Origin of the sequence: Natronosalvus vescus (assembly GCF_023973145.1) — an archaeon.
GTDB lineage: Archaea > Halobacteriota > Halobacteria > Halobacteriales > Natrialbaceae > Natronosalvus > Natronosalvus vescus.
On the sequence record NZ_CP099546.1, the window covers coordinates 2,615,229 to 2,725,410 of the forward strand.

At 62.0% G+C, this 110,182-nt stretch carries 119 protein-coding genes, 1 tRNA gene and 1 pseudogene (1 of these 121 running past the window's edge); 45 read left to right on the plus strand and 76 right to left on the minus strand.

Translation table 11 applies throughout. The features are described from left to right. Positions 1-33: 33 nt before the first annotated feature. The 4 genes from NGM68_RS12510 to NGM68_RS12525 all read left to right on the plus strand — a co-directional run bounded on the left by NGM68_RS12510 (position 34) and on the right by NGM68_RS12525 (position 2,633). A complete protein-coding gene (locus tag NGM68_RS12510) occupies positions 34-279 on the plus strand; it encodes a sulfurtransferase TusA family protein (RefSeq protein WP_252698572.1) in 246 nt (81 codons plus the stop codon). Between the two features lie 2 nt (positions 280-281). Continuing rightward, positions 282-866 carry a DsrE/DsrF/DrsH-like family protein gene (locus tag NGM68_RS12515; protein ID WP_252698573.1) on the plus strand — a complete coding sequence of 195 codons (585 nt, stop codon included), beginning with the start codon at positions 282-284 and terminating at the stop codon, positions 864-866. Further along, positions 867-1,121, plus strand: coding sequence for a HalOD1 output domain-containing protein (locus NGM68_RS12520; protein WP_252698574.1), 255 nt, complete (start codon positions 867-869; stop codon positions 1,119-1,121). It begins immediately after the preceding gene. A 168-nt stretch (positions 1,122-1,289) separates the two neighbouring features. Continuing rightward, on the plus strand, positions 1,290-2,633 hold the full coding sequence (locus tag NGM68_RS12525; RefSeq protein WP_252698575.1) for an FAD-dependent oxidoreductase: 1,344 nt from the start codon (positions 1,290-1,292) through the stop codon (positions 2,631-2,633). A gap of 23 nt (positions 2,634-2,656) precedes the next feature. Here NGM68_RS12525 and NGM68_RS12530 read toward each other — a convergent pair whose 3' ends face one another. Beyond that, a complete protein-coding gene (locus NGM68_RS12530) occupies positions 2,657-3,004 on the minus strand; it encodes a DsrE family protein (RefSeq protein ID WP_252698576.1) in 348 nt (115 codons plus the stop codon). 135 nt (positions 3,005-3,139) lie between these two features. On the opposite strand from NGM68_RS12530, the gene NGM68_RS12535 reads away from it, so the two are divergent. Continuing rightward, entirely contained in the window at positions 3,140-3,730 is a 591-nt protein-coding gene (locus NGM68_RS12535) for an AsnC family transcriptional regulator (protein WP_252698577.1), read from the plus strand. 26 nt (positions 3,731-3,756) lie between these two features. On the opposite strand, the gene NGM68_RS12540 is transcribed toward NGM68_RS12535, so the two are convergent. Together NGM68_RS12540 and NGM68_RS12545 are read right to left on the minus strand one after the other, a co-directional pair. Then, a complete protein-coding gene (locus tag NGM68_RS12540) occupies positions 3,757-4,395 on the minus strand; it encodes an FAD-dependent oxidoreductase (protein WP_252698578.1) in 639 nt (212 codons plus the stop codon). A gap of 132 nt (positions 4,396-4,527) precedes the next feature. Continuing rightward, on the minus strand, positions 4,528-5,103 hold the full coding sequence (locus NGM68_RS12545; RefSeq protein ID WP_252698579.1) for a peroxidase-related enzyme: 576 nt from the start codon (positions 5,101-5,103) through the stop codon (positions 4,528-4,530). A 108-nt stretch (positions 5,104-5,211) separates the two neighbouring features. Here NGM68_RS12545 and NGM68_RS12550 point away from each other — a divergent pair, with 108 nt between their 5' ends. Further along, on the plus strand, positions 5,212-5,703 hold the full coding sequence (locus NGM68_RS12550) for a metal-dependent hydrolase (protein WP_252698580.1): 492 nt from the start codon (positions 5,212-5,214) through the stop codon (positions 5,701-5,703). A 51-nt stretch (positions 5,704-5,754) separates the two neighbouring features. Here the strand turns inward: NGM68_RS12550 and NGM68_RS12555 are convergent, their stop codons facing one another. Beyond that, positions 5,755-6,642, minus strand: coding sequence for a COX15/CtaA family protein (locus NGM68_RS12555; protein WP_252698581.1), 888 nt, complete (start codon positions 6,640-6,642; stop codon positions 5,755-5,757). A gap of 130 nt (positions 6,643-6,772) precedes the next feature. Here NGM68_RS12555 and NGM68_RS12560 point away from each other — a divergent pair, with 130 nt between their 5' ends. Next, entirely contained in the window at positions 6,773-7,876 is a 1,104-nt protein-coding gene (locus NGM68_RS12560) for a M24 family metallopeptidase (RefSeq protein WP_252698582.1), read from the plus strand. A 38-nt stretch (positions 7,877-7,914) separates the two neighbouring features. On the opposite strand, the gene NGM68_RS12565 is transcribed toward NGM68_RS12560, so the two are convergent. Further along, positions 7,915-8,715: an SDR family NAD(P)-dependent oxidoreductase gene (locus NGM68_RS12565; protein ID WP_252698583.1), complete on the minus strand. Its 801-nt coding sequence runs from the start codon at positions 8,713-8,715 to the stop codon at positions 7,915-7,917. A gap of 81 nt (positions 8,716-8,796) precedes the next feature. On the opposite strand from NGM68_RS12565, the gene NGM68_RS12570 reads away from it, so the two are divergent. Both NGM68_RS12570 and NGM68_RS12575 read left to right on the plus strand, forming a co-directional pair. Continuing rightward, positions 8,797-9,282: a DUF456 domain-containing protein gene (locus NGM68_RS12570; protein ID WP_252698584.1), complete on the plus strand. Its 486-nt coding sequence runs from the start codon at positions 8,797-8,799 to the stop codon at positions 9,280-9,282. Positions 9,283-9,372: 90 nt separating this feature from the next. After that, on the plus strand, positions 9,373-9,546 hold the full coding sequence (locus NGM68_RS12575; RefSeq protein ID WP_252698585.1) for a DUF8014 family protein: 174 nt from the start codon (positions 9,373-9,375) through the stop codon (positions 9,544-9,546). A gap of 34 nt (positions 9,547-9,580) precedes the next feature. Here the strand turns inward: NGM68_RS12575 and NGM68_RS12580 are convergent, their stop codons facing one another. Continuing rightward, positions 9,581-11,302 (minus strand): glutamate--tRNA ligase, encoded by a 1,722-nt coding sequence (locus NGM68_RS12580; protein ID WP_252698586.1) that lies wholly within the window; start codon positions 11,300-11,302, stop codon positions 9,581-9,583. A 292-nt stretch (positions 11,303-11,594) separates the two neighbouring features. Here NGM68_RS12580 and NGM68_RS12585 point away from each other — a divergent pair, with 292 nt between their 5' ends. Next, positions 11,595-11,783 carry a hypothetical protein gene (locus NGM68_RS12585; RefSeq protein WP_252698587.1) on the plus strand — a complete coding sequence of 63 codons (189 nt, stop codon included), beginning with the start codon at positions 11,595-11,597 and terminating at the stop codon, positions 11,781-11,783. A gap of 212 nt (positions 11,784-11,995) precedes the next feature. Here NGM68_RS12585 and NGM68_RS12590 read toward each other — a convergent pair whose 3' ends face one another. Continuing rightward, on the minus strand, positions 11,996-12,166 hold the full coding sequence (locus tag NGM68_RS12590; RefSeq protein ID WP_252698588.1) for a hypothetical protein: 171 nt from the start codon (positions 12,164-12,166) through the stop codon (positions 11,996-11,998). 83 nt (positions 12,167-12,249) lie between these two features. On the opposite strand from NGM68_RS12590, the gene NGM68_RS12595 reads away from it, so the two are divergent. Continuing rightward, entirely contained in the window at positions 12,250-13,434 is a 1,185-nt protein-coding gene (locus NGM68_RS12595) for a hypothetical protein (protein ID WP_252698589.1), read from the plus strand. Between the two features lie 40 nt (positions 13,435-13,474). On the opposite strand, the gene NGM68_RS12600 is transcribed toward NGM68_RS12595, so the two are convergent. The 12 genes from NGM68_RS12600 to NGM68_RS12655 all read right to left on the minus strand — a co-directional run bounded on the left by NGM68_RS12600 (position 13,475) and on the right by NGM68_RS12655 (position 26,359). Beyond that, positions 13,475-14,497, minus strand: coding sequence for a 3-oxoacyl-ACP synthase (locus NGM68_RS12600; RefSeq protein WP_252698590.1), 1,023 nt, complete (start codon positions 14,495-14,497; stop codon positions 13,475-13,477). A gap of 218 nt (positions 14,498-14,715) precedes the next feature. Next, positions 14,716-15,885, minus strand: a complete 1,170-nt coding sequence (locus NGM68_RS12605; protein ID WP_425493623.1) for a branched-chain amino acid ABC transporter permease — start codon at positions 15,883-15,885, stop codon at positions 14,716-14,718. Between the two features lie 229 nt (positions 15,886-16,114). Then, complete coding sequence (locus NGM68_RS12610; protein ID WP_252698592.1) at positions 16,115-17,164, minus strand: branched-chain amino acid ABC transporter permease; 1,050 nt, start codon at positions 17,162-17,164, stop codon at positions 16,115-16,117. Continuing rightward, positions 17,161-17,859, minus strand: a complete 699-nt coding sequence (locus NGM68_RS12615; RefSeq protein WP_252698593.1) for an ABC transporter ATP-binding protein — start codon at positions 17,857-17,859, stop codon at positions 17,161-17,163. The genes NGM68_RS12610 and NGM68_RS12615 overlap by 4 nt, the downstream gene beginning before the upstream one ends. Then, complete coding sequence (locus tag NGM68_RS12620) at positions 17,856-18,689, minus strand: ABC transporter ATP-binding protein (protein WP_252701427.1); 834 nt, start codon at positions 18,687-18,689, stop codon at positions 17,856-17,858. The genes NGM68_RS12615 and NGM68_RS12620 overlap by 4 nt, the downstream gene beginning before the upstream one ends. Positions 18,690-18,694: 5 nt before the next feature. Then, on the minus strand, positions 18,695-20,134 hold the full coding sequence (locus NGM68_RS12625; protein ID WP_252698594.1) for an ABC transporter substrate-binding protein: 1,440 nt from the start codon (positions 20,132-20,134) through the stop codon (positions 18,695-18,697). 275 nt (positions 20,135-20,409) lie between these two features. Further along, entirely contained in the window at positions 20,410-21,252 is an 843-nt protein-coding gene (locus NGM68_RS12630; protein ID WP_252698595.1) for an SDR family NAD(P)-dependent oxidoreductase, read from the minus strand. 126 nt (positions 21,253-21,378) lie between these two features. Further along, positions 21,379-21,750: a Zn-ribbon domain-containing OB-fold protein gene (locus tag NGM68_RS12635; protein ID WP_252698596.1), complete on the minus strand. Its 372-nt coding sequence runs from the start codon at positions 21,748-21,750 to the stop codon at positions 21,379-21,381. After that, entirely contained in the window at positions 21,747-22,916 is a 1,170-nt protein-coding gene (locus tag NGM68_RS12640) for a thiolase domain-containing protein (protein ID WP_252698597.1), read from the minus strand. The genes NGM68_RS12635 and NGM68_RS12640 overlap by 4 nt, the downstream gene beginning before the upstream one ends. 76 nt (positions 22,917-22,992) lie before the next feature. Continuing rightward, complete coding sequence (locus NGM68_RS12645; protein WP_252698598.1) at positions 22,993-23,694, minus strand: helix-turn-helix domain-containing protein; 702 nt, start codon at positions 23,692-23,694, stop codon at positions 22,993-22,995. Between the two features lie 86 nt (positions 23,695-23,780). Further along, the gene (locus tag NGM68_RS12650; RefSeq protein WP_252698599.1) at positions 23,781-25,406 is read right to left on the minus strand and encodes an AMP-binding protein; all 1,626 of its coding nucleotides are present in this window, start codon (positions 25,404-25,406) and stop codon (positions 23,781-23,783) included. A gap of 80 nt (positions 25,407-25,486) precedes the next feature. Continuing rightward, entirely contained in the window at positions 25,487-26,359 is an 873-nt protein-coding gene (locus tag NGM68_RS12655; RefSeq protein ID WP_252698600.1) for an alpha/beta fold hydrolase, read from the minus strand. A gap of 86 nt (positions 26,360-26,445) precedes the next feature. Here NGM68_RS12655 and NGM68_RS12660 point away from each other — a divergent pair, with 86 nt between their 5' ends. After that, a complete protein-coding gene (locus tag NGM68_RS12660; protein ID WP_252698601.1) occupies positions 26,446-26,847 on the plus strand; it encodes a MaoC family dehydratase in 402 nt (133 codons plus the stop codon). Between the two features lie 364 nt (positions 26,848-27,211). Here the strand turns inward: NGM68_RS12660 and NGM68_RS12665 are convergent, their stop codons facing one another. From NGM68_RS12665 to NGM68_RS12675, 3 genes are all read right to left on the minus strand, one after another. Beyond that, positions 27,212-28,117, minus strand: a complete 906-nt coding sequence (locus NGM68_RS12665; protein WP_252698602.1) for an RNA-guided pseudouridylation complex pseudouridine synthase subunit Cbf5 — start codon at positions 28,115-28,117, stop codon at positions 27,212-27,214. After that, complete coding sequence (gene cmk / locus NGM68_RS12670; protein WP_252698603.1) at positions 28,117-28,692, minus strand: (d)CMP kinase; 576 nt, start codon at positions 28,690-28,692, stop codon at positions 28,117-28,119. The genes NGM68_RS12665 and cmk overlap by 1 nt, the downstream gene beginning before the upstream one ends. A gap of 184 nt (positions 28,693-28,876) precedes the next feature. Further along, the gene (locus tag NGM68_RS12675; protein WP_252698604.1) at positions 28,877-29,827 is read right to left on the minus strand and encodes a DUF106 domain-containing protein; all 951 of its coding nucleotides are present in this window, start codon (positions 29,825-29,827) and stop codon (positions 28,877-28,879) included. Positions 29,828-30,206: 379 nt separating this feature from the next. Here NGM68_RS12675 and NGM68_RS12680 point away from each other — a divergent pair, with 379 nt between their 5' ends. Beyond that, positions 30,207-32,615 (plus strand): DUF7289 family protein, encoded by a 2,409-nt coding sequence (locus NGM68_RS12680; RefSeq protein ID WP_425493570.1) that lies wholly within the window; start codon positions 30,207-30,209, stop codon positions 32,613-32,615. 18 nt (positions 32,616-32,633) lie between these two features. Here NGM68_RS12680 and NGM68_RS12685 read toward each other — a convergent pair whose 3' ends face one another. Next, the gene (locus NGM68_RS12685) at positions 32,634-33,266 is read right to left on the minus strand and encodes an adenylate kinase (protein WP_252698606.1); all 633 of its coding nucleotides are present in this window, start codon (positions 33,264-33,266) and stop codon (positions 32,634-32,636) included. A 59-nt stretch (positions 33,267-33,325) separates the two neighbouring features. Between NGM68_RS12685 and NGM68_RS12690 the strand changes: the two genes are divergently transcribed. Beyond that, complete coding sequence (locus NGM68_RS12690; protein ID WP_252698607.1) at positions 33,326-33,742, plus strand: DUF7975 family protein; 417 nt, start codon at positions 33,326-33,328, stop codon at positions 33,740-33,742. Positions 33,743-33,859: 117 nt separating this feature from the next. Here the strand turns inward: NGM68_RS12690 and NGM68_RS12695 are convergent, their stop codons facing one another. Next, positions 33,860-34,150 (minus strand): amphi-Trp domain-containing protein, encoded by a 291-nt coding sequence (locus NGM68_RS12695; protein ID WP_252698608.1) that lies wholly within the window; start codon positions 34,148-34,150, stop codon positions 33,860-33,862. 325 nt (positions 34,151-34,475) lie between these two features. On the opposite strand from NGM68_RS12695, the gene coxB reads away from it, so the two are divergent. Together coxB and NGM68_RS12705 are read left to right on the plus strand one after the other, a co-directional pair. Next, positions 34,476-35,453 carry a cytochrome c oxidase subunit II gene (coxB, locus tag NGM68_RS12700; RefSeq protein WP_425493571.1) on the plus strand — a complete coding sequence of 326 codons (978 nt, stop codon included), beginning with the start codon at positions 34,476-34,478 and terminating at the stop codon, positions 35,451-35,453. Beyond that, a complete protein-coding gene (locus tag NGM68_RS12705) occupies positions 35,453-37,945 on the plus strand; it encodes a cbb3-type cytochrome c oxidase subunit I (protein ID WP_252698610.1) in 2,493 nt (830 codons plus the stop codon). Before coxB ends, NGM68_RS12705 begins: the two co-directional genes overlap by 1 nt. A gap of 294 nt (positions 37,946-38,239) precedes the next feature. On the opposite strand, the gene NGM68_RS12710 is transcribed toward NGM68_RS12705, so the two are convergent. Together NGM68_RS12710 and NGM68_RS12715 are read right to left on the minus strand one after the other, a co-directional pair. After that, positions 38,240-38,524 carry a DUF7410 domain-containing protein gene (locus NGM68_RS12710; protein WP_252698611.1) on the minus strand — a complete coding sequence of 95 codons (285 nt, stop codon included), beginning with the start codon at positions 38,522-38,524 and terminating at the stop codon, positions 38,240-38,242. Between the two features lie 101 nt (positions 38,525-38,625). Beyond that, complete coding sequence (locus NGM68_RS12715) at positions 38,626-40,029, minus strand: hypothetical protein (protein WP_252698612.1); 1,404 nt, start codon at positions 40,027-40,029, stop codon at positions 38,626-38,628. A 123-nt stretch (positions 40,030-40,152) separates the two neighbouring features. Here NGM68_RS12715 and NGM68_RS12720 point away from each other — a divergent pair, with 123 nt between their 5' ends. After that, a complete protein-coding gene (locus tag NGM68_RS12720) occupies positions 40,153-40,413 on the plus strand; it encodes a cytochrome C oxidase subunit IV family protein (protein ID WP_252698613.1) in 261 nt (86 codons plus the stop codon). Between the two features lie 450 nt (positions 40,414-40,863). On the opposite strand, the gene NGM68_RS12725 is transcribed toward NGM68_RS12720, so the two are convergent. The 27 genes and pseudogenes from NGM68_RS12725 to tnpA form a co-directional block, all read right to left on the minus strand. Continuing rightward, positions 40,864-41,325: a hypothetical protein gene (locus NGM68_RS12725; protein ID WP_252698614.1), complete on the minus strand. Its 462-nt coding sequence runs from the start codon at positions 41,323-41,325 to the stop codon at positions 40,864-40,866. Between the two features lie 331 nt (positions 41,326-41,656). After that, positions 41,657-43,132, minus strand: coding sequence for a preprotein translocase subunit SecY (gene secY, locus NGM68_RS12730; protein ID WP_252698615.1), 1,476 nt, complete (start codon positions 43,130-43,132; stop codon positions 41,657-41,659). A 2-nt stretch (positions 43,133-43,134) separates the two neighbouring features. Next, positions 43,135-43,641 carry an uL15m family ribosomal protein gene (locus NGM68_RS12735; protein WP_252698616.1) on the minus strand — a complete coding sequence of 169 codons (507 nt, stop codon included), beginning with the start codon at positions 43,639-43,641 and terminating at the stop codon, positions 43,135-43,137. A 2-nt stretch (positions 43,642-43,643) separates the two neighbouring features. After that, positions 43,644-44,117: a 50S ribosomal protein L30 gene (locus NGM68_RS12740; RefSeq protein WP_252698617.1), complete on the minus strand. Its 474-nt coding sequence runs from the start codon at positions 44,115-44,117 to the stop codon at positions 43,644-43,646. Beyond that, positions 44,114-44,746: a 30S ribosomal protein S5 gene (locus NGM68_RS12745; protein ID WP_252698618.1), complete on the minus strand. Its 633-nt coding sequence runs from the start codon at positions 44,744-44,746 to the stop codon at positions 44,114-44,116. The genes NGM68_RS12740 and NGM68_RS12745 overlap by 4 nt, the downstream gene beginning before the upstream one ends. Beyond that, positions 44,743-45,291, minus strand: coding sequence for a 50S ribosomal protein L18 (locus NGM68_RS12750; RefSeq protein WP_252698619.1), 549 nt, complete (start codon positions 45,289-45,291; stop codon positions 44,743-44,745). The genes NGM68_RS12745 and NGM68_RS12750 overlap by 4 nt, the downstream gene beginning before the upstream one ends. Beyond that, entirely contained in the window at positions 45,291-45,740 is a 450-nt protein-coding gene (locus NGM68_RS12755) for a 50S ribosomal protein L19e (RefSeq protein WP_252698620.1), read from the minus strand. The genes NGM68_RS12750 and NGM68_RS12755 overlap by 1 nt, the downstream gene beginning before the upstream one ends. Then, entirely contained in the window at positions 45,737-46,447 is a 711-nt protein-coding gene (locus NGM68_RS12760) for a 50S ribosomal protein L32e (RefSeq protein ID WP_252698621.1), read from the minus strand. Before NGM68_RS12760 ends, NGM68_RS12755 begins: the two co-directional genes overlap by 4 nt. A 3-nt stretch (positions 46,448-46,450) precedes the next feature. Continuing rightward, on the minus strand, positions 46,451-46,984 hold the full coding sequence (locus NGM68_RS12765; RefSeq protein WP_252698622.1) for a 50S ribosomal protein L6: 534 nt from the start codon (positions 46,982-46,984) through the stop codon (positions 46,451-46,453). 4 nt (positions 46,985-46,988) lie between these two features. After that, the gene (locus NGM68_RS12770) at positions 46,989-47,381 is read right to left on the minus strand and encodes a 30S ribosomal protein S8 (RefSeq protein WP_252698623.1); all 393 of its coding nucleotides are present in this window, start codon (positions 47,379-47,381) and stop codon (positions 46,989-46,991) included. Further along, a complete protein-coding gene (locus NGM68_RS12775; RefSeq protein WP_252698624.1) occupies positions 47,378-47,554 on the minus strand; it encodes a 30S ribosomal protein S14 in 177 nt (58 codons plus the stop codon). Before NGM68_RS12775 ends, NGM68_RS12770 begins: the two co-directional genes overlap by 4 nt. Continuing rightward, positions 47,547-48,092 (minus strand): 50S ribosomal protein L5, encoded by a 546-nt coding sequence (locus tag NGM68_RS12780; RefSeq protein WP_252698625.1) that lies wholly within the window; start codon positions 48,090-48,092, stop codon positions 47,547-47,549. The genes NGM68_RS12775 and NGM68_RS12780 overlap by 8 nt, the downstream gene beginning before the upstream one ends. After that, positions 48,089-48,790: a 30S ribosomal protein S4e gene (locus NGM68_RS12785; protein ID WP_252698626.1), complete on the minus strand. Its 702-nt coding sequence runs from the start codon at positions 48,788-48,790 to the stop codon at positions 48,089-48,091. The genes NGM68_RS12780 and NGM68_RS12785 overlap by 4 nt, the downstream gene beginning before the upstream one ends. Beyond that, a complete protein-coding gene (rplX, locus tag NGM68_RS12790; RefSeq protein WP_252698627.1) occupies positions 48,787-49,143 on the minus strand; it encodes a 50S ribosomal protein L24 in 357 nt (118 codons plus the stop codon). The genes NGM68_RS12785 and rplX overlap by 4 nt, the downstream gene beginning before the upstream one ends. Positions 49,144-49,147: 4 nt before the next feature. Further along, positions 49,148-49,546: a 50S ribosomal protein L14 gene (locus tag NGM68_RS12795; RefSeq protein ID WP_252698628.1), complete on the minus strand. Its 399-nt coding sequence runs from the start codon at positions 49,544-49,546 to the stop codon at positions 49,148-49,150. After that, positions 49,546-49,989: a 30S ribosomal protein S17 gene (locus tag NGM68_RS12800; protein ID WP_252698629.1), complete on the minus strand. Its 444-nt coding sequence runs from the start codon at positions 49,987-49,989 to the stop codon at positions 49,546-49,548. Before NGM68_RS12800 ends, NGM68_RS12795 begins: the two co-directional genes overlap by 1 nt. Beyond that, positions 49,980-50,384 carry a ribonuclease P protein component 1 gene (locus NGM68_RS12805; RefSeq protein ID WP_252698630.1) on the minus strand — a complete coding sequence of 135 codons (405 nt, stop codon included), beginning with the start codon at positions 50,382-50,384 and terminating at the stop codon, positions 49,980-49,982. The genes NGM68_RS12800 and NGM68_RS12805 overlap by 10 nt, the downstream gene beginning before the upstream one ends. Positions 50,385-50,393: 9 nt before the next feature. Next, entirely contained in the window at positions 50,394-50,609 is a 216-nt protein-coding gene (gene rpmC / locus NGM68_RS12810) for a 50S ribosomal protein L29 (RefSeq protein ID WP_252698631.1), read from the minus strand. Beyond that, positions 50,609-51,586 (minus strand): 30S ribosomal protein S3, encoded by a 978-nt coding sequence (locus tag NGM68_RS12815; RefSeq protein ID WP_252698632.1) that lies wholly within the window; start codon positions 51,584-51,586, stop codon positions 50,609-50,611. The genes rpmC and NGM68_RS12815 overlap by 1 nt, the downstream gene beginning before the upstream one ends. Next, the gene (locus NGM68_RS12820) at positions 51,586-52,074 is read right to left on the minus strand and encodes a 50S ribosomal protein L22 (RefSeq protein WP_252698633.1); all 489 of its coding nucleotides are present in this window, start codon (positions 52,072-52,074) and stop codon (positions 51,586-51,588) included. The genes NGM68_RS12815 and NGM68_RS12820 overlap by 1 nt, the downstream gene beginning before the upstream one ends. Before the next feature lie 7 nt (positions 52,075-52,081). Further along, positions 52,082-52,507, minus strand: coding sequence for a 30S ribosomal protein S19 (locus NGM68_RS12825; RefSeq protein ID WP_252698634.1), 426 nt, complete (start codon positions 52,505-52,507; stop codon positions 52,082-52,084). Continuing rightward, complete coding sequence (locus tag NGM68_RS12830; RefSeq protein WP_252698635.1) at positions 52,504-53,226, minus strand: 50S ribosomal protein L2; 723 nt, start codon at positions 53,224-53,226, stop codon at positions 52,504-52,506. Before NGM68_RS12830 ends, NGM68_RS12825 begins: the two co-directional genes overlap by 4 nt. Next, positions 53,227-53,481: a 50S ribosomal protein L23 gene (locus NGM68_RS12835; protein ID WP_252698636.1), complete on the minus strand. Its 255-nt coding sequence runs from the start codon at positions 53,479-53,481 to the stop codon at positions 53,227-53,229. After that, the gene (rpl4p, locus tag NGM68_RS12840; RefSeq protein WP_252698637.1) at positions 53,478-54,230 is read right to left on the minus strand and encodes a 50S ribosomal protein L4; all 753 of its coding nucleotides are present in this window, start codon (positions 54,228-54,230) and stop codon (positions 53,478-53,480) included. Before rpl4p ends, NGM68_RS12835 begins: the two co-directional genes overlap by 4 nt. Positions 54,231-54,233: 3 nt before the next feature. After that, the gene (locus tag NGM68_RS12845) at positions 54,234-55,253 is read right to left on the minus strand and encodes a 50S ribosomal protein L3 (protein ID WP_252698638.1); all 1,020 of its coding nucleotides are present in this window, start codon (positions 55,251-55,253) and stop codon (positions 54,234-54,236) included. 4 nt (positions 55,254-55,257) lie between these two features. Further along, complete coding sequence (locus NGM68_RS12850) at positions 55,258-56,130, minus strand: RNA methyltransferase (RefSeq protein ID WP_252698639.1); 873 nt, start codon at positions 56,128-56,130, stop codon at positions 55,258-55,260. Positions 56,131-56,366: 236 nt separating this feature from the next. Continuing rightward, positions 56,367-56,814, minus strand: a pseudogene (tnpA, locus tag NGM68_RS12855) (IS200/IS605 family transposase). Between the two features lie 43 nt (positions 56,815-56,857). Here tnpA and NGM68_RS12860 point away from each other — a divergent pair. The 3 genes from NGM68_RS12860 (at position 56,858) to NGM68_RS12870 (ending at position 60,421) form a co-directional block, all read left to right on the plus strand. After that, positions 56,858-58,174, plus strand: a complete 1,317-nt coding sequence (locus NGM68_RS12860; RefSeq protein ID WP_252698640.1) for a transposase — start codon at positions 56,858-56,860, stop codon at positions 58,172-58,174. 142 nt (positions 58,175-58,316) lie between these two features. Then, positions 58,317-60,227: a polysaccharide deacetylase family protein gene (locus tag NGM68_RS12865; protein WP_252698641.1), complete on the plus strand. Its 1,911-nt coding sequence runs from the start codon at positions 58,317-58,319 to the stop codon at positions 60,225-60,227. A gap of 123 nt (positions 60,228-60,350) precedes the next feature. Continuing rightward, positions 60,351-60,421: transfer RNA gene (locus tag NGM68_RS12870), tRNA-Gly, on the plus strand. 193 nt (positions 60,422-60,614) lie between these two features. Here NGM68_RS12870 and NGM68_RS12875 read toward each other — a convergent pair. From NGM68_RS12875 to glpK, 8 genes are all read right to left on the minus strand, one after another. After that, positions 60,615-60,926 carry a hypothetical protein gene (locus NGM68_RS12875; protein WP_252698642.1) on the minus strand — a complete coding sequence of 104 codons (312 nt, stop codon included), beginning with the start codon at positions 60,924-60,926 and terminating at the stop codon, positions 60,615-60,617. Positions 60,927-61,023: 97 nt separating this feature from the next. Next, positions 61,024-61,395: a hypothetical protein gene (locus tag NGM68_RS12880; protein WP_252698643.1), complete on the minus strand. Its 372-nt coding sequence runs from the start codon at positions 61,393-61,395 to the stop codon at positions 61,024-61,026. A 117-nt stretch (positions 61,396-61,512) separates the two neighbouring features. Beyond that, a complete protein-coding gene (locus NGM68_RS12885) occupies positions 61,513-62,133 on the minus strand; it encodes a DUF7504 family protein (protein WP_252698644.1) in 621 nt (206 codons plus the stop codon). 147 nt (positions 62,134-62,280) lie between these two features. Continuing rightward, the gene (gene ribB, locus NGM68_RS12890; RefSeq protein WP_252698645.1) at positions 62,281-63,000 is read right to left on the minus strand and encodes a 3,4-dihydroxy-2-butanone-4-phosphate synthase; all 720 of its coding nucleotides are present in this window, start codon (positions 62,998-63,000) and stop codon (positions 62,281-62,283) included. Between the two features lie 17 nt (positions 63,001-63,017). Then, on the minus strand, positions 63,018-63,725 hold the full coding sequence (locus NGM68_RS12895; RefSeq protein ID WP_252698646.1) for a DUF120 domain-containing protein: 708 nt from the start codon (positions 63,723-63,725) through the stop codon (positions 63,018-63,020). 107 nt (positions 63,726-63,832) lie between these two features. After that, positions 63,833-64,879: a 4-demethylwyosine synthase TYW1 gene (gene twy1, locus NGM68_RS12900; RefSeq protein ID WP_252698647.1), complete on the minus strand. Its 1,047-nt coding sequence runs from the start codon at positions 64,877-64,879 to the stop codon at positions 63,833-63,835. A 74-nt stretch (positions 64,880-64,953) separates the two neighbouring features. Next, a complete protein-coding gene (locus NGM68_RS12905) occupies positions 64,954-65,634 on the minus strand; it encodes an HAD-IIB family hydrolase (protein ID WP_252698648.1) in 681 nt (226 codons plus the stop codon). 76 nt (positions 65,635-65,710) lie between these two features. Then, a complete protein-coding gene (gene glpK, locus NGM68_RS12910; protein WP_252698649.1) occupies positions 65,711-67,252 on the minus strand; it encodes a glycerol kinase GlpK in 1,542 nt (513 codons plus the stop codon). 379 nt (positions 67,253-67,631) lie between these two features. On the opposite strand from glpK, the gene glpA reads away from it, so the two are divergent. From glpA to NGM68_RS12930, 4 genes are all read left to right on the plus strand, one after another. Next, a complete protein-coding gene (gene glpA, locus NGM68_RS12915) occupies positions 67,632-69,431 on the plus strand; it encodes an anaerobic glycerol-3-phosphate dehydrogenase subunit GlpA (protein WP_252698650.1) in 1,800 nt (599 codons plus the stop codon). Next, on the plus strand, positions 69,432-70,715 hold the full coding sequence (gene glpB / locus NGM68_RS12920; RefSeq protein ID WP_252698651.1) for a glycerol-3-phosphate dehydrogenase subunit GlpB: 1,284 nt from the start codon (positions 69,432-69,434) through the stop codon (positions 70,713-70,715). Positions 70,716-70,812: 97 nt separating this feature from the next. Beyond that, the gene (locus NGM68_RS12925) at positions 70,813-72,150 is read left to right on the plus strand and encodes an anaerobic glycerol-3-phosphate dehydrogenase subunit C (protein ID WP_252698652.1); all 1,338 of its coding nucleotides are present in this window, start codon (positions 70,813-70,815) and stop codon (positions 72,148-72,150) included. Then, the gene (locus NGM68_RS12930; protein WP_252698653.1) at positions 72,150-73,337 is read left to right on the plus strand and encodes a Cdc6/Cdc18 family protein; all 1,188 of its coding nucleotides are present in this window, start codon (positions 72,150-72,152) and stop codon (positions 73,335-73,337) included. Before NGM68_RS12925 ends, NGM68_RS12930 begins: the two co-directional genes overlap by 1 nt. 45 nt (positions 73,338-73,382) lie before the next feature. On the opposite strand, the gene NGM68_RS12935 is transcribed toward NGM68_RS12930, so the two are convergent. Next, positions 73,383-76,397: an oligosaccharyl transferase, archaeosortase A system-associated gene (locus NGM68_RS12935; RefSeq protein ID WP_252698654.1), complete on the minus strand. Its 3,015-nt coding sequence runs from the start codon at positions 76,395-76,397 to the stop codon at positions 73,383-73,385. Between the two features lie 218 nt (positions 76,398-76,615). On the opposite strand from NGM68_RS12935, the gene aglG reads away from it, so the two are divergent. After that, complete coding sequence (gene aglG / locus NGM68_RS12940; protein ID WP_252698655.1) at positions 76,616-77,581, plus strand: glucosyl-dolichyl phosphate glucuronosyltransferase; 966 nt, start codon at positions 76,616-76,618, stop codon at positions 77,579-77,581. A gap of 42 nt (positions 77,582-77,623) precedes the next feature. Here aglG and NGM68_RS12945 read toward each other — a convergent pair whose 3' ends face one another. Both NGM68_RS12945 and NGM68_RS12950 read right to left on the minus strand, forming a co-directional pair. Then, complete coding sequence (locus NGM68_RS12945; protein WP_305884208.1) at positions 77,624-78,508, minus strand: glycosyltransferase family 2 protein; 885 nt, start codon at positions 78,506-78,508, stop codon at positions 77,624-77,626. A 304-nt stretch (positions 78,509-78,812) separates the two neighbouring features. Continuing rightward, the gene (locus NGM68_RS12950; RefSeq protein ID WP_252698657.1) at positions 78,813-80,249 is read right to left on the minus strand and encodes a flippase; all 1,437 of its coding nucleotides are present in this window, start codon (positions 80,247-80,249) and stop codon (positions 78,813-78,815) included. Positions 80,250-80,515: 266 nt separating this feature from the next. Here NGM68_RS12950 and NGM68_RS12955 point away from each other — a divergent pair, with 266 nt between their 5' ends. Both NGM68_RS12955 and NGM68_RS12960 read left to right on the plus strand, forming a co-directional pair. Beyond that, positions 80,516-81,229 (plus strand): hypothetical protein, encoded by a 714-nt coding sequence (locus tag NGM68_RS12955; protein ID WP_252698658.1) that lies wholly within the window; start codon positions 80,516-80,518, stop codon positions 81,227-81,229. Then, complete coding sequence (locus tag NGM68_RS12960; RefSeq protein ID WP_252698659.1) at positions 81,220-82,185, plus strand: hypothetical protein; 966 nt, start codon at positions 81,220-81,222, stop codon at positions 82,183-82,185. Before NGM68_RS12955 ends, NGM68_RS12960 begins: the two co-directional genes overlap by 10 nt. Positions 82,186-82,242: 57 nt before the next feature. On the opposite strand, the gene NGM68_RS12965 is transcribed toward NGM68_RS12960, so the two are convergent. Beyond that, a complete protein-coding gene (locus NGM68_RS12965; protein WP_252698660.1) occupies positions 82,243-82,923 on the minus strand; it encodes an IS6 family transposase in 681 nt (226 codons plus the stop codon). Positions 82,924-83,050: 127 nt separating this feature from the next. On the opposite strand from NGM68_RS12965, the gene NGM68_RS12970 reads away from it, so the two are divergent. From NGM68_RS12970 to NGM68_RS13000, 7 genes are all read left to right on the plus strand, one after another. After that, positions 83,051-83,614, plus strand: coding sequence for an HTTM domain-containing protein (locus NGM68_RS12970; protein ID WP_252698661.1), 564 nt, complete (start codon positions 83,051-83,053; stop codon positions 83,612-83,614). A gap of 402 nt (positions 83,615-84,016) precedes the next feature. Beyond that, positions 84,017-85,123, plus strand: a complete 1,107-nt coding sequence (locus NGM68_RS12975) for a sugar-transfer associated ATP-grasp domain-containing protein (protein WP_252698662.1) — start codon at positions 84,017-84,019, stop codon at positions 85,121-85,123. A 113-nt stretch (positions 85,124-85,236) separates the two neighbouring features. After that, a complete protein-coding gene (locus NGM68_RS12980) occupies positions 85,237-86,163 on the plus strand; it encodes an ATP-grasp fold amidoligase family protein (protein ID WP_252698663.1) in 927 nt (308 codons plus the stop codon). 244 nt (positions 86,164-86,407) lie between these two features. Continuing rightward, entirely contained in the window at positions 86,408-87,145 is a 738-nt protein-coding gene (aglF, locus tag NGM68_RS12985; protein ID WP_252698664.1) for a UTP--glucose-1-phosphate uridylyltransferase AglF, read from the plus strand. A 99-nt stretch (positions 87,146-87,244) separates the two neighbouring features. Continuing rightward, positions 87,245-88,546: a UDP-glucose 6-dehydrogenase AglM gene (gene aglM / locus NGM68_RS12990; protein ID WP_252698665.1), complete on the plus strand. Its 1,302-nt coding sequence runs from the start codon at positions 87,245-87,247 to the stop codon at positions 88,544-88,546. A gap of 87 nt (positions 88,547-88,633) precedes the next feature. After that, on the plus strand, positions 88,634-89,668 hold the full coding sequence (gene aglJ, locus NGM68_RS12995) for an S-layer glycoprotein N-glycosyltransferase AglJ (RefSeq protein ID WP_252698666.1): 1,035 nt from the start codon (positions 88,634-88,636) through the stop codon (positions 89,666-89,668). A 168-nt stretch (positions 89,669-89,836) separates the two neighbouring features. Next, positions 89,837-90,184, plus strand: coding sequence for an SHOCT domain-containing protein (locus NGM68_RS13000; RefSeq protein ID WP_252698667.1), 348 nt, complete (start codon positions 89,837-89,839; stop codon positions 90,182-90,184). Between the two features lie 153 nt (positions 90,185-90,337). Here NGM68_RS13000 and NGM68_RS13005 read toward each other — a convergent pair whose 3' ends face one another. Together NGM68_RS13005 and NGM68_RS13010 are read right to left on the minus strand one after the other, a co-directional pair. Next, complete coding sequence (locus NGM68_RS13005) at positions 90,338-91,135, minus strand: ZIP family metal transporter (RefSeq protein ID WP_252698668.1); 798 nt, start codon at positions 91,133-91,135, stop codon at positions 90,338-90,340. 263 nt (positions 91,136-91,398) lie between these two features. Further along, the gene (locus NGM68_RS13010; protein WP_252698669.1) at positions 91,399-92,244 is read right to left on the minus strand and encodes a universal stress protein; all 846 of its coding nucleotides are present in this window, start codon (positions 92,242-92,244) and stop codon (positions 91,399-91,401) included. Between the two features lie 514 nt (positions 92,245-92,758). Between NGM68_RS13010 and NGM68_RS13015 the strand changes: the two genes are divergently transcribed. The 3 genes from NGM68_RS13015 (at position 92,759) to NGM68_RS13025 (ending at position 95,918) form a co-directional block, all read left to right on the plus strand. Beyond that, the gene (locus NGM68_RS13015; protein ID WP_252698670.1) at positions 92,759-92,908 is read left to right on the plus strand and encodes a DUF7512 family protein; all 150 of its coding nucleotides are present in this window, start codon (positions 92,759-92,761) and stop codon (positions 92,906-92,908) included. A gap of 3 nt (positions 92,909-92,911) precedes the next feature. Continuing rightward, positions 92,912-93,937 carry a sulfite exporter TauE/SafE family protein gene (locus NGM68_RS13020; protein WP_252698671.1) on the plus strand — a complete coding sequence of 342 codons (1,026 nt, stop codon included), beginning with the start codon at positions 92,912-92,914 and terminating at the stop codon, positions 93,935-93,937. A 130-nt stretch (positions 93,938-94,067) separates the two neighbouring features. Next, positions 94,068-95,918, plus strand: a complete 1,851-nt coding sequence (locus NGM68_RS13025; RefSeq protein ID WP_252701428.1) for a cation:proton antiporter domain-containing protein — start codon at positions 94,068-94,070, stop codon at positions 95,916-95,918. A 155-nt stretch (positions 95,919-96,073) separates the two neighbouring features. On the opposite strand, the gene NGM68_RS13030 is transcribed toward NGM68_RS13025, so the two are convergent. After that, positions 96,074-96,943 carry a universal stress protein gene (locus tag NGM68_RS13030; RefSeq protein ID WP_252698672.1) on the minus strand — a complete coding sequence of 290 codons (870 nt, stop codon included), beginning with the start codon at positions 96,941-96,943 and terminating at the stop codon, positions 96,074-96,076. A 328-nt stretch (positions 96,944-97,271) separates the two neighbouring features. On the opposite strand from NGM68_RS13030, the gene NGM68_RS13035 reads away from it, so the two are divergent. Beyond that, positions 97,272-98,156, plus strand: a complete 885-nt coding sequence (locus NGM68_RS13035; protein WP_305884210.1) for a universal stress protein — start codon at positions 97,272-97,274, stop codon at positions 98,154-98,156. 95 nt (positions 98,157-98,251) lie between these two features. On the opposite strand, the gene NGM68_RS13040 is transcribed toward NGM68_RS13035, so the two are convergent. Next, positions 98,252-98,650 carry a universal stress protein gene (locus NGM68_RS13040; protein WP_252698674.1) on the minus strand — a complete coding sequence of 133 codons (399 nt, stop codon included), beginning with the start codon at positions 98,648-98,650 and terminating at the stop codon, positions 98,252-98,254. 145 nt (positions 98,651-98,795) lie between these two features. Between NGM68_RS13040 and NGM68_RS13045 the strand changes: the two genes are divergently transcribed. The 4 genes from NGM68_RS13045 to NGM68_RS13060 all read left to right on the plus strand — a co-directional run bounded on the left by NGM68_RS13045 (position 98,796) and on the right by NGM68_RS13060 (position 103,630). Then, positions 98,796-100,220 carry an APC family permease gene (locus NGM68_RS13045; RefSeq protein WP_252698675.1) on the plus strand — a complete coding sequence of 475 codons (1,425 nt, stop codon included), beginning with the start codon at positions 98,796-98,798 and terminating at the stop codon, positions 100,218-100,220. Further along, positions 100,213-101,040, plus strand: coding sequence for a universal stress protein (locus NGM68_RS13050; protein ID WP_252698676.1), 828 nt, complete (start codon positions 100,213-100,215; stop codon positions 101,038-101,040). Before NGM68_RS13045 ends, NGM68_RS13050 begins: the two co-directional genes overlap by 8 nt. Positions 101,041-101,178: 138 nt before the next feature. After that, the gene (locus NGM68_RS13055) at positions 101,179-101,649 is read left to right on the plus strand and encodes a universal stress protein (protein ID WP_252698677.1); all 471 of its coding nucleotides are present in this window, start codon (positions 101,179-101,181) and stop codon (positions 101,647-101,649) included. A 115-nt stretch (positions 101,650-101,764) separates the two neighbouring features. Further along, positions 101,765-103,630 carry an SLC13 family permease gene (locus tag NGM68_RS13060; protein ID WP_252698678.1) on the plus strand — a complete coding sequence of 622 codons (1,866 nt, stop codon included), beginning with the start codon at positions 101,765-101,767 and terminating at the stop codon, positions 103,628-103,630. A 168-nt stretch (positions 103,631-103,798) separates the two neighbouring features. Here the strand turns inward: NGM68_RS13060 and NGM68_RS13065 are convergent, their stop codons facing one another. Further along, a complete protein-coding gene (locus NGM68_RS13065; protein ID WP_252698679.1) occupies positions 103,799-104,257 on the minus strand; it encodes a universal stress protein in 459 nt (152 codons plus the stop codon). A 185-nt stretch (positions 104,258-104,442) separates the two neighbouring features. Between NGM68_RS13065 and NGM68_RS13070 the strand changes: the two genes are divergently transcribed. Then, entirely contained in the window at positions 104,443-104,847 is a 405-nt protein-coding gene (locus NGM68_RS13070) for a DUF2267 domain-containing protein (RefSeq protein ID WP_252698680.1), read from the plus strand. 11 nt (positions 104,848-104,858) lie between these two features. Here the strand turns inward: NGM68_RS13070 and NGM68_RS13075 are convergent, their stop codons facing one another. The 6 genes from NGM68_RS13075 to NGM68_RS13100 all read right to left on the minus strand — a co-directional run bounded on the left by NGM68_RS13075 (position 104,859) and on the right by NGM68_RS13100 (position 109,049). After that, the gene (locus NGM68_RS13075; protein WP_252698681.1) at positions 104,859-105,245 is read right to left on the minus strand and encodes a hypothetical protein; all 387 of its coding nucleotides are present in this window, start codon (positions 105,243-105,245) and stop codon (positions 104,859-104,861) included. A gap of 255 nt (positions 105,246-105,500) precedes the next feature. Further along, on the minus strand, positions 105,501-106,385 hold the full coding sequence (locus tag NGM68_RS13080) for a universal stress protein (protein WP_252698682.1): 885 nt from the start codon (positions 106,383-106,385) through the stop codon (positions 105,501-105,503). A gap of 164 nt (positions 106,386-106,549) precedes the next feature. After that, a complete protein-coding gene (locus NGM68_RS13085) occupies positions 106,550-106,987 on the minus strand; it encodes a universal stress protein (RefSeq protein WP_252698683.1) in 438 nt (145 codons plus the stop codon). Between the two features lie 151 nt (positions 106,988-107,138). Continuing rightward, positions 107,139-107,903 carry a sugar phosphate isomerase/epimerase family protein gene (locus tag NGM68_RS13090; protein ID WP_252698684.1) on the minus strand — a complete coding sequence of 255 codons (765 nt, stop codon included), beginning with the start codon at positions 107,901-107,903 and terminating at the stop codon, positions 107,139-107,141. 76 nt (positions 107,904-107,979) lie between these two features. After that, positions 107,980-108,405 carry a universal stress protein gene (locus NGM68_RS13095; protein WP_252698685.1) on the minus strand — a complete coding sequence of 142 codons (426 nt, stop codon included), beginning with the start codon at positions 108,403-108,405 and terminating at the stop codon, positions 107,980-107,982. A gap of 188 nt (positions 108,406-108,593) precedes the next feature. Continuing rightward, entirely contained in the window at positions 108,594-109,049 is a 456-nt protein-coding gene (locus tag NGM68_RS13100; protein WP_252698686.1) for a pyridoxamine 5'-phosphate oxidase family protein, read from the minus strand. A 136-nt stretch (positions 109,050-109,185) separates the two neighbouring features. Here NGM68_RS13100 and NGM68_RS13105 point away from each other — a divergent pair, with 136 nt between their 5' ends. Further along, the gene (locus NGM68_RS13105; protein ID WP_252698687.1) at positions 109,186-109,824 is read left to right on the plus strand and encodes a plastocyanin/azurin family copper-binding protein; all 639 of its coding nucleotides are present in this window, start codon (positions 109,186-109,188) and stop codon (positions 109,822-109,824) included. A gap of 146 nt (positions 109,825-109,970) precedes the next feature. Continuing rightward, positions 109,971-110,182, plus strand: the 5' portion of a protein-coding gene (locus NGM68_RS13110; RefSeq protein ID WP_252698688.1) for a VOC family protein. Its footprint extends 193 nt past the window's final position; only the first 212 of its 405 coding nucleotides appear in the window; its start codon is at positions 109,971-109,973; its stop codon lies beyond the right edge, outside the window.

The window sequence follows — 110,182 nt, forward strand, 5'->3', positions numbered from 1 at the left end:
TATGATAGCTCCAATACAGAGCACAGAGAATATATGAGTTCAGAATACGACATCACCGAGACGCTCGACGTGAAAGGACTGTCCTGCCCGATGCCCATCGTGAAGACCAAGCAGGCGATCGACGATCTCGAGGCGGGTGACGTTCTCGAGGTCGTTGCGACTGACTCCGGGAGTGTCAGCGACATTCAGGGCTGGGCCGACGGCACTGACGGTGTCGACCTGCTCGAGCAGGATGAAGGGGACGACCTGTACACCCACTACGTGAAGAAGACGGACTGAAAATGAGTACTGACAACGCTTCATCCACGGTCGACGATCCCGAGTTCGACGCCGCAGAGCTCGAGGCGCTCCGCGAACGAGTGGCCGAACTCGAGGAGTCGGTCGCCAACCTCGACGACGATGACGGCCAGCAGAAGATGACCATCGTTGCTACGCAGGGAAGCTTCGATATGGCGTACCCGCCGTTGATTCTGGCGAGCACGGCGGCCGCCTTCGGCTGGGAGGTCATCGTCTTCCACACGTTCTGGGGTCTCGACATCCTCCACGAGGAGAAATCCCGGGATCTCAAGCTCAGCGCCGTCGGCAATCCGAACATGCCGATGCCGAACGCCCTCGCTGCCCTCCCCGGTATGGACGCGATGGCGACGAAGATGATGCAAAAGAAGATCGACGAGAACGGCACGGCGACGATCGAGGAACTCATCGATCTCTCCCTCGAGCAGGGTGTCGACCTGCAGGCCTGTCAGATGACGATCGAGCTGATGGGCTACGACGAGGACGAGTTCTACGATGGCGTGACGACGGGGGTTGGCGCGGCGACGGCGATCCAGCACATGGCCGAGTCCGACGTCCAACTGCTCGTCTAAATGGCCAACAGCATTGATACCGATACACCCACGGCCTGGGCAACGGATCCGAGTCTTCGCGTCACCGAGGCCGTTTCCGACGTGGATGGTATCGATCCGGACGCGTGTGAGCCACCGCTGTATACGGTTATCGACCCCACTGCACTCGATCAGCTGATCGAGTCACCGGGAATTTTCCGCCGTGGATTCGTGTCGATTCGCTACCGCGGATACGATGTGACCGTCACCGCTGACGGTCAGGTCGATCTCGAATAACCGACTGATATTCGACAACTATGAACCGATAGCTGCTGTGCCCGATCGATTTCTCCCGAGAGCCATCTCCCGCTGTACCCTCACCAGTGCCACCACGCTCGACTGACTTCTCTCGAGTATTGGGAACTCTGCGAAATACTTTACTCGATCCCGCCCGAATCGTCGAGCATGGACGACCCATTCGTCATCGTCGGCGGGGATGCAGCCGGAATGAGCGCGGCGAGCAAAGCCAAACGCGAGAACCCCGACCTCGAGGTCATCGTCTTCGAGCGAGGCGACTGGGTCTCCTACGCCGCCTGTGGCATGCCCTACTACGTGAAGGGGACGGTCGAAGAACTCGATGACCTGGTCGCGGTAACGCCGGACACGTTTCGGGAGAAACGCGACGTCGATCTCCGTACCGGCCACGAAGTCGTGGCTATCGATTCCGAGGCACAGTCTATCACCGTCGAGACCGACGACGAGACGTTCGAACAGTCCTACGGTGCCCTGCTGATCGGCACGGGCGCTCGAGCAGTGCACCCTCCGTTCGACGGCCTCGATCTCGAGGGCGTGTTCACCCTCCGGAGTATGGACGAGGCGGACGCCATCGAAACGTACGTCACCGAGCGCGAGCCGGAGACGGCGGCGATCGTCGGCGGCGGTTACGTCGGCGTTGAGATGGCCGAGGCGCTCATCGAGCGCGGTCTCGAGGTGTCGATTTTCGAGATGCTTCCACGGATCCTCCAGCCGTTCGGCGAAGCGGCCGCCGAAATCGTCGAAGACCACCTCCGCGAACAGGGCGTCTCGCTCCACCTCGAGACCGCCGTCTCCGGGTTCGACGGCGATGGGCACGTCGAGGCGGTCGAACTCGAAGACGACGCCGTCACTGCGGACCTCGTCATCGTCGGCGTCGGGGTCGCCGCGAACGTCGAACTTGCCGAAGCGGCCGGGATCGAAATCGGGCCGACGGGGGCCATCGCGGTCGACGAGTACGGGCGGACGAGCGCTCCGGACGTGTACGCCGCGGGTGACTGTGCCGAGGCGACGAACGTCGTGACCGGCGAGCCCGATCACGTCCCACTCGCGCTCACGGCCAACCGTGCTGGTCGAGCGATCGGGTCGACCGTCGGCGGAACGCCGACGCTCACGGGCGGAACCGCGGGGACGGCAATCGTCAAAGCGTTCGATTTCGGCGTCGCTCGGACAGGAATTATTGATCACGAGCGCGCACGCGAGGCCGGGTTCGACCCCGTTTCCGTCACGATCGACACATCCACCAAACCGCACTACTACCCGGGTGGGGCTGAACTCACCGTTACCCTCGTCGCCGACCGCGAGAGCGAACGCGTCATCGGAGCCAGCCTGGTCGGCCAGGAAGGGACGAAACGAATCGATACGGTCGCGACCGCGCTTCACGCGGCGCTGACCGTCGCGGAACTCGAGCGCCTCGACCTCGCGTACGCGCCGCCGTTCAGTCCCGTCTGGGATCCGGTGCTCACGGCGGCGAAAGTGCTGAACGGTAAGCTGTAGTCCTCAGTCCTATTCTCCGGTGCCTATCCGATCGTCACGACTCGGTCGGCCGTCGTGACGACCTCGAGCAAATCCGCCATCGTCGAGATCGGACAGGCCGTCTCGTCCTCGCTGTTTCGCATCTCGAGGCAGGTGCCACAGGCGAGCAACTCGCCGCCGGAATCGGTGAAAGCGGTCATGCGGTCGCGGACGTCGAACGGCTCTTCAGTGACGTGTTCGACCTCGACGCCTTCTCCGAGAAGGAACACGGAGACGTCATGGTCGTTTTCGAGGGCCGTAATCCCGAGCCGGAACGCGTTCCACGCGCGTTCTGGATCACGTGTTTCGATGACGATGCCGAGCGTGTCAACCGATGGATCTGAACCAGACATTATATTGTGTTATGGGCCCAATACTATGAACGTTCCGGCGTGCACATTGATGCTGCCAGCACACCCACAATCAATATCAATTAATAACGCAGTTTAACTCGAAAATTGTAAGTCTCTTGGGGTGGATGGATGCGTATGCGCACCCTGGATGAAACCGACCTCGAGATCCTCCGTCTCCTGGTCGAGGATGCCCGCCGGCCCTTCAGCGACATCGCCGACCGCGTCAACGTCTCCGCACCGACCGTATCCGATCGCATCGACCGCCTCGAGGAGGTCGGCGTCATCGACGGGTTCACCGTCGACATCGACCGTTCGACCGTCTCCGAGGGCACCAACATTCTCATCGACCTCTCGATCGTCCCATCGGCTGATGATCGTGTGGCCGACAGATTCGCCGCCCTCGAGCCGGTCGAACACGTGTTCGTAACGACCGACTGTCGATTGCTCGCCGTCGCAACCGTCAGACAGGATCAGATCCGCGACCTCATCACCGAGGCGATCGACCTCGAGTTCGTCGATCAGTACCGAGTACACCTCCTCGAGGGACGTCACTGGTCGCCGTCGATCGGGTCGGCGGAACTCGCTCTCGCCTGCGACGAGTGTTCGAACACGGTTACCAGCGACGGGGTCTCGGCACGGATCGACGACACGCTGTATCACTTCTGTTGCCCGACCTGCCGGTCGACGTTCGAGGATCGCTACGTGAGTCTGAACGAGTCAGCCTAGCGTCTCGAGGAGTCCGCCCAAATTCCTTAGCCGAAGTTCTCGATCAGCGCCTCGTCGGCGTCACCGCCGGCGTCCTCGATCGCCGCGGCCACCTGTGTAACGAAGTCCTCGAACCCGAACACGTAGTACTGACCCCCCTCGAGGTGATCCGCGACCGCCGTTTCGAGGCCGTCGTCGTCGCCCTCCTCGAGAATCGTGACGGTGACTCCATTGGCCTCGAGGTTCTCGAGGCGTTCCCTGTGTGCCGGTTCCGCGGCCTGGTAGATGACGGCGCCGCGCTTGTCGGCAGCGTGGGCGGCTTCGGCGATCGACACTGCCGGGCCGATGCCGGGGCCGCCGGCGACGGCGACGACGTCGGTTTCGCCCTCGTAGGTGACCGCTCCGAACGGCCCATCGATGTGCACCGAGTCGCCCGCTTCGCGGTCGGCGAGCCAGGGAGCGAGGTCACCGTCTGGGTCGACGCCGACGGTGATCTCGAAGGTGTCCTCGACGGTCGGCGACGAGAGCGTGTAGTATCGCGTGATCTCCTCGCCCTCGGGGGCAGCGCGCAACACGACGAACTGTCCGGGGAGGGCGTCAAAATCCGCGGGTGTGGCCAGCTCGATAGCGACGGTCGACGGCCCCACGTCGGTGACCGACTCGACGGCAACTTCTGTTCCTTCCATGAGAGGACGTTCACTCGGCCGATTCAAAGATGTTCCTTTCCGGTAGTGGCCTCGGTGAGGCATTGAGGGTACTGCTCGGACAACCAGCGTACGCTTGCGAGCGAGCGAGGTAACTGCTCGTGGCCGACCGTACTACTCCTCGCGACCCAGCGTATGGAACTCCTCGTTCGGCCGCATATCCGCCAGCTGGGCCATCCGGTTCGAGAGGTTGAAGAAGGCGGCAACGGAGCCGATATCCCAGATCGCTTTTCGACTGAAGCCGTGTTCCTCGAGCGCCTCGAGGTCGGACTCCTCGACGGTCTCCTGGGCGAGAGTGAGTGTGACGGCGAGGTCGAGCATCGCCCGGTGACGGTCGCTGATATCGGCGTTGCGGTAGTTCGAGATGAGCTGATCCGCTAGCAGCGGGTCGTCCCCGTACAGCCGAACGAGCGCGCCGTGGGCCGTGTTACAGTAGTAACAGTCGTTGACGCCGCTGACGGCGACGATGATCATCTCGATTTCGAGGCGGGTGAGTTCGGTGTCCTCGACGAGCGCGTCGTAGTAGTCGAAAAACGCCCGGAAGTGAGACGGGCGGTAGGCGTACGCGAGGAAGACGTTCGGCGTGAAGCCGGCCCGCTCGGTTTCCTCGTCGATGCGTTCGCGGAGATCCGCGGGGAGGTCTTCGACGTCCGGTACCGGGAATCGGGTCATCGGATCGACGTCCGTCATACCGACGACCACGACCGGGCGGTAGAAAACGTTCAGGTTCGAGTTCGAGGCGACGAAAGCGACGATGACAGAAGCATTATGCCGGCGTCTCCCTTCGTCTCGAGCAAGATGTATCAACTCGGGCACTACGGCGCGGCACTCATCGCCTACGCACCACTCGGTGCGGGTGTCGCCATCGCCGGCTACGAGTTCTGGGCCGTTCTCGGAGGGCTTCTTTGCGTCTCGCTCTCGACGCTCCCCGACTGTGACCACCAGCTTCCGTTCGTCCCCCATCGGGGGCCGACCCACTCGATCCCGTTCGCGATACTCGTCGGGGGCGGGCTTGCCGGTGCCAGTTACGTGGTGCTCGATGCGACGACGGGCACTCCCGAAGCGGCTGTTGTCGAGTTCCTTTTCGTCGTCGGCACGCTCTCGATCGTCTCACACCTGCTGGCGGATGCGCTGACGCCGATGGGAATCACGCCATTCTGGCCGCTTTCGAGGCGACACTATACGTTGAACGTGACGCCGGCGAAAAGTCGGCTCGCGAACTACGCCCTCTTTGGACTCGGTATCGGTGCAGTCGTGCTCGCGGCGATGGTCGTTTCGACGCTGTCGTGAGATGGTCGTTTCGACACTTTCTTGAATCAGTTTCGCGCTCGAGCCTTTCAGTCAGGACGACAGCGGCTCTCGCGTGCGTGTGCTTGCACTGAGTTCCCTGTGGACGAGCCACGCACCCACCACCAGCGTGAGAAACAGCGCACCAGCGACGAGGAGGTAGACAAAATCGAGCGTCGGCGAGTAGGTCATCACGGACTCACGGCTCAGGATCGTCGTCGCGACAGTCAGAACGGTACCCGCAGCGATCACACCGAGACTCGAGATCGCCTCGAGGTGGGTGCGACCGACGAGCACCGCGAGGACGACCGCGGCGATGAGCGTCAGGAGGACGCCCATCTGGATCGTCAGGGTCATGGGTGTGTTCTGCTGGATGAACAGCGGGCTCAATAGCACCTGTAGCGGCACCGTGAATGCACCGATCCCGAGGGCGATGGCCACGTGTTTGCCGGTGAGCCACTCGGCCCAGGCGAACACGAGCGCGACGACGAACAGGACGAAGATCACGATCGCCGTCCAGAAGTGGAAGTTGAGGACCGTCATCTCGTAGGTGAGGACGGTTTCACGGCCGAGGTACACCTGGATCGGAGTCAGGATCATTCCGGCGGTGACGAGACCGGCGATTCGGCGGTCGATCTGGTCGCTGACTATAGCGACGATTGCAGACGCGATGATCGCAAAGCCGGCGAGCATCGCGACGACGCGGTGGATCCACTCCCAGAAACTCGGCTGTCCCTGTGGGAGAAGGTTCAGGAACCCACCGTCACAGACCGGCCAGTTGGCGTCACACGCCAGTCCCGATCCGGTCGTTCGTGCAGCGACACCGAGGATAATCGTCCCGGCGACGAGGGCCACCGTTACGGTGAGGAGGGACGAAAACGCGGCCCGATCGAGATCGATCGGCAACCGAGATGATTCGGACGTCTGAGTATCGTACGACACGGGCTCTCACCGGCAGTTGGCAGTGGCCGTATTTGAATTGTCGGTGTCGCTCCCACGGGCCGGGAACCCGACCGAACGTGTGCTGTGCACCGTTCGTCGGATTCAAGAACCCGCCAGCCCACCCACTGACATGGACAAACTCGAGCGCCTGGATCGATATCTCGAGGCGAACGATCTCGACTCGATCTGGTTCGCCCAGCCCAATTCGTTCGCGTGGCTGACTGGCGGCAATGCCGTCGTCGACCGGGAGGGCGATATCGGCGTCGGCGCGATCGGCTACGACGGCGACGAACCCACGCTCCTGGCGAACACCATCGAACTCGACCGCCTTCGCGATGAGGAGCTCCCGGATCTCGAGGGCCAGTCGGTATCGACCGAATCGTTCCCCTGGTACGAACGGTCACTGCCCGAGGCGCTCGCGTCGTTCGTCGACGGTCGAGCGGCGGCTGACATCGACGTGCCCGGCCTCGAGCACTTCGATCCGTCGCGGGTACGCCAGCCACTGACCGACACCGATCGCGAACGCTACCGCTCGCTCGCCCGCGAAACCGCGATGGCGGTCGAAGCGGTCTGTCGCGAACTCCAGCATGACGACACGGAGGCGGAAGTCACCGCGGCGCTCGAGGTCTCTCTCGCTGCCCAGAACATCGAGGCCCCGGTCGTCCTCGTCGGCGGTGCCGAACGCGCCCAGAAATATCGCCATTACACGCCGAAACCGGTCGAGTTCGGTGACTATGCGCTCGTGTCGGTGACGACACAGCGACACGGACTCCACGCCAGTTGTACCCGAACCGTGGCGTTCGAGCCGCCAGAGTGGCTCGAGGAACGCCACCGGGCTGCTGCTCGCGTCGAGACGACGGCAATTGCGACGACTCGTTCCCTTGCCCCCGCTGGCGGCATCGCCGCCGACGTGTTCGCTGACATCCAGCTGGCCTACGAGGCGGTTGGGTTCCCTGGCGAGTGGAAACAGCACCACCAGGGCGGTGCAGCGGGCTTCGCCGGCCGGGAGTGGATCGCCACCCCGACCAACGACGCCCCGGTTCGGGTGCCGATGGCCTACGCCTGGAATCCGACGGTGCAGGGTGCAAAGAGCGAAGACACTCACTTCGTCACTGAGGACGACATCGAGACGCTGACGACGACCGGCGACTGGCCGACGATCGACGTCGAGGCGGTGGGCGAGTACGAACTCGAACTCGAGCGCCCGGCCGTGCTGGGTCTCGAGGACGACTGAGTCGTCCCGATTTTGGGTGCCGAGGGGCTTTCAGTTACTCACGTCACGATCCGTCGAACCACCGGTTCGGGCAACAACTCGAACAGCCAGCTCACCAGCCGCCACCGCCGGGTCACGTACACGTGCGACCGCTCCTGGCGGATCGCTCGAGCGATGTGTGCGGCGGCCGTTTCCGGCGAGGCGACCCAGAACGGGTCGTCGGAGAGCAGCATTTCCGTGTCGACGTAACCCGGTTCGACGGTCGTAATCGTCACGTCCGCCTCTCGTGTGGCCTGTCGGTGGCGTAACCCCTCGAGGTACGTCGAGACGAAGGCTTTCGAGGCGTTGTACGCTGGCGCGTTCGGGTTCCCGAAGCGAGCGGCGACCGAGGAGATGCCGACGAGGTGGCCGTCCGTGTCTCCGTTTTGGGTCCCGTTCCCGTTCCCATCCCCCTCGTATTCGTCACGCTCGCGTGACTCGCGGGACTCGAAATGCTCGAGCGCCGCCGTCGCCAACGCGGTGAACCCACGGACGTTGACGTCGATCGTCTCTCGTTCGGGAGCCCACTCGAGGTCGCGGTTTCCGGTACCGACGCCCGCGCTGAGGACGACGAGATCGACCGACGGCATCGCCTCGACGAGTTCGAAAAAGCCAGTACGGGCGTCCTCGACGTCCGTGACGTCCATCGTCGCCACGTACGCCTGGGTCGGCAGTTCGGCGCCGACCGCCTTCAGCCGTTCCGTTCGTCTCGCCGCCAGGCCGACCGCGTACCCCGCGTCGGCGAGTTCGTGCGCCAGTGCCTCGCCGATTCCAGCGGAAGCGCCGACGATGATCGCCCCGCGCGCTCGCGTCTGCGACATAGTCGTGCATTCGATGTCGACGGCATAACTGTGGTGCCTCGAGGGCGACACCCATTTTTCGCCTCGCGCCCTGAAAGACGCATGGTCGAGGTACTCGTCGCCCTCTCGATTGCTCTCTTCCTCGCCGGGATCGTCGGGACAGTGGTGCCGCTTGTCCCCGGTGGCATCCTCTCGTTGTCCGGCCTGTTCCTCTACTGGTGGCAATCCGGCTACGCGGAACCGGGACTGCTGGCACTCGCTGTCCTGACCAGCCTCGGACTGTTGACGCTCTTCGTGGAGTTCTTCGCGGGCTCGATCGCCGCCCGTGCCGGTGGCGCATCCTGGGGAACGACCGTCGCAGGAGCCGTCGCTGGCATCGTCCTGATGCTCGTGACCGGCCCGCTCGGTCTACTCGTCGGGCTCTTCGGCACGATCTTCGTCCTCGAGTTCGCCGCCAACGGTGACCTCGACGGGAGCCTCCGTACCGCGGGCTACGCGACGGCTGGCATCCTCGCCTCGACGGCCGTGCAGGTGATGCTCACGACGACGATATTTCTCGGCTTTCTCGTCGCGGTGTTCGTGCTCTGATCGAGCCGTTCACCGAACGCACCAAACGTGATGAACATATCGAACGCACCGAAACGATTGTGCCGGTCGCTCACGCAATAGTGGACACCGATGGAGTGTGCCGAAGACGACTGCGACCGCCCGGCGGCCGTCGAGTTACACATCCCGTGGGCCGACAATCGGCTCGTGTGTGCGGCCCACGCGCGGGTACTCGGTCGTCAGGACGGCGTCGTCGCCGACCCGCGTCCCGACAGCGGGGACGACCTGCTCGAGGGAGACGAGTGATAACGAGTCGGAACCCCTCAGGCTGCACCCTCGTTCAGGGATGAGCGTAGTACGCGACGACCGACCCGTCCTCTTCGACCCGGTCGATTCGGGCGAAGCCGACGCGCTCGAACTGGACGAGATCGTCGGCCTCGAGGTCGCCGACCTCCGGTTCGGCCCGCCCCTCGACGTCACCGTCCATCGTCCGGAGTCGCAGGGGAACGCTCTCGGCGGCGGGCACCCAGTGAACCACGTCGACGTCCCCATCGCGAACGACGTCGATCGAGTCGCCGGTGTACTGGAGGACGTCCCGGGTGTACTGGAAGCAGCCGAGCCCCTTCAGCCAGATGCGCTCCTCGCGCTGGGGAAGGTCGTCCCCCTCGAGCAGGACGGCCTTGCCTGCGGGAATGTGACGGACGCCTCGATCCTCGTGGTTGGGGTGCAGTTGCGGCGTGGCCGCCTCGGGTGGGCTGCCGGCCAGACCGATTTCGACGCCCTCGCGGACGAAAAAGCGCCGATCGGTCTCTTCGTCGATCAGGTCGCGGTTTTTGGCGTAGACGGCGCTCATCGCGAGGTCGACGTCGCTCGTGGAGGTGCCGAGTTCCGCCATCGCGTCGGTGATCGCTTCTCCGCGGATCCCCCGGCGGCGGAGGCTCTGGAGGGTTGGCGCTCGAGGATCGTCCCAGCCGTCGAGTTCGCCCGCGTCGATCAGTTCCGAAAGCGTCGAAGTACTCATCTTCACGTCGTACGCGTCGACCTGGACGTGTCCCCAGTGGATCACCTCGGGGTACTCCCAGCCGAAGTACTCGTAGACGAACCGCTGGCGTTTCGCGGAGTCCTGGAGGTCGATGCCACGAATGATGTGCGTGATGCCGATCAGGTGGTCGTCGATGCCCGACTGGAAATCGAGCATCGGCCAGCAGCGGTACTCGCTTGCTTCCTCGCGCGGATGGGGCGTGTCGACCATCCGGAACGCCACGAAGTCCCGGAGTGCGGGGTTTTTGTGCTCGATGTCGGTCTTGACCCGCAAGACCATCTCGCCGCTGTCGTAGACCCCGGCGATCATGTCCTCGAACTCGTCGTGGATCGTCTCGATCGACTTCCCGCGGTGTGGGCAGGGCTCGCCGGCGTTTTTCAGTTCCGAGAAGTCCTCGCCGGCACACGAACAGGTGTACGCGCCGCCCTCCTGAATCAGTTCTCGGGCGTGATCGTAGTAGATCTCGAGGCGGTCGCTGGCCTTGTAGACCTCGTCGGCCTCGAACCCGAGGTACTCGAGATCCTCGAGGATGGCGTCGTAGGCCTCGAGGTCGGGGCGCTTGGTTTCGGGGTCGGTGTCGTCGAAGCGGACGCAGAACCAGCCGTCGTACAGCTCCTTGTACGTCCCGATGACGGCCGGCATCCGCCCGTGACCCAGGTGCCACGGACCGTTCGGATTCGGCGCACAGCGCATCCGGATCTGGTCGAATTCTTCGGCCCGTGGCAGTTCCGGGAGCACCTGCTCGTCTTCCTCCTCGTCGGCCTCGAGTTCGGCCAGTTCTTCAGGGGCCAGTTCCTCGAGTCGGGCGCGTCGCTCGTCGTTGCCCAGGTCGTTCACGCGGGAAACGACGCCACCGACGACGCCGGGAACGGCGTCGGCGTGCTCACGAAAGTCGGGATTGTCGCCCATTAACGGCCCCATGACGGCGCCGACGTTGGCTTCGCTCTCGTGTTTGACCGCGTTCAGGAGCGCGTGCTTTTCGGCCTCGCGCTCGATACGGGTTCGTAACTCGTCATCCATCTTGTGGGTGGGTTTTCCCCGCGCGTTCAAAACAACCGCGGTGTTGGCGCGTGTTCGGCGGTGGTAGCGTGGGCTCGGTGGTAATTCTGCGATCGATACGACCGGAGGTGGTCGATACGACTTCTCGTCGCAGCTGACGGTGGTACTCTATCCGTAACTCCGAGCGTAACCGCTCGAGTGGGCGTCGAATCCTGAATAGTGTGTTCGAGATTCGGGTATCGGTACGTCTCCCGTCTCGAACGTGTCGGTATCCCCACACCCTTATTTACCACTCGTCGTGGTACGAGCACCCATGGAACCAACGGCTGCACGTCGCTGCCACCTCCTCTTTGCCGTCTCGCTGATCCTGCTTACGATCGGCATCGGCTACTGTGTCATCGTCGGAACCTGCCTTGCTGACTTCGCGGTCGTCGTCGCCGGCCTCGTCGCCGGGTGGATCGCGCTGTTTTACTGTCTGGGACATGCCTCGGGCTGGGGGTAGACGTTCGTATAGACGGCCTCGACTTCCACGTTGGCTGCGTCGCCAGCCATCCAGGACTGGATCCCCTCGAGTTCGTGCTCGATCTTGCACCGTTTGGCGGGTGACGCGCGTACAGCTCTCTCGTGGTCGGTCACGGTGGCGTTACAACGGCCGCCCCACATCGCGGTCGGGAGTACACGTGCAAAAAACGGGAACGGATCTCGGCTGACACCTCAATCGGAAACGGCCTCGATATATTCCTCGTAGACGATGAACTGGGAGATCTGCATCCAGAGTGCGAACTGCTCGAGGTCGCCGTCGTTGTACGCCTCGAGCCACTCGGTTTTGACGCCCCAGCCGTGGGCCTGCCCCTCGAGCGGGTTGACGATGTCACCGATGAGCATCTCGTACTCCCGGCGCCGCCGTTCTGGACGACGGTCTGGTTGTACGCCTGGACGATGACGCCCATCTCGTCGATCGTGGCCTGATGGAGTTCGTCGTTCGGGTCGTTCTCGGGGAGTACCGGTTCGTCGTCTGCGTCGTCGGACTCGGTCGCGTCATCGTCGGTGTTCCCGTCCGCGTCATCATCGGTCGCGTTCGAGTCCGAGTCCGCCCCCTCGAGATCGCTATCGTCGGTCGATCGATACTGGAGGATCAGATCCCCATCGTGTTCGTACATCGCGTCGACGGTGATCTCGTAGCCCTCGAGTCGCTCCTCGAGGACGTAGTAGAACTCGTTTGGAGTACCTTCTGGCGGGTCGGCGGGTTCGACGGGGTCGAACGAGCGACGGCCGCTGTCGCCGACGAACGAGCCGAGACAGCCGGCGAGTCCGGCGATACCGGTTACCGCAGTACCGCCGAGAAACTGGCGCCGAGAGAGGGATGGAGCCTGGTGTGCCATACGCATTCTGGGTTCGTTCACCCCAAAAACCTCCGTTCGATTTCGAGGCGTGAGTCGTGGCGTAACTCGAGACGTGAGTCGACCGCCGTCGGCCCATCGTCGACTGCAGGTGCACGAAACCTGTCGCACTTCCATCACCCAGCGCCTCCCCGGCGACGCACGTCCGCACCTGCCCCCGGCGACGAACGTTTTTCACGCGTCGTGACCTCGAGTACGCCGATGGCAGCGCTGACGACGGAACGACTCGAGCGTGCGGCGGCCGAGTACGCGGAACGCGAGCCACTCGCAACGGTCGAGACCGAACGACTCGAGACGCTCCCGGACGCGTTCGCCGACGGTTCGTTCCTCTGGAAGGACGCCGAATGGGTCGTCCGCTGGTACGCCAGACGGCCGCTGCGCGGCGACGCCCACCCGGCGGAGTCGGCGTTCCGGGAGAACGACTGGGACGCCATTGAGGCGGCAATCGACGACGCCGTGGACGCGGCGGAAGCTGACGACACTCGGGACGCGCTCGAGGTGCTCACCAACCTGTCGGGGTTCGACGTCCCGGTCGCATCAGCGTATCTCGCCTACATCGATCCCGATCGGTACCTCGTAGTCGACGACCGACTCTGGGAGACGGTGGCGGCACATACCGACCTCGATCCCCCGGTACCTGAGCCGATCGGCGTCGACGACTACCTGGCCTACCTCGAGTGCTGTCGCGACCTGGCGCGGACACACGAGCTCGAGCTGGTGGCGGTATACCGGGCGCTGTGGCGGGTAGGGTGAGTGAGGAAACTCGGACAGGTACCGACCACTCGCAGCAGGGCTATCCGCGCCAGGTCAGCACCGTCGCCGACCACGTATACCCCGTTCCGGCGGCGAGGAAACAGACGAGGTCGTCGTCCTCGAGCAGCCCTCGATCTCGACCCTCCTCGAGCGCCAGTATCTGGTCGGCGCTCTGGACGTGGCCGTAGGTATCGAGGTACACACCATTGGTGTCTGAATCGAGCCCCAGTTCCGAGAATAGCAGGTCGTGGAACGACCGCTTCATGTGTGTGACCGGGACGAAGTCGAGATCGGAACGGTCGAACCCGGAGCGCTCGAGGGCCGTGTCCGCCACCTCGAGGTAGTTCGGGAGCGAGACGGGTGCCAGTCGCTCTTTCATCCCATCTGGGTCGGGCACGTCGAGGGTGTGTCGGTCCGCCTCGACGGTCTCGTCGCTCGGTGGCTCGAGCGACCCGCCGGCGGGCATGATGACGTCGTGGGCGAACGAGCCGTCGGTGACGGCGGCGCTCTGGTGGACGACCGCACGGGCCCGCGAACCGGGATCGGTCTCGAGCACCATCGCGCTCGCGCCCGAGCCGAAGTTGAACATGAACGAGGAGCGCTCGTTCCCGTAATCGACGAGGTCTTCTTCCCGGCTCGCGGCCACGAGCAAGGCGCTGTCGAGGTGGTCGACCTGCAACTGGGCGGTCACCTGGCGGATCGCGATCGGGGCGCTGGCACAGAGGGTGTGGCTCTCGGTGGCGAACGCGTTCGTCGCCCCGAGTCGCTCGGTGACCGCCGCCGCGGCCGACCAGACGACGTAGTCCTTGTACTCGCTGCCGTGATAGAGCACGAGGTCGATCTCGGAGGGATCGCGATCGGCCATCTCGAGCGCCTCCTCGGCGGCGGCGACGCACATATCGGTCACGTGGTCGTCGTCGGGCGGGCAGACGTGTTTTCGCCGTACGCCCATCTTCTCGACGACGACCGATTCGGGGATGCCGCTCTGGTCGGCGATCTCTTCGCCGGTGATCGTCTCCTCGGGGAGGTAGCGGCCGTAGCCGGTCAGTCCGACCTCGGTCACGGGTGGTCACCCCTGGTTCGGTCGCTGTCCGCCTGAGGGTTCCTCGAGCGGAGGGATCGGCTGCCGGAATCGGGTCGGCCGCTATCGGTCGATCGAGGATCGTTCGAGGTGGCTCGATTTTCGCGGGACTGGGTTCGTGGTGTCAGTGTCATTGGTTCGGATCGGATACAGAGTCAGTCAGTGCTCGGATCGTGAAGGGAGTCGGTGGCCCCCGAGACTCAGCGTCGGTAGCGCTCGAGGTGGGCCGGCAGGCGTTTCGAAACGGTGCCGCCGAGTCGGTCGCGAACCGACCCGAGGAGCCCGTTCGGGACGAACAGGACGAAGAGGACGAACACGATGCCCAGGTAGAGCGGGGCGCGCCCGTCGACGACCGTGTTGATCAGGTCGAGGAACGTGATGTTCGCGACCTCGACGCTCAACAGCCCCTCGGGCAGCGTCTCCCGGAGGTACGGCGCGAGGCCACCCTGCTGTGAGGAGAGGATGTCCTCGAGCCACTCGAAGAAGACCGACCCGAAGAACGGGCCGGCGAGGGTGCCGATGCCGCCGATGATCGTCACGATCAGCGCGTCCGCTGTGACGAGGAAGTAGAACGTACTGTCCGGCGAGGCGCTGCCACGGTAGCCGGCGTACAGCGCGCCGGCGATGGCAGCGAAGAAGGCGCTCATGGCGAACGCCCCCATCTTGTACCAGAACACGTTGTAGCCGACGGCTTCCGCCCGCTCTTCGTTCTCCCTGATGGCGATCATCACCCGGCCAAAGGGCGAGTGAATGATCCGCTGCATCGCGAAGTAACAAACGAGCACGATGAGGCCGATGGCGTAGTACGACGTCAACGTCGCCGAGATGTCGATCCCCATACCGAGCACGTTCTCGAAGCTGTCCCCGGAAAGTCTCCCGAGCGCAACCGACAGCGAGTCGACGTAGGGCACGCCGATAGAGGCGGTTCCCTCGAGCGTCGGCCCTTCCATCGGATTCGAGCCGACGTAGCTCCAGTTGCGGATCAGTTCGTAGAGCACCTGGGCGAACCCGAGGGTGATCATCGCGAAGTAGACGCCGGTCAGTCGGAAGGAGACGGCGCCGATCGCAAGGGCGACGCCAACCGCGAGGAACGCGCCGAGCAGCATCGTCAGCATGAACGGCGTCCCGGAGGGAACGCCGGGGATCAGTCCGTTCGCTGCCAGGACGATCACGTACGCACCGATGCCGTAGAAGGCTGCGTGTCCGAACGAGAGATAGCCCGTGTAGCCGCTGATGAAGTCGAAGCTCATCGCGAACAGCGCCAGGAACAACATCAGAATCATAAACGGCATCGCCGGCAGGAACGCGTTGAAGAACGCGCCCGGGTCGACGACGCCGATCCCGATGTCGAGGGCTGGAAGACCCGTCAACGCCCACGAAATGGCCGGATAGGCGGCGAAGAAGACGACGACGGCGATGTGTGCGATGTGATCGCGAACGTACTGTCGACTCCAGTGTTCGTCATCCTCCACTCTGGCCTGCAATGCGATAGCATCCTCGCCATCACGCTCGTCGGCGGTGGAAGACTCGGGGTCGACTTCCGGAGCGGTCTCCGTGGTCGCGTCCGCCCCGCCGTCGCCGACGGGGTCGCTATCGGAGCTAATGGCCCCCCACCTCCTCGATACCGTACAGGCCCTGTGGACGCACGATCAGTGCGATCACGAGCAGGAGGAAGATGGTGACCTCCGGGAGCCCCGAGAAGTCGACGATACCGGTGTTGAACAGCCACGTGGTAAAGGAGTCGGCGATGCCGACGATGACGGCCGCCACGAGCGTGCCCTTGAACGAGCCGAGGCCGCCGATGACGACGACAACGAACGCGTACAGCAGGACGTCGAGGTTGAGCATCACGCTCGGCCCCTGTGTGGGATCCCACATGAGGAAGACACCACCGACGGCGGCCAGCCCGATGCCGAGGCCGAAGACGACGGTGAACGCCTTGCGAACGTCGACGCCGAGTGCTTCGACCATCTCCGAATCCTCGCTTCCGGCCCTGATGTAGAGGCCGTACAGGGTTCGGGTGAGGAACAGCCAGACGGCGACCGCGAGCGCTGCCCCGGCCACGATCGCGAACAGGTAAAACCCGCGGATGCGAGCCCCGAACAACGTCAGGATGATGTCCGAGGGGGCGCTGAGTACGCCCGGAATCGTCGCCTGGGCGGCCGACCACGTCGGTTCGGGCTGGATTCCTTGCGAGGAGGTGATGATCCGGGCGAGCTCCTCGAGGATCAGTCCGACGCCGAAGGTCAACAGGATCTGATACATCGGCGTCCGGTCGTAGATTGGACGCACGAGGCTGATCTCGAGTGCCGCACCGACGGCCGTCAACAGCGCGAAGATGACGGCGGCGACGACGATGAACAACGCGATGCGCGTGACCGTTCCAGAGCCGGATGAGAGTGCGACGACCATCAGGACGCCGCCGAGGTACGCGCCGACCATCGCGAAAGCACCGTGGGCGAAGTTGAGGATCCCCATCAGCCCGAACACGAGCGTCAGGCCGATGGCGATGATGAAGTAGATCGACGCCTTGCCGAGCCCTTCGATGAGGATCCGGGCCAGCGTGTCCGGCTGGAAGAACCGGCCGAGAGCGTCCGTCACTAACGGTGCCTCTACCAGGCCGAGCATGGGGGTGACCGATTCGATCATGCCGACAGATACCTCCTGATTCGTTCGTCATCAGCCGTCACGCCTTCCGTCGAGCCGGATTCGACGACGGTGCCGTGATCGAGCAGGTAGAACCGGTCTGCCAGATCCATCGCGAGCGGGAAGTTCTGCTCGACGAGCACCATCGTCGTCTCGGTGGAGGCTTCTCGCAGTGCCTCGACGACCTGTTCGACGATCAAGGGGGCGAGCCCCTCGCTCGGTTCGTCGACGAGCAACAGGTCGTTGTTCCCGACCATTCCGCGAGCGATGGCGAGCATCTGCTGTTGGCCGCCGCTCAGATTTCGGGCTTCCTTCTCCCGGAACCGCTCGAGGTCGGGGAACAGGTCGAACATCTCGTCTCTGAGCGGGTCGAACGCCTGGTCAGGGCCGACCGAGACCCGCAGGTTCTCTTCGACGGTCAGATAGCCGAACATCCGTCGATCCTCTGGCACCCAGCCGACACCCATGTTCGCGACCTCGTGGGTTGGTCGGCCGGTCACGTCTTCGCCCTCGTAGCGCACGGTTCCCTCACGTGGCGGCGTGAGTTGCAGGATCGTCCGGAGCGTGGTGGTCTTGCCGACGCCGTTGCGACCGATGAGGGCGACGACCTCGCCCTCCTCGACGGTCAGGTCGACCCCCTGGAGGATGTGGCTCTCGCCGTAGTAGGTGTGGACGCCCTCGAGTTCGAGGACGGTCATCCGGCGGTCACCCCGGTTCCGGGAGCGGAGTCGGAATCGTCATCCGCTCCAGTCTGGGCGTCATCACCGTCGTAGCCGCCGAGGTACGCCCGCTGGACGGCCTCGCTCTCACGTATCGTCTCGGGTTCGCCGTCGGCGATCAACTCGCCGCGGTTGAGGACGGCGATGCGGTCGCTGATCCCCATCACCACGTCCATGTTGTGTTCGATCAACATCACGGCGTGGTCGGCGGCGACGTCCTCGATGATCGCCGTCACCTGGCCGACGTCCTCGCTCGAGACACCGGCGGTCGGTTCATCGAGCAACAGCACGTCGGGGTCGCCGGCCAGCGCGATGCCGATCTCGAGGTTGCGCTTTTCGCCGTGACTTAGGTTCTGTGCAGTGCGGTCTGCGTACTCTGCGAGGCCGATGCGCTCGAGGATCGACTCCGCTTCGGCGTAGTGGTCGTCGAACGCGTTCACGTTTCGCCAGAACTGCCAGGAGTCGTTCCCACGGTGAGCCTGGACGGCGACGCGAACGTTCTCGAGCACCGAGACGGTCGGGAACACGTTCGTGATCTGGTAGGATCGGTGCAGGCCGAGCAACGCGGTCTCGTGGGGTGGGGCGTCGGTGATGTCGACGCGCTCGCCGTCCCGGTCGGCGGCGGCGAATTCGATCGTTCCACGGGTGGGTTCGAGCACCCCCGTCAGCAGGTTGAAGAACGTCGTCTTGCCGGCTCCGTTGGGACCGATGACCGAACAGAGTTCGCCCTGCTCGAGGCTGAAGTCGACGCCGTCGACGGCGGTAATCCCCCCGAATTCTTTCGTCAGGTTGGACGTCCAGAGCACCATGACGATCAGTTCAGCGAGCAACTCGCTTCGTCTTCGGGTACCATGACCTCCTCGGCGGGAATCGTCTCGATCGGTTCACCCGGCATGACAGAGGCGTCCCAGTACTCGGCCACGTCGTCCTCCGTCGGAACGGGCCAGGCGACGGTCATCGCCGAGGCGGCCTGGTTGTTGTGTTCCTGGAACGTGTACGCATCCTCGCCTTTCGGCGTGTCCGTGACGGTCATCCCGCGCATCGCGTCGGCGATGTCGTCTCCGTCGACGGAGCCGGTTTCGTCGATCGCCTGAACCAGTGCCGACGCGCCGACGAACGTCCCGGCGCTGAACAGGTCGGGCATCAGGCCGTACGCCTCGGTGTGCATGTCGATGAATGCGTCGTTGATCTCGTTGTCGTACTGGTTCCAGTGATAGCGCGTGGTGAACGGGCCGAGCCCCACCTCCTGGATGTCTTCGGCAGTGAAGTCCTCGCCGAGGGTCGCCTCGACGGTCTGGCCGGTCACCTGCGTCGTGACGAGTTCGGCGAACCCGCCGAACGCTTGAATCTCCTCGTAGGCCATCGCTGTCGGGAGGAATTCGGGCAAGGTGATGAACGTGAAGCCGCCGACGACGCCGTCGGCACCCTGGTTGATCGCCTCTTCGAACATCCCTTCGAACTCGCTGTAGCCCGCTTCGACGAAGCGTGGATCCAGCACTTCGATTCCCTCGGCCTCGAGCACTTCCTGGTAGTTGTTCGCAACGCCCTCGCCGAAGGCGCCCTCCGCGGCGAAGATGGCGACCGTCGAGACGTCACCCTGTTGAGCGACGTATCGGCCGCCGGCGCGGGCGTCCATGGCCGTGTGCTCGCTCGCGCGGAACATCAGTTCGTGACAGTGCTCGCTCGAGACGGTGATGTCGCCGTCCGCTGCCGGGCCAACGATGTAGGGGATGCCCGCTTCGTCGAGGACGTTCGCCGAGATTCGACGAGCGGCGTCCGAACTCGAGGCCCCAAAGAGGATGTCGACATCCTCGTCGAGAACGAGCGTTTCGGCGACGTCCTGTGCGGTATCCGGCGTGAACTGCGTATCCTGCAGGATGATTTCGAACGTCGGGCCGTCATCGGGATCGAGGACGTGCGTCCCCGTCGTCATCTCCTCGATCGGGTCGAGATCGTACTTGTAGGCGAGCCCCGAGTAAAAGCCCATGAGACTGATCTGACCGTAGTACTCGAGGTCGCCGGAAACCGGTTGCATCGCGCCGATTCTGATCGTTTCGTCGGCGACGGCTTCGCTGCCATCGCCGTTGCCATTCCCGTTACCGTTGCCGTTGCCGTTTCCGTTCCCGTTCCCGTTCCCGTTCCCATCGTCGTCGCCGTTTTCGTCTGCAATACACCCTGCCAGGCTGGCCGTGCCGAGCGCGGCGAGTGCACCGGTGCGCCGGAGCACGTCGCGTCGGTTGGTACCTCGTGCCATACTAGCTCTCTAGATGAACTACCCCTCCTAAACGGGGACGGTTGATATACCAACCTCGAGCCCAATTCGCGATATCCGTCCCTCACTGGACATAAATACGCTTTGTGAAGTTTAATACTTTGAAGTTCGAAGTAGTATGGTGGATGGCTCGAAGGGTTGGTGGTCTCCCATCACCAACGGGATTTGCAAACGCTCACAGGGAACGGTGGTTCAGGATACACCGATCGCCGAGCAAAAGACTGGCGAACCGTGGTGCGTGACGGCACTAATTTCCCTCAATCGTAGGTCAGCGTCATCCCGTCGTCGAGCAAGAGATCACCACCGTTGAGGTGGGCACCCAGGTCGGAAAAGCCGAACAAAAACTGGTGGGCGACCTCGAGCGGCGTCATCATATCGTCGGTGCGCGCCTGCCCGAGCATCACGTCCTCGACGACCTCGTCGACCTCGAGGCCACGCTGAGCGGCCGTCTCCGGGATCTGGTCGGTCACGAGCGGCGTCTTGACGTAGCCCGTACTGACCGAGAACGAGCGAACCGCACCGTCGCCTTCGGCAGCGATCGACTGGGTGAGCCCCCTGACGGCGAACTTGGCCACGTTGTAGGCGACCTTGCCGCTCGTCACGTAGTGGCCGTGCACCGACGCCATGTTGCCCACGCAGCCGTCGGTCGCCTCGAGGTTCGGCCAGCAGTGACGGGACAGGACGAACGGCGCGCGAACCATGACCCGCTGGAGGCGGTCGTAGGCCTCGAGTGGGAACGACTCGAGGGGCGCGACGTGCTGCAGGCCGGCGACGTTGGCCAGGAACGTAACATCGCCCAGGTCGCGGGCAGCGACGGCAATCGACTCGAGGTCGTCGTCGTCGGTGAGATCCGCGACGAACGGTTCGACGGCGTCGCCGACCTCGAGTCGGGCGGCGTGGCTGTGGGTTTCGGCCAGTCCGTCCTCGTCCACGTCGGTCGCCAGTACGGTGAGTCCGTTGACGGCGGCCGCGAGTGCGAGCGCGCGACCGATACCGGAGGCCGCACCCGTCACGACGCACACACGCTCGCGAGTAAACCGGTCGTCGTCGAACTCGTGAATCGCCTCTCGTTCGATTGGCTCCACGGAGAGTTCCGTCATGACTGGCTAGAGGGAACGCTCGAGGCAATAACTAGGGGTTGACAACCGAACCTCGCGGTCGACGCGACCTCGGTTATCCAATTGGACTCGCACGAAAGAAACCGCTTCAGCAGGCAATCCGTCTGATCAGCCGAACACCGGAACCGGCTCGTCGACCTCGAGGACGCCGGTCAGTTCCACGGGGTCGCCTATCTCGGCGTCGCACTCGTCCTCGAGACGAGCCGTGATCCGCGTCGCGCCGAGGTCGACAACGCCGACGCGGTAGCCGCCCTCGAACCCCTGCGGGGCGACGGCGATCGTCGTCTCCGAAAAGAGGGTGCCCTCGGTGGGAAGGGTGATCGTCTCGAGGTTCCGGGAACCGCACGCGTTACAGCCGGCTTTCGGCGTCCCAACTTCGTGCTCACAGTCGAGACAGCGCTGGCCCATGAGCGTTCCTTCTCGAACCCCCTCGATCCACTCTGCGTAGGTCAGTCGTTCCCCGGACGGTGCGTCGCTCATGCGTCCACCTCCAGAATGGAGACGATGGTGGTTCCGGCGTCCCCACCCAGGTTGTGTGCCAGCCCACGGGTCGCGCCCTCGACCTGGCGCTCGCCGGCCTCCCCGCGGAGGTGCTCGGTGAGTTCGACCAGCTGGGCGACACCCGTCGCGCCGATCGGGTGGCCCTTCGCCTTCAGGCCGCCGCTCGGGTTCACCGGGATCCGGCCGCCCAGAGCGGTTTCGCCCTCCATCGCGGCCTTCCCGCCCTCGCCGTCCTCGAAGAAGCCGAGCGCTTCGATGGCGAGCACCTCGGCGCCGGTGAAACAGTCGTGGAGTTCGACGACGTCGATGTCGTCGGGGCCGACGCCAGCCTCGGCGTAGGCGGCTTCGGCGGCGTCTCGAGCCGACTGCGTCGCGGTGAAGTCGGCCTTCTCGGCGAGGGGGATCACGTCCGTCGCGTGGCCGACGCCCGAGACCGTCACTGCCTCGCCCGGGAGGTCGGCCGCTGCCTCCTCGTTCGCGACGACGACGGCAGCTGCCCCATCGGAGAACGGACAGCAATCGAGGAGGTGGAACGGCGAGGCGACGATCGGGCTCTCGAGCACCGCTTCGATCGTCGTTTCCTTGCCGAACTGCGCGCGGGAATTCATCGTCCCGTGCTGGTGGTTCTTGACGGCGACCGCCGCGAGTTCCTCCTCGGTCGTGCCGTACTCGTGCATGTGCCGGGTCGTCAGGAGGCCGAAGACGCCGGGGAACGACAGCCCGGTCGGCTGTTCGTACTGACGATGGGCCGCGGAGGCGAAGACGGAGGTCATCTCGGGGGTGCCGAGGCCCGTCGCGGGCGTACACCGCTCGACGCCGCCGACGAGGACGACGTCGTGGTGGCCGGCTTCGACCGCCCGGACGGCGTGTTTGAACGCGTTCGAGGAGGTCGCACAGGCGTCCTCGTAGCGCTGGCAGGGGATCCCCGCCAGGCCGATGTGACTCGCCAGCGTCGGCGCGAGGTGCGTGTCCCGCTCGGTCTGGCCCCCCATGGCGTTCCCGAGGAAGAATGCGTCGATGGCCGACCCCTCGATACCGGCGTCGTCGAAAGCGTCGAAGGCGGCATCGGCGAAAAGTTCCGGAAGCGGCTGGTCGTGGACGCCGAAGTTGGTCATCCCAACTCCGACGATACGTGCCTGATGCATACGCGAAGAGACTCGGTCAATCCTCAAAAACCATGTGGAACTCCCGTCGGGCGTCGGCCTCCATGTACCGGCTGTCTCACTCGAGTTCCTCGAGCGCGTCGACGACCCGCCGGAGGATCTTTCGCTCGGCCCGACGAACGTTCTTCGAGACGGCAGTATCGGAGACGTCGAACTCGTTGGCGAGCATCTGCAGCGTCGCCCCGCGGGGTTGATCGAAGTATCCCTTCTCGGCCGCGACTGCGAGTGTCTGTCGTTCCACGTCCGACAGCGACCGACAGCCCTCGATGAGGTTGTTCGCCGCGTCGGCGTTCTGGAGCAGGTCGTACAGCTCGCTGAGTTCGAACGCGTCCTCCGAGAGGACGTCGAACTCGTTGTTTCGCTCCAGATCGGAGAGCGCGTCGTCGGCCCTCTCGTGCGTATCGAAGCCGACCTCCCAGCGCTCGCTCCCGGCCTCGATGTGGAACGGGCCGGTGATGTAGCCGCCGTTGTCCCGGATGACCCGCATGGCGTTGGTCTCCCCGATCACCGTCCGTAACAACGCCGTCCCCTCGTGTTTCTTGAAGAGCGAGCACTCCTGCATGTTGTCGTGGGTCTGCAGCGACGACAGCCCCGACTCGAGGGTCGACCGGTCGTCCCCTTCGATCATCATCCGCGTCTCGAGTTCGCGGCGCTGGCTATCGAACTCCCACTGAACGGCGGTGAAGGACACGTCGTGATCGTCGCTCGTGTCGATGAACGGACAGTCGTACTGCTCCATGTCCAGGGTGAGGTCGATCATTATCTTCTATTGTGATTTGGCACCCATAATCCTGCCTATTGGCTTCGTCGCTGACATGTGGGAAATAACCTCCCCGTGGCGCCTGATCACGAGTCATCACCGCCGAACCGGTCTTTGATCGCCGCCCGGTCGATCTTCGAAGGGCCACTCATCGGCATCTCCTCGACGAACGCGAGGTGTTTCGGAATTTTGAACCGGGCCAGTTTCCCGTCGAGGAACACGGCCAGTTGCTCGAGCGTGAGTGCGTTTTCAGCCGTGCTACCCCCTTCGCCGTCTCCACTGTCGAGCCCATCTGCAACTTCGACGACCGCCTTCCCGACCGTTCCCCACTGCTCGTCGGGAACGCCGATGACGATCACCTCGGCGACGGCGTCGTGATCCGCGATGACATCTTCGACCTCCGGCGGATAGACGTTCTCCCCGCCGCTGATGAACATGTTCTTCTTTCGGCCTTCGATGTGGTAGAACCCGTCTCCGTCGACCCGGGCGAGGTCGCCGGTCGAGACCCAGCGTCGGGCGTCTTCGTCGCCGCTCGCGCCGTCGGCACCGAACGTCTCCGCCGTCGCGTCGGGGTTGCGCCAGTACTCGCGAGCGCCGTGGGGGCCACGCAACTCGAGTTCGCCGATCTCGCCCTCCTCGAGTTTCGTCCCGTCCTCGTCGACGATTCGGACGTCGGCGTGGAGCACCGGCTTGCCGACGCTGGCGACCTTCTCGGAGTCGTACTCGTCGGGCATCGCGAAGTTGTTCGGGCCGATTTCGGTGAGGCCGTAGCCCTGGGAGAGATCGACCCCGCGGTCGCGCCATGCGCGGACGATCGACTCGCGGCAAGGCCCACCGCCACTCTTGACGAACCGGAGGCTCGAGAGATCTGCTTGCTCCCAGTTCACGTGGGTGGCCATCGAACGCAACACCGCCGGCACGGCGACGAGAATCGTCGCTTCGTACCGACTCACCTGCTCGAGGACGCGGCCGGGTTCGACCTCTCGATCGATGACGATGGTCGCCCCCATATGAAAGAGCGGGAGCGTCAGCACGTTCCAGCCGCCGGTGTGGAAAATCGGAAACACCATCGGGGTGACGTCATCCGGACGCAGCCCCCACGCGGTGATCGTGTTCAGCGAGTTCCAGGCGATCGAGCCGTGGGTGATCGTCGTCTCCTTCGGCGTCCCGGTCGAGCCCCCGGTGTGCAACAGGAGGTGAGGATCGGACAACGAGCGCTCGCGCTTCTCGACGGGGGTCTCGTCAGCGGGGAGGCGGTCGTGGTAGGTATCCCACCCGCCGGCCGGATCGTCGGTCTCGATCTCCACGATCGCGGGATCGGCCTCTGACCGGGCGACCGCGTGCTCGAGGAGTTCGACGTAGGGCGACTCGATGACGAGCAGTTTTGGTTCGACGAGATCCAGCAGGGCCGCCAGCTCCGGTGGGGCCAGCCGGTAGGACAGCGGCGCGAGAACGCCGCCGGTCTTCCCCGTCGCGAAGAAGAGGTCGAACGCCTCGAGACGATTCCGCGAGACGATCGCGACTCGCTCGCCCTCGGTCACGCCGTAGGACTCGAGCAACCTGGCGGTTCGATTCGCTCGCCGCTCGACGTCGCCGTAGGTGACGCTCGTCTCCGTCGTCGCGTCGACGATCGCCGTCCGATCCGGCGAGAGCGAGGCTCGTCTGGCCGCCCAGTCGCCGACCCAGTCGTACGGCGTCGAACTCCAGTTCACGGTCGACCTCCTGCTCGCGACGGTTTCGGGTTCATAAGCCGCTTCATTGGAGTCCTCCTTCGAGAGTAGTTCGTCTCATCTTAGCGCGCCTCCGTCGGCGATTCCAGTTCGTTGGCCTCGAGGAACCCTCGGAGCCGTTCGTTCACCCAGTGTGCGTCCTCGATGAAAAAGAGGTGTGCTCCGGCCGGACACTCCTCGAGGCGAGCGTTCGGAAGGCGCTCGGCGAGCAACCGGCCATTCTCCACGGGAACGACGCGATCATCGTCGCCGTGCAGCACCAGCGTCGGTACGTCGATTCCGTGGAGGTCGTCAGCGACGTCGAACCCCAGCACGGCCGCAGCCTGTGCCTGTCGGGCCGCGTCGTCCGCATCGCTCTCGAGACGCCAGTCGACGATTCGCTCGACCAGGTCGGGTTGTTCCGCGTAGAACCTCTCGGAGACGGCAGGCTCCATGCGGTGACGAATCGACTCGCGATCGGTCGCATCCTCGGGCACCGACGTCAGTCGCTGTTTGGTTTTCTCCGGAATACCAGTCGATTCGCGCCCGCCGGGCGTGGTACATAGAAGCGAGAGAGTCGCCGCCCGGTCGTACTCGATGGCGTAGTGCTGGGCGATCATCCCGCCCATACTCGCCCCAACGACGTGGGCTCGTTCGATCCCAGCGTCGGCGAGCACCGCCTCGAGGTCGGCGGCCATGTCATCGATCGAATACGGCCCCTCGGGAGCGTCCGAATCGCCGGTGCCGCGATTGTCCCAGAGAATCGTCCGGTACGTGTCGGCGAGCGCCGCCCGTTGCCATCGCCACATCCAGCGGCCGTAGCCGAGTCCATTGATACAGACGACTGGATCGCCGTTTTCGGGGCCGGCGACCTCGTATGCGACCTGGACGTCGCCGTTTTCGGGGCCGGCGACCTCGTATGCGACCTGGACGTCGCCGTTTTCCGCGCGTGTCATATCTAACACTCTCATGGTGGGATGATGTACACCTCCGTTCGACTATCAACCCACACGTACAGGCTGGCTCCGACAAAGAACTAGCTATGTCGACTGCCAGCCCCGGCGACCGAACCCAGACCAGCCAGCACGTGACGACAGAGCACATCGAGACGTTCGCCGCCCTGACCGGCGACGAGAACCCGCTCCACCTCGATCCCGAGTACGCCGCCGCCGGCCTTTTCGAGGAGCCGATCGCTCACGGCATGATCGCCGCCGGCATCATCTCGAGCGCGCTGGCCGACCTGCCCGGTGACATCATCTACCTCTCTCAGGAGCTGTCGTTCGAGGCACCCGTCTACCCCGGACAGACCGTTATCGCGACCGCGGAGGTTCTCGAGGCCCTCGGAAACGATCGCTACTGCGTCGAGACGACCGCGACGGTCGAGGACGAGGTCGTCGTCTCCGGGGAAGCGACGGTGTTGTCGCTGGTTCGAGACGACGCGTAACGGTCGCTCGAGGTGTTGACGGCGCTCGAGCGCGGTGAAACGGGTGTTTCCAACCCCGAAACCGGTTTCGATTCCGGATCTTCCACTTTACCTAAAGCGAGGGTTATGCTCTTTGCTACCCTATAACCCGTGGGGGTTCCAATGGGCGACAGAAACAACTTACATGTGTGTCGGCACTGCGGTGTTGTCATGGCAACTACCTCACAGGCGCCGCCGCGCCAGTGCATTGCGTGTGACGACGCGAACTTCTCCGTGTTTCGGCCCTGACACACGTACCGGCTGGTATCAGTAGCATGCGTCCTAAATAAGGGGCATCGACTACTATCAACGAGTTTTTTCGAGGATCTGACCCACTGCTTACCGACTAGACGAGTACCCGCTCGAGCGCGACGACTGCCCCCGACTCGGCGTCGGGGTCGCCGACGAGTCGCCCGAGACAGATTGCAGCCCCGTCGGGCGTGTAACACGCCAACAGGGTGTCCCGCTCGACACCGCCGTCGACCTCAAGTACGCCTGGCGCGTACACCGGCGCACCCGTCGCGACCGACTCGGCTGCGTTTTCGGCAATCGTGATCGCGGGCAGGTGCTCGAGGATCCGTTCGGCTGGCTCAACGACCGAATACAACGATTGGGAATCGTCGTCCTCGACCCAGAACGCGAGGGCGTCGAGCAACTCGTACGGCGTGTGCAGCGTCGTGTCGTCGAACGGCATCGTCGCCGTCCGTCGGAGATGTCCCATGTGGGCACCGGTGCCGAGTGCAAGCCCCAGATCGTGACAGAGCTTTCGGACGTAGGTACCGCTCTCACAGCGAATGCGCAGGAGTACCTGGCGCTCACCCACCTCGAGCACGTCGAGGTCGTAGATCTCTCGCACCCGGAGGCGCCTCGAGACGGCGCTCTTTCGCGGCGGCTTCTGGTAGATCGGGGCCTCGAACTCGGCGATCACCGATGCGGCGTCGCTCGGCACCGGGCCGTGACACTCGAGGACGGCGACGTACTCCTTTTCCCCCTCGAGGAAGGCCGGCGCCAGCCGAGTGGCGTGACCCAGCATGATCGGGAGACAGCCGGTGACCTTCGGATCGAGCGTCCCCGCGTGAGAGGCTCGATCGATTGGCGCTGCGTCGGCTTCGGTGAGCGTTTCGGCGACGGCGTCCCGGATCCAGCCGCTCACCTGGTGGGAAGAGGGCCCCGGTGGCTTATCGAGGTTGACGACGCCGAACTGGAGGAGTTCGGCAGGCGAGCGCTCCTCGGGCGATCCTCGGCGAATCATCAGAACTCGTAGTCGATGTCGACGGGCGTTTTCCCTTCGTCGGCGGTCGTATCGTACTCCTCGACGGCCGTCACGAGCGTGTCGAAGACCGCTTCCGGGCTCCAGCGGGCGGTGTTGACCGAGAGATCGTAGATGCTGAGGTCGTCGAACTCGATACCGTAGTACTCACGATATCGGTGAACCTCGCTCGCTTCTCGTGCGCGGGTTTCCTCCATCGCTCGCTCGGGCGCTTTGTCCTCGCGGTCGGCGATCCGCTCCCCTCTGACCGCCAGTGGCGCATCGAGCCAGAACTTCAGGTCGGCCTGCTCGCCTGCGAGCCAGCCGGCCAGACGCGACTCGAGGACGAGATCGTCGCGTTCGACGGCGATTTCGCGCAGTCGGCGGTCGAGGTCGCGATCGATCTGGTCGTTCTCCTCGGCCAGCTTGTTGAACTCGAGTGGGGTATACCCGCGTTCGTCCGCGAGTTGTCGAAATATGTCACCGCCGCTGACGTGCTCGAATCCAAACGTCTCGGCCAACAGTTCCGCGTTCGTCGTCTTTCCTCCACCCGGTGGCCCGGAGACGGTGAGTAACATAGTCGAATTGCGTCGGGCCCCCTCAAAGGGGTTTTGAATCGCGTTGCTCGAGGTAGACGGCGTTTCCGGCTGCTGTTGGAGAGGTATTACCGGCTGCTGTTGGAGAGGTGTTACCGGCTGCTGTGACTCGAGTTCGGGATAGCAGGAAAGGGCGAGTTAGCAGGAAAGAACGCGGTTCGAGAGATTAGCTCGTCGCCGGCGTCATATCGATGTTGAGCGCCTTGCGCAACAGCTGTACGAACCCCATCGAGCACAGGAAGTACCAGACAATCCAGGCACGCAGGGGGCCGATGACTCCCTCGTTCCACTGGGTTTCACCGATCATCGGCATCACGACCGTTTCGGTAATGGTCTGTGGCCCGGAGCTGTGGATTCGCCAATACATCCACAGGAACAGCGGGATGGTAAAGAGCATGATCCAGACCATCGGGCGGAACTGCTCTTTGAACATCCCCAGGTTGTCGGCCATCGCTTCCATCTGCTCTTCCTGGACGCGCTGGAGTTCGTTGTCGAGCTTCTCTATTTCTGCTTCGCTCGCGCCGCGCTCTTCGGCTTCCTTTTTCCGATCTTGGACGTCGGAGCGCTTGTCCTGCATCGCTTTCATACGCTCCTGATACTTCCCCATCCGTTCCATGTTCATCAGGTTCGCCTGCAGGAGCGTCGAGTACAGCCCGGTCATCATCGCGATTGCCAGGATCACGGCGTAAAACGGCATCGACGCCGCCAGCGGGCCGAGTGCGATGTCGATGATCCCACCCACCGAATCCCTGACGGAGTCGAACCAGTAGCCGACCATGAACAGCACCGACGCGAGTCCCGCCAGCTTGTCCCACTGTGACCACTGTGACTCTTCTGAGTCGATGTCCGGGAGATCCTCTCCGATGCCCTCTCCATCGCCGTCGAGTGCCTCGTCGTAGGCCTCCCGATCCGCGATGATGAATCCCTCTTCGCCGTCGACAAGCACGCCCTTTTCGATCAGTCGACCCCACTGGCCGCTCGTGAGGTCGTCACGAACGTCCGCCCACTCGACCTCGCCGCCGTTTTCGTCGGCTTCGCGCCGAATCGTCTCGAGGGCGTCCTCGAACGAGGAATCCTCGCGGACGAGGGTGTCTATTTTCTCCGCTGTACGCGTCATCTGCTTGGGCTAGGTCACCTTCGGTATACAAGTGTTTATCTTCGGTGGCGTGACTGGGCTCTAGGATGTAGTGGTGAGTCGACCGTGCTAGGTGGAGCCCCAGCTGCTCTTTCCGGCATCACCAGGGCATGTTTCCGAAGCATCGCTGGTGGGGGAGCATCGGAAACCGTCCCTAGTGATGTTGACCCTCTCCGTTCAAGCAGTCCTATCGTTCCTCGAGACTGGCACAAGAGTACCTATCCGATCCGAAAGGGGTCGCTGAAACGCCCTCTCTCCCGGTGGTTTTCGTCGTACTGGTTCCTGATTCATTACGAACCTATTTGCTCATAATTCACATCTGATGGTTTTTTATAATCTGAATTTATTGAACGGGTATAATATGATTGGCGTCTGCACAGGGGATCGAACAGCAACCCGGGGAGCCGCTCCACTGGTGGGTATCGTCCTCCTGTTTGGGATGGTGTTCGTGGGTGCCGCCATTGTTGGTGTGTCCGGAATGATGTTACTCGACTCGCTCGAGGGGCAGAACGAGGTCGAGAATGCCCGGACGTCGATGGACGAAACGAGTCTCCGATTGAACACTGTCACGGAGACGGGAACGCAACAGACGGTTAGCGACGCGACGGTCACCACTGATGGCTCCGTCTCGATTGCGTGGTACGTCGCTGGCGCTGGCGCTTCATCACCGTTTGAAGACACCACCTGCCTTGCCCACGTCGAAGACTTCGGCGCGGTCGTCGAGGACGCTGAGGGTCGGACGATCGCGTATCAAGGTGGCGGGGTCTGGGAACGTACCGAGGCTGGCACCACGATTCGAAGTCCACCACCGCTGACGTACGATGACGGCTCACTCGAGTTCGGACTCGTCACCGTTTCCAGTGAGTCCGCTGGGAGTGGCGAATCGGTCGTCCAGTACGACCCAGACGAGACGACGAATATGTCGGCGAAATTCGAGACAGCAGGGCAGGATCCAGCCTGCGACAGTCACCCGGACTTTGCACTCAAGATCCAGAGCACCTATTACCAGGGCTGGTACACTCACCTCGAGAACGAGTTCGGGGACGAAGCGAACGCAACAGTCGACGTAAACCACGACGAGGAGTACGTCGTCGTGGCACTCGAGAACGCTCGCACGACTGCCCCCGTGTTCGACGTGGACGTTGCGGTTGATCCAATTACCAGCTTCAACGACGGGCTCTCGGCGACGGCGACGGTCACGAATGTCGGAACTGCAAGTGGTTCCGATACTGTATCGGTTACTATTGAGGGGGCGACAGAGACGAAATCGACTGGGACACTCGAGCCCGGTGAGGAGACCACGCTCGATTTCAGTCTCAACCAAAACGAACTGTGGGACGCACTCGGGGTCGGCCCAGGACAGCCGAACGACATCGAGAACTACAACGAGTACAGCTACGATGTGACGACGAGCAATGCTACCCTGGAGGGGACGTTCTTTTACTCTTTCCACCACACGTTCTACCACCTAACCGATGTCGGTCACACCCATGACGGGAACGTTACAACGGTATCGGCTGATCTTACGAACATCGGGAACGAAAGCGAGGCTCGAGATATCACGATCGAACTCGAGAGCGATATCGACGAACTCGGCGAACCACTGACGTACACCGAATCGATACAGGGTGATCCGTGGGAGGACACGGCTGTCGAAATCGATTTCAACCGGAGTGCACTCCCCGATGGGGAGTACACCTACACGGTTGCGGTCGACAACACCCCACAGGCCCCCTGTAATAAGAACGACGGGGCCTGCGAACAGGAGGGTACGTTCGAAATCACGAACGGAGCCGTTGGGGACGTCGACGAAATCATCGTTACCGAGCCATCGGACGTCGGGGTCTCGATTCTCGGCACCGAAATCTCCGGGGAGTGGTGGGGTGGTGGGGCGTATCACAAAAACTGGGCCCCGGTCACAGCGTCGGCCGTGATTGGAGAAACACGCTATCGGTTCCTTCCCAACGGAGAGACCGAGGAGATCCCGCTCGATCAACCGCACTACACCGATCCTGGTGCCCAGATGGAAGACTACAATCTGAACACCTACGGAACCCAAACGCAGACCTACGATATCGAAACCGAGATTGAGTCCGGTTCGGTGACGATCGAGGCGACGTACTGGCCCTGTGCCCAGGGTGGACTGACACACGTCGCCACGGATGAGGCAAAAGACGGCGAGACGACCCACCACTACTCGTGCAACGCCTTTGCATATGGCGAGGAGATCACCGTCGAAGGTGGTGGGGCTGGCGACGCGAGCACCGACCACGGACTCATGATGACCCGGACGGCGGACGACAACCACATGCCGGACATCGAAAAAGGGTTCCCGCTCCAGCGAAGCATCAACGACGTCTTCCAGGACGGTACTGACGACGTCGAACTGATCGACAACGAATTGCAACTCGAAGCAGGTGATTTCGCGTTCATGATGGAAACGACCATGACGCAATCAGAACTTCAGTCCGAGTTCCCCGACTATCCCTGGGAGACGGTCGACACGGCCAACCAGTCCGAGATGAACCTCGCTGCGTGGGATATCGCGGCCAACTATCGGGAGAACGAGGATGGTGATCCTAACTTCAACGACATTATCGGGTTCGTTCAGGTTGACGGTGGAGCGAGTTACGTCGATTTCGACGATCCGAAGGTAGATTTCCGGGTCGATGGCGAGAAACGTAAACCGTCACAGTCGGGAACTGAGCCGGAATCCATCGGCGATGGAAGTGCAGTTAGCGTCGAAACGGACGCAATCGTCATCAGCTAGTCCCGGAGACTGATTTACCTACGCATTTTCGATAACCGCCCTCACGTCCTCCCACACCTCGTCGGGTGCTTGCTCTCCATCCACCCGCTCGAGCACGCCCTTGTCCCCGTAGTACTCGAGTACCGGTTCGGTGTTCTCTCGATACACCCGCAATCGTTCACGAACCGTCTCCTCGCTGTCGTCTTCGCGCTGCACCAGTCGTTCCTCGACCGCTGGATCCTCCGCCGGATTGTACTCGAGGTGGTAGATATCGCCCGTCTCGGGATCCATCCGCCGGCCGGTGAGTCGGTGAACGAGTTCGTCCTCGCTCACGTCGAGAGCCAGCACGACGTCCAGGTCGGTCATCCCCTCGAGCGCCTCGACCTGCTCGAGGTTTCGTGGATAGCCGTCGAGAATGAATCCATCCGCCGACGACAGCGCCTCGTCGACGATAGCGTTGACCACCTCGTCGGGGACGAGTTCGCCCTGATCCATGTACTCCGCGGGCGTCTCGTACTCGAGATCGAGGTGGGAGATGTCCATCTGCTTGTTCGATCGCAGGGCGTCTCCGGTGGTGACGTGTTCGACGTCGAAGTGGTCGCTGATCGTTGCACTTTGTGTCCCCTTCCCGGCCCCGGGAGCGCCGAGGATGAGAATCCGTGGCTGTGCCATAGGCGTCGGTTCAGCCCCAGCGCATAAAGGCTTAAAGAATGGCGCACGATCATCCGGCTATGACCCGATTCTCGGCTGGCGACCCGAAAGCTCGCCGCCAGCTCTTCGTCGACGCCATCACGGCCCACCGCCAGCGAGCCAGCCCGTTCTTGACGATTGAAGTGGACGAAACGAGTCTCGAGCAGGAGGCCGACGTCGGCCCGGCGGCGGAACTCGGTATTCCCTGGGTACAGTTCGCCGACGGCATCGTCAACCTCGACTGTACGAACGAGGAACTCGAGCGGCTGAAATCACTGCTGGATACGTTTCCGGCGTTCAAAATCGAGGAACTGACGCGACCGGAGAACGCCGAGGGAACGAACGTTCGCGTGAGCGCGAAAGCTGACCCCAATCGGATCGCCCAGTTCTGTGAGGCGATCGTCCGTGAGGTGTTCGCGTGTCCCGAGGACGTGACGGTATGGGTGACGGCCGTCTAGGCTGATGGAATCGCCTCCCAGCCCGCTCTCGTGTGAGTGAACGTTGCGTTCGGCGGTTCGTCTAGTTGGTCACGTGCTCATGTGTTCAGGTGCACAGGTGTTCAGGTGTTTGGCTCCTCAGGAAATCGACAATGTCCCGTCGCCTTCGCCGTCGTCACCGCCGGCTTCGTCCCACTCGAGTTCGAACTCGACGCTCAGTTCGCCGGGGCCGCCGGAACTCGGCGTCTCCCGTTCGGCTTTCACCTCGAAGGTCGGGCGTCCCGGCGGCGACATCGTCACGGTCTCGCTCCCTGACTCGAGTGTGAGGTCGTCACCGGCCTCGAGGCGATCCGCGACGGAGCGGAGGTAGTCGGCGATTTCTGCGGCATTCATTTGCTGTTCGAACTTGAAAAGTACTTCTTCCGGCATACCTGCCTGTAGGGGATAGCAGGGTAAAGGAGTAGCGCTGTGCCTCGTTCCCTGGGAGTTTCCGATAATGTATCGTTGCTCGGTCAGGTCGACGCTGGGAGAACGATAGACAAAAGGTGGGGCAGCCGAAGGGATGAATGAAGGACACCGGTTCGGACCGGGAACGTTCCCCTGCTGGTCAGTCAGGGCAGACGGATGTCCCACTCGCCGTCCCACGATTGCCCGGCGATCGTTTCCAAATAAATAAGTGTACCCGACCATGATCGTCCACCAATAGACCCACATAATCGAGGTGAATACAATCTTCATTCCACTTCCGACCCCGATGATGACGCGTGTCGACGTCTTCGAGGATATCTTCCTCGTGTTCCTCGGCCTGGGGACACTCGTCGGCATCATCGTCGTCAGCTATACGCTGTACAATGCGTACAAATACCGAGACGACGGTACCCGCGACCCCGATGAGGATCTCCCCACGCTCGGGGAACTCCCGACGGGTGGAACAGGCGGCAAGAAGCTGTTCGTCTCGTTCTTCCTGAGTGCGATCATCGTGATCTCGCTCGTCCTCTGGACGTACGGGATGCTCCTGTACGTCGAAGACGGTCCGGACGACCCTGGTGAGGACGCGATCGAAGTTGACGTCGAAGGGTTCGCCTTCGGCTGGAGCTTCTACTACGAAAACGGCGCTGAATCGAGTAACGAGATGGTCGTCCCCGTCGACACCCCGATCTGGATCGAGGTGACCTCTACAGACGTCTGGCACGCGTTCGGCATATCCGATAAACGGGTAAAAGCCGACGCAATCCCGGGCGAGCGAGACGTCACCTGGTTCACCGCCGAAGAAGAAGGTGAGTTCCTGATCGAGTGCTTCGAACTCTGTGGCCCGGGTCACTCCGCCATGGAGGCTGACCTGATCGTCCTGAGTGAAGAGGACTACGAGGAGTGGCTCGAGGAGCAACTGACCCTCACCCTCGACCTCGAGGATGCAGACGGTGAATCGGTCACCGACGCCGACAACGTCGAGGTCACGCTCTCGAGCGACGACGAGGTCGTCGCGACCTACACCGGCGACGACTTCGAGGACGGCGTCCTCGAGATCAGCGTCGAACAGGGTGATGCGTACACGCTGACCGTCGAATCCACCGACGGTTCCTTCGAGACGGTCGAACTCGAGGACGTCGACATCGTCGACGGCCCGAGCGAAACCGTGACGCTCGAAGAACCCGGTGAGGACGACGACAACGGTGACGATGACGAAAACAACGACGAAACCGATACTGACGACGCTGGAGGTGACGACTGATGGCCGATGACTTCCCCCCGATGACGTCGATCAAACGGTGGCTGGTGACGACCAACCACAAAGACGTCGGTATTCTCTACATTGTGACAGCCATGTTCTTCTTGCTCTTTGGGGGCGTCATGGCGCTGCTGTTCCGTGCACATCTCTGGCAGAGCGGCGGCCTCGGAATCCTGACCGATAGTAGCTTCAATCAGGCGGTCACCGCACACGGTCTGTTGATGGTGTTCTGGTTCCTGTCACCGATCGCCTCGGGCTTTGCGAACTACCTGGTTCCCTTACAGATCGGGGCGAAGGATCTCGCGTTCCCACGATTGAACGCCCTGAGCTACTGGTTCTATCTGTTCTCGGGCGTCCTGCTGATGATCTCGTTCTTCCAGGGCGGGACGTTCGAAGGCGGGTGGACGATGTACGCGCCGCTGAACGTGCCGACGTACACGCCCGCAGTCGAAGCGACGACTGGTGGCACGGCAACGATCCTGGCGTTGATGCTGTTTACGCTCTCGATCACGCTGGGGACGATGAACTTCCTGACCACGATTCACCGCTCGCGGGCGGAGGGACTCGGGCTGTGGAACATGCCGTTATTCACGTGGTCGTGGCTGCTGACGGTCTGGATGATGCTGTTCGCGTTCGCGGCACTGCTCGCAGCCCTGCTGTTGCTCGCGACTGACCGGATTCTCCTGACTCAGTACTTCGCGACCGACCAGGGATCGGGCCTGTTGTGGGCACACATCTTCTGGTTCTTCGGCCATCCGGAGGTGTACATCGTCTTCTTCCCCGCGCTGGGGATCATGTTCGAGACGTTCCAGACGTTCTGTGGCCGGCGACTGGTCGGGCGCAAGTGGGTCATCATTTCGATGGTGCTCGTCGCGGTTCAGTCGTTCCTGGTCTGGATGCACCACATGTTCTTGACCTCGATCAACCTCGAGATCAAGACGCTGTTCATGGCGACGACGATCGGGATCTCGCTGCCGTTCGACCTGATGGTGTTCGCGCTGATCTACACGATGGTCAAAGGGCGCGTGCGATTCACGACGCCGTTCCTGTTCAGCCTTGGCGCGCTCGTCCTGTTCATCCTCGGAGGTATCACCGGGGTGTTCCTGGGCGCGGTCGTCCTGGACTACGAGTTCCGTGGCACCTACTGGGTCGTCGCCCACTTCCACTACGTGATGGTCTCCGGCGTCACTGCCCTGATTGCCGGGCTGTACTACTGGTGGCCCAAGATCACCGGGAAGATGTACGACGAGACCCTGGGCAAGATTCACTTTGCGGTCTACTTCGTCGGGTTCAACCTGCTGTACTTCCCGATGTTCCTCGCCTGGGAGACCCCACGGCGTGTCTTCCACTTTGCGGAAGGAATGACGTTCTATCACCAACTCGCGACGGTCGGCGCGTTCGTCTTCGGGGCGTCGTTCCTGATCATGTTCTACGCGCTCGGCAAGAGCCTGGTGGCTGGCCCCGACGCACCGGACAACCCCTGGGAGTTCTCCCGCACTGCCGAGTGGGCGATCCCGTCGCCGCCACCGCTCGAGAACTGGGCCGGCCGGCCGAGCTACGCCAGCGGTCGCCTCGAGTTCGTCGACGATACGAAAGCGGCTGCAACGGACGGCGGCACTGGATCGTTGGCCGTTGCCGAGAGCGGACAAGCTACCCTCGCTGAACATCATCACGAGGAGGAAGAACACGCTGACCACGCCAGCATCTGGCCATTTGGTATCGGTCTCTCGACGGCCATCTTCTTCCTCGGTCTCTCCGGGCTCACCCCCTACGTCGGCCAGTTCGCGGAAGCGCGAGGGGCGGACATCGTTGGGACGCAAGATCCCAACATGATCTACCCGATCGTGACGCTCGCCGGCCTGGGAATGCTCCTTTACACCCTCTGGAAGTTCGGGATGGAAGAGTTCAACGCGCCGGAGATGGCCATCGCCGAGCGCTGGCCGTTCGAAGGCGTCGGGAACACGAAACTCGGCCTGTGGTTCTTCCTGGCCTCCGACGTCGTCGTCTTCGGTGCAGCTCTCGGTGCGTTCGTCTTCATGCGCATCCACATGGGGTGGAGCGAGTGGACGACCGTCCCGCCTGCCGCGTGGCCCGGCCTGCTCAACACCTACGTGCTGTTGACCTCGAGTTTCACGGTCATCCTCGCGCTCGTCATGGCCGAACGCGGCAACAAGAAGGGGCTGCTCGCCACCCTCAGTGCAACGATGTTGCTGGGCCTGACCTTCATGGGCGTGAAAGCCTGGGAGTACAGCACGAAATTCGCCGAGGGCGATTACTGGTTCAGCGGTCTCGAGTACTCCATCTACTACGTGACGACCGGTCTCCACGGCCTGCACGTGATCCTGGGCCTGCTCGTTGCCGGCTTCATGATCGTCAAGATCGTGCTGCAGGACGCCTATCTCGACGACCACCGTCCGGTGGAGTACTTCGGGCTTTACTGGCACTTCGTGGACATCGTCTGGGTGTTCCTGTTCCCGCTGTTCTACCTGATGTAACGGCGGGCCGTTCGTTTTTTCGTCCATTACGTTCGCATTCTCAGAGTATAGCAGTCGCTTTCTCGTCGGTAGGGAGTCGGCAATTTGCCCTGGAACGCGGTCGTCTCGAGGATTGGCTTCGCTCGGCTGATCAGTTCGTTCGATACCAGGCCAGCACATTTCTGTATCGCTTCCTCGGTGACGAAAGCAGGTGCTACACAGGACTGTTGATACGGTCGATTACCGAGAGTTGTCGTCCAGGAGTGGAGCTCGTCGGTAGTGAAGGGTCGTGACTCGAGGCGGACAACGCCCCTCTCAGCCAGCCCAGACGAGGGCGTACATGAACGAGAACATGAAATAGACCATAAACACGGTGACAGCCGCCTTCACGTGGAAGGTGAACAGTTCGAAGGATTCGTCCTCGCGAGCCGCCTCGAACGCCTCGAGCTCGCCCTCACTACACGTGTCGTCGTGAACGACCCCAACGTGATAGGTCACCTGTTCGGCCGTCTGAAACGGCCGTCCACAATGCGGGCAGGTCTCCGGCTCTGCTTCCGCCGGGACGTCGTACTCGAGGTCGGTGACCGGTTCGGCGAGCATCGTCGACTCGAGGTAGGTGTCGCGTCGAAAAGTGTGTACCGATCCGATCGGGGAGTTCTCAGGAGTGTCCGGGTACGCGTTTCAGGGTGGTGAATCGGGGCTCAGGCGGGCACGTACGGCGGCTCGACCGCGGGCAACGAGACGAGATACAGGCTGATCATCGTAAAGACGATCATGACGATGATGAACGGATACTGGCTCTTGATGGCCTGAAGGCGACCGGGGAACAACTCGATCGAGATTGCGTGAGCCATCCAGACGGCGAGGACGTGCCCGACGAGGATGCCTGCGATTTCGACGTAGCCGAACCACGAGGTCAACGCAAGCTGGGTCGGGTTTGGATCGGGGTTCAGCGGAGCCTGGAGTACACTAATCAGCGACGGCCACAGCGATATCGAGAATCCGAGGTAGTGGGCGACGTGGTAGCCGGCTGCGATCGCGAGCAGGGGGGCAGCGTAGCGGACGGCGAGGTAGCGCTGTGAGAGGTACGTTTTGGCGCGAGTTCGCGTCCAGCCAGCGGCCAGCCAGTACATCCAACAGAAGACGGCGTAGCCGACGAGCAACACCAGCAGGTAGGCGAGCTCTGGTGGCAAACCGAGGGCAACCAGAATTTCGATCGTCCAGACACCCGGAAGCGTGACGATGAAGCCGCTGTAGGTTAACTCCCACACCAGCAAGATGACGAACGCGACGATGGAGAGATCCGTGACGACGTCGTCGTCGCTGAGGCGCGCACCCGGCCACCGGAGAGAGAGGCCGTCGTCGGTTCGCTGGATCGGCGCGACGGAGCCGTACAGCCGGAACCACACCGAGAGCGGATCTCCCCGTTCGAACCAGCTCTGGGGGGAAAAGAGGACGGCTCCGGCGAGCGTCCCGACCGTGTAAGCGAGGATGATCGTCGTCAACAGCCAGGGCGTCGAGACGATTGGGGCGATCACCTCGAGCCAGATGAAGACGAGCACCGCCCCGACTGCGGGCCACGTGCCGAGCCAGGACGGGTAGGGTGCGTTTCGGCTGGGGAGGACACGTGCCAGCCGCCGCCACGGGTTGAGCGTCGGCCACGGGTTACCGACCGTGTAGGCGACGAGGGTCAATATCGCCCGAACGCCGACGAAGGTGACGAGGACGGTCGCGCTCGTGAGTCCGATTCCCTGCGGCCCGAGGAAGCCGACGACGATGAGACCGACGAGTGCGCCCACGCCAACCGTCCCGCCGATCAACGAGACCGCCCGCGAGAGCGTATCGTTGGACACGCCAACCGACTGGTCGTGGACGGTGGTGACGAACTCCCGATCGGTGACGAACATCGTCAACAGTGCCGAGGCACCGACGACGCCAGCGCCGGTGGCGAGATAGAGCCACGTCGGCACGGTCACGTCTCCCTGTTCGGTGAGTCCGACGACGACGTTGCTCGCAGAGGCGAGTCCGCTTCCAAGGAGGACTAATAGGAGCGAACCCGCCACGACGAGACCGCCCCGTCGACCGAGAACCGGACGCCAGGTCATTAGCCGACTTGAGGAACTGAACGGGTATGATGGTGTCGTTCTCGGGGCTGCAGTCGACCCTTTTTGGGGCGTCGCCGGTCGTATGAGGAAGGTATAAGTGTTCGTCTCACCGATGTCCCACCAATGTCGAGTGTACGAACCTACACGCTCATCTACGTCCTGTTACTGGTGCTGGGGACTGCCAAGTTCGTGTTCTTCGAACTCCCGTTTAGCTACGAGTTCGCCCTGGGCGCGACGCTCGTTCTCGCAGTGATCAAGTCACTCCTCATCGCGGGCTGGTTCCAGCACCTCGTCGACGAACCGCGTTCGATCACCTACGTGATGCTCACGGCCGTCTTCATGGTGTTCTTGCTCACCGTGGCGGCTGGCTTCTCGATTCAGTAACCCTGTTTACTTCGTTCGACTCTCTCGCTTTTTCCCCTGACCTGACGGTAGTCACTCGACGCCACTTACTATGAGCACCTTCCCCGAGTGGAGTTGCTGCTCGCTCGATCGGTGTCGGTAGTGCGGAGTGACTGTCGAAGGCGTTGGTGGTTAGAGAGTCTCCTGAAACCGCTTCGGGCAGCGCTGAGCGGGGAAAGACGACGGAATACTGGGTTGCATAGCGAACTGTCTGGTAGCACCACAGTGCAACGCTCGGCCCCGTTGGGGACGGAATCGTCGCGTTGTCGCTCCTCGAGTGAGACGTCCCGGCCTAACTCGTCGCTCGAGACCACGGGCTCGAGTAGTGAGTGGACTCGATGTTGTCGTGGATCGAAGACCCACAGTACCGATTCAGTCACACACCGAGTGACAATCGACGAAAATAGTGGCGTGATCGCTCAAACGAGGCGACTATCCCATCAACAGCGTCACAGTGACGGCGATGAGGCCGAGAAATCCAACCAAGAGCGAAGCGAACGCCACACCGATCGCCGTGTTACCAAAGCGGTCTCGAGCGGCGAAGAACGTGCCAAAGAAGATGTAGCCAAAGAGCACTAGCCCACCGATAGCGAGCAGTACCGGCTCGACGAGCGCCGCTTCGACGAACTCTCCTTCGCCGACCAGGAGAACGGCACCGGCGATGAAGGCCGCAATGAGCGCAATGAAGCTGAGCGTCCAGACGGCAGGTGTTTTTGCGAGTGCGACGACGCGACTGTCTTCGGCTTCGGTTCGTGGCGACCACTCGGCGTAGCCACTTCGTGTGCCAGCGTGACCGCTCGGCGTTGCGCGCTGGCCCATTCGCGCCATCGTGTAGACGACGGCGAGTACGAGCAGTCCCATCACGAGTGTGCTTAGCAGGTAGATTTCTGGCATCGAACCCCTCTTGGGGTAGCATAATCCCTACCTCCATATATATCCTGCAGTTGTGGATTTTCGGTGCCCGGAGTTGGAGAGGTAATGGGCTTTTCACTCACCAATCACACTCACACATGCACTCGTCTCGTCTTCACTCCACTCGAGACTCGAGAGGCTGCTCGTTTTCGGATTCCACGCAGAACGAAGATTTGCTCTTGTCGCCGTAGAGACGCTCCTGTCTACACTACGGGTAGCGTTCCATCCCGGCCCAGTCCCTTCTGCACTCTTTTGTCGTCTGCATAATGCTATCGTCTGAGTCACCGACAAGTGAAAGAAGAGGAGAACGTCGTTACTCGCGTCCGAACATCTGGCGCATCATCGGATGCATCTCCATGAGCTGTTCCTCGGCGATCTCCTCGTACAGCTTGTACGTGATCGAGACCGCGAGCAGCAGCCCTGTCCCGTCGACGGCACCGATGGTGCCGAGCATGTTCGCCCAGACGGCGAGCAGGCCGACGAGTGCGCCACCGATGACGGTCACCTGCGGGATGTACCGCTCCATGACCTTCTCGACGACGCCGGCGTTCTGCCGGAAGCCGGGAATCTGCATCCCGGAGTTCTGGATCTGCTGGGCCGTCGCTTTCGGCCCCATGTCAGTCGTCTCGACCCAGAAGATTGCGAAGATCGCACCGCCGATGACCATGAACGTCAGGTCGACGGAGATTCGAAGCATGATCTGCCAGATGTCGATTCCGGCGGGCACCTGTCCAGTCCACCACATCCAGTCACCCGGCGAGTAGATCGGCGCGGTGTAGTAGAAGAACCCGCCGACCGGCTGACCGTCGGAGTAAACCCCGAGCCAGCCGGGCATGCTGGCCCACTGGCTGTTGAGGATCTGCCCCATGAACTGGATGTTCGCTTGCACGGCCCGGACGAGGATCATTGGCAGGACGCTCGCGTAGATGAGCTTCACCGGGAAGCGACCGCGAGCACCCTTGACGCGGGCGTGGCTCAACGGAATCTCGACGCGGACGGACTCCGCGTAGACGACGATCCCGAAGATCAACAGCGTCGTCGCCAGCGCCAACAGCTGTCCGCCACCGTCGGCGATGAACAGCGTGTTGAACCCTTCGGCACTGAGCCACGAGCCAACCGTAATCTCATCGGTGAACAGGATCTGATACCAGCTGTAGAAGAACCCTTCCTCGCTCCGCGCGAGGAACCCGGAGACGAGCAACTGGCTCACGCCAGCGATAATGAAGAGCCCGACACCGCTGCCGATCCCCCACTTGCTGACGACCTCGTCCATGTAGAGGATGAGGATGCCGCCCAGGAAGATCTGGACGAACATGAGCGTCTGGATCTGGGTTCCCTCGAGCGTGAGGCTCCCGAGCTGAAGGACGTCTGCTGGTGGAAGGAAGCCACCGGCGAACACCATCGGCAGGGCGGTCAGCGCCGTCATCACGATGACGAGCAGCTTCTGGAGGCCCTGGTAGAGAACCTGATCACGTGGGTCGCTGGTGTCTAGTCCCAGCAGGTTCGCCCCACCGAGCAGCTGCAACACGATGCTGGCGGTGACGATCGGTCCGATTCCGACCTGCATGAGAGACCCGTGTTCACCGGCCAGAATCGATCGGAATTGGCCGAACAGGTCTTCACCACCTTGGGGGTGGATCCCCAGGAGTGTGATGTTCGTCAGGAAGAAGTACAATACGAGGATCCCGGCCGTCCAGCCCAGCTTCCGCTTGAAGGGGACGTGCCCTTCCGGGCGGGTGACGGTGGGCATCCGCGTCAAGACCGGTTCAGCGGCTTCCTTCCATCCCATAGTTAGTTCTCAGCGTCGGCTTCGTGTTCGTCGTCGGCCTCAGCCTCGGCCTCCGCGGCTCGCTCCTGGGCGCGCTCGGTGAGCATCGCTTCGCCACCGGCGTCCTCGAGTTTCTCGCGGGCCGTCTCGGTGAAGGCATCCGCGGTGATCTCGAGTTCGTTGCGCACCTGGCCGCTGCCGAGCACCTTCACAACGTCGACGTCGTGACCGTCTTCAACGACGTCGCGAGCGTCGATGGCGTAGCCGCCGTCGGTCTCTTCGGCATCGCCCTCGGCGGCGTAGAGGATCGCGTCTTCGTCGAGGGTCTTGACGTCGATTTCGGCGACGGTGGGGCGAACGCCCTGTGGTCGCTTGAAGCCGTGTTTCTTTCTCGGTTCGTAGTTGTGGAATTCGTGTTTGTCACGCCCGGCTTTCCCGCGGCCACCTCGGTGGCCGGCACCGCGGCGGTTCTTGTGCGTACCGCCGCCGTGCGTTCGCGAGCCGCGCTGACGTCGTTTCTTGCTCGTCATGGTTATCGCATCGACGTGAGGAGGTCGTTGATTTCCTCCGTTGTATGTTTTCCGAGTTGGCCGCCGTCGACGGTCGGGTGTTTGATGCCATCGTGGCCGCCACGTGGGGGGTGCAGTCGCAGCGTCGGCGACAGCCCCTGCTCGCGCAGCGTCGTCTCCTCGTCGAGGAGCGCGTCGGCGAGTGCGGCGAAGTCATCGTACTCGGTGTGTTCGGCGAGCCATTCCTCGTCGACGTCGGACTGTCGACCCTCGAGCGGTTCGGCTCGCTTGGCGAGCACCGCCTCGAGCACCTCGGCGTCCGGTTCGCCGTAGGCGACGAAGTCGTGTACCTTGGTGATCATCCCGCGGTAGGTGTCCGTGTCGGGGACGATCGTGAGGTGGTTGACCTTGTGCAGGTTGAGCATCGACAGGGTGTCGTCGACGGCCTGGGTGCGGTTGACCTCTCCGCGAATCTGAACGATTGCTTTCGCTGTCATCGTTCAGCCACCTCCCGGGGGAGACGCGACTGCGAGGCGTTCTCGAGTGCGTTGTAGGTCGCTTTCGCGAGGTTGACCGTCGTTCGCGTGTTGCCGTGGCTCTTCGTCCAGGCGTTCTCGATGCCGGCGAGTTCGAGCACCGCACGGACGGTGTCGCTCGCGGCGAGGCCCAGCCCTTCGGGGGCGGGGATGAGTTCGACCTCGACCGACCCGGCTTTCCCTTTGGTCTGGCGGGTCAGCGAGTGGGGTCGATCAGAACGATCCTCCCACGACCCGGAGCCGCGGGGAACCTGGATGAGATTTAGCTTTGCGATACCGATTGCTTTCTGGATTGCAGCGCCGACCTGGTCTTCACGGCCTTCGGCGTAACCGACGAAGCCGTCACGGTTGCCGACGGCGACGACACACCGGAACTTCACCCGGCGGCCGGAGTCGGTCATCCGCTGAACCATGTTGATGTCGAGCACTTCGTCGTCCAGTCCGGGGAGGAGCTGGTCGACGAGTTCGGGCTCTTTGAGGGGAAGGCCGGAGTTGAGGGCGTCCTCCATCGTGTCGATTTCGCCCTCCTGAACGAGCTTCCCGAGTCGGGTTACGGGCTGCCACCCGTCGTTGTAGTTGTTTCCGCTCATTCTAAGATCGCCTCTCGTACGTCGTCGAAGTGTTCGGGAAGGTCGGTCGCGTCGAAGTCGCCGCTGTAGAGCGGCTCGTCGAGTTGTTCGGCGTACTCGGCGATGTGCTCGCCGCGGGTACGCGACCAGTCCGCGAGGACGCTATCGTTGTGGGGAATCTCGAGTCCCGCATCGATTGCGCCTTCCTGAATCGCGAACACTTTGTTTCCGGGCGTCGCCTTGTTGAGGCCGATATCGAGAACGGCTTCGTCGACGCCGGCGTCTACCGCTCGCTTTCCGGCCAGCAGGCCGGTCAGGTACGCAGCCGAGAGGTTACTCGTCGGTGCGTTCCAGCCGTACTCCTCGAGGTCACTCGAGTGAGCACTTGCGAGCGTTTCGTCACCCTGAGGGCCGGGCGTAATCAGCTGCGCCGTGGCGTGCTTGTTGCTCATGCGAGCAACGAGGCGGGGCTTACCCGATTTCAGCAGGCGCAACCTCTGATGGTAGTCCGTCCGGACCTCACGGCGACGTCGCATCGGCACTTTGTATCGTGGTCCTGTCGCCATTATTGGTCACCGTATTCGTTGTCGATGTAGTTCAACAGGTACCGGACGCTCCGGAACTCGCCGCCGCTGGCCTTGCGGTACAGCTGGCGGTACTGCGTCGGCGTCAGCTCGCCTTTGTCACGGAGTTCTCGAAGTTTCCGGCGCTGTGCGCGAATCTGGCTCGTCCACTGTTCTTTCTCGTTCTGGCGAGCACCCTTCTTGCCGCGACGCTTGCCTGGCCCCTTCTTGTGGCCGTAGGCACGCTTCTTGTTGCGTTCGCGGGCGCGTCCGCGGGAGTTTCCGCGAGCGTCTTTGGCGCGGATGACGCCGTCGTCGACGAGTTCGCGAATCTCTTCGCGGGTGATCGCCGAGGCGATGTCGCCCTGGGCGTCGGGGTCGAACCAGACGCGGTTCTTCCCGACGTCGAGGACGTCCGCCGCAAGTCGTTTCTGTGCACTCAGGTCAGTCATTCGTCCACCTCAACTTCGACTTCGACGTAGGTCGGGTTGAGGACGCGAATCTCTGCGTCCTCGGCTTCCTCCTCGATGCGCTCGCGTTTGCGGGCACCGACGGAGCTCGCGATGCGGACGGCCTGGGTGTCGCCGTCGACTCCCTCGAGGTCGTCCGTGTTCTCGACGTAGACTTCCTCGAAACCGCTCGGGTGTTTGCCGCGAACGGCTTCCGGCGTCCGGAAGCCAGCCTGCACCTTGGGGCCGCGGCTCTTGTAGCCACGACGCTGTTTGGAGAGGCCACCACGTGGTACACGCCACGATTCTGGCGTGCGCTTTTTCATGTGGTAGTCCTGGCGTTTGAACGCTGGTTTCCCTTCGCTGTGTCGCTGGCCGAGCAATCGCGCTTCCTCGTCGTCGAGGTCGGGCGTCTTCTCGGTCAGGCCACGGGGCTCCAGTTCGGTTTCGACGTCTTCGTCTTCCGGTTCCTCCTCGGCGGCTTCGTCTTCGATCTCGGCCTCGGTCTCTTCCGTGACCTCGAGGTCGCCGACGTCGGCTTTGATACGCGCGGCGAGCGCGTTTCCGATGCCTTCGGCTTCCGCCAGTTCGTCCTGGGAGGCCTCTTTGACGTCGTCGATCGTCTCGAAACCGGCCTCACGGAGGGCGTCGGCTTTGCTGCCGCCAACGCCGCTGATGTCTTCCAGTTCCTGGGGTTCGTCGTCAGCCATCTATCAGGCACCTCCTTTCTGCGGTTTCTGGGTGATGTACACCCCGTCCTGGAAGACGCGGGTGTCCTTTCCTTTCACCTTGGTGAGCTGTTCGATGTCGGCGGCGGTCTGGCCGACGTGCTCCTTGTTCGGACCGGAGAGCGTCAGCGCTTCGCCGTCGACGCTCACCTCGGTGTCACCGTGGATAGTCGTTCGTCGTGCTGCCTTTTCACCGAGGAAGTTCTCGATGACGACCTCGTCGCCTTCGACACGGACTTGCATTGGGAAGTGAGAGTAGAAGACTTCCATCTCGTACTCCCAGCCCGCAGTCACGCCGTGGAAGGCGTTTCGGATGTGGCTCTCGAAGGTGCCGACCGTCGCGTTCGTTTTCGCGTTCTCGGTCTCACTCTCGATGACCAGCAGGTCGCCGTCGACATCGACGGTGACGTCGGGGTACCAGAGGCGGCGGGTTACGCTGCCGTTTGGCCCATCGACCGTCACGTCGAGGTGATCGACCTCGGCGGTTACGTCGTCGGGGATGTCCAGTTCAATTCGCATTGTTCTAGTAGACGTATGCGATCACCTGGCCCCCGATGCCCTTCTCTCGAGCCTCGTAGTGGCTCATGATTCCCTCACTCGTCGTGACGACGAGTGCGCCGAAGTCTCGAGCGGGGAGGAATCGCTTCTCCCACTTCTCGAACTCGTCGGCCTTGACGGAATAGCGTGGCTTGACGGGGCCGCACTTGTTGATCGCTCCTTTCAGTTCGACCTCGAACGTGCCGGCTTTGCCGTCTTCGACGAACTCGAAGCCAGCGATGTACCCGCGGTCGTAAAAGACCTCGAGCACGCTGCCGATCACGTTTGAGGCGGGCGCTACGTCGTGGCTCAGGTGTCCGACACTCTCGGCATTGTCGATGCCAGAGAGCGCGTTGCTGAGTGGATCGTTCCCGGTCATTTATACTTCTTGAATCCCATGTCGCGGGCGATCTCGCGGAAACACTGTCGGCACAGGTTGATGTCGTACTTGCCGACGAGACCCTGTTTGCGGCCACAGCGCTGACAGGCCGCTTCCTGGCCCGTTCGCTTCGCGGCGTGTTCGCCCGTCTGGTCGTTATCGCTTTCACTCATCGTCTGTCTCCTCCGTGTCGACGTCCACGTCGAACTGGCCCTCGAGGAACGCAATGGCGTCCTCGGGAGTCAGTCGGTGTCGGGACGGGATCGCCTGACTCGCTTTGGCTCGTTTCGTGACGCGGTAGCCCGGTCGAACCAGGTTCACGGTCACGTCCAGGCCGTAGATCCCGATGGTCGGGTCGTACTCCTGGCTCGGGAAGTCGGTGTGCTCGGCGACGCCGAAGCTGAAGTTCCCGGTCTGGTCGAACTGCGATGCGGACAGATCCGCAAGCGGCAGCGCCGTCTCGAGGAACGCTTCGGCATCGTCGCCCCGAAGGGTGACCTTGGTGCCGATCGGGTCGCCCTGGCGGATGCCGAACTCGGGTTCGGTCGCTTTCGCCAGGGTACGGACGCTCCGTTGACCCGTGATCGCCTCGATGATATCCTCGGCTCGGCCGAGGTCGCGGCCACCGCGGCCGACGCCCATGTGGACGACGACCTTTTCGACGCGCGGTTTGCGCATCTCGTGGAACTCGGTGTCGCTTGCTTCGCTCATTCGTCGTCACCTCCAACGAAGTTCTCGTCGATCACGACGACGTACTCCTCGACGGTCTCGAACGTCTCGTCGTCCGTTTCGACGGTGACGATGTTCGAGCCACTGCCGAGCGTGACGTCGATCTCGACGAGTTCGCCGATTTTACCTCCGTGGTTACCGCTGACAGCGGTGACCAGGGCACCCTCCTCGTACGGGAAGTGGGCCACGATCGATTTGTCGTCGTTGTCGACGACGACCGAATCGTTCGCGTTGTACTCGGCGTCGTCGACGATCACGTTCGTGCCGTCGTGCAGCGAGAGCTGTGTGTCGCCGCCTTTGACCTGTTGTTTGCCGACGACCTTGCCGAGACGGCTGTCTGCGGCATCGGCGTCGATTTCGGTCAGCGAGAGGCGGCCTCCCTCGTCGGGGAAGACGCGGTAGTACTCCTCACGCTGTGGGAAGGCAACGATGTCGAACATCCCGATGGGACGTTTCTCGTCGTTGATCGGCTCCCCGTTGACCAGGATCGAATCCTGGGAGAGGGCGTAGCGGGCTTCTTTCTTCGAGTCGACGTAGCCGAGTACGTCCCGGAGGATGATGACCAGCGGGACACCGGCTTCGCCGTGCGGGCCGGCTCGAGCCTTGACCGTAAACACGTTGGTCTTGCGCTCGATGGGCCAGGATTTCGGTACCGAGAGTCGTTTCTGGTGGTTGGTCATTCGGAATCACCTTCGAGGCGTGCCTCGCGACGCGAATCCGAGAGGTCGAGATCCACGATGCGGACGTTCGACGCGTCGACTGGGCGAGGAACTTCCTCGCCGTCAGCCGTCTCGACGGTCACGTCTTCGACGTGAATGACGGCATCGTCGAGTCGAACGCGCAGCACTTCGCCTTCTTCGCCGGCGAAGTCGCCGCGCATGACCTCGACGCGGTCGCCCGCGTTGACGCGGGTGCGACGCGTGCCGTACTCCTCGCGAAGCTCCTCGGAGAGGGTCGCGTGAACCTGCTTGTGCTTCCGGTGAAGCGGCGCACGTTCCGTCTGTGTTCGTTGTTTGCGTGGTTGCTTGCTCATGGTTCTATACGATCATCGTCGCCGTACTGGCGATTGCGCCGAAGCGTTCTGCGACCTCGCGGGCGATCGGCCCTTTGATCTCAGTGCCTCGGGGCTCTTCGTTCTCGTCGACGATGACGGCGGCGTTGTCCTCGAACTTGAGACGGGTGCCATCGGGCCGGCGGATCGCTTTCCGCTGGCGAACGATGACGGCCTCGAGAACCTGCCGTCGCATCTCGGGCGTCCCTTTCGTGACCGAGACGGTCACTTTGTCACCTAGCCCCGCCTTCGGCTGGCGGTTCTTGGTGCCGTGGTAGCCCGCGACGCTGATGACTTTCAGCTCGCGTGCGCCGGAGTTGTCCGCGCACGTGACGAGCGAGCCCTTCTTCAGGCCCTGCGTGACGTCGGCTTTCATTGCCTCCATCAGGCATCACCGTCGTTCGATTCGGCGCCACCAGTGATGTCTTCGGTCGACAGCTGTGGATCGTGTTCCTCGTCCAGCGTCAGCTCGGCGACATCTGCGGCGGTCGCTTCCTGGGTTATTTCGACGACCACGTGCGATTTCGTCTTCGACAGTGGTCGGGTCTCTGCGATTTTGACCGTATCGCCAACCGAGAGCGGCTCGAGCACGCCCGGCACGTGTGCCGGAATGCGCGAGCGACGTTTCATTTGACGGTCGTATTTCGGAACCGTCACGTCGTACTCTCGTTCGACGACTACGGTCTTGTCCATGTCCGTCGAGACGACCGTACCGACGAGGATCTGCCCTCGTACCGGTAGGTCACCGTAGAACGGACACTTCTCGTAGTCGTACTCCTCCGGGTTTTCGGGTTCCGGAGGGGTTTCAACGTCTAGTCCTATTGCCATGGTGAGTCACCTTTCGTTTCGGTGCGTCGGGCGGGTCGTGAGATGAGTCGCGAGCCATCGACCGTAACGTAGGCTACGTCCTCGCCAGCGCGGTCTGTGGGAGATTCATCGCTGTCGCCCCCAGGTTGTGTCTTGGCCAGTTTGGACGCAGTCCCCAGAGACTTCTCGTCTCCGGCGGCTTCATCGGTGATCGCGAACTCGAATACCGAGCCCGATTTCGGCACGGTGAGCACCCGCGACGTCCCGTTGTCTCGAACTTCTATAGAAAGGGTCTTCGTCGTCTCGAGGACGATCCGACCCTCGATGCCGACCCGGTCGGCGTCGTCGCTATCGACGACCCGTACCGGGAGGCCATTGAGTTCGTGTCGCGGGAGTGTCTCGGGTGTCAGTGCCATCGTGTATCGTTATTCCTCGTCGTCGAGGTCGCCTTCTTCTCGCTGGATCGTCTTGACCCGCGCGATCGTCCGCTTGATCTCGCCGATTTCGCCCGGATTCTCCGGGGCACCACCGGCGGCGAGGACGGCGTTGGCGTTCAACAGCTCCGTCTCGAGATCCTCGAGTTCGGCCTGCCGTTCGGCGGGCGTCATGTCGCGGATTTCGTCGACGTGCAAGATTGCCATTAGTCGTCACCTCCCTCGTCATCCTCATCGCCTTCGGCTTCGGCTTCCTCGTCGTCTTCCATTTCGGCGACGAGTTCCTCGGCTTCGGCTTCGATCTCTTCGTCGAGTTCCTCGAGGGATTCCTCGACGTCATCGGCGTCCTCGTCACCGCCAACGGCGGCTTCGGATTCGCCCGCGTCGGTTTCGTCCTCGTCGACGACTTCCTCTTCGATGACCTCTTCGACGACGTCTTCGTCGATCTCGACGGTCTCTTCGGGCTCGTCGACGGGTTCGTCCTCGACGTCAGCCTCGAGGTCGTCCTCGGGCTCTCCCTCGAGCAGTTCCTCGACGCCCTCGGCCGCGTTGGCCTCGACGGCATCGGGAACGACCTCTTCGGGATCCATGTCCTCGTGGATTCGGAAGTCGTCGGGCAGCTCGGCTCCTGGCGGGATGATCTTCACGTTGACACCGATGGTGCCGAGTTTCATCACCGCGACGCCCTGGCCGTGGTCGACGACCTCTTCGGCGGGCTCGCCGTTGTGCTTGATGTAGCCACGGTTGAACTTCTCGACGCGCGAACGCGCCCCCGTGACTTTCCCGGCGAGAACGATCTCTGCGCCGAGTGCGCCGGCGTCCATGATCCGGTCGATCGTGGTGTGACCGGCTTTCCGGAAGTACCAGCCACGCTCGAGCGCGTTGGCCAGGCGGTCAGCGACGATCCGAGCGTTCAGGTCGGGTTCGTCGACCTCCTGCACGTCGATCTGGGGATCGTCGAGGTTGAACTTCTCCTCGAGTGCCGACGTGACCTTCCGGATGTTCTCACCGCCTTTGCCGATGACCATCCCCGGCTTCTCCGCTTTGAGGACGATCTGGGTACCCATCGGCGTCTTGGCGACGTCCATACCACCGTAGCCTGCGCGGCCGAGTTCTTCGGCGAAGAACTCGTCGATCTGTGAGCGCTGCAGGCCGTTCTCGATGAATTCGTGTTCGTCTGCCATTAGTCGTCACCCTCCTCGTCCTCGACGCCGTCTTCGGTCTGTGCGACGACGATTTCGACGTCGACCTGTGGGGTGTTCCAGGCGGACGCTCGCCCCATCGCACGCGGTTTGCGTCCGATGGACTCACCGACTTTGTGGGCGGCACAGTGGGCGATTTCCATCGACCCACCGTCGAAGCCCTGGTGGTCGGCGTTGGCCGACACGTTCTCGAGCAACTCGAGGAACGCGTTGCTGGCCTTCTCGGGGTAGCGTCCCGCGTCCCAGCCGTCGATGTCCGATCGGTGACCGACGCCGGAGTTGTGCGAGCGGAACGGAACCGATCGCTCGCCCTCGATGACTGCCTCGAGGTACTCGGCTGCGTCGTCGACGGTTCGGCCTTTGATCTCGCGGGCGATCTCCTTGCTGTGCTTGTGGCTCATGTGACGCTCCCGGAGCATCGCTTTCGCGGTCGTGTCCGGATCGGCGTCGACTGAGTAGTTGATTCCCATGCGATGATCACTTCAGTGGGACGAACTTCGAGGAACGCGTCGCCCCGATACCGGCCTGTCCGTGCGAGACGGACGATCGGGTGAGCTGGAACTCACCGAGGTAGTGGCCGATCATCTCGGGTTCGACGCGGACGCGCTCGAAGCTCTGTCCGGTGTATACGGCGAACGTCAGGCCAACGAACTCCGGCAGCACCGGCATGTTGCGCAGGTGCGTCCGGATCGGCGAGTTGGCCGTCTCCTGTTCGTCTTTCTCGCGGGCCTTCTCGAGCAGCTTCTGCTGTTCGACCGAGAGCCCGCGCACGATACTCCGCCGCTGGCGTGCCGGAAGCACTTCAGCGACGTCTTCGAGCTCCATCTCCTGGAGCTCCTCGAGCGTGTGGCCGCGGTAGGTGAACTCCTCACCCTCACGACCGGTACGGTATTCCGAACTCATTTGTTTCCACCTCGACCGGTGCGCCGGGAGGCGATGTCACCGACTTTCCGTCCCGGCGGTGCGTTCTTCGAGACGGATTTCGGACGACCGGGGTGCTGGCGACCGCCACCACCGAATGGGTGGTCGACGGCGTTCATGGCGACCCCGCGAACGCGCGGCCACTTGATCCCGCGGGCGCGCATTTTGTGGTACTTCTTCCCTGCCTTGACGAACGGCTTCTCCGTGCGGCCGCCACCGGCGACGACGCCGATGGTGGCACGGCACTGGGGATCGAGCCGCTTGACTTCGCCACTTGGCAGCTGGACGACCGCAGCCTTGCGGTCGTGGGTGATCAGATCCGCGTTGACGCCGGAGGCGCGAGCGAACTTGCCGCCGTCGCCCGGCTTGGCCTCGACGTTGCAGACCGGAACCCCTTCGGGGATCTCCGCGAGTGGGAGCGTGTTCCCCGGCTTGATCTCGGCTGAGACGCCGACCTGGATCTCCTCGCCGACGGCGACGCCCTCGGGAACGAGGACGAGTCGCTGCTCGCCGTCTTCGAACTCGATCGCGGCGATCGGTGCCGAGCGTGCAGGGTCGTGTTCGATGCTGACCACGGTACCGGAGACGACGTCGCTGTCTTCGGTCGTCTTGTGGTCGAGCTTCGCCTTGTATCGGTGCGATGGGGCACGGAACGTCGGGGAACCACGCCCTCGTCGCTGTCCAAAGATGCGTCGTCCCATCTAGAACACCCCGATTCTGGAGGCGACTTCCTGGGCATCGTCGTCCGCGCCCAGGGTCACCGTTGCTTTCTTCTTTCCGTTCATCGTGATCTGTGTGTTCACGCTGTCGACCTCGACGTCGAAGCGCTCCTCGACGGCATCCCGAATCTCGGGCTTGCTGGCGTCGACGTTGACGAGGAATTGGAGCTTGTTCTCGAAGTCCATGTCGTTCATGGCCTTCTCGGTGACGAGCGGGAATTCGATGATGCCGCTCATCGCTGGCTCACCTCCTCGACGGCGCTTTCGGTCCAGACCGTCAGTCGGCCGGGCTGGGTGCCCGGTGCCAGATCCTCCGCGTTGACTTCGGCGGCCGTCACCACGTCGGCTCCCGCGAGGTTGCGGGCGGCGCGCGATGGGCCGGTCTCGCTCGAGGTCACGAAGAGAATCGATTTGGGCTGTTTGTGCTTGCGGCCACGGAGTTTCCCCTGGCCGGCTCGAACGCTGCGGCCGTCGTCGGCGCGCTCAATGTCGGCGTCGACGCCGACGGCCTCGAGGAAGGAGACGACCTCCTTCGTCTTCACGAGGTCTTCGAAGTCGTCGCTGACGACGAGCGGAAGTTCCGCGTCGTCATCGAAGACGTGACCACGCTCGGCGACGACGTCTGCGTCGGTCGTCGCGGCGATGGCGCTTCGGATGGCCAGCTGGCGTTCTTTCTTGTTGATCGATTCGGACTGGTCTTTCTCGGCTTTTGGCGGGTGGGCCTTCCGTCCCTTGACCGTCTGGGGGACGCGTCGTCCGCGTCCGTTCTGACGGGGGACGTGAGCCATCCCGCGGCCGCTGCCAAACGATTCGGCGGGAGTTCGCATCCCCGCGAACTCGTCGGCACCGTACGTCTGTTTACTGTTTGCCTGGGAGACGCGAACCGCGCGGGCGATCAGATCCGGGCGGTACTCCGTTTCGAAGACCGCCGGGAGCTCGATCTCCCCCGCGTCGTCGCCGTCCAGGTTTCGTACTGTTGCGTTCATGGTTTAGCCCTGGTTGGATGCGGTGGAGACGTAGCGCACCTCGGGATCGAGACGCGGCTGGCCTCCGGGTCGGATCGCCGGGCGGAAGCGCAGGAGGCGCTTGTTCGGCCCGGGGAGCGAGCCCTTGATCAACGCGTGTGGGCCGTCGACTTCGCCGTAGTTGACGAAGCCGCCGTCGACCGTCGCGTCGTCGCCGTCGCCGATATCGACGAGGCGCTTGTTGAGCTCCGTCCGCTGGTGGTAGCCGGTTTGTCCCTGCTGGGGAACCGTCGAGCGGACGCGGCTCGGGTTCCACGGGCCAAGGTTACCGATGCGGCGACGCCATCCCTGCCGGGCGTGTTTGCCCTTGCGCTTCTGGACGCCCCATCGCTTGACGGGACCCTGGGTACCCTTGCCTTTCGTGACGCCGCTGGCGTCGACGTACTCGCCGGCGCGGAACACGTCGTTCATGACGTGTTCGCCGCCCTCGGCGATCGTCTCGAGCGCGAAGTCGACGCGTTCCTCGACGGAACCGCCGCCGACGCGCGTCTCCATGACGTCGGGTTTCTTCTTCGGAACCGAGGGGACGCTGCCTGGAACGGTGTGAGTGATGACGCGAACGTCGTCGACGCGACCCTCCTCGAGGAGGCCGCGGAGTTCGTCCTCCGCAGCGTCGGCGTCGTACTCGTCGCCGGGCAGGTCGAGGACGCGCTCGAGTTCGTCGACGAACTCGGTCGTCCAGACCTCGGTGATCGGTTGCTGTCCATACGGTGTGTGTTCATACGCACGCAGAGCGACGGCGCGCATTGGCGGCGTCTCCACGATGGTGACGGGAACGGTCTGTTCCATTCCCTCGGTCGGCGAGTTTGCGGTGTCGTCGACCATTACCACGTGGGTCATGCCGGCCTTGTAGCCCGCGAAGCCCTGGAGCGATGGCTGTCCGTCGTCGTCCGGCCACGAGTTGAAGCGTGGAACCTCGCTGGTTGCCCGTTTCCGTGGGCCGAACCCGAGTGAGCCTTTGCGTGGTGCGTTTGGTTGTGGCATTCTATCACGCTCTCAGTGAGAGGGGAGCGAGCGTGGCGAACAGAGCTTCCTCCGTTCGCACGACGTCGCTGCCCTGATGCGGAACCGTATTGAGCCAGAGGTCGAACCCCGTTTCCAGATCGTTGGGTTCGACGTTTGCGTCGTCCGCGACACCGTAGGCGGCTTCGATAGCCGCCTGGTCGATGCCGAGGATGTCCGGCAGTCCTCGTTCGGGTGCGCCGAAGGCGACGGTCATGCCGTCCCGTTCGACGTTCCCGGCCAGCGTTTCGAGCCGCCCGATGGTGAGTTCTTCACCGAATCGGGAGGCGGCGATCCGAACGCCGGCGTCCTCACGGCCGAGTGCTGCCGATAGGTTCGTGCGTTCGACGCTGAATCCCGGTGGGGATTCATCGACGAGCTTCGCCCGAACCGGTCGTCGCGAAGAGATCCTGACGGTTACGCGCTCCCCCTCCTCGACCACCATCGACGGCGGTGCGTTGAGGGAGATCGGGTGTTGCAGTCCGCAATTGACCCGGACGCGCCCTTCAGGTCCGACCTCGGTCACGATCCCTTGTCTTTTCGACCCCGAACCGTTCGATTCGGAGCCGGTCTGTGACGGGGCACGGAGCGGCGGTAAGACGCCCACGGCCTCCAGTTCGTCCCGCCTGTCCCAGACCTCCTTTCGAAGGTACGGGGGTGTTGTGGCGTACCGCAAGACGGTTTCGACGAACCCATCGCCAAATCGACCGGTATCGCCCCCCGGATCGGGGTAGACGATGAGGCGGTCGACCCGGAAGATCGTCGCCGCACGGGCGACGTAACCGAGTTTGCGAGTGGCCTCGCGTTTGTCCTCGGCTTCCCGGCTGAGTGACGACGGCACGAGTACGCTTGTGGTCATACCGCGACTTCGGCGCCTCGTCACTAGACTGTAGCGATGTGTTACGGATAGGCTCTTAAAAGGGTAGCGGATTCGATTCCCGGCTGTGAGCCGTTCACAGGGCAGAATTCGTGACACTCGGGCACACGAGACGGTACGTCACCGGTCGCTCGGTTCCAGCCGATGTACGGGAGTCTAAAGAAAACAGCGAGAGTTCCACGGGTCACCTGACCCGTGGGTGAATCGCGTACGCTCGCCTAATGTTCAGTATCCTCGATATACCGACGAACCACGTCCTCGGAAACTGCACCCGTTGTTCCGACGTAGTAGCCATCCTTCCACAGGCCACTTCCCCAGAAATACCGCTGTTTGAGTTCAGGATGACGCTTGAGAACCGTTCGTCCCGAGTAACCTTTGAATTGTTTCGCTATCTCGGCAGGACTCCATTTCGGGCCGGTCTTCACGAACAAGTGAACGTGGTCGGGGGCAATCTCCATCGACACAATCTCGTGACCGAATCGCTCGGCAGTTCCTTGGAACAATTCCGCAAGTTCGTCTCGAACGAACTCCAACATCTCGTGTCGGTACTAAGCGGAGCGAAGCTCCGCGTGGTACGCAAAGCTCTGCTTTGCTTGACTTCGGGCACCACACGAAATGATACTTACACAGACTAATCGAATGTGCATGACTCCTGTATTCTCCCATCCTAATCCCCACTTTTATTATCATTTGATTCGATAGTCAAGGTATGGGTATCGAAGAAGTCACGAAGACCGCACGCACTCGACTCTGCATAGAGTCTGGTGAGCGGTCGTGGCTCAAAGATGCCCGCTTCACCGCACGAGACATCGCCAACGACACACTCCGACTCAAACAAGACGGATACAACCGTACTGAGATTCAGAAGGAAGTTGACCGCGATGACTTCCTTCGGAACAACAAGTGCGCGGTCGTCGGGAAAGCCCTGCAAGCGTGGGATTCCTACAAAGAACTCCTCAACTGGTGGCACGACCAAGACAACACTCACGTCGGAAAACCGTCGCCACCCGCCACGGACAAGAAAGGAGCCTACCCACTTGTCATGGCGCACACCGAAGGCTACCGCCTCACCTACAACGACGAGGATGACCGGGTTCAGTTCCGTGTGAGTCCGAAGCCGTACAAGAAGGTGAAAGGGCACCTTCGAGGGCGACCGGAAGACCTTGCGTTGATTGGGGAATCCTTGACGGAGGATGAGTGGTCGTTGGGACAGGCTGAACTTGTGTACCGAGATGGCGTGTACTACCTACACGTCACGGTTAAAACAGAGGTTGAGGTGCCTGAACCCGAAGACGCTGACACTCTCGTCGGCGTCGATATTAACGAGCGCAACATCGCTCTCACCGCTCTTAATCGTGAGACGATGGACACGCTCGGAACACTCGTGCTTGACTACGGTACGGTGAAAGCCGAACGCCAACGCTACCACACCATCACGAAACGCTGTCAAGAACACGGCCAACACTCCATCCATCACCAACTCGGGGAGAAAGAAGAACGCTACACTGAGTGGGTTCTTCACCGGCTGTCTCGGGTTGTGGTGGAGTTCGCCCAACAGTTCTCGAACCCAGTTATCGTGTTCGAGGACTTGAGTGGGATTCGAGACGCCATCAAGTACGGTACGTACATGAATCGGCGTCTGCACAAACTCCCGTTCCATAAGTTCGAGAAGCAGGTTCGCTACAAGGTGACGTGGAATCAGATTCCGTGTGAGACGGTTGAGTCGCCGTACAACTCGAAGTCGTGTTCGTGTTGTGGACACCGTGGTTACCGTCAAGGTCGGCGGTTCCGGTGTACGAATGATTCGTGTGAGGTTCAGCAAGACCATGCTGACCGGAACGCGAGTGTGAATGTGGCGTGGCGAGCGTGGGCGAAACATGCTGGTGTAGATGTTGAATCAGTTAATTACCGGACTCGCAAAACCCAACCGTTTGTTCGGAAGGTGAGCCTGTCTGGGTCGGGGCGCTCTGTAAACCGCCCATCCTCATCCCGCGACATCGTGTCGCGTGGAGTGCTATCGGCATAGGCTGGGGGAACAAGAAAAGCCACGGGTCACCCGACCCGTGGTCGTTTACGGGGTAGTTAAACGGTGGTCTCGAGTGCAACCGTCGCCAGCGCGGTCTTAGCGAGACTATTAACAAGTGCGACAGGAGCCTGGGGTTTCAGCAATGGCAAAGCAATCCACGCGACGAGATATCGTCACCGGCATGGGTGCGACGGCGGCTGCGCTCTCGCTTTCGGGCTGTCTCGATCGGCTGACAGGCGACGACGGTAATGGCATTACCGACGGCATCGACGGTGGGAACGGAAACGGCGATGACGGCGGAAACGGCCAGTCCTCCGACGATATCGAGGAGTACGACGGCGACTTCGAGTGGCCCGCGATCGACGAGGGCGAAGTGATCTCGGACTTCGAAGACCTCGACCTGTGGGCCGCCCGCGATGGGACGATCGAGCCCGCGCCCGAGGAGGCCCGCATGGGCTCGCAGGCAGCCGCCCTCGAGAGCGACGGGAACCAGGTCGAAGCAACCCTCGGCTTCCGTGACCGGATCGATCTCTCGACCTGGGACACCTCCCTCGCCGTCAAGATAGAGTCGGCTAACCAGATCCTTCTCGAAGTCATCACCACGAACCGTGACCACCGGTTGACGAGCATCCGGAACGTTCCGGACACCTACGAGGGGTGGCTCCGGGTCGACTTCGGTTACCTCCACAAGTTCGGCGAACCGGATCTCGAGAACGTTTCCCGGTTGAACATCATCGCCCGCGGCCCGGAGGACGGCCCGACGCGGATCGTCGTCGACGACCTTCGGCGAACGGAAGCCGTCGACAACGGGAAGGCCGTCCTCGCGTTCTACGGCGGCCACGATTCCCAGTTCGAGGTCGCCGCGCCGATGCTCGAGGAACGCGGCTGGTCGGCTGCCGTGGCCGTCGACCCCGACCGGATCGGCGGCCAGGGCCGAATGGATCTCGAGGAACTCGAGGAACTGCAGGGGCGAGGCTGGGACGTCTGTGCCTACCCGTCCAGCCAGGGGGCGCTGCCGGAGATGCCCCTGGATCGACAGGAGCAGGTGCTCGAGCGAACCCAGTCTGCTCTCGAACAGTTCGGCTTCGAGGAGGGAGCGCGCCACTTCGTGGTTCCGGACGACAGCATGACACAGGAGACGCACGAGGCGATCCGGGAGCGCTACGATTCCGGGCTGCTGTTCGGAGCCGGGCCCGCTGGCGCGCCGCCGACGGGTATCCATATGATGCCACAGATCTGGGGGCCAGCCCTCCACGGAGGTGTACGTCGGTCGATCAACCTCTGTGATCAGTACAACCAGCTCGTCGTCCTTCGGATTCCCCGTATCGTCGAGGACGAATCCGGCTCGAACAGCATGTCGGTCGACGACCTCGAGCATCTGCTCAACCACATCGAACACCGTGGCCTCGACGTCGTGACGCTCTCGGACGTCGTCGACGATACGATGGAGGGCGACGCCAGCGAGCCCGACGAAGACGTCGAGATGGAAGAGGGAACGATCTTCGAGGCCGGGCAGTCGTTCGAATTCGAGGGCAGCGGCTCGGACTCCTCGGACACCTTCGACCTCTCGGATGGGCTGGCCGTGGCGAGCTTCACCCACGAAGGTGACGGCGAGTTCACCGTCGACCTCGAGGCGGTCGATGGCTCGGTTCCGACCGAGCAACTGGTGGTGACGAGCGGTGGTGGCCCCGGTGCGTCGGCGATGGTCGTCGACGAGGGCAGCTACCGCCTGTCCGTCGAGGCCGATGGGGAGTGGGCGATCGATGTCGATCAACCGGAGATTCACAGCGACGACCTCGGGAGCCTTCCCGTGGAGGTCTCCGGCACCGGGTCGTCGTTCGTCGGGCCGCTGTGGACGGATTCTGACGTGAGCCTCGAGGCGACCCACGACGGCGATGGCGAGTTCATCATCGATGGCTTCAATGCAGACGGTGGCTGGGAACAGGTGATCAACCAGAGCGGGTCGTTCGACGGCTCCCGATCCTTCAGCGTGAGCGGGGCGTTCTGGATTAATGTCGAGGCTGACGGCGAGTGGACGCTCGAGATTCAGTAGCTCGAGTTCAGCTAGTTGACTACGGGTTGTTGGGCGTCTTGTGCCCTGTGCACTCGTAGGGCACACCCCTCCTAATTCGCAACCCTTATACACCCTTGCCGGAGTAGATGAAAGTGCAACCAGGCGCTGGTAGTGTAGTGGTATCACGTGACCTTGCCATGGTCACAACCTGGGTTCAAATCCCAGCCAGCGCATTTTCACTGAACTAATCGACGAGCGAAGCGAGTCGCTCGTTCAGTGAAAATCGAATCTGGATTTGAATCAGGGAGGTCGCACGCAGCGAGCGTGAGCGAGCGAGTACGTCCGACCGTGGTTCAAATCCCAGTCAGCGCAAATCTGTGTAAGAGCATTGGGTGTCTTCAGAACCAATCACTCCTCGAGGAGAGCCTAGGCTCGTCGGTAGATCGGGCGGCCAAGCCAGTCACGGTTTTCTGCAACGTCCTCCAATTTGGACAGTACGTCGGTTCTATCGAGGGCGTCTCGTTTGACCAGTGCCTCGAGTACAATCGGTGAAATCACGACGGTGGCATCGGTTGCCGACCGTAGCTCGGGCAGTGCCCGTAGATCGTCCGTGATCAAGAACGCTGCCTGTTCCCTGTTTGCGAGTTCGACTGCAGTGCCTTCTCCCTCGTCGATTCTCGAGGATGTAATTGTGGCATCACCGGTTTCGTGGATCGTGAATCGATGGTGCTGATTCAACACGTCTCGAGCAGCGTCGCCGTGTACGTCTTCGTATGCGGCTGTCTCATCTCGTGCACCGGTGTCCGTCCCGATAATCCGTCATCCCACCGCGAGACTACTCGTCCCCGGACTCGACGTCGATCCGATGGGGCTCGACGGACTCCTCGTTACCGCCGTCGCCGACCGGAATCTTCGTCTGCAGCCGGCTGGCGAACGATTGCACCCGGTCGATCACCGTCTCGACTTCCTCTTCGAACTCCTCGACCGATCGCTCGACGTAGTGTACCCGTCGGGACGGAATCCGCCGCACGATGTCGTTCCCGCTCTCGTCCTCGTCGGTCTTGACGATCCAGTGATCCTGGAAGTACGCGATGTGTTCGTTCGGCACTGTTTTGCTGACGGTATCCTCCTCCGGATCCTCGTACACGATCGTCGCCTCGCCGAGGTCGCGCTGAATCTCGAGGTCGTCGTCGATGAGTTCACTCATGCTAAAACCTACGCAGCGAACGGTTGTAGAAGCCAGTGCTTGCGACGAACGGTCGCGGCTCTCAGGTACATTGTGGTACTATGCGGTCGATGACGCGGGCGCTATACGATCGAGGACTCAGTCGTTCCGACCGAACTCGAGGACGTCGTCGAACAGGTGCGTCAACGTCGTGATCGTCTGGTCGTCGTGGACACTCGAGTCGATGTGGACGTAGGCGGTGGCGTTGGCTTGCCTGATCTCCTCGAGGGTGACGTGGAGGAATCGGAAGGTCATTTCGAGGCCTTTCTCCTCGAGCAGGGGTGTAAGTGACTCGAACCAGAGAACGGGTGTGGTGTCCTCCCTGTAGTGAGCGAGCGCCTCGCCGATGGCGATGCCAATGCCGGTGACGTCCTCGGAGCCGACGGTAAAGATGTTCGCCTGGGGGAGGGTCATCGCGGCCGTACCTGTCGCGACCGAGCGGGTCACTTCGCCAATGGAGACGATACCGAAATCGGTGGGAAAGGTGCCGACGGTGTTACGCCAGCCCTCGAGAATCGCTTCGGCGGTGTGGGCGCGGGAGACGACGACGATCGGGTGGCGGTCGGCGTCGGCATCACTGTCGGCGTCGGCATCGATCCCAGCGCGTTGGATCGCGTCCACGGTGGCGACGGTCTCGGACGCGTCCATCGAGGGGCTGACGACGAGCACGCTCGAGCCGGGGTCGTGCTGGTCGATGTCGGGCGGGTGACCACGTGTCATATGCACTTACTTGTGGGTGGCGGTATTAAAGCGCCCGGCCGGAATCGGTCGGTGGGAGAAAATAGTAGATGTGAGTTCGTGGTGAAATTTGACTATGTGAGGCCTGGTCGAGTCGAATCCGACCAGATGCCACTTAGCCGGGCGGGGTCAGCCCAACTGCTCGAGGATGTCGCTGCCCTCGAGATAGGTGAAGTCGTGACGGTTGGCGTAGGCGCGTGCGTCCTCTGGGACGAGTTCCTCGCCGGTCTGGTCGTCGAGCATCTCACAGACGACGACCGCTGGCGGGAGGTCGGCGGCTTCGGCGAGCGCGACGCCGAGTTCGGTGTGGCCCTCGCGCTGGGCGAGGAGGTCGGGGGCCGCCCGCAGGAGGTGGACGTGGCCGGGGACGCGAAACTCCGTGGCGAACTCCGTCGAGTCGGGATCTGCGGCGGCGTCCGCGAGCGAGCGAATCGTCAGCGAGCGGTCGTTATCGGTGACGCCGGTGTAGGTGTCGCGGTGGTTGACGGTGAACGAGAACGAGGAGCGGTCGTCGTAGCCGAGTTCGTGGTCGGCCGTCGCCGGGTGATCGACGGCGTCGTCGTAGAACGGGAGATCGAACGCGTCGGCGATCGACGCCTCGAGGGCGACGCAGATGAGCCCGCCGGCGTCGTTTCGCATTCGCGAGACGGCCTCGGGGGTGACGGCGTCGGCGTGGTAGATCAGATCCGTTTCGCCCTCCCGGTCGTCGGCGTCGTGGACGAGCACCGGTTCTCCCGTTGCCAGCGCCTCGAGCGCCTGATCGACGGCTCCAGCCTCACCTGAGGTGGCTGTGGTCAGTGCGGTCAGGCGGTCGGTACGCGGGTTCGTGGTGGCATCTGGTTCGGTCATAGTAATGTAAAATTCGCTCAGGCCGTCTCGCCGACGGTGATCGTCACGTGGTCGTCGTCCGCGAGGTCGAGGACGTCGCGAAGCTTCTCGGGAGCGATTAACTCGAGTTGATCCTCGTCGTGGTGGGTGCGTTCGGGCGCGATGGTGTGGGCCGTCTCGTAGACGTCCCCGTCGGCGGTTTCGATCGTCGCGGGGGAGCAGACGGCGGGGCCGTACGTTCGATCCTCGTCCTCCCAGCCGTCGATCGGAATCGACTCGAGGGAGGCGATTGCCCGGCGGCGGCGAACGCTGTCGTCGTGCAAGGAGACGTTGAGCGTGCCGGGGAAGGGATCGTATCCCAGTCGCTCGTCGAACTGACGGCTGTAGCCCGGCAGCGAAATGTAGTGGCGTCCTTCGCCCATGCCGCCGGTGACGACGCCCTCGAGTTCGATCTCCGCACCGCTCTCGAAGATGCGCTTGTACGCCTCGTACTCCGAGCGAAGCGCCCCTTCGCCGGCGTCGGTGATCGCGACCCACTGGCCGTCGGCGACGGTATCGCGCTCGAGATACCCCTCGCTCTCGAGTCGCTGGAGCCGCCGCGAGGCGGTCTGGTTCGACGCGTCGAGTCGATCTGCGAGGGCCGAACAGGAAATCTTGAGATCGCCCTCGAGGCCGCCGTCGAGCGCCAGCAGCTTGAGCACGGCGAGTTCGTCGGAGCCGACGGTCGCCCGGACGGGTTCGTGCATACCAGACCGTTTGCCCCACCCCGCCATAAGCGTACCGGATGTGGCACGCATCTCAAAACTGTGAGGGTGTTGGGGGACGTTTCCGGGCGTTGTTACAGCATTCCCTCTCAGTCACCGGTAACGGGGTCGCGCTCCCAGAACGAGCTATCCTTTTTGAGCGAGGGTACCCAGGTGTCCTCGGTTTTCGAGAGCAACGCGACGCGGGAGGCCGGCACGCCCATCACTTCGGTGAACTCGGGCATGTGGTCGGCCACCTCGTGGGCGAAGGCCATCACGTCCTCGTGGTCGGGCATCGACGAGCGGTCGAGGCGGCCGCGGGAGTGGCCGACGTGCATGTACGCCTTCAGTTCGACGAAGTCGGGGTCGGCGCGCTGGTAGAACGCCGCGTACCAGTCCGGATCGCGCATGTTCTCGCCGTCGACTAGCGTCGTCCGGAGGACGGTACGAGTCTCGTCCTTCTCGGCCAGGACGTCCATCGTCTCGACGAGCTTCTCCCAGGCGTCGTCCTCCATGGCCTTGACGACCTGGTCGAACGTCCATCGTTCTGGGGCGTCGACGCTGACGTACAGCTGCGTTGGGTCACACTCCCGGAGCACCTCGGGACGGGTGCCGTTTGAGACGAGGAACGTCGTGACGTCTCGGTCGTGGAACGCCTCGATCAGTTCGGGGAGGTAGGGGTACAGCGACGGCTCGCCGTCGAGGCTGATGGCAACGTGGCGGGGTTCCATCGCTTCCTCGAACACCGACCGCGGCACTTTCTCGTTGCCGCCGAAGCCCGAGAGGAGCTTCTTCTGGAGGCGGATCGAGGCGTCGACGACCGCCTCGGGGTCGTCCCACTCGACGCCCTCGAGTTCGTAGGCGTGGCCGTTGTGGTCGCGCCAGCAGAAGACACAGCGCTCGTTACAGCGGACGACGGGCGTCATCTGGATGCACCGATGGGACTCGATTCCGTACCAGATGTTCTTGTAACACTTTCCCTCGCCGCGGAGGGCGTTGGCCGTCCAGCCGCAGGTCTGGGCGGCGGTGTGGTTCTCGTGGTGGTAGTTCGGCGAGTCGACCTGCATCGGCCCTCCACCGTCGTCCTGGTCGTGATCGGCCTCTCCGGCGTCGTCGGCCCCGGTGGCTCCAGATCCGGAGTTGGCGGCGTCGCTCATGCTGAGAAGCGGTTGGACGGCCGCGAGTAAAAGCCGTGTGGTGTTAGTGTCGCCTCACTCGTGTTCGACGTGGGTCAATCCCCGCGAACTCGCTCGAGCACCGACAACGTTCCCTCGGCGTGGCCGGCCTCGAGCACCTCGTCGGCAGCCGCCCGTGCGGCCTCGTCGGCGTTGGACACGGCGAAACTGCGGCCGACAGTCTCGAACGTGGAGACGTCGTTGATGGAGTCACCCACCGCAACGGTCGCCTCGAGGTCGAAGCCGACGTATTCGGCGATGGTCGCGACGCCAGCCCCTTTGCTCGTCTCGGGCTCGACGACGTGGTAGGCGTAGCCGGTGTCGAGCACCTCGAGGTCGTAATCGGCGGCGATCTCTCGAAGCGGATCCTCCGGCTGGTCGCGATTGACGGCGACTTCGGTCTCGCGCCAGCGGTTGACGGTGTCGTCCGACCCCCAGCCGAGTTCGTATCCTGCGTCTCGGTAGGCGTCGGCGACGGCCTGTGCGGCCGCTCGGTCGGCGGTGTACTGGACGGAGTCGCCGGTGTAGATCACGCCGCCGTTTTCGGCGACGACGAGTTCCGGGACACCAATGCTGTGACAGAGCGCGATCGGGTACGGAAAGGCCTTTCCTGTGGCGATGACGACCGGGGCGTCCCACTCGCGAATCGGGTCGAACACACGTGGATCGACACCCCACCCCTCTGGTCGGGTGAGGGTGCCGTCGATGTCGAGTACGAGTGGCGGATCGCGGTTCATACCGTTCCTCGTCGGGGAGCGGCCTAAAGCGGTCTGTTTCGTCTCGAGTCCATACCGGTTTGGATGATGAGTTCCTTCACTCGTCCCCGTCGACCGCCCAGCCGAGCGAGCGCTCGACGGCCTCGCTCCACCGAGAATAGCGCCGGTCGGCAGTCGCCGTCTCCATCTCGGGGCTGAACTCGCGGTCGACCCGCCAGTTGTCCCGCAGTTCCTCGAGGTCGTCCCAGTAGCCGACGGCCAGGCCGGCGGCGTAGGCCGACCCGAGGGCGGTCGTCTCGTCGACGACGGGGCGGATGATCTCCGAGCCGATGATGTCGGCTTGCAACTGGCAGAGGAAGTTGTTCTTGACCGCACCGCCGTCGACTTTCAGGCTGGCCATCTCGATGCCCGAGTCGGCCTCCATCGCCTGAGCGACGTCGCGGGTCTGATAGGCGATCGACTCGAGGGTCGCCCGGATCACGTGCTCCTTGCGGGTGCCCCGGGTCATGCCAACGATGGTTCCGCGGGCGCGTTGATCCCAGTGAGGTGCGCCGAGGCCGGTGAACGCCGGGACGACGTAGACGCCGTCGGTCGAGTCGACGCTACGGGCCAGTTCTGCGGTCTCGGCCGGATCGTCGATCAGCGACATGTCCTCGAGCCACTCGATGGCCGCGCCGGTGATGAAGATCGATCCCTCGAGGGCGTACTGGACGGGTTCACCCGACCGCTGGAACCCGATGGTGGTGAGCAGGCCGTGTTCGGAAGCGACGGCCTCCGCGCCAGTGTTCATGAGAAAGAACGAACCCGTCCCGTAGGTGTTTTTGGCCTCGCCGGCCTCGAAACAAGTCTGGCCGAACAGGGCCGCTTGCTGGTCGCCGAGCGCACCCGCTACCGGAATCTCGGCCTCGAGGAACCCGTCTGGATCGGTCGATCCGTAGGTGGTCTCGTCGCTCGAGGGGCGCACCTCGGGAAGCATCGTTCGGGGGATAGAAAACTCCTCGAGCAGGTCGTCGTCCCACGCGAGGTCGTGGATGTTGTACAGCATCGTCCGGGAAGCGTTGGAGACGTCGGTGACGTGTGCCCCGGTGAGGTTGTAGATTACCCAGCTGTCGATCGTCCCGAACAGCACCTCGCCGCGCTCGGCGCGATCCCGGATGTCGTCCGGGCGGGCCCGTTCCATCTTGATCGGGTCGGCGTTCTCGAGCAACCACTCGGCTTTCGTCGCCGAGAAGTAGGCGTCTGCCTCGAGGCCGGTCTTCTCCCGGATCGGTTCGACGAGGCCGTCCGCCTCGAGCGCTTCGACGCGGCCGGTCGTCCGACGGTCCTGCCAGACGAGCGCGTTGTGTACGGGTTTGCCGGATTCGGCGTCCCAGAGCACCGTCGTCTCTCGCTGATTGGTGACGCCGATGGCCTCGAGCTGGTCGGGGCTGACCCCGGCCTGTCCGAGAGCCGTCGTGATCACCGCTTTCGTGTTCTCCCAGATCTCCATCGGGTCGTGTTCGACCCAGCCTGGCTCGGGGTAGTGCTGTTCGTGTTTCCGGTAGGCGGTCGTGACGACTTCTCCGGCGTGGTCGAAGACCATAAACCGCGTTCCGGTCGTTCCCTGATCGACTGCACCGACGTACGTTGTTTCGGTCACTCGTGATCACCCATGTGGCCCGCGTGAGATGTCTTTACTGACGATAACGCGTTAGTGATAAACAATATCGAGCACCGGTATAAACGTTGTCCACCGGAACCCTCGTGGGGAGGAACCGGTGCCGACCCGAGGGGATCGGTTTCCCGCCCCTGCAAAGCGACGTTTTCACCTCTCGAGGCCGTGTTTCGAGACCAACTGCCGGATACACGACCAGTTGCAATTGATGGAAGTCGCGTTTTACTCCCGGATTCGGTCGGCCTCGAGGATGGCCTCGCCACCGAGTCAGGGAACCGCCAAATCTAGTAAACCATGATGTTTATGGGCGCTCGAGTGGCGTCGATAAAATAAAGGGGCGTGGCGGCTAGCGTACGAATAACGGATGGCACCCAGTACTGAGGTACTCGTGATTGGCGGGGGGTCGACCGGCTGTGGCATCGCCCGTGACCTGGCGATGCGCGGCATCGACGTCACCCTCGTCGAACGCGGGAACCTCACCCACGGAACGACCGGGCGAATGCACGGCCTGTTACACAGTGGTGGACGGTACGCCGTCTCCGATCAGGCCAGCGCGACGGAGTGTATCGAGGAGACCACGATCCTCGGGGAGATTGCGGGCCACTGCGTCGAGATGACCGGCGGGCTGTTCGTCCAGCGGCCGGAGGACTCTGACGAGTACTTCAAGCGAAAACTCCAGGGCTGTCGGGACTGCAACATCCCTGCCCGCGTCGTGTCGGGCCGGGAGGCGCGCGAGATCGAACCCGCGCTCGCCAGCGACGTCAAACGGGCGATCGAGGTGCCCGATGGCGCCGTCGATCCGTTCAGACTCTGCGTGGCGAACGCCCTCGACGCCCAGCGCCACGGTGCGCGCATCGAAACCCACGCCGAGGTTATCGACCTGCTTCGCGACGGCGACGACATCTACGGCGTCACCGTGCGTCACGATTCGGGGCCCGGGAAACGTACCCACCGAACGGCCGGCTCGACCGAGGACATCACCGCCGAATACGTCGTCAACGCCGCCGGTGCGTGGGCCGGCCAGATCGGCGCGATGGCCGACCTCGAGGTCGCCGTTCGCCCGTCGAAAGGCGTCATGACGATCATGAACGTCCGGCAGGTCGACACGGTGATCAACCGCTGTCGACCCAAGGGCGACGCCGACATCATCGTCCCCCACGAGACGACGGTGATCCTCGGGACGACCGACGAGGAGGTCAATGATCCGGACGACTACCCCGAAGAACAGTGGGAAGTCGATGCGATGATCGACACGCTCTCGGAACTGGTGCCGAAGCTCGCGAAAGCCCGGACGATCCGCTCGTTCTGGGGCGTCCGGCCGCTGTACGAGCCGCCGGGAACCGGCACCGTCGACCCGACCGACATCACGCGGGACTTCTTCCTGCTCGACCATGCCAACCGCGACGGGGTTACCGGGATGACGAGCATCGTCGGCGGCAAGCTGACCACCTACCGTCTGATGGCCGAGAAGATCAGCGACCACGTTTGTTCGAAACTCGGCCATCGGGCGGAGTGTGAAACCGCCGAGACACCGCTCCCCGGCAGCGAGAACCTCGAGGTGCTCGAGTCGGCGATGGACGACTTCGGTCTGCGGTCGCCGATCGCTCGACGGAGCAGGGATCGGCTGGGAAGCCGCGCACCGGACGTCCTCGAGACCGACGAACCCAACCCCGTGATCTGCAACTGCGAGGGCGTCACGCGGGCGGAGGTTCGAGACGCGATCGAGCAGTCGGGCTCCGACCTCAACGCCGTCCGCATCCGCACCCGGGCGTCGATGGGCAACTGCCAGGGCGGGTTTTGCTGTCACCTGCTGGCCAACGAGCTGTACCCAACCTACGACGAGCCGACGGCACGCGCGGCCTACGACGAGCTGTTTCAAGAGCGCTGGAAGGGCGAACGCCACGCCCTCTGGGGCGAACAGCTCTCCCAGGCGATGTTGAACTACGCGCTGCACGCGACGACGCTGAACGGGGATGGCGACCCGGCTCGAGGTGACGACTCGATCGACTTCGAGACGTTCGACAGCGGGCAGACGGACTCGAGGCAAGGAACCATCTTCCCCGACGGTGGCACCTCGTCCACACCTGGTGCCACCCCGTCTACATCTGACGACCCCTCGCACATGCCTGGTGAGAAGGACGATACGCCCGGAGGCGATCGCTAGATGGCCATCACCGACGACGTCCTCGTCATCGGCGGCGGGCTCGCTGGGGCGACCGCCGCCCTCGCCGCGGCTGAACACGGCCACCGCGTCCGCCTGCTAACGTACAAACAGAGCACGCTCCGCCACGCCAGCGGGCTGATCGACGTGCTCGGCTACACCCTTGGGGGCGACGGGCCGCTGTCGAATCCGTTCACCGCCCTCGAGGATCTTCCAGAACGCCACCCGTACAGCCTGGTCGGGCGGGAGGCCGTTCGCGACGCGCTGCACTTCTTCGACGCTGTCGTCGGCGACACTTACGCCGGCGCGCACACGAACGTGAACGCACTCGTGCCCACGAGTAGCGGCTCGATCAAGCCGACAGCCCGCTACCCCGCCGCCGTCGCACCAGGGCTGGCGAGCGATCCTCGAGACTGCCTGCTCGTTGGCTTTGCGACCCTGCCGGACTTCTGCGCCCCGCTCGCCGCCGACCATCTCCTGGATACTGGCGTCCCGTTCGACGTTCGTGGCGTCACGCTGTCGTTCCCCGGCATCCGGCGTGACGATGCGAAGGTGACCCGGTACGCACACATTCTCGACCGCGACGAGGGCGTCGACATCGGCCGCGGGACGACCTCCGCTCGCGCCGCGCTGGCCGCGCTCGTCCGTGAACACCTCGAGGACGAAGCCCGCGTCGGGTTCCCGCCGATCCTCGGCGACGACAATCATTCGGTGGTTCGGCGCGACCTGGAGGAACGCCTCGGCGTCGACGTCTTCGAAGTCCCCTCCGGGCCGCCGAGTCTCCCCGGAATGCGCCTCGAGGATCGCCTGTATGAGGCGCTCGAGGCCGCCGGGGTTCGCGTGACCACCGGCGTTCCGGTCGTCGGCTACGAGGCCACAGACGGTCGAATCGAACACGTCCTTGTCGACCGGAAGGGACAGGACGTCCCGTACCAGGCAGGGGAGTACGTCCTCGCGACCGGCGGACTCGTCGGCAAGGGCGTTCGATCCGACCGCGACCGGGTGTACGAACCGATTTTCGACTGTCACGTCGACCACGCACCGGATCGGTACGACTGGTTCGACGGCGACGCCTTCGGCGACCATCCGTTCGCCAGCTTCGGGGTGACCGTAGACGACGACCTGCGGCCGCTCACTGCCGACGGGGGTCTCGAGTTCGAGAACGTGCGGGCGGCCGGCGGCGTCCTCTCGGGCTACGACTTCGCCGCCGAGAAATCGGGCAGCGGCGTCTCGCTGGCGACCGGATTCGTCGCCGGCGACCGCGCTGGTGCGGAGGTGAGTCGATGACCCTTGCCTCGAGTTCGAGAGCCAGCGACCGCCATCAGTGCCCACTAGGACGAGCGATAGGCGATGCGACGCGGACGACCCACACCGTGGTGATTCGATGAGCGACACAGCACACCCACCCGACGATCAGGTACCAGAGGACGAGGACGAGGACGAGTTCGAGCCGATTCAGGTGTTCTCGGAGCCGACGGCGATGGATCTCCGACCCGGCGCCGACAACTGTTATAAGTGCTCGACGTGCGACACGAACTGCCCGGTCGCCGAGGTTGACGACGAATTCCCCGGGCCGAAGTTCCAAGGGCCCGAACAGTGGCGGCTCAAACGCCAGGACGATACCGACATCGACGACTCGATCATGAAGTGTTCGAACTGCATGCGCTGCGACGACGCCTGCCCATCGGAGGTTCCCCTCTCCCAGATGCACAACACGGCCCGCGGGGAGTACGTCGACACCCACATGAGCAAGCGTTCGATCGAATACTGGCGCAACCGGTTGCTCTCGAACTACCGACTCATGGCACACCTCGGGAGCAAGGTGCCCCGTCTGACGAACTTCGTCATGGGGCTCCGGGTAACGAAACTGTTCAACGAGAAGGTGCTGGGGATTACGAGCGAACGTGAATTCCCCGAGTTCGCCACCGAAACCTTCCGCCAGTGGTGGCGAACACGCGGCGGTGCAAGGGTTACGAACCCGGACAAGCGCATCGCGTACTTCCACGGCTGTTACTCGAACTACAACACCCCCGAGGTCGGCAAAGCCCTCGTCAGGGTCTTCGAACACTTCGGCTACGAGGTACTCGTTCCCGACCAGCGCTGCTCTGGCACGCCAATGTACGCGAACGGAATGCTCGGAGACGCGCGCCGGGCCGCCGAGACGAACGTGCCCGAACTCGCCGCCGCCATCGACGACGGCGCCGACGTGATCGCCTCCTGTACCTCCTGTTCGATGTCGCTTCGCCAGGAGTACCCCGAACTGTTCGACCTCGAGAACGTCGAAACCGTCTCGGACAACACCTGGGACGCCCTCGAGTACCTCCGCGTCCACGAGGATCTCGAGAACGCGCTCGAGGGAACTGCGGTCGACCACCCGGACGTCGCCTACCACGCCCCGTGTCACGCCCGCAACCAGGGTCTCGACGGACAGGCCGTGGAAGTGCTCTCGGCCATCGACGGCATCGACGCCCACGACGTCGGTGACTCCTGTTCGGGCATCTCGGGTACCTACGGCTGGAAGGACGAGAACTACGAGACCTCGATGGCCATCGGCGAGGAGATGTTCGAGCACATGCTAGCCAGCGAAGCCGACACGGGGCTCACCGAGTGTCCGACCTGCTCGATGCAGATGGAACACGGCACCGGGTACTCGATCAGTCACCCGCTCGAGATCCTTGCGGAGGCGCTCGTCGGCGACGCTTCCGAGGCGGGGGCCGCCTGATGAATCTCGAGGAGCGCATCGCCCGGCGACACACGGCCAGCGGTCGGGCGGGTCTCCTCCTCGACAGGAACGCACTCAGTCCGACCGTCCACTTGCCGACGCCGATCGGCCGCGGGACGGAACTCGAGCGCCTCCTCGACGCCGTCGAACCCGTGTTCGCTGGAGAGTTGCCTGCCCCGTTCGCTGTGGCCGGCCCACCTGGATCAGGAACGTCTGCTATCGTGACTGCGCTGTTCGACGCGCTCACGGCTGAACTGGCAGGCAATCGCCAGGCCATCGGGACGACAACACGCGCTGGAACCGATACCGGCGAGCCGACGACCTGGTTCGTGACCGTCGACGCCCGGCGGGTGACCAGCGCCTTCGCGTTCTATCGGGCAGTCCTCTCGACGATTTCCGCCGAACCGGTTCCAACGAGTGGGGTCGGAACGGCTGCTCTTCGAGAACGCATGAGACAACGACTCGAGTCCCCGGACAATCAGGTCGTCATCGCAATCGACCACCACGACGAACCCGAGACGCTCACAGCCAACAGAGTGTCGACCCTGCTCGATGCCGTCACCGACAGCACCACGGTCGTCCCGGTAGGTCAGCGCGTCCCCGACGACTGGGGACACCCCGTCGTCGACATCCCGGCCTATCGCCACCACGAACTCGTCGACATCCTCTCCGAACGGGCCTCCGCCGGCCTGACTGGGGGCGCACTCGACCACCAGACGATCCGCTCGCTCGCCGCCTGGGCCGACGGCAACGCCCACGACGCCCTGTCGGCCCTGTTCAATGGCGCGATCCTGGCCAGCGAGTCAGGTGAGGAAACGATCGAGTCGGCGTCACTCGAGCGAGCCAAAGCCGACGTCCCGACAGACTGCGTCCACGTCGACAGGGCGCTGGCGTTGCCGGAAACCCGCCAGCAGGTGCTCTGTGCGCTGGTCGGGCTCGGATCGACGGGTGGACGTGAACGAGAGCGACTGCCGGAACGCCCGATCCGTGACCTCGCCACCGAGATCGCCGATCGCGGCGATCTCGCCGCCGGTACGGTCAAACGATTGTTGTACGAACTCGCCGAGCACGGGCTACTCGAGCGGATTCCACTCGAGTCCTCCGGCAGTGGTCGACAACCGAGTACGCTCGAGCCGCGATTTCCGACGATTGCGTTTCGGGCGCTGACGACTGTCCAACCGTCTTAAAAGCTGTCGTCGTCGCTTCGAAAACCAGGAACAGCCGTATCAGCTCTAGCGAGTCGGCTCGAGGGCGATCATCGGCGTTCTCGCATCCGTCGTATTGTTGTCTGTCTCGTTATCGTTCGCGTTTTCGGTTTCGTCATCGCTGTCGTTCGCGTCGTCAGCATCCGTCTCGCCGTCCTCTTCGCCGACACCCTCATCATTCGCATCCGGGTCGGCTTCCGGCGGTTCGGGTTCGGCATCAGGATCCGGTACGACCTCGCCGTCACCCGGCTCGAGAACCAACTCGATCGTCTCGCCGTCGACGACGGCCGTCTCCGGTACGTCGGTCGTGCCGAGATACTCGCGTTCGATCTCGCCATCCTCGGGCGTTCCGACGAACACCTCGTACTCGGCGTTATCGGTGGCAGTCACGGCGCTGTCCGCGTACCCATCGTCCGGCCCGAGCGTGTTGTCCGTGGCGTAAGGCACGGTCAGCTCGTAGGTGCCGTCCTCGTTCACCTCGGCTTGCTGGGTGTAGGTGAACGTTCGCCCGGCGTTCGTCTCGAGTTCGACCTGCGCGTACACGCGGTCGGCGTCTCCAACTTCACCGTCGACGATACCGCTGATCGTCGCGCCGTCGACGCGCTCGAACGTTTTGACCGAGGAGACGACCTCCGCGTTGTACACGTACTGGGTGGTAAGCATCCCCTCTATCTGGTAGTTTTGCTGGAACAGCGTTGCCTCGTTGGCCGCACTCGCGCCTTCGAGCATGGCGTCGATGTTTTGGATCTGCTCGTTGTAGCCGGTCGGCGCACCGAAGCGCTCCGAGCTGACCGTGATGTCGAAGGCCTGGCCGTTCGGCAGGACGTGGATCTCCGAGCCGACGATCGAGAACCAGTTCGACTCGTGAACCAGCCGGTAGTGTTCCATTCCCTCGGCATCGTCGAGGTACAGCGATGCGAGCATCGTGTTTCGGTACTGCTCGTTTGTCGTCGACACCTCGAGCTCCTGGCCCTCGACGTTCGCCATGTCGCTCTCGGCGTACTGTTCATACTCGGTTTCGGTCCACTCCGTGATCGCGCTGAATTTGCCACCGGCCATCTGGTCGTCGATCATCACGTACCGAATCTCCTCGTGGCCTGACTCGCCTTCGAGGTCGGCTTCGATCTGCTCGAGCGGGCGGTTGACGACCGGCACGTCGGCCGCAACGCCGTCGAGGATCGCCTCACCGTGGGCTTCCTCCTGGGCGAGTAAGTACCACGACGACGAGCGCGCGTTCGACTGGAACGGGTTCGAGTGGGGCATCCGCTCGGCGTTCGTCGTGATCAGGTGGCCGTAGTCCCACCAGGACATCACGCCGTAGGCGCCGACCGGGTAGTCGTAGTCACCGTCATCGGGGTACTCGTAGGTGCCGTAGTACTCGAGCTGGCTCTGGTTGCCCGCTCCGGCCCAGTTACCGGATTCGGGCGTGCTCTCGAGCATCCACTGGGTGGATTCGTCCCAGACGACCGCGTCACCGCTCGGGTTCGCGGCGGCACCGCGATCCCAGGCGGTGGCACCGGGGCCGGCGATCGGTGGCAGTAGCGGCATAAACAGCATCATCACGACGAGGAAGATCGCGATTACCTGGTAGGTCTCGATCTCCCGTATCTGCTGGGCACTACCGTGAAAGTCGATCTGGAGCAAGCGAGCGATGTCGGCGACGAAGACGGCGTTCAGCACGGCGACCGCGAGCACGAGGTAGTAGGCGAACCGGATCTGCGTTGCCGCCATACTCGTCAGGAACAGCGTCCAGACGACGATCAGGGTGTACTCGGTGCGCCACTCACGGCCGAACAGCGGGCGAATGAGGAGGAATGCGAGGCCGCCGAGCATGGTGAAGAAGGCGGCACCGAACTCGTTGAAGACGTGGTTGGCGAAGTTGTCGGGGCGCTGGGCTTCGGAGATGGTTGCGTCGGTTGCCGTTGCGCCGAACGGGATCAGTCGCCGGTAGAGGTTATCGAGAATCGTGTTGAAGATGTCAGGCAGCACGACCGCCATAACCAGCAACGATGCACCCATGATCCCGACGATTGCAGCCGGGTAGTACTCCCGCTGGAGTGAGCGGCCGTCCCACTGGCGTGCCAGCCAGGCCATAAACACTGCACCAATGGCGACGACTCCCGCCGTCAGCGGCTGGATGTAGCTAAAACTCGTGGGACTCGAACCGGGCTCCTCGAGAAGCGCCAGCGTCATGATCGTCGTGACGCCCATGCTGACCGCAGCGACGAACGCGAGGTGATCGGGTGAGCGTCCGCGGAGGTACTGCACACAGAGGCTGACGACGAAGAAGGTTCCAAAGATCCCGACGAGGACGACGCCCGGGGGCCAGACCCAGATGTAGAGACCGGTTGCGAACCCGGCGAGTGCGCTGTAGATTGTCGGTCGGCGAAGAGTGTCCCAGTCTCGAGCCTCGACGAGCTCCCAGATCGGTCGATCCTGTTCGGCGACGCGAAGGGCAACCATCATCGCGAGGACGGCGATCGCCATGAACAGCACCTCAGCAACGTGGTGCTGGAGTTGGCCGACGGTCGAGCGCGAGAGGAACTGGCCGCGGGAGAGTGCGAGGACGACGACCGCGACGAGTCCGCCGAGCGTCCCCCCGAGACGACGTCCAATGAAGAAGACGGGGAGTGCAACGAGAGCGGCCATTACTGGAACGGCGACGATGGCGACAGTGTACAACGTCTCTGTCGACGGGGAGCCGAGACCGACGATCATCGCTGCGGTGACGATTAGCTGATCGAACAGGGTGCCAAACTGGCCAACGTACCGGCCGGTGGGGAACGACGTCCAGATGTCGAACGGCATCGTGTACGGATAGTTCTCGGCCGTCCACTGTACCGTTCGCCAATGATACCACGAGTCGACGGCAGACAGCCTGGGTTCGCCGTCGGCCATCGCAACTCGGTCGTACGATTGGAGCCGCGTCCACAGCATGAAGAGCATCACGAGCCCAAGCACGGGCACGTGATACCACCGCTCGAGTGTCTCGAGCGTCGAGACGGTCGTTTCGCTCTCGACGCGCTCAGTGTCCGTACTCATTAGCTTGCACGAGACGTAAGTCAAGAATAAGCCTTGTCATATCGCATCTCACTTTCTCATCAGTTGTGGCGTGGTGGTTCGGATACAGTTCGATGGGGTGAGAGTTGCCTTTTTCTCGAGCGAGTGTAGCTGGCTGAGCACACTTCGAGTCGTGATCGAGCGCCGTGATACTGACCGAAGGACAAGGCTTATTCTCCACACGTCAGAACGACCTGCCAATGAGTACACGGGTCTCCGTCGTCATCTGCACCTACGCGATGGAGCGCTACGAGGTCTTTTCGGCGTGCGTCGAAAGCGCTCTCGAGCAAACCTACGAGCCGCTCGAGATCGTGATCGTCGTCGACGGGAACGAAGAGGTGTTCGACCGCGTCCGCGAGGATTTCGGTGACTGCGACGAGGTCGTCCTCCACTGCAACGACGCCAATCAGGGGATTTCCTATAGCCGGACGAAGGGAGCGAAGATTGCCACCGGTGACGTCGTCGCGTTCATCGACGACGACGCGGTCGCCGAACCGGACTGGGTCGCCGAACTCGTCCGGGTGTACGAGGAGACCGACGCGATCGCTGTCGGCGGCCACGTCGCACCCGACTGGGTGACCGAGAAACCCGACTTCTTCCCGGCGGAGTTCTACTGGCTCGTCGGCTGTGACGAGCGAGGTATGGGCGAACACATGGAGGAACTCCGCAACACATACGGCTCGAACATCTCCTTTCGCCGGGACGTGTTCCTGAACGTTGGCGGCTACGACGAGAACACGGGTCGGAAAGGGGATCGGCACATCCAGGCGCACGAGGCCCCGGTCTGTATCCGAATGGCCAACAAGTACGGCAAAGGTGTGATCTATAACACGGACGCCGTGGTTCATCACAAGCTGTTCGACTACCGTGGCGAGTTCCGGTGGCTCGTGTTCCGGTCGTTCTGGCAGGGCTACTCGAAACGGATCATGGATCTCCTGTTGCCCGAGGCATCCGGGGACAAGAACGATTATTTGAAGCAGCTCATGCTCGGGTTCGTTCCGTTACGTCTGAAAGAGTTGGTTCGTCGGCCCTCGAGTGCGAAACTCCAACAGCTCGTGACGATATTCGTCTTTACTGCGGCAGTTGGGTTGGGGTATTTGTACGGACTGCTCGAGGTGGATCGGTCGGAGTTGGTAGCCAGTCGTGACGCCGCGACGGATACCTGACGATCCAGTTTTCGACTGTTGTTGCCTCTCTCGAGCACCTGTTCACGGCTCGAGTTGCGGAACGCCCTCGAGGTTCCCGCGTCGATTTTCGGTGAGGTACTCCTGGTAGTAGCCCAGCCCACGGACGGCTGTGAGCAGCCTCGAGAGCGCGCCGAAGGCGAGTCGGTCTTTCGCGGGGAGGTCGCGATCGGGGCGTTTGATCCCGCTCGGGCGTGGGGGGATCCCGGGCGTGCCGTACCGATTGGGGTGATAGCGCTGGAGCTGACAGAGCCCGCGGCCGACGCGGCGATCCTTTTTGACGTGTGCGCTGAGGCTGTTCCTGGTCGGGTGGTACATAGTGGCGTCGTCGGCGAAGCGAAGGTCGTATCCGGCGTCGTGAACTCGGTTACCGAACTCCTTGTCGCCGCCAGACTCGAGGCGGTGGTCGAATAGCCCGACGTCCTCGAAGACTTCGCGCCGGACGAACAGACAGCAGGTGGGGGCGAACTGCTGGTGCTCGAGGTACTGTTTTACGGGAAAACCTGTGTGATGATCGTAGCGGGCAGCGAGCGAGCGATCTTCTGGGTGGGTAAGTTCCACGTTACAGCCCATGTACGCGGCATTCGTCTCCTCAAATGCTTGGCGAGCGGTAGCAAGCCAGTCGTCGGGAACGGTCATGTCAGCATCGACGAACGCGATTATCTCGCCCGCTGACTGGCGGATCCCGCTGTTTCGAGCGGCGTAGGAGGATTGGACGGCGTCCTCGAGCACGCTCGATATCAGCTCGTCGTCGGTGTACGACTCGATCACTGTGGGCGTTCGATCCGTCGAGTCGTTATCAACAATGGTGAGGTGTGCCTCCCCTTCCTCAAGTTGTGGTCGAATTGACTCAACCGTCGCGCGAACCCCTGACGGATCATTAAATACCGGCATCACAACTGAGATCACCGGGTTGGGAGACGTACTATCCATTTGGCCAGGTCGTGACGACGTAGATTGGGGAGAAAAAGGCATTGGTAAACTAGCATAATTCCCTGAAAATGAATGGATGCGTGACGGCAAATGAACGCGATATCCAATTTTCCATACCCTACATAACACGTTGGAACGATGCCTTTGAATAGGTGGCCTTGACGGAACCAGTATCAGTGATCAAATACCCTCCTGAATTATTCAGGCTCCAGCGCAAGCACTGAGTCGGTAAAGACGACGTGGGCGTGATTCGACTTGAAGAAGCACACCACGATACTAACTAAATCAATGGAAGATCGAACGGCAGGTTGTTCTTGACTGTTTTCTGGAACGTGGTCGAAATTACTAAGAGTGTGCCGAAATAGATGCTTGCACCGAGGGCAACCAAGATAACAACGAACACTGCGTTGTGCTGGGTGAGCCAATGGCCCTCTAATCCCGTGCGGACACCGTAAATAAGCAGACCCATGCTTAGTGCCGCAACCCACTGGTATAAGATATCAGCGAGTGGGATTGAGACGGGGACGAGCGCCTTGGTATACCGGAAAGCAAACACGAGCCCGAAGACGGCTGAGAGACCGGTTGCCACGGCAGCACCGATCCATCCAAACTGCCAGATCAAGAGGACGTTCAGGCAAATGTTGGCCACAATGAAAACCGCGTTAGAACGGAATGCAAGGTCTGGTCGGTCGATCGCATTGAGGGTGTTCAGAAATTGTTTGTTATAGGAATAGATCAAAAGGCCAGCAATAAGGATCCCGAGAACTTCAGTACCTACGACGAACTCAGCTCCGTAAATCAACATGAGGAGATCACCAAGCACCAAAGCCCCAACGAATCCGGGGATAAGGATCAAACCGGCATACGTGAGTGCATCTTCCGTTAATGTCGCGACCATTCTAAAGTCACCCTCTGTTGACACCTTACTCATTTCCGGAAACAGCGTGCTGCTTATTGCGTCGCTGAATATATTGAGGAATTTACTCAGTGACCAGGCAACAGAATAGACGCCGATGAGACCCTGCGTTACGAACAGCCCCAGGACAGTAATATCGATTGTGTTGAACGCACGTCCGCGAAAGCTCCCAAGCCATGCGTACTTCGCATAATCAAAGAGGTTAACAATATGGAATTTCTCCGGTCGGGCCGGGCGAAGCCCAAGAATCCACAGTCCAATCGTCGCAGTGACGAGGTACCCGAAGGCGTACCCAAACAACATACCACTAAGACCCATGCCGATAGCGACCAGAAGAATCTGGGCCAGAGCCCTTGACGCCTGCCTTCCCGTCGATAAAATGGCATACACGTGCACGAGGTGATTACCTTGAAGGGTGGCGTTCACGATCGACTTGTACAAAATCATAACAAGGATGAGAATGATAAATCCCGTCGCCGGGGCGCCGACATAGGCATCTACCTGCCCCCTGAACAGAAAGAGAATCAATGAGGTTATGAGCAATAGAGCACACATCACAACGATTCCAGCACCGACAAATTCCTCCTCCTGTTCGCCTTCACTTACCCGTTTTGTAATTGCTCTGGAGAATCCCACCTTCCCCGCGAGGCTTGCCCACGTAATGATCGCCATCGCCAGCGCATATTGTCCAAGAACTTCAGCACCTAACACTCGAGCAAAATAAATTGTTGCAATAAAGCCCAGTAAAGACCCGACAACTTTCGCGATAAAATAAATAAGTGATGTCTGACCAAGTCGCATTTGTTATGTCACCGTAACCCGGTCGCAATGGGAAGGCTTGAGATAAATGGTGCAATGAACGCTCGAACTATATGCGTTTCCTCTTTCCACGAGATTGTGTGAATACAAACAGCACGTTGACTCTGAAAGAAATGTTCTCCGGTATGTCAACGCTAAGGGGAGGCTATCCAAAAGAAGGGAGACCATGCTGATACCGACTCCAGAGGGGTTATTAGCCATTTAGAAAGTTGCCAGAATCGATTACCGTTCGAAAGAATTATGGAGTAATGAGCAACAACTTACATAATGATTTGAATCACTTGCCAATTGTTGCTCAATCACTTATTAGAGATTTATTGAAAGAGTCATTTCTAACGATTGAACTCGCTTTTTCATTGGCAGCGGTGACCTTCGTCGGGTTCACATTCATAGCGTTCTATTATTCCGATATGAAAAGAGTTCGAAAAGCATACATTACGTACCTTCTTGTTGGGATAGTGATTGTCAGCATTGTCGGCGTTGAACTTCTCCCATTTGTGCATTTGCACAAGTTCATCGATTCGCCAGACCCGGTCGATAGTAACACTGAAGTCCGTCTTTTCGACGAAGATGGTAACGAAATCGTATACGACGCTCGAGCAAGCCCACCGCTTACTGAACCAATGACCGGACGTTTAGCAAGGTATTCATTAGAGAAAAACCCATCATCGAAAGGTGAATTCTTCGATCATTTGTTGTTAAATGCTTGTGAATTTAGAAATGAGGGTATTGAAACCGGAACCCGCTCTACAGTGGAAGGCTCGTTCCCCCCACACCATTTCGATTATAAGTGGAACACTGCCGAGTTAGCAAACTTTGGAGATATTGAAGGCATTGTCGTATACACTGTAACTATCGAATCGAGTTCCGACGGGAGAGAAGTCATCTCTCGAGAAGAAGAAAGGCAGTTTGAAAGATCGGTAGCGGAGGCAAGTGAGGAGGTGCAGGCTGCGTGTTCGTAAATTATTATGCAAATCCACGCTTCCACTCGAGCCTAAACGTCGCGGTTGCACGTCTCATATTGGGGATCACTTTACTCTGGAAAATTGTATCATACGACTGGAAGGCAATCAGTTCGTGGCCAGATGGCACACCAACAGCGGCACCCAATAAGACGATAGAGGCATTTCACGTATTTCACATCGAAATCCTCCACGATCAATTACACCTCCTCAGTTGGTTAGCAATCATCTTTCTGGTCTGTTTTATCATCGGTTATCAATTAAAGTGGTCGAGCTTTCTCAGTTCAATGATTGTCTTCTACCTTATGGCGAACGTGTATTTCTTCAACTCCGTTGGAGAGACCGAGACGGTATTTATTGTCATTTATTTCGTTCTGTTAATTGGATTGTACGATGAACATGATATGCTCACGATAGATGCCCTTCGTGAGGCCGGTGAAAACAAAAGGAGCCGTTTAGAGGGTTGGTACTCCGACGCTACCTCTCACACCTTTCCCCAGCTAAAATGGGCACTTGTCATCTTCTCAACACTCTACTTTATGCCTGGGCTAGCAAAACTACTGACCGGCCCAGGACATAAATGGGTACAACCGGAAACGTTAGCGCGGTTTATCACCCACCGAAGTGAATTCTATACTTCGACTGAAGTAGTCTTAGTCCCTTGGATAATGGAGTATGACATCTTCCTGTTTGGCATGGCATTCGGGACGATCTTCCTCCAAATTGGGTTTCTCCTCGCCGTTTTGCTTCGGCGCAATATCTCATTTTTCGCCCTCGGACTCATAGGAATGCACATTATGATCGCACTGACGATGCAGATACTGTTCATAATGAATATCATATTGATATTGTGTTTTGTAGACTGGGAACGGGCGTATCAGACGTTCAGGAACCACAAGGAACAAGAAAGGTACTTTGACCGGTTATGGTTCGGTTCCAGTGAGTACAGAGAATAACAACACAATCTAAAGACTCCAATAGAGATGGCAACAAATATAGCATACGGGCACTGTCTAGTTCTGCACCTCCTCGACGGGAGTTTGACCGTTTAGTGCCTGGTTCGGTCGATCGTGGTTATAGTGGTGTCTGAAGCGTCTGAGCCAGCGACGTGCGCTGGCTGGACTGCCCCGCCAGAACGAATGAAAGCGGTCGATCCGCATCGACACTGTCTGGAACCACTTTTCGATGTGGTTTCGCTCGATGTAGTCGAGCTGACCGCTCAACTTCCGACGAGCGAGGGAAGTCAGATAGCCACCAGCATCCACGAGAAACGCTGTGTCGTCGAGATCGTGTTTCTCCTCCAATCGGTGGAGAAAGGCCGCCGCGGGGTCGGTGCCGCGACGGCTGAACACGTCGATTTCGAGCAGGAGCTTCGATTTTGTGTCGATCGCGGCGTACAGCCACTTTTTCTCGCCGTCGACCTCGATCTGTTTCTCATCGACCGCGACCCGTGACGGCGCTGCCGTCGGCGGGTCGCTCTGAGCCTCCGACAGCGTGTGCGTCCAGTTCCAAATTGCGCCGTGAGAGCGGTCAATGCTGAGTAATTCGAGGACTGCAACGACCTCCCGAACCGACAGTCCCATCGAATGCAGCCGCACCCCAAACACCCTGACGGGTGTCGGGGTGCGCTCGTTCTCCCAAACCTCATCACAATCCACGTTCAAGGTTTCTCTGAGCAGGTCGGCGAGTTGCATGGATACTTCTCGTCACCACCTGCTCGTTCCTCAAACTCTCATCTAGACAGTGCCTCTCGGAGTTATTCATCGAATGGCTGATGCGTCTTGGTCAACCCAGATGTTTTTCGTGTCCGCTCTACTTTTAATGCTGTTTGCCCTCTATGCTGATCAGGATCAACTGTCGTACGATGGACTTCGTAATCGGTCTTCACGTGGAATAGATGCCCTGAACCGGCATCTCACAAAGCCGTTGACACCAAAGTATCGGGCGACGCCGCTGGCGGTGTTTCTTTTCGGACTAGCGGTCTTGTACTTCGGCTCAGGTGTAGCAAAGGTGGTGCTCGGTGGCCCAGAGTGGGTCTCAGCAACGAATTTGGGAAGGTACATAGAACACTTCTATCAGTTAGGCTACTCCCCGTTCGTTCGGGATCTCGTATTGCAGTTCGATACGCTGCTTCTCATCGCAGCCATTGGGACGATCGTTTTTGAACTTGGATTCGTATTTTCAGTGTTGTTTGACAGGCTGTTTCACCTGTTCGTACTATTGGCGATCAGTTTCCACATCGGGATTGCAATCGTAATGGGTCCAGTGTTTCTCTATTCACTCGTCTTTCTTGCCTTGTTCGTTGACTGGGAGAAGATCCTCGAGCGTCTCGGGCCATCCAACCGGTCACGGTCAAATACGACAACACTCACAGAAGGTGTGTGAAAGGATTGTAATTTTACAAATTTTTGGATGTGAACGAGACGATTGCCTTCGTCCCACAAAGAGAGTACAGTAAGGTGGCTGGATGTGGAGATAACATCAATCCCTCTGTCACAATTGCAGTGTGTCAAGGGGAGAATTATGTCGAAGGGTACGACGCAGTTGCCTATCTAACTCGGCATCTCGGGATTCTCTATCCAGTATATGTGGTTATGCATCTCCCTGGAATCAAGCGATTCGGCCATCACCTCTACCAATATGTGATGGCACCCGAACCCAACTGAGTCTGCACTGAAGGTATCCTTCGTGCTGGCGGTAGCATCTAACAGACAGAGCAAAGAGAAGTGCGGTGTATAGTGATAAAGTTTCGGTACATAGAAATGACATGGGACTATCTCAGAACACATGCATCGACTGGTTCGCAGGGCTCGCGAAATTTACCGTTCTAAGGGTCTGGTAAATCTCCTGAGCGGCGTGCTCCATTATTCAGCGCGGAAAATCGCAGCGCTATCGACGTTTATTCGGGCGGAGTGGGGAAACCCCTACCGGAAACGGGTGCCCCTGCAATGGCGGGTGCGGCTGCTCTCAAATGGATTCCTGTCCCAATCGTACTTCTTTTACGATATTTCGAACCTCAACGAGTATGTCTCAAACTACCATCGGGATTTTCGAACGCGAGAGATAAACGGGAAATCCGAGCGAATCTTCAACGATAAACTTCTCTTCCACCAATTGTTCGATCGCGTACTGAACGGGCATGTTGCTGAGGCTCTCGCGTGGATGGACGACGGTGAACTCTATTTTTTCCATGATGTTGATTCGTTCCAGCAGCTCATTGATGAACACGACCAGCTAATAGTGAAACCTCGTCTCGGAGGGGGTGGCGACGATATCCAGCGGATCACAAGTAAGGAGGGTACTCTCTTACTCAATGGAGAAGAGATCCAGACCGAAATGCTCTTCGCCCGCATTCGAGACAAGACAGATTCCATTGTCTGTGAGTTCATCGAGCAAGACAACTATTCGAGTCAAATCTTTCCACACTCGTTGAATACAATCCGAATACTGACCATGGTCGACCCAGATACCGGTGAGGCGTTTATCCCGATCGCAGTACACCGATTCGGGACGGCCGACTCAGTACCGACCGATAATTGGTCAAAAGGCGGGATCGCATCGCAGGTGGATATCGACTCCGGAGAACTCAGTCCTGCAGCCGGTATCGCCGAGGATGGAACCATCTCGTGGTATGCATCTCACCCAGATACGGGCGAACAAATTGAAGGGGCGGAAATCCCTGGGTGGACTACATTGGCGGAGCAAATTGTACGCGTCGCCGAACAGTATCCTAACTTACCGTATGCTGGATGGGATGTCGCTATTGACGCCAATGGAGAGTTCAAAGTTATTGAGGTCAACAGCTACCCTGACGTCAATATGATCCAAATTCACAAGCCCTTGTTATCGGATGAACGCATCACCCGTTTCTACGAATCCCATCACGTCTTGTGACAATCAAACTAAGTGCGCACGTGATCTGATTCGCCACGGATAGACGTACAGTCTGTGAGACGCTGCTTTGAACAAGAAGACTTTATGCCACACCCGACACATCTCAGAATGGCGTGAGTACAATAGAAGACGCAAAGCGTCTCTATCGGTCTGGTGGGATTCGGTCGCTCCCCAGTGGAGTAGTATACTATTTACTCAAAGAAGGCCCTACTGCCAACTTCACAAAGCGTATTTTGGGATCTACGCTGCATCAGAAATGTCTGGTCTATCCGAGTTTGGGCTATTGGCCACAGATCGAGAATCCACAAACCTTCAACGAGAAAATCCTCCACAGAAAGTTACGGACGAGCGATGATCGTCTCGCAACCGTTGAAGGAAAAATTACGGCTCGAGAATATGCTGCTGATCGCATTGGTGATGATAAGCTTCCTGAGGTATACCACGTCACGGACAATCCAGAGGAGATCCCGTTTGAGTCATTCCCAGAGGAGTACGTGATCAAACCCACGCATATGGCTGGTGAGGTGATATTTGCCGAAAAGGGTGAGACACCGGATCACGCAGCAATAAAAGAACGGTGTAAACAGTGGTTGAACGCTGACTATGGCTATATTCGAAACCAGTATTGGAACGCTGATATCGACCGCCAGGTTATGGTCGAAGAGCGCCTCTCTGACCCGGAGTTCGACGTCCCAATCGATTATAAGATGTACGTGTTTCATGGGAATGTCGAATACATACACATCGATTTCGACCGCTTTGGTAGTCCATCGAGACGGTTCTTTGACAGGGACTGGAACGCCCTGGATTTCCGAAAAGGTGAACTGCCACTTGGCCCAGCGATCGAGAAACCGAATCAATTTGAAGAGATGATTGCTACCGCAGAAACCCTGGGCGCGGATTTTGATTTTATTCGCGTTGATCTGTACAACCTCGAGGATCAGGAGATATTGTTTGGGGAGTTGACGAGCTGCCCTGCATCGGGAATGACGCCGTTTCATCCCCAATCTTACGACCATGAATTTGGTTCTCTCTGGTAGTTATCACGGTCTGTCGGGTAACTATGAGCTAGTATAGCTAACGACAAGCGATAGATGCGTTCCAGATTCTCAAACCACCAATATCTTCGTTGTTGAGTCTGTCAAACTGTGGTTCTAAACAAGTGCCATTCAATTTGTTGTCAATAAAAACTCCAATTACCTCCCGTTCGACATGCCCTTCATGGCAAAATAATATCGCGCTCGCTCACAAAGCATATGTCCGCCCGCTAAAATTATGACTACTATGCAAGCAGTCGTCCTCGCCGCCGGCAAAGGCACCCGCCTCCGGCCCCTCACCGAAGACAAACCGAAAGCGCTCGTGGAGGTCGACGGAAAGCCTCTCCTCGAGGACGTCTTCGACAACCTCCTCAGGATCGGAGCCACCGAACTCATCGTCGTCGTCGGCTACATGAAAGAGAAGATTATCGAACGCTACGGCGACGCCTACGAGGGCGTCCCGATCACCTACGCCCACCAGCGCGAGCAGTTGGGGCTGGCCCACGCGATCCTTCAGGCCGAACCGCACATCGAGGACGATTTCGTCCTGATGCTCGGCGACAACATCTTCCGGGCAAATCTCGGCGACGTGATCAACCGTCAGCAGGAGGAGCGCGCCGACGCCGCATTCCTCGTCGAGGAGGTGCCCTGGGAGGAGGCCTCCCGCTACGGCGTCCTCGACACGAACGGCTACGGCGAGGTCGTCGAAGTGATGGAGAAGCCGGATGACCCACCGTCGAACCTCGTGATGACCGGCTTCTACACGTTCACGCCGGCGATCTTCCACGCCTGTCACCTCGTCCAGCCCTCCGACCGTGGCGAGTACGAACTGCCGGACGCCATCGACCTGTTGATCCAGTCGGGGCGGACGATCGATGCAATTCGGATGGACGGCTGGCGGATCGATGTCGGCTACCCTGACGACCAGGAAAAGGCCGAAGAGCGCCTGCAGGACGACGAGCAGGTACTCTCGGCGAGCGAGTAATCTCGAGACGATGCTCGAGCACGGATCGCCGAACCGATTGATTCCCTCCTCGAGCCCCAACCCAAAAACCACTACTCCCCGCCTCTCTTTTGGTACCGCATGAATGTCTCTATCGTCGGTAGCGGCTACGTCGGCACCACGATCGCGGCCTGTCTGGCCGACCTCGGCCACGACGTAACCAACGTTGAGATCGACGCCGAAACTGTCGACACGATCAACGCCGGCGAGTCCCCGATCCACGAACCGGGACTTGAAGAACGGATCGCCGAACACGCGGGCACGCGACTCCGTGCAACGACTGACTACGGCGCGGTTCGAGACACCGACCTCACGTTTCTCTGTCTCCCGACCCCACAGCACGACGACGGGAGCCTCGATCTGACGGCGATGCGAGCGGCCAGTGAGTCCCTCGGCGCTGCCCTCGCCGAGAAAGACGGCGATCACCTCGTCGTCGTCAAGAGCACGGTGTTACCCGGAACCACGGACGAGGTCGTCGGCCCGACCGTCAGCGAACACGCCGGGACGCCGATCGGCGAGGGGCTCGAGCTAGCGATGAACCCCGAGTTCCTGCGGATGGGCTCTGCAGTCGATGACTTCCTCGAGCCCGAGAAGGTCGTCGTCGGGGCCACGTCCCAGGCGGCCGCCGACACCCTGCGGACGCTCTACGCCCCCATGTGCGACCGCGGCGCTGCCTTCGTCGAAACCGGCGTCCGCGAGGCCGAGTTGATCAAGTACGCGAACAACGCGTTCCTCGCCTCGAAGGTCTCCCTGGTGAACGAACTCGGGAACATCGCGAAAGCCTACGACGTCGACGCCTACGAGGTACTCGAGGCGGTAGGCCTCGACGATCGGATCTCAGACCAGTTCATGCGCTCGGGCCTCGGCTGGGGCGGGTCGTGTTTCCCAAAGGACGTGAACGCGTTGCGGGCGGGCGCACGGGAGCAGGGCTACGAACCCGCCCTGCTTGACGCCGTTGTCAGGGTCAACGACGGCCAGCCGCGTCGCCTGGTCGACCTGCTTTCGAACCACGTCAACCTCGAGGGCGCTCGAATCGCCGTCCTTGGACTCTCGTTCAAGCCACACACCGACGACTTGCGCAAGTCGCGTGCGCTCGACGTGATCGATCACCTACGCGATCGGGGGGCGGCAGTCGTGGCCTACGACCCCGTTGCCGCCGACTCGCTCAGCAAGCGGTACCCCGAGTACGCCGACCTCGAGTACGCCGACAGCGCGGCCGACGCCCTCGAGAACGCGGACGGCGCGGTCGTCGCGACCGACTGGCCGGAGTTCGACGACCTCGAGGCAGCACTCGACGGGATGGCACGAAAAGTCCTCGTCGACGGCCGGCGCATCGACATCGACACCGACGCCCTCGAGGTGTACGACGGGTTGACCTGGTGAGCCCTGGACACCGCCGCCACGGTTGCAGCCGGACACGTCAGGCCAGCACCAGTACGTTTTTCCAGTCTGGGCGTCGAGTGCACCTCAATGAACGACGAGGGTGGTCTCGAATCGGAATATCACGACGGTGACACACAGGTTACGGACGCGACCGTCGAGGAGAGACCACTGTCCGATATCGATCACCCCCTTACGCCCGCACGGGTCTGCATCCTGATCCCGACGCTCGAGGAGGCCGCGACGATCGGCAGCGTCATCGACGACTTCCGCGACCGCGGCTACGAGAACGTGCTCGTCGTCGATGGCGACTCGGGCGACGGCACGCGCGATATCGCTCGCGATCACGGGGCCCGCGTGCTCACCCAGTCCGGCTCCGGGAAGGGCCAGGCCGTTCGCGAGGCGATCGAGCACATCGACGCCGACTACGTGTTGATGCTCGACGGCGACGGCACCTACGACCCGGACGACGCAGAGACCATGCTCGAACCGCTCACCCGCGGTTACGAGCACGTCATCGGGAACCGCTTTGCGCGGATGGACGAAGATGCCATGAAGCGGCTCAACGGCGTCGGCAATCGTCTCATCAACGGTGCGTTTGGGTTCATCCACGGCGCGAACTACGGGGACATTCTCTCGGGCTACCGGGCGTTCACCCGCGACTCCTTCGAGCGATTGTTGCTCGAGGCGGACGGGTTTACGATCGAGACGGAACTCGCCGTCGAATGCGTCCGCCAGGGAATCGAGACGACGGTCGTCCCGGTTAGCTACCGTGCGCGACCGGAGGACTCGGAGACGAACCTCCACCCGGTCTGGGACGGCGGGACGATCATCCTGACGCTGTACTCACTCGCGAAGACGAACAACCCGCTGTTTTATTTCGGCAGCGTTGGGGTCACCTCGATCCTGACCGGTTGTCTCCTGGCTGGCTTCGTCCTCTGGCAGTGGATTCAGTACAACATCGGCCACGAGATTATCGCCGTCGTGTCGGCGGCGGCGATCCTCCTCGGGGTGCAACTCCTCATGTTCGGCGTCCTCTCGGATATGATCGTGACGCTCCACCGCGAACAGCGCCGACGGCTCGAGTCGGTGCGTCGCGAGATACACGGCGACCGTGAGCGGTGAGTGGTCGTTCCTCTCCCAGCTCGACAGTAAGTACGTCTTCTCAACGTTCTGGTTACCTCGAGGCAGGATCCCACCCGTCTCGAGAACTCGAGATGATCAGCAGGAATGAGCACCAGTTGGCCGGAATCATGTGGGAGGTTTATCAGCATATCCGTACTACGGCCGCATATGACCGCTGATGACCTCGTTCGGACGATCATTATCATCGTTGGGATCCTCTTCCTGGCACCGATCGTGCTTATGGTGCTTCTGTGGCCGGCAATGGGGATGGGTGGCGGGCACATGTGGGACGGCGGCATGTGGAATGGCACCGGCTCGTGGTTCTGGATGGGCAGCTGGCTGTTCACCGTCCTCGTCGTCGGTGCGATTGGCTACCTGCTGTTCAGCGCGCTTCGAGGGCCGGACGGTCGGGAAACCGACAGTGCCCTCGAGGAGTTGCGCCTGGCGTACGCTCGAGGTGATCTCACCGACGAGGAGTTCGAGACGCGTCGTGAGCGACTGGAGCGAGATAGATGACGGCGTGGTGATGGGACGGTTCACAGTGGCGGTGACGGTACAATCGCTGTGGAATAGCTCAAGATCGGTACCCTCTGCCAACTGCTCGAGGCGGTTGTGACGCCGTCGCCACCTCGAGAAACGTCGTCTGTTTCTTTATCGGGCGCTTCGGGATCAGATCAACGTTAGCGGGAGCATTGCCACCACGCCGATCGCGAAGCCGGCGACGAGTTCGCGTTTCCCGCCGTGGGGGAGGTCGCTACCAATGTCGAGGGCTTCCGGGACGAACTCGGATAGGACGAGGTAGATCATCGCCCCTGCCGCGAACCCGAAGCCGAATGGGAGGAACTCGCGAGCGATCCGAACGAAACCGAACGCGAGGACGGCCCCGATCGGTTGCGGGAGGCTCGAGAAGACTGCCCACCAGACCATTTTCCAGCGTTCGACGCCCATCGACTTCAGCGGGATCGAGATTGCCGTCCCCTCCGGAATGTTGTGAATCGAGATGGCGACCGTCATGAATACGGCCAGCAGCGGGACGGTGAACCCGAGGACGGGCACCCCACCCTCGAGACCGAGATCGGCGAACGCCACGCCGACGGCGATCCCCTCCGGGAAGCTGTGGACGGTCAGGATACCGAGGATGAGGACGAGCTTTTTGAAATCGGCCTCCTCGTACTCGCGGGGATCGATGTCGGCGTCTACGAGCACGTCGTGGGCAACGACCACGAGCAAGACCCCAGCGGCCATGCCGGCACCGATCTCGAGTGGCGTCCCTACGGCGAGCCCCTCCTCGATGAGACCGAACACGGAGGCAGACACCATGATCCCCGAAGATAGTCCCCACAACAACACGTTTCGGCGGTCGCTGATCTCGTCGAAGAAGAAAAACGGGAGCGCTCCCAGTCCCGTCGCCAGCGCGGTGATGAAGCCGGCTACGAACACCAGGGCGAGGTTCTCGAGGAGCACCATCTGGTACAACTATCGAAGCGGTGGAACAAGTCTTGACCTCCTCCCGCGCCTGAAGACGCGGGTATGCGCTCGCACTATGTATCACCGGGGGTATTGAAATCGCCCCACTCCGGCGCCCGTCCTCCTCGTTTCCGTTACACTCGAGCGAGGATTTGCCGTTCCAGTGGGGGCCGAGTTCCTGTCCAGTGCCAGCTTCGGCGTTCTCGCTATTTGAGGAGCCGTGTTCGTTTCACGGGTGCCCGATTCCGATCCCGACTTCACCCTCAGACGACTCCGGAGGGCGGCACGAGCAAGACATTCCCCTCGGCTCGAGCGACGATGTCTTCGGAGACGCTGCCGAGGAGCAACCGGCGCAGGCGGCTGTGCCCGCGCGAGCCGACGAGGATCGTCGAGGGTTCGTAGGTCGCCTCCGCGGCGAGGATTTCGTCGGCCGGGTCGCCCTGTCGCACCTTGGTCTGGGTCTCGATCCCCCACTCCTCGAGCCGGGTCGCCAGGTCTATGAGCTGTTCCTCGGGATCTTCGTCTTCCGGGAGCCCCGGGTCTTTCGGCGTCTCGACGTGCACCAGCATCGCCTCCTGGGTCGCGTGACGTAGGTACGAAAACGTCTCGAACGCGGCCTCGGCGTTCTCGGAGAAGTCCGTCGCGTACAGCACGCGCTGGAAAAGGCGTTCTCTGAGCACCTTGGGATCGTCCGCCGCGCGTTCGATCCGGTTGACGAGCAACGGCGTCGTCGTCGTCCGCGCGAGGTTGCGCGCGGTCGACCCGATCACGCGATTCTCGAGCGGGCTTTTTCCGCGGGAGCCGACGACCGTGAGGCTGGCACCGATCGTTTCGGCAATCCCGACGATTCGTCGGTGTGGCGTCCCGCGAACGACGTGAGTTTCGACCTCGAAGCCGGCGTCCTCGATGACGCGACGGTATCGCTTGAGTGCACGACGACGACGCCCCTCGAAGTCGATGCCGGGCATCCCGGCGTGGACGTTCGACGGGATGACCGTTACCAGGTGGATCTCATCGATGCCGATCCGGCCGAGACACTCGAGGCAGGTTTCGCTCTCGATGGTCGCTTCACTCGCTACCGAGAGGTCGGTTGCACAGACGGCTTTCATACCTGTCCTATGGTCGCACGGTATAATATTGTTTGGCTCACCCAATACAGGGCGGTCGGTATCTCGCCTGTCGTACCGGTTCGAAGTGGTCGCCCTCGGTGGGTTCTGAATTGTGTAGTCGCCGAAAGGTGTGTACACGTACGCTGAACTCACAGGGTGGGACGGAGTTCGCAACAGCACTGCATGTGTACGTCTACTGGCCACGCAATCGTGACAAGTAGATCGTCACTCGTAGAGACGGTTCGACGTCTTCCATGAGCGTGGTATCCGACCAGGTATTACCGTGCGAACTGCTCACAGGAATCCGGCGCGCGCTCGAGCACTGCTCGAGATGGTTCACCCGATGGCTGTATTCTCATAACGTACAGAAATATTCCCGTTGGATAGGTGTGTGATTCTCTGCAGTAATATTGTGCACCAGTCCCAAAAGCGTTATACGCACTCTCGGAATAGTAGACGACGAGTAGAAAATCATGAGCCACACACAACCGGGTTCGGTTCGGGGCGATCACGTATGATCGATGTCATCACGCTCCCGTTGTACGTACAGGCAATCCTCCTTCTCGTGCTCGTCCTCGTGGAAGCCGTTGGCTTCTACGCTGGATATGGCGCTATCGAGCGAGTCATCGCACCACCGGTAATCGAAACCCTCGAGCAGGTCTGAGCAATGGCGATACTTGGTCTTGGAATCGAGATGCTGGTGCTGTTCGTCGCCTTCGGCTTCATGGTCGGGGTCTTCTTCGGGTTCTTCGGGATGGGTGGCTCCTTCCTGGTCACGCCCGCGTTGTTGATCCTCGGCTATCCGGCCCCAGTGGCGATCGGGAGTTCGATGGCGTTCGTCTTCGGGACGGCCGTCATCGCGACGATGAAACACCACGACGTCGGACAGGTCGACTACAAACTCGGCGCGCTGATGTTCGTCGGGATCGCACTCGGCATCGAGGGCGGGAAGTACGTCGTCTTCTTCCTGGAGTCCCTCGGACGAGCGGAGGTCGTCATCGGGACGGCCTACGTGCTGTTGCTCGGTGCGATCGGCGTGTTGTTCATCCGGAGCGCGCGCAACCAGTCGGCAGCCGAAGACGGCGACGGAACGCACGACGCCGACGAAATCCCCGAGATTGCAAAGACGATCAAATCCTACAATATCCCGCCGATGGTGACGCTCACCGATGGCAGCAAGGCGTCGATGTGGACAATCTCGGGCGTCGGCGGTGGTGTCGGTCTCGTCTCGGGCTTTCTCGGCGTCGGTGGAGGATTCATTCGGATGCCCGCGATCTACTACCTGATCGGGGTGCCACTCGCCGCCGCCGTTGGCACGAGCCTCTTTGGCGCGCTCATGTCCGGTGCTGTCGGGGCGTTCACCTACGGGCTCGGCGGCTTCGTCGACCTCGGCGTCGTGACGGCCCTGCTGGCCGGGAGCGCCCTGGGCGCTCGTATCGGCTCAGCGCTGACGGCCTACGTCGACGAGGACGACGTCACGATCTACTTCGGGATCATGCTCCTCCTCGCGAGCGTTGGCGTCGCCTTCGGCGAACTCGCCACCTGGCTCGAGATGCCGATCCTCGACTCGTTGAGTTTCGTCCTGCTCGTCGGTTCCTCGGCGTTCGTGACGGCCGTGATCCTCTTCTACGGTACCAAAGCGATTCGAACGACGGACGTGAAATCGACCGCGTCAGCGGGGGATACCGATTGACGACCGGCAACGACCGAGGCGTCCACCGACGTCCACGTGGCTCGAGTGACGGGTCAATGGCTTCCGGCTTCGCCGCAACCGGAGTTTTCCGTACTCACCGTTGTCGCCGTCAGGCAGGTGAGCAGCCATGATGGTCGTCGCTATCGTCGCGCTCATCCTGGCTCTCGGCGTCGTCTCGCGCGTCGTCGCCGACCGCGTCCGGATCCCGAGCGTGCTGTTCCTGATCATCGCCGGGATCGTCATCGGTCCCGAGGTGCTCGGACTGGTCTCACAGGACACCTTCGGCAGTGGCCTCTCGGCAGTGGTCGGCGTCAGCGTCGCAATCATCCTCTTCGAGGGTGGCTATCATCTCACCCTCGGAAAGCTCCGTGAGAGTCCGACTGCACTCTCACGGTTGACCACGGTCGGCGCGGTGATCACCTGGCTCGGAACGGCCGCTGCCGTCATCATCTTCCTCGACACCAGCCTCGAGGTCGGACTGCTGGTCGGGGCGCTGTTGATCGCGACCGGGCCGACCGTCATCGGGCCGATTCTAAACGTCGTCACCGTCCGCGATCACGTCGCCTCTGTCCTCGAGGGGGAGGGTGTCATCAACGACGTGACCGCCGCGATCCTGGTGGTCGTCGTCTTCGAAGTGCTGATCGCCGGCGATGGCAGCCTCACCCACCTTGTCGCCAACTTCGCCCTGCGATTGCTCGTCGGCCTCGGCGTCGGGGCGCTCGTCGCCGGCGTCGTCTGGCTGGTGCTCACTCGCGGGAACCTCGCGCCCGGGAACGGACCACTCCACGCGCGGATGATCGTCCTCGCCGGCATCGTCGTCGCCTACGGCGGGGCCGAAGTGATCGCCAGCGAAACAGGTATCGCCGCTGCAGCGATGGCCGGGTTCGCCCTCGGGAACGTCGACCTGCCCCACCACGAGGCCGTGATCGACTTCCTGGACGACCTCTCGGTGGTCGTCCTCTCGTTCGTCTTCGTCGCGCTGGCAGCGCTGATCGACTTCGGGGACATCATCCAGCTCGGTCTTGCCGGCCTCGCTGTCGTCGTCGCGATCACGTTGGTGCTCCGGCCCATCGTGATCTACCTATCGACGACGAACGAACGGTTCACCCGGAGCGAACGGCTGTTCCTCAGCGCCGTCGGCCCACGGGGGATCATCCCTGCGAGCGTCGCGACGCTGTTCGCCGTCGAACTGCAGGCACTCGGTCGGCCACAGGAGGCCCAGCTGCTGGCCGGAACCGTGTTCCTGATCATCTTCGCGACGGTTGTCCTCCAGGCTGGGCTCGCCCGACAGATTGCACAAACTCTCAACGTCTCACCAATGCGCACGATACTTGTTGGTGGGGGACGGGTCGGCCTGTCCCTCGCCGAACGGCTCGAACAGGATGGAGAAAACGTACTGCTCATCGACAACGACCCAGACGCCGTCGAGAACGGGCGCAAACGCGGACTCCGGGTTCTCGAGGGCGACGGCACCGACGCCGACGTCCTCGAGAAAGCGGGTGCCGACAACGCGAAGACGGTCATCTCGACGACGCCCGACGACGACGTCAACCTGCTGGTCTGCCAGCTGGCGAAGACGACTTTCGACGTCGAGAAGGTCGCCTCGCGGGTCAACCAGCCCGACAACGTCGGCGCCTTCGAATCGCTTGGCGTCCATGCGATCGACCTCTCGATGGCGACCGCCTGGTCGCTCGAGAACGTGCTCGAGCGGCCGTCGCTGTCGGCGTGGATGAACGAACTCGGTCGAACCGGAGACGTCCAGGAGATCGAGGTCACGGCCGAGGATCTGGTCGGGAAGTCGATTGCCGACCTCAACTCGGAGATCCCGGACGGGACAATCGCCGGGCTGTTGACTCACAGGGATGGGGAGACGGAAGTCCCAACTGGTGACCACGAACTCCGGGAGGGTGACCGGGTTACGTTCATCGGCCAGGTCGGCGCGGTCGATCGGGCCGTCAAGCGATTCCACCCGCACGACTGACCGGTCACACTGTCCGAGCGCACGCTACCGATCCGTTCGCTCGAGCAGCTTGGGTCGCTTTGCTCGAGCAGGTGACCGTGAAGCCTGAAACACGATTCGTAAATCCTGAAACTCGATCCTTCTCAGAGAGTGATCCACGTCGGAACGGGAGCTCCTTACGGCAGGAGCCGGCGTAGACGCGACGGGACGGGATCGTACCGCTTCGCGAGGATCACCGACCCCGCCGCGTGTCGACCGACGGCTTCCGAGACGGTGCCGAGGAGTTTTCGCTGCACGAGTCCGCCTCGAGAGACACCCATCACGGTCACGTCGTGGTCGGTTGTCCAGTCGGTGATCGTTCCGGTGACCGCATCGCTTTCGACGAGTGCCGTCTCGACGGATGCGACGTCGCTGACCTGTCCTCGGGTCTCCTCGAGCAGCGCTTCTGCGTCTTCGACGGTACCATCGGAATCCGATTCGTCGTGAACGTGCAACAGCGTCACCGACGCGTCGTTCTGCCGAGCGATCGCTGCTGCCGTTTCGGCAGCGAACGCGCTGTGTGGCCCTCCGGCGACCGGCACCAGGATGCGGTCGACGTCCGGTCTCGGGAGTTTGATTCGCTGGACGAGGACGTCGCACTCGGCACTTCGAAGCACTCGGTCGAGGTGGTTTCCGAGGATAATGTCCTCTCGGGGTGGCCGGCCGCGCCACCCCAGCAAAATTGTGTCGACGTCGTGTTCGTCCACTGCACCGACGATTCCCGTCGCGACCCCGCGGGCGATTCGGATCCGGCTTTCGACGGGCACACCCTGGGATTCTACGCGGTGAACGGCCTCCTCGAGCATCCGCTCGTCGTCGTCCTCGAGCAGGTAACGACGGCCGTCGGCGAGTGAGAGCTGTGACGGCACGTCGAGGACGAACAACAAGAGGATGCTGGCTGATCGGTCACAGGCGATATCGATCGCGGTGTCCAGTTGTCGCGCCGCCGTTTCTGCGTTGGCGACGGGGACGAGTATCGTTTCCTCGGTGTCCGAACGCGATGTCATGACTATTAATACGTGCTCGGTTCGTTTATAGGTAATAACTCCTTCTCACCGACCGGGAGAGCACTCTCGACCCAGGAGTGACGCCACGTTCTGCGTTTTGTCAACACGCTTCCTGAATACGGGAATTGGAACTCGAGACACGTCCTTTGACATCGGGACGAGTCGGCCGTCCGCTTTGTTAACACTATAGATATGGACTACATTGGCGGCCGATGAGCGGTGGGTAGTCGGACGATTCTTCCTCCCATCGATGGGTAACGATCGGTGACTGTCAGTCGTTCGTGGTCGTACGATGGGTCTTCTTGACGACACGGTGCGTACAACTGGTGTGTTCGGATCCATACTCGTCCCGACAGACGGCAGCACCAGTGCCGAGGCACCGATCGCCCACGCACTCGAACTGGCTCGAGTGGACGACGCGACCATCCACGCGCTGTACGTCGTCGACGGCGACCTCGAGACGCCTGCACTCGACGCCGAGAGCCGCGACACGCTCGCGGACGCGTCGGAAAAACGGGGGCAGGAGGCGACCGTCCGAATCGAGAACGCCGCGGACGAGCAGGGCTTCAGGAGCGTTCGGGAGGTTCGCGAAGGGGCACCACACACGGCGATCCTCGAGTACGCCGAGGAGCAGGCCGTCGACCTGATCGTGATGGGAACACACGGTCGAACCGGAGCAGAACGAGTTCGCCTGGGGAGTACGACCGAACGGGTCATCATGCTCTCCGACGTTCCCGTGGTGTCGGTTCCCCTCGAAGCGGAGGGAGGCGACGCATCGTACGACCGGATCGTGATCCCGACCGACGGCAGTGACGCAGCCGAGCGCGCTGCCGCCACCGCACTCGACGTCGCCGAGGGAACCGACGCGACCGTCCACGTCGTCTACGTGGTCGATACGACGACGTACGAACTCGAGGATGCACCACGGAGTATCGTCGGGTTGCTCAAAGAGGGTGGAGAAAACGCCACGTCGTCCATCGCCGAGATGGCTCGAGATCGCGACCTCAGCGCGAAAACCGACGTTCGCCGGGGCCAGCCTGCGTCGAAACTGCTCGAGTACGCCTCGGCCGTCGACGCCGACCTGCTCGTGATGGGGACGCGGGGCCAGGCACTGGGAACCCGGGGGCAACCGGTCGACGCCGATCGGTTGCTCGGCAGTACGACCGCCCGTGTCGTCCGACGGTCGTCGGTGCCGGTGTTGACGGTCAGGTGATCGTGACCGTGTTGGTGTCGTCCCTCGAGTGTCGAGTGTTACTGCCGTTACTCGGGTGTCGAGAATCGATGCCCGGATGAGAGCGAGCCGCCCGATCACCTATCGTTCGCACTACACAGCAACACAGGTCGCTCGGTGTTGAGGAACACGTTCTGGGCGACGCTGCCGAACAGCGCCTTGCCAGCAGGCGTTCGTTTGCGGCCCGCGATGGAGATCACGTCCGCATCGTGTACCTCTGCGGCCGCCAGGATCTCGTCGGCTGGCTCGCCGCTTTGCCCTTCGACGCTCACTTCGAAGTCCGTTCCCTCGAGGCGCTCTTTCGCTCGGCGGACGGCCCCGATCTGGGTGACTGAGGCACCCTCCGGGTTGTCCGTGAACACGTGGACGATTCGAACGTGTGTGGCGGCTGGCTCGAGATCGAGGCCGAGAAGCGAGTCGGCCTGGGCTACGGCTCGGTCTTCGTCGTGATCGACGGCAAGTAGTACTGTGGCCATACTGGACACAGTCACAGTCAATTCGTATATATCTACAGTTCAGTTTTCCAGGTGGAAGAATCGGGGGGTCGCTTGGGTGAACGAGAAACCCGTCCCCAGCGCTCGAGGTCAGCGCTTTTATCGCTCGAGCGAAAACACCTCGACTATGACAGCCGATGGGCCGCCGGTAGACGCCGAGGCTAATACCGGCACCGATACCGGTACCGTCACCGCAGACGCGACTCGACACGAGGGTGGTGCGGAACTCGAGCGAACCATCGGCCTCGCCGGTGGCCTCTCGATTGGCGTCGGAACCATGATCGGTGCCGGCATTTTCGTCTTTCCAGGTCTCGCCGCCGGGCGAGCCGGGCCGGCCGCGGCCGCCTCGTTCGCCATCGGAGCCGTGATCGCGTTGCTCGTCGCGCTGCCGACCGCAGAACTGGCGACAGCCATGCCGAGAAGCGGCGGCGGCTACTACTTCATCTCCCGCGGCATGGGGGCCGTGTTTGGGGCCATCGTCGGCATCAGTCTCTGGCTCGGCCTCGTCTTCGCGTCGGCGTTTTATCTCGTCGGACTCGGCGAGTACGCGGTAGCAACCCTCGCGGAGGCGGGCGTGGCCGTTGGCGGCGGGTCGATGGTCGTCGCCCTCGGCATCGTCGTCGGGATCGGGTTGACGGCGATGAGTATGACTGGAACCGAAAACACGGCGGCCCTCCAGAACGTCGTCGTCGGTACCTTGCTCCTGTTGTTGAGTGTGTTTCTATTCTACGGTCTCCTCGATGCGGTCGGCGTGTTCGGGCGGGAGACGGTTCCCGAGCAGTTCGCGCCGGCCGGCTACGTCCCGATCATGACGACGGCTGCGCTCGTGTTTACCTCGTATCTCGGGTTCGCACAGGTTGCGACGGTCGCCGGAGAAATTACTGATCCCGGGCGGAACCTGCCACTGGCGATGGTCGGTTCGGTCGTGATCGTCGGTGTGTTTTACGTCCTCACGATCTTTGTCGCCACGAGCGCCATCGGCAGCGACGCGCTCGAGGCCGCCGGCGAGACCGCGATCGTCGAGGTTGCTCGCGAGTTCTTCGGTCTCCCCGGCGCCGTCGCTATCCTCCTCGCCGGCCTGCTCGCGACGCTCTCGAGCGCGAACGCATCGATTCTCTCCGCGTCTCGAGCGCTGTACGCGCTCAGTCGCGATCTGATCGTCCCTCGGGAAGCCAGTCGGATCAACCTGCGCTACGGGACGCCCCACATCGCCCTCGCGCTCGTCGGCGGCCCCGTCATCGTGCTCGTCGGAACCGGCCAGACCGAACTGCTCGCGGAGGTCGCCTCGTTTCTTCACCTCGTCATGTACGGCCTGATCTGTGTGGCACTGATCGTCCTACGCCGTCGAGACCCAGATTGGTACGAACCCGACTTCATCATCCCCGGCTACCCGGCCGTGCCCGTCGTCGGCGCGGTCTCGAGTTTCGGCCTCATCGCGTTTATGCAGCCGACGTCTCGCTGGGTGGGCGTTGCCATCATGCTCGCGGCGCTCGGGTGGTACGCCTATTATGCTCGAGACGTTCATCTCAAACGAGGTGAGACCGATGACTGAGCCGGAGCGTCCCCACCGCGTGCTCGTCCCCGTCGAGATCCTTCGCGGGCAGGCGATTCCCGAGACGCTCATCGAGGTGCTCTCGTCGGTTCCCGTCGTCTTACTCGGCTACCACGAGGTGCCCGAACAGACCGCCCCAGGCCAGGCTCGAATGCAGTTCGAGGAGAAAGCCCAGCGCGAACTCGACGAGCTCGTGAGGGCGTTCGAGGACGCCGGTGGTACTGTCGCGACGCGACTGGTGTTTACCCACGACGCGATGAAAACGTTCGAGCGGATCGCTGCCGAACTCGAGTGCGATGCCGTCGTCTTGCTCAACCCCGCACCGCGACTCGAGCGCGTGTTGCTCCCACTCAGGGGCGACCTCATCGCCACACCCATCACCAGGCTCGTCGGGGCGATCCTGGCCGCCAGCGACGCCCGGGTCACCCTCTTTCACGTCTCGGCGACCGAAGACGAACAGTCGGAAGCACGGGCGCTGTTGGACGACGCCGCTGCGATGCTCGAGGCCGAAGGGATCGAAGCGAACCGAATCGAACCGATGAACGTCGTCGCCGACGATCCACTCGAGACGATCGTCGAGGTCGCCGACGACCACGATTTCATCATCATGGGCGAAAGCCAGCCGTCGATCCGCGATCGACTCTTCGGCGACCCGTCGACGGCCGTCGCGACCCAGACCGTCAACCCCGTCCTGGTCGTTCGTCGCCGATTCCTCGAGATGGATGCGGACGAACGCGAGGATCGCGTCGACGACCTCGAGGAGACGGCCGACGCGTTCGACGAGGACAGGAGCGACGAGAACACCGTCGACACCCACTGAAACAGCAAAAATGAAACCACCGACGATGGTGGTCGTAACGGAACTGGTGGACGGTGAGTCGATTGACTGGACGGCCCCGATGGAGTCACGCGAACCCACCAACTGTTAACCCCGCTGTCTTCGTACGTGGAGGTGAGCATGCACACCACGGACGACTCGAACGCTGACGGAGACACGGCCGACGACGTCGAGAGTATCCTCGTCGGCGTCGACGGAAGCGACACGGCCAGACGGGCCCTCGGCCGTGCGCTCTCGCTCGCCGAACGATACGACGCGTCCGTGTCCGTCCTCTCCGTCCTCGACCCCGACGGCACCCCGATGACCTTCGACGTCGAGACGGTGGACGAACTCGAGCAGACCAAACGTCGCCTCGTCGACGACATCGTCGCCGAATACGACAGCCACACGGTCGAGGTGAACGGGACGATCCGACGCGGACGACCCGGGGACGTGATCCGCCGGTTCGCCGAGAACCACGACGTCGACCTGATCGTCCTCGGTAGATCTTCCCATGGGCCGATTACGGAGGCGTTGCTCGGGAGCACGGCTGATCGCGTTATCCGAACCTCGTCGGTTCCCGTCGTCGTCGTTCCTGAAGCCGAACGATAACCCGTTCCCGCGGAACTCCTTCGGTGGCACAGCCCGTTCGGTGCGTGCAATTCGATCGAATCTTTTTATTTTCGGTCGTGGTAGCAGCGACAGAGCTGTGTTCCCGGCCGTCTTGATGAATCTCGTCGTTCTTCGTCAGCAGACTGACGAGGTGCCAGCGCTCTCCCCGGAGATGCTCGTCGTCTTCGCGATCATCGCCATCGCGATCGTCCTCTTTGTCACCCAACCAATCCCGCTCGATATCACGGCACTGCTGGTCGTCGTCGCGCTCGTCGTCCTCGAGCCCTGGACGACGATCACGGCTGAGGAGGGGGTTTCGGGCTTCTCGAGTCCGGCGACGATCACCGTGTTGATGATGTTCGTCCTGAGCGAGGGTGTTCGCCGAACGGGGGCAATCCAGTCGCTGGGCGAGCAACTCGCCGCCTTCGCTGGCACCAGCCCCCGTCGTCAACTCGGTTCGATGATCGGCGTCTCGGGGGTGTCCGCGGGCTTCATTAACAACACGCCGGTCGTCGCGCTCCTGATCCCCGTCGCGAACGACCTCGCCGCACGAACCGGAACGTCCCCATCCAGGCTGCTGATTCCGCTGTCGTTCGCGTCGATGATGGGCGGAATGCTCACACTGATCGGGACGTCGACGAACATCCTCGCCAGCGACATCGTCGCTCGCCCCGAGTATCTCGGCCGTCCCTTTTCGATGTTCGAGTTTACCGCCCTCGGCGCGCTCGTGCTCGTCTCGGGATCGATTTACCTGCTTTTCGCCGCTCCGCTCCTCCTCCCGGAACGGGTCGAGCCCACGACCGAACTGATCGACGAGTTCGACATGACGGCGTACCTCACCGAGATCACCGTCCCCGAGGAGTCGCCCATGACCGGCAAAACCATCCTCGAGGTGCTGACCGAACTCGATGTCGACCTGGACGCGGTCACACTCGTCCGCGGTGCGGACACATTCGGCGGGTCGATCGAGGAAAAGACACTCCAGTCGAACGACGTCCTGCTCGTTCGGGCTGGACGCGACGCTATCCTCGAGGTCGACCGGACGCCGGGTCTCGAACTCCTCCCGCAGACATCCGTTTCCGACACCGACCTCGAGACACGATCGACGCCGGGGGAACGATCGACCCCACAGATTCTCGCGGAGATTGTCATCGCTCCCGACGGGACGCTGGCCGAGGAAACGCTCGCCACGTCGAATTTTCGACAGCGATTCGATGCGACCGTCCTCGCAATTCGCCGTGGAACGGCCATCGTTCACACCCGAATGGAGCAGCGCCCGCTTCGGGGCGGTGACTCGCTCCTGGTACGGCTGAGCAAGGATGCGCTCGAGCGGTTGAACCGCGACCGGAACGTTATCGTTGCCGGTGAGTACACGCGACCGACCTACCGCCGATCGAAACTTCCGCTCGCACTCGCCATCATCGCTGGTGTCGTCGGTATCGCCGCCCTCGAGATCTTTCCAATTTTGCTCACCTCGATCGCCGGCGCGGTGGCGATGGTCGGTACCGGCGTCCTCGATCCACGCGAGATCTACGGGGCGGTCGACTGGAGCGTGATCTTCTTACTCGCCGGATTGATCCCGCTCGGGATCGCGATGGAGCGCACCGGGGCAGCGGCGTTTCTCGCCGGCAACGCCGTGATGGGCGTCGCCGGGTTACACATCGTGATCGTACTGGGATTGTTCTATCTCTTCACGGCGCTTATGACCGAGTTGTTGAGCAACAACGCGAGCGTCGTCCTCATGATTCCGATTGCGTTCGATGCCGCGGCACGGGTCGGTGCCGATCCGTACGCGTTCGTGCTCGCCGTCACGTTCGCGGCGAGTACGCCCCTGCTCACTCCGGTCGGCTATCAGACGAATCTGATGGTGTACGGGCCAGGTGGGTACAAGTTCACGGACTTCGCTCGGTTGGGCCTGCCGCTCCAACTGATCCTCACGGTCGTCACCACGCTCGGTATCGTGTTCATCTGGGGCGTGTGACGGCTCGAGGCGGGGAGTCAAGATGGAATCGAGGACGACCACGGAACCGAGATACTCAACTCGAGACGGTGCGGTAGGTAACCGGGAATCTCGAGTCGTTGGCGACCACTCGGTCGCCGGAACGAGTTCGAGGGTGACTTCTGGTGGGTCACGATACGAGGTCGTCGGTCAGGCGTCGTCCGCTCTGACGATCGTCACCGTCACGGGCGATCGCATGACGACCAGCTCCGCAACGCTACCGAGGAGTAAACGGGTTTCACCAGTTCGGCCATGACTCCCCATGACAATATGGTCGACGTCGTGCTCCTCTGCGTACTCGACGATCGTCCGAGCCGGCTCGCCGTCGACCCGCTCGGTCACCAGCTCGCCGTCGTATCCCGCCGCGGTCTCGCGGGCCTGTTCGAAGAGACGCGCTTCCTCCTCGCGAGCCCGTTCGTACCACTCTTCGGAGCCGTGTCGAGGTTCGTTCCGAACGTCGACGTCGGTCACAGAGCTATACCCCGGATCGAACGGATCGAGCACGTGAATAGCAACGACTGTCGGTTCATCGTGGGCCTCGAAGGCGTACTCGAGGGCCCGTGTTGACAGCGGCGAGCCATCGATGGGGACGAGTATGGTGTCAGTCATGGACGGGATCCTACCACACGAGGGTGCAAAAGACTAGCCGGCGATCTGTCGATGTTCGTAACCCGGCGTCCTGATACCCGTCAGGCGCACGCCAATGGCTTTTGTGCGTCTTTGGTGTCGTTCCACTACTCGCATTGCACGACGACAGTGCGTGCGATATTCACGAGTTACCGGAGTGATTACCGATGAACTACAAAGAATTCGTAGGCGAGGTACAGCACCGACTCGAGTACGCCCAGTTCGGCCAGGCCGTTCGCGCCTGTCGTGCCGTCCTGACAACTCTCGGGGAACGGTTACAGGAAGGGGAGGCGACCGATCTCGCCAGCCCATTGCCGATGGAGATCGACCACTACCTCGTCGCGGCCGACCACGGCCAGCGATTCGACTACCAGGAGTTCCTCGAGCGGGTGAGTAAACGCGAGGGCGTGGATCGGTCGGACGCAAACTATCACACTCAGGAGGTGCTCGCACTCGTCGCGAGCGTGGTACCCGCCGGGAACCTCGAAAAGGTTCGTGCCCAGCTTCCGGACGACTACGAGCAGTTGTTCGAACTCGTCGAGACAGCGGACGGCGGTAGAACCAGCCAGTGACTGCTGTTCCGTCAGTCGGTAGCATCGCTATCGCACGGCCAGGTGGTATACTCCACGTGGAGGGTCGTTGACCCGAGGTAGAAGTCGAGGTAGAGACAGTCCTCCTCCGGCGAGACCACCTGTTTCGTCTCGACGCTCGCCTTGTGTTCGGCGACCTCGACGACGACCTCGTAGTCCCCAGGTTCGACGACCGGATCCTCGTACAGGACGACGCTCTCTCGTGGGTCACCTGCGGCCAGTTCGACGTGATCTTCGAATACCGTCTCTCCGTGTTCCGTAATGAGAACGGTGAACACGTCGCCCTCGTCGTGACGGTGGTTCTGGATCTCGAGATACTCGATGCGTGGCTCCGGCTTCGGCTCCGGTTCCTCATCCAGGCACCCGGCAACGACCCCCATCCCCAGACCTCCGAATGAAGTGAGTAGCGTCCGTCTTCGCATCGCTGGCTCTACGATGTGTAGCTTGGGTGATGGGATAATCGTTCTGATCGTGATATGTGGGTCTGACGACGTCGAAAATCATCGGTATCCCCTGGCGTCGGTGCGCTATAGTAACAACTGATACGATTCACACACTGATCGACGATACGTCTGGCGATCAGGTGGGCAATGACGTGCAGTGGCTACTATACCTGTCACGTTGCACTTGAGACGTCACACATTACGCCCACCCCGAACCAGCGTCACCGTCAGCGGCGACCGCTGGGCGACGCGTTCGGCAACGGAACCGGTGAACAGTCGGGCGGCAAGCGAGCGCCCGTGGCTCCCCATCACGATCTGGTCGTAGTCGCCTGTCTCCGCGTGGGCGATGATCTCCCTCGACGGCTTCCCGCTCGCCGACGCCGTCCCGAGTTCGGCGTCGTATTCGTCGGCGACGGCCACCGCAGACTGGAGGATCTCTTCTCCCTGCCGCTCGTGTTCGTCCAGGATCGCCTCGAGATACGTTCCTTCGACCTCCTCGCGGGATCGGTCGAACGGCACTTCGAGAGCGTAAAAGGCGGTGTGTGTCGCCCCGGGAAACGTCTCGAGGGCGTATCTGAGGGCGGCTTCGGCCTGTTCGGAGCCGTCGACGGGAACGAGTACGTTCCCCGGAAGGTCTCGGTTTTCCAGTGCGGTGGTGCCCTCCGGGACGACGGTCGTCGACACCGGGGCGCGCTGGACGACCGTCTCACTGACGTGCCCGAGAAACGGGCCCGTGATCGGTGACCTCCCGTGGCTCCCCATGACGATGTGGTCGACGTCGCTCTCGGACGCCGTCTCGAGGATTTCGGTGTGGGGTGTCCCGGTTCTCAGTTCCGTCCGAACCGTTCGACCGTGATCGTCGCCACGATCCGTGGCGTTCTCGAGCACGCGCTCGCCACGTGATTTCGCTCGCGTTTCGGGGTCGGTCTCAGATCCGACGCCCGTGGTGTGATCCCGGCTGGGATTGACGACGTAGAGGGCGGTGATCGTCGCGTCGGGGAACGACTGCAGACTGTACTCCAGACCGGCGGCGGCGTGATCCGATCCGTCGATCGGAACGAGAACGTGGCGTGGCATGGGCGGAATCGAGTGTGACTCGAGGCGACCTTCCACGTCGTCGTGTATAAAGCCAGACCCGGAAAATCACCACCTCGGTGGAGGTTCGACCGTGGCTGGAGAACGAGACGGCGGAGAGGCATGCTGCCGAAATCGGCTCCGGCAACGCGAGCCAACTCGGCTCGTTACCGAACGATCGTCACAGGAACCGCCGCTCGTCGGAGTACCGTTTCGGCGACGCTCCCAAGGAGAAGCCGCGAGACGCCGGATCGACCGTGGCTCCCGATGACGATGTGGTCGACGGGGTGGTCGGTCGCGTACCGGATAATTGTCTGGGCCGGTCTGCCGGTTTCGACCGCTTCCTCCAGGACGGTGTCGGCTGTGTCGTCTCGCTCCTCGAGTCGCTCCCGAGCGCGCTCACAGAGGGCTTCCCCGCGATCAACCGCCCGATCGAACGCTTCGCCGTCGTAGTAGCCGCCGTCGTAGCCCATGTAGACGCCTTCGGCGGGATCGACGACGTGCAAGACGGTTATCTGCTCACCGGCGTAACGATCGAGGGCGTGGTCGAACGCGTCCCAGGATGGATCGGAGCCGTCGAGTGGCACCAGGATGTGTTTGCTCATACGACTATGTGGGTTGTGAACCACTATAGTTCCCCCGCGTGGTCACAGCGGACTGAAAATCGTATAACCGATATGAGGCGAGATGGCGACTCGAGCGATGCGACCCGGCCTATCTCGTTAGTCTCGAACGATGGTGACAAGCCCCAGGGCGTCAAACGTCGCGTTCCGCGTCGGCCTCGAGGAATCCCGTCGCCCGCTGAGCCGTATCACGCAACAGCGGGAGATCGTCGGTGAACACCTCGACGGCCACGGTTCCGTCGAACCCTGCGAGGTGCTCGGTGACGATCCCGTAGTCGATTTCGCCGGCGCCGATCGGCAGGTGGGTGTCGCCCCGGCTCCGGGCGTCGTGGACGTGGAGGTGGGAGACGAGGTCGCCGTACCTCGAGAGAAACCGGTCGACGCCGTCGTCGCCGTCTTCCATGTAGGCGTGGCCGACGTCGAAACAGACAGCAGTGTCGGTTTCGCGAGCGAGATCACCGAGCACCGTTAACGGCAGCCCCCGTTTCTGGTGGCCGACGTTTTCGACGACGAGTTCGATACCGGCGTCGGCGGCGGCCGCGCCGATGGCCTCGAGTTGCTCTGCGAACACCGGTCGCAGGTCGGTGTCGTGTGGGTTCCGCGCGGTTCCGTGCAACACGGCCTTTTTCGCCCCTCGGTCTCCGGCCCACTCGAGCAACTGCCGTTGATAGGCGAGGATTCCCTCGTTGATCTCCCGAACCGGCGTCACGACCACCTGCGTGAACGGGAGGTGGATGCAGAGGTCGGCCCCGGCGTCTTCCAGTGCCTGCTCGAGGCGACCCGCGTCGATCGCCTCGATGTCCGCCCCCTCGCCGATCGAGAACTCCGCCAGATCGAAGCCCTCGACCGTTCGTTCGAGTCGCTCGAGCGAGTCGCCGACGGTGAGTCCAACGTCCATACTGAATCACGACCGTCCAACCCTATAATGACGGGCACTTTCACGAGGGGGATGACGCAGGTGGTGTCGATAGTGATTACCGTACAACTGTTACGGGAACACTCGCTCGCTTGATCACGATCTCCGCGGTGCTCCCCATCTGTGCGTGCGGAGCCTTTCCCCGCCCTCGGCGTCCCATGACGAGCTGGTCGACGCCGGCGTCCTCGAGGTAGCCCACGATCGACTGGGCGGGCGAACCGACGGCGGTGGCGGTCTCGATTCGCTCCTGAACGTGGTCGTCGACCGACTCGAGTGCTCGCTCGAAAAGCGCGTCGGCCTCCGCGCGCTGTTCCTTGAGCCACTCGTCGGTCAACGGCGGGAGCGACTCCTCGTCGGGCGTCACCTCGAACGGATCGATCGCGTGAAACAGGACGATCGTCGCGTCCGGAAACGTCTCGAGGGCGTAGGACAGTGCGTCCTGCGCGTTCGACGAGCCGTCGTGGGGAACGAGAATGGTGGGCATATGCTATGCTGTCATTGGGGCGGGCCGATAGTAAATCCACCCGCGCCATCCAGGTGATGGTGATGGTGGTATGGTGGTGGTGATGATGGGGGTGGGTGCGGTCAGGGTGGGTGTGGTATTCGAACCCAGGCAGTTCACGGGGTGATCGATTTGTTTCAGTTTCATCGTGACTCACGAGTGACTCGGGCTCAATCCTCGGTCAGCACCTCCCCTCTCCCGTTTACCGTCTCGGGAACCATTCGAAAGTCCCGGAACGTGACGTCCTCGCGGGGATCCTCGAAAATGTCGACGGCTGGAATCTGGACGTCCCACATCGCCTGCACCGCCATCGAATCGTATGGAGCGGCTGCGACCTCCTCGAGTGTCCCCTGAGCGACGACGCTCTGCCACCTGTCGTCGAGGTCGCCGTAGACGACGAACGACACGGGTCGGTCGATGACCGTCGCTTTCCCGCCCGTGTGGTCAGCCGGGAACGACAGCCGAAAGTAAAAGTGGCCTTCGTCGGCGAAGTAGCCGTAGGAGACGGGGATCGAAAACGGCGGCTCGTCGACGGCGGTTCCGAACGAGATGACGCCCGTTCCGCCCCGGCCGAGAAACGCATCGATTTCGTCTCGAGTGAGTTGCACCCATCGGAGCTCTTGCATAGCCGACCCTACGACGAGTGACTAGAAATAGCTCATTCGGCGACACGAATACTTTCAGGGCGAACAGAACGTCGAAAGCAATCGAATCTGATCGGTTCCCTGTTCTTATTTGCTCCTCTCTGTCGTGGATTCGTCGATGGTGTCCCGCGACCCGGCACGACCCGAGGGGATGGATGCGCCCGACCGGCGACAGCTACTGCACTGGGCCGGCGTCGGCCTCGCTGTCCTCGTGGGATCACGGACGGTCGGTGCTCAGGACGAAGACGAACCGGAGACCGAGGAGAACGGGCAGGAAGAGGAAAACGGACAGGAAGAGGACGAGGGTGACGAAGAGCCCGCCACAGGGGAGGCGATCACCGTCGACCTCGTCGACTACGCCTATGAGCCCGGAACGGACAGCCCGCTGGAGATCCCACCGGGAACGCTCGTCGAGTTCGTCTGGATCACGGACAACCACAACATCGTCGTCGACGACCAGCCGGACGAGGCAGGGTGGGACGGCTACGAACCGATCGAGGACACCGGGTTCGAGTACGAATTTACGTTCGAGACCGAAGGCCAGTACGATTTCCACTGTACTCCGCACATCGGATTGGGGATGGTCGGTACGATTGTCGTCGATCCCGAGGCGACCGTCGGCGACGGGGATGGAGCCCTCCCGGAGATCGTTCCGGAACCAGCGATCACGCTGCTGGTGGCTACCATCGTCGCGCTGGTCGCGGTGATGACGTTGGTATACCTCTTCCTCAAGTACGGTAGCGATCCACAGGGGTGACTTGGCTCGCTCGAGCGAGCCAAGAGCGAGTTGGGGTGGGTGGAAGCGATCTCGGGCGGGTTGGCTCGAGCAAAATTCCCCGCCCTAAGCGAATCGGGGCGACGGAATACAGGAACTGATTTAGTGACAAGTGTTGACGTGACACTATGGCGGCTATTGGCAACATCACCTTCGCCTGTAACGATCCCGGTGCACTCGCCGAATTTTGGGCTGCAGCCCTCGAGTACGACGTAGAGACGCCCCCGCCAGACCTTCTCGAGGCGATCGAAGCCGAAGGCGGTGACGTCAATGCGGCCGCAGGGGCCGTCGATCCGTCGGGACAGGGGCCTCGGCTGTTTTTCAAAAAGATGCCGTGCTC

What these genes read in the sequence shown, in the direction of transcription:
- rpmC (WP_252698631.1), bottom strand. Translation starts at nt 50,609, where the DNA reads ATGGCAATCTTGCACGTCGACGAAATCCGCGACATGACGCCCGCCGAA.
- NGM68_RS12800 (WP_252698629.1), bottom strand. Translation starts at nt 49,989, where the DNA reads ATGGCAATAGGACTAGACGTTGAAACCCCTCCGGAACCCGAAAACCCG.
- NGM68_RS12680 (WP_425493570.1), top strand. Translation starts at nt 30,207, where the DNA reads ATGATTGGCGTCTGCACAGGGGATCGAACAGCAACCCGGGGAGCCGCT.
- NGM68_RS12695 (WP_252698608.1), bottom strand. Translation starts at nt 34,150, where the DNA reads ATGCCGGAAGAAGTACTTTTCAAGTTCGAACAGCAAATGAATGCCGCA.
- NGM68_RS12540 (WP_252698578.1), bottom strand. Translation starts at nt 4,395, where the DNA reads ATGGAAGGAACAGAAGTTGCCGTCGAGTCGGTCACCGACGTGGGGCCG.
- NGM68_RS12635 (WP_252698596.1), bottom strand. Translation starts at nt 21,750, where the DNA reads ATGAGCGACGCACCGTCCGGGGAACGACTGACCTACGCAGAGTGGATC.
- NGM68_RS12560 (WP_252698582.1), top strand. Translation starts at nt 6,773, where the DNA reads ATGGACAAACTCGAGCGCCTGGATCGATATCTCGAGGCGAACGATCTC.
- NGM68_RS12955 (WP_252698658.1), top strand. Translation starts at nt 80,516, where the DNA reads ATGAGCAACAACTTACATAATGATTTGAATCACTTGCCAATTGTTGCT.
- NGM68_RS12865 (WP_252698641.1), top strand. Translation starts at nt 58,317, where the DNA reads ATGGCAAAGCAATCCACGCGACGAGATATCGTCACCGGCATGGGTGCG.
- NGM68_RS13105 (WP_252698687.1), top strand. Translation starts at nt 109,186, where the DNA reads ATGGTGTCCCGCGACCCGGCACGACCCGAGGGGATGGATGCGCCCGAC.
- NGM68_RS12930 (WP_252698653.1), top strand. Translation starts at nt 72,150, where the DNA reads ATGAATCTCGAGGAGCGCATCGCCCGGCGACACACGGCCAGCGGTCGG.
- NGM68_RS12625 (WP_252698594.1), bottom strand. Translation starts at nt 20,134, where the DNA reads ATGGCACGAGGTACCAACCGACGCGACGTGCTCCGGCGCACCGGTGCA.
- NGM68_RS12925 (WP_252698652.1), top strand. Translation starts at nt 70,813, where the DNA reads ATGAGCGACACAGCACACCCACCCGACGATCAGGTACCAGAGGACGAG.
- NGM68_RS13005 (WP_252698668.1), bottom strand. Translation starts at nt 91,135, where the DNA reads ATGGTGCTCCTCGAGAACCTCGCCCTGGTGTTCGTAGCCGGCTTCATC.
- NGM68_RS12690 (WP_252698607.1), top strand. Translation starts at nt 33,326, where the DNA reads ATGACCCGATTCTCGGCTGGCGACCCGAAAGCTCGCCGCCAGCTCTTC.
- NGM68_RS12725 (WP_252698614.1), bottom strand. Translation starts at nt 41,325, where the DNA reads ATGCCAGAAATCTACCTGCTAAGCACACTCGTGATGGGACTGCTCGTA.
- NGM68_RS12515 (WP_252698573.1), top strand. Translation starts at nt 282, where the DNA reads ATGAGTACTGACAACGCTTCATCCACGGTCGACGATCCCGAGTTCGAC.
- NGM68_RS12570 (WP_252698584.1), top strand. Translation starts at nt 8,797, where the DNA reads ATGGTCGAGGTACTCGTCGCCCTCTCGATTGCTCTCTTCCTCGCCGGG.
- NGM68_RS12520 (WP_252698574.1), top strand. Translation starts at nt 867, where the DNA reads ATGGCCAACAGCATTGATACCGATACACCCACGGCCTGGGCAACGGAT.
- NGM68_RS12705 (WP_252698610.1), top strand. Translation starts at nt 35,453, where the DNA reads ATGGCCGATGACTTCCCCCCGATGACGTCGATCAAACGGTGGCTGGTG.
- NGM68_RS12585 (WP_252698587.1), top strand. Translation starts at nt 11,595, where the DNA reads ATGGAACCAACGGCTGCACGTCGCTGCCACCTCCTCTTTGCCGTCTCG.
- ribB (WP_252698645.1), bottom strand. Translation starts at nt 63,000, where the DNA reads ATGACCGAACCAGATGCCACCACGAACCCGCGTACCGACCGCCTGACC.
- aglM (WP_252698665.1), top strand. Translation starts at nt 87,245, where the DNA reads ATGAATGTCTCTATCGTCGGTAGCGGCTACGTCGGCACCACGATCGCG.
- NGM68_RS13045 (WP_252698675.1), top strand. Translation starts at nt 98,796, where the DNA reads ATGACAGCCGATGGGCCGCCGGTAGACGCCGAGGCTAATACCGGCACC.
- NGM68_RS12710 (WP_252698611.1), bottom strand. Translation starts at nt 38,524, where the DNA reads ATGCTCGCCGAACCGGTCACCGACCTCGAGTACGACGTCCCGGCGGAA.
- NGM68_RS12815 (WP_252698632.1), bottom strand. Translation starts at nt 51,586, where the DNA reads ATGGCAGACGAACACGAATTCATCGAGAACGGCCTGCAGCGCTCACAG.
- NGM68_RS12615 (WP_252698593.1), bottom strand. Translation starts at nt 17,859, where the DNA reads ATGACCGTCCTCGAACTCGAGGGCGTCCACACCTACTACGGCGAGAGC.
- coxB (WP_425493571.1), top strand. Translation starts at nt 34,476, where the DNA reads ATGATGACGCGTGTCGACGTCTTCGAGGATATCTTCCTCGTGTTCCTC.
- aglJ (WP_252698666.1), top strand. Translation starts at nt 88,634, where the DNA reads ATGAACGACGAGGGTGGTCTCGAATCGGAATATCACGACGGTGACACA.
- NGM68_RS12685 (WP_252698606.1), bottom strand. Translation starts at nt 33,266, where the DNA reads ATGGCACAGCCACGGATTCTCATCCTCGGCGCTCCCGGGGCCGGGAAG.
- rpl4p (WP_252698637.1), bottom strand. Translation starts at nt 54,230, where the DNA reads ATGAACGCAACAGTACGAAACCTGGACGGCGACGACGCGGGGGAGATC.
- NGM68_RS12780 (WP_252698625.1), bottom strand. Translation starts at nt 48,092, where the DNA reads ATGAGCGAAGCAAGCGACACCGAGTTCCACGAGATGCGCAAACCGCGC.
- NGM68_RS12740 (WP_252698617.1), bottom strand. Translation starts at nt 44,117, where the DNA reads ATGACAGCGAAAGCAATCGTTCAGATTCGCGGAGAGGTCAACCGCACC.
- NGM68_RS12645 (WP_252698598.1), bottom strand. Translation starts at nt 23,694, where the DNA reads ATGATCGACCTCACCCTGGACATGGAGCAGTACGACTGTCCGTTCATC.
- NGM68_RS12535 (WP_252698577.1), top strand. Translation starts at nt 3,140, where the DNA reads ATGCGCACCCTGGATGAAACCGACCTCGAGATCCTCCGTCTCCTGGTC.
- NGM68_RS12775 (WP_252698624.1), bottom strand. Translation starts at nt 47,554, where the DNA reads ATGAGTGAAAGCGATAACGACCAGACGGGCGAACACGCCGCGAAGCGA.
- NGM68_RS12820 (WP_252698633.1), bottom strand. Translation starts at nt 52,074, where the DNA reads ATGGGAATCAACTACTCAGTCGACGCCGATCCGGACACGACCGCGAAA.
- NGM68_RS12880 (WP_252698643.1), bottom strand. Translation starts at nt 61,395, where the DNA reads ATGAGTGAACTCATCGACGACGACCTCGAGATTCAGCGCGACCTCGGC.
- NGM68_RS12640 (WP_252698597.1), bottom strand. Translation starts at nt 22,916, where the DNA reads ATGCATCAGGCACGTATCGTCGGAGTTGGGATGACCAACTTCGGCGTC.
- NGM68_RS12950 (WP_252698657.1), bottom strand. Translation starts at nt 80,249, where the DNA reads ATGCGACTTGGTCAGACATCACTTATTTATTTTATCGCGAAAGTTGTC.
- NGM68_RS12885 (WP_252698644.1), bottom strand. Translation starts at nt 62,133, where the DNA reads ATGACACGTGGTCACCCGCCCGACATCGACCAGCACGACCCCGGCTCG.
- aglG (WP_252698655.1), top strand. Translation starts at nt 76,616, where the DNA reads ATGAGTACACGGGTCTCCGTCGTCATCTGCACCTACGCGATGGAGCGC.
- NGM68_RS13075 (WP_252698681.1), bottom strand. Translation starts at nt 105,245, where the DNA reads ATGGGGGTCGTTGCCGGGTGCCTGGATGAGGAACCGGAGCCGAAGCCG.
- NGM68_RS12825 (WP_252698634.1), bottom strand. Translation starts at nt 52,507, where the DNA reads ATGAGTTCGGAATACCGTACCGGTCGTGAGGGTGAGGAGTTCACCTAC.
- NGM68_RS12760 (WP_252698621.1), bottom strand. Translation starts at nt 46,447, where the DNA reads ATGGCTGACGACGAACCCCAGGAACTGGAAGACATCAGCGGCGTTGGC.
- aglF (WP_252698664.1), top strand. Translation starts at nt 86,408, where the DNA reads ATGCAAGCAGTCGTCCTCGCCGCCGGCAAAGGCACCCGCCTCCGGCCC.
- NGM68_RS12765 (WP_252698622.1), bottom strand. Translation starts at nt 46,984, where the DNA reads ATGCGAATTGAACTGGACATCCCCGACGACGTAACCGCCGAGGTCGAT.
- NGM68_RS12660 (WP_252698601.1), top strand. Translation starts at nt 26,446, where the DNA reads ATGTCGACTGCCAGCCCCGGCGACCGAACCCAGACCAGCCAGCACGTG.
- glpA (WP_252698650.1), top strand. Translation starts at nt 67,632, where the DNA reads ATGGCACCCAGTACTGAGGTACTCGTGATTGGCGGGGGGTCGACCGGC.
- NGM68_RS13010 (WP_252698669.1), bottom strand. Translation starts at nt 92,244, where the DNA reads ATGAAAGCCGTCTGTGCAACCGACCTCTCGGTAGCGAGTGAAGCGACC.
- NGM68_RS13060 (WP_252698678.1), top strand. Translation starts at nt 101,765, where the DNA reads ATGAATCTCGTCGTTCTTCGTCAGCAGACTGACGAGGTGCCAGCGCTC.
- secY (WP_252698615.1), bottom strand. Translation starts at nt 43,132, where the DNA reads ATGGGATGGAAGGAAGCCGCTGAACCGGTCTTGACGCGGATGCCCACC.
- NGM68_RS12735 (WP_252698616.1), bottom strand. Translation starts at nt 43,641, where the DNA reads ATGACGAGCAAGAAACGACGTCAGCGCGGCTCGCGAACGCACGGCGGC.
- NGM68_RS12860 (WP_252698640.1), top strand. Translation starts at nt 56,858, where the DNA reads ATGGGTATCGAAGAAGTCACGAAGACCGCACGCACTCGACTCTGCATA.
- NGM68_RS12655 (WP_252698600.1), bottom strand. Translation starts at nt 26,359, where the DNA reads ATGACACGCGCGGAAAACGGCGACGTCCAGGTCGCATACGAGGTCGCC.
- NGM68_RS12665 (WP_252698602.1), bottom strand. Translation starts at nt 28,117, where the DNA reads ATGATTCGCCGAGGATCGCCCGAGGAGCGCTCGCCTGCCGAACTCCTC.
- NGM68_RS12835 (WP_252698636.1), bottom strand. Translation starts at nt 53,481, where the DNA reads ATGAGCGGCATCATCGAATTCCCGCTCGTCACCGAGAAGGCCATGAAC.
- NGM68_RS12610 (WP_252698592.1), bottom strand. Translation starts at nt 17,164, where the DNA reads ATGATCGAATCGGTCACCCCCATGCTCGGCCTGGTAGAGGCACCGTTA.
- NGM68_RS12530 (WP_252698576.1), bottom strand. Translation starts at nt 3,004, where the DNA reads ATGTCTGGTTCAGATCCATCGGTTGACACGCTCGGCATCGTCATCGAA.
- NGM68_RS12545 (WP_252698579.1), bottom strand. Translation starts at nt 5,103, where the DNA reads ATGACGGACGTCGATCCGATGACCCGATTCCCGGTACCGGACGTCGAA.
- NGM68_RS12675 (WP_252698604.1), bottom strand. Translation starts at nt 29,827, where the DNA reads ATGACGCGTACAGCGGAGAAAATAGACACCCTCGTCCGCGAGGATTCC.
- NGM68_RS13000 (WP_252698667.1), top strand. Translation starts at nt 89,837, where the DNA reads ATGACCGCTGATGACCTCGTTCGGACGATCATTATCATCGTTGGGATC.
- NGM68_RS13025 (WP_252701428.1), top strand. Translation starts at nt 94,068, where the DNA reads ATGGTCGTCGCTATCGTCGCGCTCATCCTGGCTCTCGGCGTCGTCTCG.
- NGM68_RS12795 (WP_252698628.1), bottom strand. Translation starts at nt 49,546, where the DNA reads ATGGAGGCAATGAAAGCCGACGTCACGCAGGGCCTGAAGAAGGGCTCG.
- NGM68_RS13030 (WP_252698672.1), bottom strand. Translation starts at nt 96,943, where the DNA reads ATGACATCGCGTTCGGACACCGAGGAAACGATACTCGTCCCCGTCGCC.
- NGM68_RS13015 (WP_252698670.1), top strand. Translation starts at nt 92,759, where the DNA reads ATGATCGATGTCATCACGCTCCCGTTGTACGTACAGGCAATCCTCCTT.
- NGM68_RS12905 (WP_252698648.1), bottom strand. Translation starts at nt 65,634, where the DNA reads ATGAACCGCGATCCGCCACTCGTACTCGACATCGACGGCACCCTCACC.
- NGM68_RS12970 (WP_252698661.1), top strand. Translation starts at nt 83,051, where the DNA reads ATGCTGTTTGCCCTCTATGCTGATCAGGATCAACTGTCGTACGATGGA.
- NGM68_RS12805 (WP_252698630.1), bottom strand. Translation starts at nt 50,384, where the DNA reads ATGGCACTGACACCCGAGACACTCCCGCGACACGAACTCAATGGCCTC.
- NGM68_RS12770 (WP_252698623.1), bottom strand. Translation starts at nt 47,381, where the DNA reads ATGACCGGGAACGATCCACTCAGCAACGCGCTCTCTGGCATCGACAAT.
- NGM68_RS12785 (WP_252698626.1), bottom strand. Translation starts at nt 48,790, where the DNA reads ATGACCAACCACCAGAAACGACTCTCGGTACCGAAATCCTGGCCCATC.
- NGM68_RS12965 (WP_252698660.1), bottom strand. Translation starts at nt 82,923, where the DNA reads ATGCAACTCGCCGACCTGCTCAGAGAAACCTTGAACGTGGATTGTGAT.
- NGM68_RS13080 (WP_252698682.1), bottom strand. Translation starts at nt 106,385, where the DNA reads ATGCCACGCCACGTTCTCGTTCCGATCGACGGATCGGATCACGCCGCC.
- NGM68_RS12550 (WP_252698580.1), top strand. Translation starts at nt 5,212, where the DNA reads ATGTATCAACTCGGGCACTACGGCGCGGCACTCATCGCCTACGCACCA.
- NGM68_RS12590 (WP_252698588.1), bottom strand. Translation starts at nt 12,166, where the DNA reads ATGCTCATCGGTGACATCGTCAACCCGCTCGAGGGGCAGGCCCACGGC.
- NGM68_RS13050 (WP_252698676.1), top strand. Translation starts at nt 100,213, where the DNA reads ATGACTGAGCCGGAGCGTCCCCACCGCGTGCTCGTCCCCGTCGAGATC.
- NGM68_RS12620 (WP_252701427.1), bottom strand. Translation starts at nt 18,689, where the DNA reads ATGGTGCTCTGGACGTCCAACCTGACGAAAGAATTCGGGGGGATTACC.
- NGM68_RS12580 (WP_252698586.1), bottom strand. Translation starts at nt 11,302, where the DNA reads ATGGATGACGAGTTACGAACCCGTATCGAGCGCGAGGCCGAAAAGCAC.
- NGM68_RS12750 (WP_252698619.1), bottom strand. Translation starts at nt 45,291, where the DNA reads ATGGCGACAGGACCACGATACAAAGTGCCGATGCGACGTCGCCGTGAG.
- twy1 (WP_252698647.1), bottom strand. Translation starts at nt 64,879, where the DNA reads ATGAGCGACGCCGCCAACTCCGGATCTGGAGCCACCGGGGCCGACGAC.
- NGM68_RS12525 (WP_252698575.1), top strand. Translation starts at nt 1,290, where the DNA reads ATGGACGACCCATTCGTCATCGTCGGCGGGGATGCAGCCGGAATGAGC.
- NGM68_RS13065 (WP_252698679.1), bottom strand. Translation starts at nt 104,257, where the DNA reads ATGACTGACACCATACTCGTCCCCATCGATGGCTCGCCGCTGTCAACA.
- NGM68_RS13090 (WP_252698684.1), bottom strand. Translation starts at nt 107,903, where the DNA reads ATGGACGTTGGACTCACCGTCGGCGACTCGCTCGAGCGACTCGAACGA.
- NGM68_RS12720 (WP_252698613.1), top strand. Translation starts at nt 40,153, where the DNA reads ATGTCGAGTGTACGAACCTACACGCTCATCTACGTCCTGTTACTGGTG.
- NGM68_RS13055 (WP_252698677.1), top strand. Translation starts at nt 101,179, where the DNA reads ATGCACACCACGGACGACTCGAACGCTGACGGAGACACGGCCGACGAC.
- NGM68_RS12575 (WP_252698585.1), top strand. Translation starts at nt 9,373, where the DNA reads ATGGAGTGTGCCGAAGACGACTGCGACCGCCCGGCGGCCGTCGAGTTA.
- NGM68_RS13070 (WP_252698680.1), top strand. Translation starts at nt 104,443, where the DNA reads ATGAACTACAAAGAATTCGTAGGCGAGGTACAGCACCGACTCGAGTAC.
- NGM68_RS12830 (WP_252698635.1), bottom strand. Translation starts at nt 53,226, where the DNA reads ATGGGACGACGCATCTTTGGACAGCGACGAGGGCGTGGTTCCCCGACG.
- NGM68_RS12745 (WP_252698618.1), bottom strand. Translation starts at nt 44,746, where the DNA reads ATGAGCGGAAACAACTACAACGACGGGTGGCAGCCCGTAACCCGACTC.
- NGM68_RS13095 (WP_252698685.1), bottom strand. Translation starts at nt 108,405, where the DNA reads ATGCCCACCATTCTCGTTCCCCACGACGGCTCGTCGAACGCGCAGGAC.
- NGM68_RS12595 (WP_252698589.1), top strand. Translation starts at nt 12,250, where the DNA reads ATGGAGTTCGTCGTTCGGGTCGTTCTCGGGGAGTACCGGTTCGTCGTC.
- NGM68_RS12565 (WP_252698583.1), bottom strand. Translation starts at nt 8,715, where the DNA reads ATGTCGCAGACGCGAGCGCGCGGGGCGATCATCGTCGGCGCTTCCGCT.
- NGM68_RS12845 (WP_252698638.1), bottom strand. Translation starts at nt 55,253, where the DNA reads ATGCCACAACCAAACGCACCACGCAAAGGCTCACTCGGGTTCGGCCCA.
- glpB (WP_252698651.1), top strand. Translation starts at nt 69,432, where the DNA reads ATGGCCATCACCGACGACGTCCTCGTCATCGGCGGCGGGCTCGCTGGG.
- NGM68_RS12850 (WP_252698639.1), bottom strand. Translation starts at nt 56,130, where the DNA reads ATGACCACAAGCGTACTCGTGCCGTCGTCACTCAGCCGGGAAGCCGAG.
- NGM68_RS12895 (WP_252698646.1), bottom strand. Translation starts at nt 63,725, where the DNA reads ATGCACGAACCCGTCCGGGCGACCGTCGGCTCCGACGAACTCGCCGTG.
- cmk (WP_252698603.1), bottom strand. Translation starts at nt 28,692, where the DNA reads ATGTTACTCACCGTCTCCGGGCCACCGGGTGGAGGAAAGACGACGAAC.
- NGM68_RS12755 (WP_252698620.1), bottom strand. Translation starts at nt 45,740, where the DNA reads ATGACTGACCTGAGTGCACAGAAACGACTTGCGGCGGACGTCCTCGAC.
- rplX (WP_252698627.1), bottom strand. Translation starts at nt 49,143, where the DNA reads ATGAGCAAGCAACCACGCAAACAACGAACACAGACGGAACGTGCGCCG.
- NGM68_RS12935 (WP_252698654.1), bottom strand. Translation starts at nt 76,397, where the DNA reads ATGAGTACGGACACTGAGCGCGTCGAGAGCGAAACGACCGTCTCGACG.
- NGM68_RS13100 (WP_252698686.1), bottom strand. Translation starts at nt 109,049, where the DNA reads ATGCAAGAGCTCCGATGGGTGCAACTCACTCGAGACGAAATCGATGCG.
- NGM68_RS12975 (WP_252698662.1), top strand. Translation starts at nt 84,017, where the DNA reads ATGCATCGACTGGTTCGCAGGGCTCGCGAAATTTACCGTTCTAAGGGT.
- NGM68_RS13040 (WP_252698674.1), bottom strand. Translation starts at nt 98,650, where the DNA reads ATGGCCACAGTACTACTTGCCGTCGATCACGACGAAGACCGAGCCGTA.
- NGM68_RS13020 (WP_252698671.1), top strand. Translation starts at nt 92,912, where the DNA reads ATGGCGATACTTGGTCTTGGAATCGAGATGCTGGTGCTGTTCGTCGCC.
- NGM68_RS12630 (WP_252698595.1), bottom strand. Translation starts at nt 21,252, where the DNA reads ATGACGGAACTCTCCGTGGAGCCAATCGAACGAGAGGCGATTCACGAG.
- NGM68_RS12715 (WP_252698612.1), bottom strand. Translation starts at nt 40,029, where the DNA reads ATGACCTGGCGTCCGGTTCTCGGTCGACGGGGCGGTCTCGTCGTGGCG.
- NGM68_RS12510 (WP_252698572.1), top strand. Translation starts at nt 34, where the DNA reads ATGAGTTCAGAATACGACATCACCGAGACGCTCGACGTGAAAGGACTG.
- NGM68_RS13085 (WP_252698683.1), bottom strand. Translation starts at nt 106,987, where the DNA reads ATGAGCAAACACATCCTGGTGCCACTCGACGGCTCCGATCCATCCTGG.